Annotated in this window: 109 protein-coding genes, 4 tRNA genes and 1 pseudogene (1 of these 114 running past the window's edge); 52 read left to right on the top strand and 62 right to left on the bottom strand. The window is 56.1% G+C overall.

The window, feature by feature from the left end; translation table 11 throughout:
• Nucleotides 1-330, top strand: the 3' end of a protein-coding gene (locus tag ACR0IU_RS20065; RefSeq protein ID WP_480717482.1) for an alpha/beta fold hydrolase. 429 nt of this gene lie to the left of the window's left edge; only the last 330 of its 759 coding nucleotides appear in the window; the start codon falls outside the window, past its left edge; the stop codon is at nt 328-330.
• Here the strand turns inward: ACR0IU_RS20065 and ACR0IU_RS20060 are convergent, their stop codons facing one another.
• From ACR0IU_RS20060 to ACR0IU_RS20035, 6 genes are all read right to left on the bottom strand, one after another.
• Nucleotides 331-516, bottom strand: a complete 186-nt coding sequence (locus tag ACR0IU_RS20060) for a hypothetical protein (protein WP_010442554.1) — start codon at nt 514-516, stop codon at nt 331-333. It lies immediately after the preceding gene.
• Nucleotides 517-601: 85 nt separating this feature from the next.
• A complete protein-coding gene (locus tag ACR0IU_RS20055; RefSeq protein ID WP_480717477.1) occupies nt 602-994 on the bottom strand; it encodes a rhodanese-like domain-containing protein in 393 nt (130 codons plus the stop codon).
• 72 nt (nt 995-1066) lie between these two features.
• Nucleotides 1067-2407: an HlyD family type I secretion periplasmic adaptor subunit gene (locus tag ACR0IU_RS20050; protein WP_480717476.1), complete on the bottom strand. Its 1341-nt coding sequence runs from the start codon at nt 2405-2407 to the stop codon at nt 1067-1069.
• A gap of 3 nt (nt 2408-2410) precedes the next feature.
• Entirely contained in the window at nt 2411-4702 is a 2292-nt protein-coding gene (locus ACR0IU_RS20045; protein ID WP_480717475.1) for a type I secretion system permease/ATPase, read from the bottom strand.
• Between the two features lie 36 nt (nt 4703-4738).
• Entirely contained in the window at nt 4739-6685 is a 1947-nt protein-coding gene (locus ACR0IU_RS20040) for a type I secretion protein (protein ID WP_480717474.1), read from the bottom strand.
• Nucleotides 6686-6814: 129 nt separating this feature from the next.
• Nucleotides 6815-9226, bottom strand: a complete 2412-nt coding sequence (locus tag ACR0IU_RS20035; protein ID WP_480717473.1) for a hypothetical protein — start codon at nt 9224-9226, stop codon at nt 6815-6817.
• 611 nt (nt 9227-9837) lie between these two features.
• Here ACR0IU_RS20035 and ACR0IU_RS20030 point away from each other — a divergent pair.
• A complete protein-coding gene (locus ACR0IU_RS20030) occupies nt 9838-10599 on the top strand; it encodes a helix-turn-helix transcriptional regulator (protein WP_480717472.1) in 762 nt (253 codons plus the stop codon).
• Complete coding sequence (locus ACR0IU_RS20025) at nt 10592-11089, top strand: hypothetical protein (RefSeq protein WP_010442561.1); 498 nt, start codon at nt 10592-10594, stop codon at nt 11087-11089. The genes ACR0IU_RS20030 and ACR0IU_RS20025 overlap by 8 nt, the downstream gene beginning before the upstream one ends.
• 8 nt (nt 11090-11097) lie before the next feature.
• Here ACR0IU_RS20025 and ACR0IU_RS20020 read toward each other — a convergent pair.
• Nucleotides 11098-11183: transfer RNA gene (locus tag ACR0IU_RS20020), tRNA-Leu, on the bottom strand.
• A gap of 215 nt (nt 11184-11398) precedes the next feature.
• Here ACR0IU_RS20020 and ACR0IU_RS20015 point away from each other — a divergent pair.
• From ACR0IU_RS20015 to ACR0IU_RS19970, 10 genes are all read left to right on the top strand, one after another.
• Nucleotides 11399-12442, top strand: coding sequence for a pyridoxal-phosphate dependent enzyme (locus tag ACR0IU_RS20015; protein WP_480717471.1), 1044 nt, complete (start codon nt 11399-11401; stop codon nt 12440-12442).
• A complete protein-coding gene (locus ACR0IU_RS20010) occupies nt 12439-13584 on the top strand; it encodes a M24 family metallopeptidase (protein ID WP_480717470.1) in 1146 nt (381 codons plus the stop codon). Before ACR0IU_RS20015 ends, ACR0IU_RS20010 begins: the two co-directional genes overlap by 4 nt.
• On the top strand, nt 13581-14294 hold the full coding sequence (locus ACR0IU_RS20005; protein ID WP_170476910.1) for an aspartate racemase/maleate isomerase family protein: 714 nt from the start codon (nt 13581-13583) through the stop codon (nt 14292-14294). The genes ACR0IU_RS20010 and ACR0IU_RS20005 overlap by 4 nt, the downstream gene beginning before the upstream one ends.
• Nucleotides 14295-14426: 132 nt before the next feature.
• A complete protein-coding gene (locus tag ACR0IU_RS20000; RefSeq protein WP_010442565.1) occupies nt 14427-15527 on the top strand; it encodes an ABC transporter ATP-binding protein in 1101 nt (366 codons plus the stop codon).
• Nucleotides 15528-15629: 102 nt separating this feature from the next.
• Nucleotides 15630-16721, top strand: coding sequence for an extracellular solute-binding protein (locus ACR0IU_RS19995; protein WP_170476914.1), 1092 nt, complete (start codon nt 15630-15632; stop codon nt 16719-16721).
• Between the two features lie 70 nt (nt 16722-16791).
• Nucleotides 16792-18066 (top strand): ABC transporter permease, encoded by a 1275-nt coding sequence (locus ACR0IU_RS19990; protein WP_170781857.1) that lies wholly within the window; start codon nt 16792-16794, stop codon nt 18064-18066.
• A gap of 5 nt (nt 18067-18071) precedes the next feature.
• Nucleotides 18072-19283 carry an ABC transporter permease gene (locus ACR0IU_RS19985; protein WP_480717469.1) on the top strand — a complete coding sequence of 404 codons (1212 nt, stop codon included), beginning with the start codon at nt 18072-18074 and terminating at the stop codon, nt 19281-19283.
• A 160-nt stretch (nt 19284-19443) separates the two neighbouring features.
• The gene (locus ACR0IU_RS19980) at nt 19444-20664 is read left to right on the top strand and encodes an aminopeptidase P family protein (RefSeq protein ID WP_480717468.1); all 1221 of its coding nucleotides are present in this window, start codon (nt 19444-19446) and stop codon (nt 20662-20664) included.
• Between the two features lie 165 nt (nt 20665-20829).
• A complete protein-coding gene (locus tag ACR0IU_RS19975; RefSeq protein ID WP_170543638.1) occupies nt 20830-21144 on the top strand; it encodes an ArsR/SmtB family transcription factor in 315 nt (104 codons plus the stop codon).
• On the top strand, nt 21141-21530 hold the full coding sequence (locus tag ACR0IU_RS19970) for a VOC family protein (RefSeq protein ID WP_480717467.1): 390 nt from the start codon (nt 21141-21143) through the stop codon (nt 21528-21530). Before ACR0IU_RS19975 ends, ACR0IU_RS19970 begins: the two co-directional genes overlap by 4 nt.
• A 212-nt stretch (nt 21531-21742) precedes the next feature.
• Here ACR0IU_RS19970 and speB read toward each other — a convergent pair whose 3' ends face one another.
• On the bottom strand, nt 21743-22714 hold the full coding sequence (gene speB, locus ACR0IU_RS19965) for an agmatinase (RefSeq protein ID WP_480717466.1): 972 nt from the start codon (nt 22712-22714) through the stop codon (nt 21743-21745).
• Between the two features lie 316 nt (nt 22715-23030).
• Here speB and ACR0IU_RS19960 point away from each other — a divergent pair, with 316 nt between their 5' ends.
• Nucleotides 23031-24401 carry a DUF3179 domain-containing protein gene (locus ACR0IU_RS19960; protein ID WP_480717465.1) on the top strand — a complete coding sequence of 457 codons (1371 nt, stop codon included), beginning with the start codon at nt 23031-23033 and terminating at the stop codon, nt 24399-24401.
• Here ACR0IU_RS19960 and ACR0IU_RS19955 read toward each other — a convergent pair whose 3' ends face one another.
• The 17 genes from ACR0IU_RS19955 to ACR0IU_RS19875 form a co-directional block, all read right to left on the bottom strand.
• Nucleotides 24402-26087: a chloride channel protein gene (locus ACR0IU_RS19955; protein ID WP_480717464.1), complete on the bottom strand. Its 1686-nt coding sequence runs from the start codon at nt 26085-26087 to the stop codon at nt 24402-24404.
• Nucleotides 26088-26191: 104 nt separating this feature from the next.
• Nucleotides 26192-27841, bottom strand: coding sequence for a DNA repair protein RecN (recN, locus tag ACR0IU_RS19950; RefSeq protein WP_480717463.1), 1650 nt, complete (start codon nt 27839-27841; stop codon nt 26192-26194).
• A 35-nt stretch (nt 27842-27876) separates the two neighbouring features.
• The gene (locus ACR0IU_RS19945; protein ID WP_480717462.1) at nt 27877-28737 is read right to left on the bottom strand and encodes an outer membrane protein assembly factor BamD; all 861 of its coding nucleotides are present in this window, start codon (nt 28735-28737) and stop codon (nt 27877-27879) included.
• Nucleotides 28738-28863: 126 nt separating this feature from the next.
• Entirely contained in the window at nt 28864-29784 is a 921-nt protein-coding gene (gene lpxC, locus ACR0IU_RS19940) for a UDP-3-O-acyl-N-acetylglucosamine deacetylase (RefSeq protein ID WP_480717461.1), read from the bottom strand.
• A 214-nt stretch (nt 29785-29998) separates the two neighbouring features.
• The gene (gene ftsZ, locus ACR0IU_RS19935) at nt 29999-31600 is read right to left on the bottom strand and encodes a cell division protein FtsZ (RefSeq protein ID WP_170476936.1); all 1602 of its coding nucleotides are present in this window, start codon (nt 31598-31600) and stop codon (nt 29999-30001) included.
• Between the two features lie 348 nt (nt 31601-31948).
• Nucleotides 31949-32368 carry a hypothetical protein gene (locus tag ACR0IU_RS19930; protein WP_480717460.1) on the bottom strand — a complete coding sequence of 140 codons (420 nt, stop codon included), beginning with the start codon at nt 32366-32368 and terminating at the stop codon, nt 31949-31951.
• Entirely contained in the window at nt 32355-33689 is a 1335-nt protein-coding gene (ftsA, locus tag ACR0IU_RS19925; protein WP_010442579.1) for a cell division protein FtsA, read from the bottom strand. Before ftsA ends, ACR0IU_RS19930 begins: the two co-directional genes overlap by 14 nt.
• Nucleotides 33690-33697: 8 nt before the next feature.
• A complete protein-coding gene (locus ACR0IU_RS19920) occupies nt 33698-34702 on the bottom strand; it encodes a cell division protein FtsQ/DivIB (protein ID WP_480717459.1) in 1005 nt (334 codons plus the stop codon).
• Nucleotides 34690-35613, bottom strand: coding sequence for a D-alanine--D-alanine ligase (locus tag ACR0IU_RS19915; protein ID WP_480717458.1), 924 nt, complete (start codon nt 35611-35613; stop codon nt 34690-34692). The genes ACR0IU_RS19920 and ACR0IU_RS19915 overlap by 13 nt, the downstream gene beginning before the upstream one ends.
• 105 nt (nt 35614-35718) lie before the next feature.
• On the bottom strand, nt 35719-36642 hold the full coding sequence (murB, locus tag ACR0IU_RS19910; RefSeq protein ID WP_480717457.1) for a UDP-N-acetylmuramate dehydrogenase: 924 nt from the start codon (nt 36640-36642) through the stop codon (nt 35719-35721).
• Entirely contained in the window at nt 36639-36932 is a 294-nt protein-coding gene (locus tag ACR0IU_RS19905; protein ID WP_170543621.1) for a hypothetical protein, read from the bottom strand. The genes murB and ACR0IU_RS19905 overlap by 4 nt, the downstream gene beginning before the upstream one ends.
• A gap of 22 nt (nt 36933-36954) precedes the next feature.
• Nucleotides 36955-37221, bottom strand: coding sequence for a DUF2484 family protein (locus ACR0IU_RS19900; protein ID WP_480717456.1), 267 nt, complete (start codon nt 37219-37221; stop codon nt 36955-36957).
• Nucleotides 37218-37466, bottom strand: coding sequence for a DUF2484 family protein (locus ACR0IU_RS19895; RefSeq protein ID WP_480717455.1), 249 nt, complete (start codon nt 37464-37466; stop codon nt 37218-37220). The genes ACR0IU_RS19900 and ACR0IU_RS19895 overlap by 4 nt, the downstream gene beginning before the upstream one ends.
• Nucleotides 37467-37470: 4 nt before the next feature.
• Nucleotides 37471-38877, bottom strand: a complete 1407-nt coding sequence (murC, locus tag ACR0IU_RS19890) for a UDP-N-acetylmuramate--L-alanine ligase (protein ID WP_480717454.1) — start codon at nt 38875-38877, stop codon at nt 37471-37473.
• Nucleotides 38874-39965 carry a UDP-N-acetylglucosamine--N-acetylmuramyl-(pentapeptide) pyrophosphoryl-undecaprenol N-acetylglucosamine transferase gene (locus ACR0IU_RS19885; protein ID WP_480717453.1) on the bottom strand — a complete coding sequence of 364 codons (1092 nt, stop codon included), beginning with the start codon at nt 39963-39965 and terminating at the stop codon, nt 38874-38876. The genes murC and ACR0IU_RS19885 overlap by 4 nt, the downstream gene beginning before the upstream one ends.
• A complete protein-coding gene (gene ftsW / locus ACR0IU_RS19880; RefSeq protein WP_480717452.1) occupies nt 39965-41128 on the bottom strand; it encodes a putative lipid II flippase FtsW in 1164 nt (387 codons plus the stop codon). Before ftsW ends, ACR0IU_RS19885 begins: the two co-directional genes overlap by 1 nt.
• Nucleotides 41129-41298: 170 nt before the next feature.
• Entirely contained in the window at nt 41299-42345 is a 1047-nt protein-coding gene (locus ACR0IU_RS19875; RefSeq protein ID WP_480717451.1) for a Hint domain-containing protein, read from the bottom strand.
• 240 nt (nt 42346-42585) lie between these two features.
• Between ACR0IU_RS19875 and ACR0IU_RS19870 the strand changes: the two genes are divergently transcribed.
• Nucleotides 42586-43764: a BaiN/RdsA family NAD(P)/FAD-dependent oxidoreductase gene (locus ACR0IU_RS19870; protein WP_480717450.1), complete on the top strand. Its 1179-nt coding sequence runs from the start codon at nt 42586-42588 to the stop codon at nt 43762-43764.
• Here the strand turns inward: ACR0IU_RS19870 and ACR0IU_RS19865 are convergent.
• The 9 genes from ACR0IU_RS19865 to mraZ all read right to left on the bottom strand — a co-directional run bounded on the left by ACR0IU_RS19865 (nt 43761) and on the right by mraZ (nt 53455).
• The gene (locus ACR0IU_RS19865; RefSeq protein WP_259462652.1) at nt 43761-44135 is read right to left on the bottom strand and encodes a glycine zipper family protein; all 375 of its coding nucleotides are present in this window, start codon (nt 44133-44135) and stop codon (nt 43761-43763) included. The two genes, ACR0IU_RS19870 and ACR0IU_RS19865, sit on opposite strands and share 4 nt — an antisense overlap.
• Nucleotides 44136-44247: 112 nt before the next feature.
• Nucleotides 44248-45642 carry a UDP-N-acetylmuramoyl-L-alanine--D-glutamate ligase gene (murD, locus tag ACR0IU_RS19860; protein WP_480717481.1) on the bottom strand — a complete coding sequence of 465 codons (1395 nt, stop codon included), beginning with the start codon at nt 45640-45642 and terminating at the stop codon, nt 44248-44250.
• 151 nt (nt 45643-45793) lie between these two features.
• Nucleotides 45794-46876 (bottom strand): phospho-N-acetylmuramoyl-pentapeptide-transferase, encoded by a 1083-nt coding sequence (gene mraY / locus ACR0IU_RS19855; RefSeq protein ID WP_010442593.1) that lies wholly within the window; start codon nt 46874-46876, stop codon nt 45794-45796.
• A 34-nt stretch (nt 46877-46910) separates the two neighbouring features.
• Complete coding sequence (locus ACR0IU_RS19850; protein WP_480717449.1) at nt 46911-48305, bottom strand: UDP-N-acetylmuramoyl-tripeptide--D-alanyl-D-alanine ligase; 1395 nt, start codon at nt 48303-48305, stop codon at nt 46911-46913.
• Nucleotides 48302-49783, bottom strand: coding sequence for a UDP-N-acetylmuramoyl-L-alanyl-D-glutamate--2,6-diaminopimelate ligase (locus tag ACR0IU_RS19845; protein ID WP_480717448.1), 1482 nt, complete (start codon nt 49781-49783; stop codon nt 48302-48304). The genes ACR0IU_RS19850 and ACR0IU_RS19845 overlap by 4 nt, the downstream gene beginning before the upstream one ends.
• Nucleotides 49784-49805: 22 nt before the next feature.
• On the bottom strand, nt 49806-51593 hold the full coding sequence (locus ACR0IU_RS19840) for a peptidoglycan D,D-transpeptidase FtsI family protein (protein WP_480456490.1): 1788 nt from the start codon (nt 51591-51593) through the stop codon (nt 49806-49808).
• Nucleotides 51590-51958, bottom strand: a complete 369-nt coding sequence (gene ftsL / locus ACR0IU_RS19835; protein ID WP_170476976.1) for a cell division protein FtsL — start codon at nt 51956-51958, stop codon at nt 51590-51592. Before ftsL ends, ACR0IU_RS19840 begins: the two co-directional genes overlap by 4 nt.
• Nucleotides 51955-52947 (bottom strand): 16S rRNA (cytosine(1402)-N(4))-methyltransferase RsmH, encoded by a 993-nt coding sequence (rsmH, locus tag ACR0IU_RS19830; RefSeq protein WP_480717447.1) that lies wholly within the window; start codon nt 52945-52947, stop codon nt 51955-51957. Before rsmH ends, ftsL begins: the two co-directional genes overlap by 4 nt.
• 4 nt (nt 52948-52951) lie before the next feature.
• A complete protein-coding gene (mraZ, locus tag ACR0IU_RS19825; RefSeq protein ID WP_170543605.1) occupies nt 52952-53455 on the bottom strand; it encodes a division/cell wall cluster transcriptional repressor MraZ in 504 nt (167 codons plus the stop codon).
• 901 nt (nt 53456-54356) lie between these two features.
• Between mraZ and ACR0IU_RS19820 the strand changes: the two genes are divergently transcribed.
• Nucleotides 54357-54581, top strand: a complete 225-nt coding sequence (locus ACR0IU_RS19820) for a DUF1127 domain-containing protein (RefSeq protein WP_170543603.1) — start codon at nt 54357-54359, stop codon at nt 54579-54581.
• A 370-nt stretch (nt 54582-54951) separates the two neighbouring features.
• Nucleotides 54952-55242, top strand: coding sequence for a DUF1330 domain-containing protein (locus tag ACR0IU_RS19815; RefSeq protein WP_010442602.1), 291 nt, complete (start codon nt 54952-54954; stop codon nt 55240-55242).
• 3 nt (nt 55243-55245) lie between these two features.
• Here the strand turns inward: ACR0IU_RS19815 and ACR0IU_RS19810 are convergent, their stop codons facing one another.
• Complete coding sequence (locus ACR0IU_RS19810; protein WP_480717446.1) at nt 55246-57642, bottom strand: ATP-dependent helicase; 2397 nt, start codon at nt 57640-57642, stop codon at nt 55246-55248.
• A gap of 167 nt (nt 57643-57809) precedes the next feature.
• On the opposite strand from ACR0IU_RS19810, the gene ACR0IU_RS19805 reads away from it, so the two are divergent.
• From ACR0IU_RS19805 to ACR0IU_RS19775, 7 genes are all read left to right on the top strand, one after another.
• Nucleotides 57810-58634 carry a hypothetical protein gene (locus tag ACR0IU_RS19805; RefSeq protein WP_480717445.1) on the top strand — a complete coding sequence of 275 codons (825 nt, stop codon included), beginning with the start codon at nt 57810-57812 and terminating at the stop codon, nt 58632-58634.
• A gap of 280 nt (nt 58635-58914) precedes the next feature.
• Nucleotides 58915-62352 carry a pyruvate carboxylase gene (locus ACR0IU_RS19800; RefSeq protein ID WP_480717444.1) on the top strand — a complete coding sequence of 1146 codons (3438 nt, stop codon included), beginning with the start codon at nt 58915-58917 and terminating at the stop codon, nt 62350-62352.
• Between the two features lie 71 nt (nt 62353-62423).
• On the top strand, nt 62424-62807 hold the full coding sequence (locus ACR0IU_RS19795; RefSeq protein WP_480717443.1) for an MAPEG family protein: 384 nt from the start codon (nt 62424-62426) through the stop codon (nt 62805-62807).
• Nucleotides 62808-63123: 316 nt separating this feature from the next.
• Nucleotides 63124-63198, top strand: a tRNA-Gly gene (locus ACR0IU_RS19790).
• A gap of 34 nt (nt 63199-63232) precedes the next feature.
• Nucleotides 63233-63307: transfer RNA gene (locus ACR0IU_RS19785), tRNA-Gly, on the top strand.
• A gap of 112 nt (nt 63308-63419) precedes the next feature.
• Nucleotides 63420-64637 carry a RidA family protein gene (locus tag ACR0IU_RS19780; RefSeq protein ID WP_480717442.1) on the top strand — a complete coding sequence of 406 codons (1218 nt, stop codon included), beginning with the start codon at nt 63420-63422 and terminating at the stop codon, nt 64635-64637.
• Nucleotides 64638-64734: 97 nt separating this feature from the next.
• The gene (locus ACR0IU_RS19775) at nt 64735-65601 is read left to right on the top strand and encodes a GNAT family N-acetyltransferase (protein WP_480717441.1); all 867 of its coding nucleotides are present in this window, start codon (nt 64735-64737) and stop codon (nt 65599-65601) included.
• On the opposite strand, the gene ACR0IU_RS19770 is transcribed toward ACR0IU_RS19775, so the two are convergent.
• Entirely contained in the window at nt 65598-65837 is a 240-nt protein-coding gene (locus ACR0IU_RS19770) for an Lrp/AsnC family transcriptional regulator (RefSeq protein ID WP_010442612.1), read from the bottom strand. The genes ACR0IU_RS19775 and ACR0IU_RS19770 overlap by 4 nt on opposite strands.
• Before the next feature lie 154 nt (nt 65838-65991).
• On the opposite strand from ACR0IU_RS19770, the gene hisB reads away from it, so the two are divergent.
• Nucleotides 65992-66579: an imidazoleglycerol-phosphate dehydratase HisB gene (gene hisB, locus ACR0IU_RS19765; protein ID WP_480717440.1), complete on the top strand. Its 588-nt coding sequence runs from the start codon at nt 65992-65994 to the stop codon at nt 66577-66579.
• Complete coding sequence (gene hisH / locus ACR0IU_RS19760; RefSeq protein WP_480717439.1) at nt 66580-67218, top strand: imidazole glycerol phosphate synthase subunit HisH; 639 nt, start codon at nt 66580-66582, stop codon at nt 67216-67218.
• 4 nt (nt 67219-67222) lie between these two features.
• Here the strand turns inward: hisH and ACR0IU_RS19755 are convergent, their stop codons facing one another.
• Nucleotides 67223-67624 carry a DUF2147 domain-containing protein gene (locus ACR0IU_RS19755; RefSeq protein WP_480717438.1) on the bottom strand — a complete coding sequence of 134 codons (402 nt, stop codon included), beginning with the start codon at nt 67622-67624 and terminating at the stop codon, nt 67223-67225.
• 133 nt (nt 67625-67757) lie between these two features.
• Between ACR0IU_RS19755 and hisA the strand changes: the two genes are divergently transcribed.
• Together hisA and ACR0IU_RS19745 are read left to right on the top strand one after the other, a co-directional pair.
• Nucleotides 67758-68480: a 1-(5-phosphoribosyl)-5-[(5-phosphoribosylamino)methylideneamino]imidazole-4-carboxamide isomerase gene (gene hisA / locus ACR0IU_RS19750; protein ID WP_480717437.1), complete on the top strand. Its 723-nt coding sequence runs from the start codon at nt 67758-67760 to the stop codon at nt 68478-68480.
• Between the two features lie 4 nt (nt 68481-68484).
• Nucleotides 68485-68949, top strand: a complete 465-nt coding sequence (locus tag ACR0IU_RS19745; protein ID WP_480717436.1) for a DUF2867 domain-containing protein — start codon at nt 68485-68487, stop codon at nt 68947-68949.
• Between the two features lie 12 nt (nt 68950-68961).
• On the opposite strand, the gene ACR0IU_RS19740 is transcribed toward ACR0IU_RS19745, so the two are convergent.
• A complete protein-coding gene (locus ACR0IU_RS19740; protein WP_480717435.1) occupies nt 68962-69408 on the bottom strand; it encodes a DUF302 domain-containing protein in 447 nt (148 codons plus the stop codon).
• A gap of 120 nt (nt 69409-69528) precedes the next feature.
• Between ACR0IU_RS19740 and hisF the strand changes: the two genes are divergently transcribed.
• From hisF to ACR0IU_RS19720, 4 genes are all read left to right on the top strand, one after another.
• Entirely contained in the window at nt 69529-70290 is a 762-nt protein-coding gene (hisF, locus tag ACR0IU_RS19735) for an imidazole glycerol phosphate synthase subunit HisF (RefSeq protein WP_480717434.1), read from the top strand.
• Nucleotides 70287-70604, top strand: coding sequence for a phosphoribosyl-ATP diphosphatase (locus ACR0IU_RS19730; RefSeq protein ID WP_480717433.1), 318 nt, complete (start codon nt 70287-70289; stop codon nt 70602-70604). Before hisF ends, ACR0IU_RS19730 begins: the two co-directional genes overlap by 4 nt.
• Nucleotides 70605-70673: 69 nt before the next feature.
• A complete protein-coding gene (locus ACR0IU_RS19725) occupies nt 70674-71240 on the top strand; it encodes a hypothetical protein (protein WP_170543578.1) in 567 nt (188 codons plus the stop codon).
• A gap of 69 nt (nt 71241-71309) precedes the next feature.
• Nucleotides 71310-72023 carry a LysE family translocator gene (locus tag ACR0IU_RS19720; protein WP_480717432.1) on the top strand — a complete coding sequence of 238 codons (714 nt, stop codon included), beginning with the start codon at nt 71310-71312 and terminating at the stop codon, nt 72021-72023.
• A gap of 114 nt (nt 72024-72137) precedes the next feature.
• Here the strand turns inward: ACR0IU_RS19720 and ACR0IU_RS19715 are convergent, their stop codons facing one another.
• The 4 genes from ACR0IU_RS19715 to rlmB all read right to left on the bottom strand — a co-directional run bounded on the left by ACR0IU_RS19715 (nt 72138) and on the right by rlmB (nt 74415).
• Nucleotides 72138-72608 (bottom strand): CoA-binding protein, encoded by a 471-nt coding sequence (locus ACR0IU_RS19715; protein ID WP_480717431.1) that lies wholly within the window; start codon nt 72606-72608, stop codon nt 72138-72140.
• Between the two features lie 201 nt (nt 72609-72809).
• Nucleotides 72810-73181: a YHS domain-containing (seleno)protein gene (locus ACR0IU_RS19710; RefSeq protein ID WP_480717430.1), complete on the bottom strand. Its 372-nt coding sequence runs from the start codon at nt 73179-73181 to the stop codon at nt 72810-72812.
• A 175-nt stretch (nt 73182-73356) separates the two neighbouring features.
• Nucleotides 73357-73629 carry a hypothetical protein gene (locus tag ACR0IU_RS19705; RefSeq protein WP_480717480.1) on the bottom strand — a complete coding sequence of 91 codons (273 nt, stop codon included), beginning with the start codon at nt 73627-73629 and terminating at the stop codon, nt 73357-73359.
• Between the two features lie 12 nt (nt 73630-73641).
• The gene (gene rlmB / locus ACR0IU_RS19700; protein ID WP_480717429.1) at nt 73642-74415 is read right to left on the bottom strand and encodes a 23S rRNA (guanosine(2251)-2'-O)-methyltransferase RlmB; all 774 of its coding nucleotides are present in this window, start codon (nt 74413-74415) and stop codon (nt 73642-73644) included.
• Nucleotides 74416-74531: 116 nt separating this feature from the next.
• On the opposite strand from rlmB, the gene ACR0IU_RS19695 reads away from it, so the two are divergent.
• A tRNA-Tyr gene (locus ACR0IU_RS19695) sits at nt 74532-74615 on the top strand.
• 203 nt (nt 74616-74818) lie between these two features.
• Here the strand turns inward: ACR0IU_RS19695 and ACR0IU_RS19690 are convergent.
• Nucleotides 74819-75664: a LysR family transcriptional regulator gene (locus ACR0IU_RS19690; protein WP_480456463.1), complete on the bottom strand. Its 846-nt coding sequence runs from the start codon at nt 75662-75664 to the stop codon at nt 74819-74821.
• Nucleotides 75665-75770: 106 nt separating this feature from the next.
• On the opposite strand from ACR0IU_RS19690, the gene ACR0IU_RS19685 reads away from it, so the two are divergent.
• The 5 genes from ACR0IU_RS19685 to ACR0IU_RS19665 are packed head-to-tail and all read left to right on the top strand — an operon-like array spanning nt 75771 to nt 80565.
• Nucleotides 75771-76370 carry an amino acid synthesis family protein gene (locus ACR0IU_RS19685; RefSeq protein WP_480717428.1) on the top strand — a complete coding sequence of 200 codons (600 nt, stop codon included), beginning with the start codon at nt 75771-75773 and terminating at the stop codon, nt 76368-76370.
• On the top strand, nt 76342-77130 hold the full coding sequence (locus ACR0IU_RS19680) for an alpha/beta fold hydrolase (protein WP_480717427.1): 789 nt from the start codon (nt 76342-76344) through the stop codon (nt 77128-77130). Before ACR0IU_RS19685 ends, ACR0IU_RS19680 begins: the two co-directional genes overlap by 29 nt.
• Nucleotides 77117-78040 (top strand): flavin reductase family protein, encoded by a 924-nt coding sequence (locus ACR0IU_RS19675; RefSeq protein ID WP_480717426.1) that lies wholly within the window; start codon nt 77117-77119, stop codon nt 78038-78040. The genes ACR0IU_RS19680 and ACR0IU_RS19675 overlap by 14 nt, the downstream gene beginning before the upstream one ends.
• 3 nt (nt 78041-78043) lie before the next feature.
• Nucleotides 78044-79078: an LLM class flavin-dependent oxidoreductase gene (locus tag ACR0IU_RS19670; protein WP_480717425.1), complete on the top strand. Its 1035-nt coding sequence runs from the start codon at nt 78044-78046 to the stop codon at nt 79076-79078.
• Between the two features lie 8 nt (nt 79079-79086).
• Entirely contained in the window at nt 79087-80565 is a 1479-nt protein-coding gene (locus ACR0IU_RS19665) for an aldehyde dehydrogenase (RefSeq protein ID WP_480717424.1), read from the top strand.
• Nucleotides 80566-80693: 128 nt separating this feature from the next.
• Here ACR0IU_RS19665 and ACR0IU_RS19660 read toward each other — a convergent pair whose 3' ends face one another.
• From ACR0IU_RS19660 to ACR0IU_RS19635, 6 genes are all read right to left on the bottom strand, one after another.
• Nucleotides 80694-81389 carry an ABC transporter ATP-binding protein gene (locus tag ACR0IU_RS19660; protein WP_480717423.1) on the bottom strand — a complete coding sequence of 232 codons (696 nt, stop codon included), beginning with the start codon at nt 81387-81389 and terminating at the stop codon, nt 80694-80696.
• A complete protein-coding gene (locus ACR0IU_RS19655; RefSeq protein WP_480717422.1) occupies nt 81382-82113 on the bottom strand; it encodes an ABC transporter ATP-binding protein in 732 nt (243 codons plus the stop codon). The genes ACR0IU_RS19660 and ACR0IU_RS19655 overlap by 8 nt, the downstream gene beginning before the upstream one ends.
• Entirely contained in the window at nt 82101-83042 is a 942-nt protein-coding gene (locus tag ACR0IU_RS19650; RefSeq protein ID WP_480717421.1) for a branched-chain amino acid ABC transporter permease, read from the bottom strand. Before ACR0IU_RS19650 ends, ACR0IU_RS19655 begins: the two co-directional genes overlap by 13 nt.
• Entirely contained in the window at nt 83042-83968 is a 927-nt protein-coding gene (locus ACR0IU_RS19645) for a branched-chain amino acid ABC transporter permease (protein ID WP_480717420.1), read from the bottom strand. The genes ACR0IU_RS19650 and ACR0IU_RS19645 overlap by 1 nt, the downstream gene beginning before the upstream one ends.
• A gap of 30 nt (nt 83969-83998) precedes the next feature.
• A complete protein-coding gene (locus tag ACR0IU_RS19640) occupies nt 83999-85291 on the bottom strand; it encodes an ABC transporter substrate-binding protein (protein ID WP_480717419.1) in 1293 nt (430 codons plus the stop codon).
• 89 nt (nt 85292-85380) lie between these two features.
• The gene (locus ACR0IU_RS19635) at nt 85381-86751 is read right to left on the bottom strand and encodes a hypothetical protein (RefSeq protein WP_480717418.1); all 1371 of its coding nucleotides are present in this window, start codon (nt 86749-86751) and stop codon (nt 85381-85383) included.
• A 54-nt stretch (nt 86752-86805) separates the two neighbouring features.
• Here ACR0IU_RS19635 and ACR0IU_RS19630 point away from each other — a divergent pair, with 54 nt between their 5' ends.
• Nucleotides 86806-87573: a copper chaperone PCu(A)C gene (locus ACR0IU_RS19630; RefSeq protein ID WP_480717417.1), complete on the top strand. Its 768-nt coding sequence runs from the start codon at nt 86806-86808 to the stop codon at nt 87571-87573.
• A 69-nt stretch (nt 87574-87642) separates the two neighbouring features.
• Here the strand turns inward: ACR0IU_RS19630 and ACR0IU_RS19625 are convergent, their stop codons facing one another.
• Complete coding sequence (locus ACR0IU_RS19625) at nt 87643-88446, bottom strand: ferredoxin--NADP reductase (protein WP_480717416.1); 804 nt, start codon at nt 88444-88446, stop codon at nt 87643-87645.
• A gap of 225 nt (nt 88447-88671) precedes the next feature.
• On the opposite strand from ACR0IU_RS19625, the gene ACR0IU_RS19620 reads away from it, so the two are divergent.
• Nucleotides 88672-89838: an amidohydrolase family protein gene (locus ACR0IU_RS19620; protein ID WP_480717415.1), complete on the top strand. Its 1167-nt coding sequence runs from the start codon at nt 88672-88674 to the stop codon at nt 89836-89838.
• 61 nt (nt 89839-89899) lie between these two features.
• Here the strand turns inward: ACR0IU_RS19620 and ACR0IU_RS19615 are convergent, their stop codons facing one another.
• The 7 genes from ACR0IU_RS19615 to ACR0IU_RS19585 are packed head-to-tail and all read right to left on the bottom strand — an operon-like array spanning nt 89900 to nt 97389.
• Nucleotides 89900-90325 (bottom strand): MarR family transcriptional regulator, encoded by a 426-nt coding sequence (locus ACR0IU_RS19615; protein WP_170477091.1) that lies wholly within the window; start codon nt 90323-90325, stop codon nt 89900-89902.
• Nucleotides 90326-90333: 8 nt separating this feature from the next.
• Nucleotides 90334-90918: an amino acid synthesis family protein gene (locus ACR0IU_RS19610; protein ID WP_480717414.1), complete on the bottom strand. Its 585-nt coding sequence runs from the start codon at nt 90916-90918 to the stop codon at nt 90334-90336.
• On the bottom strand, nt 90915-91496 hold the full coding sequence (locus tag ACR0IU_RS19605) for an amino acid synthesis family protein (RefSeq protein WP_480717413.1): 582 nt from the start codon (nt 91494-91496) through the stop codon (nt 90915-90917). Before ACR0IU_RS19605 ends, ACR0IU_RS19610 begins: the two co-directional genes overlap by 4 nt.
• Nucleotides 91483-92346 carry a UPF0280 family protein gene (locus ACR0IU_RS19600; protein ID WP_480717412.1) on the bottom strand — a complete coding sequence of 288 codons (864 nt, stop codon included), beginning with the start codon at nt 92344-92346 and terminating at the stop codon, nt 91483-91485. The genes ACR0IU_RS19605 and ACR0IU_RS19600 overlap by 14 nt, the downstream gene beginning before the upstream one ends.
• Nucleotides 92343-93827 (bottom strand): 6-hydroxynicotinate reductase, encoded by a 1485-nt coding sequence (locus tag ACR0IU_RS19595; protein WP_480717411.1) that lies wholly within the window; start codon nt 93825-93827, stop codon nt 92343-92345. The genes ACR0IU_RS19600 and ACR0IU_RS19595 overlap by 4 nt, the downstream gene beginning before the upstream one ends.
• A complete protein-coding gene (locus tag ACR0IU_RS19590; protein WP_480717410.1) occupies nt 93827-96562 on the bottom strand; it encodes a molybdopterin-dependent oxidoreductase in 2736 nt (911 codons plus the stop codon). The genes ACR0IU_RS19595 and ACR0IU_RS19590 overlap by 1 nt, the downstream gene beginning before the upstream one ends.
• Entirely contained in the window at nt 96562-97389 is an 828-nt protein-coding gene (locus ACR0IU_RS19585) for an FAD binding domain-containing protein (RefSeq protein ID WP_480717409.1), read from the bottom strand. Before ACR0IU_RS19585 ends, ACR0IU_RS19590 begins: the two co-directional genes overlap by 1 nt.
• 166 nt (nt 97390-97555) lie before the next feature.
• Here ACR0IU_RS19585 and ACR0IU_RS19580 point away from each other — a divergent pair, with 166 nt between their 5' ends.
• From ACR0IU_RS19580 to ACR0IU_RS19550, 7 genes are read left to right on the top strand one after another with little or no spacing between them, the layout of a single operon-like run.
• Entirely contained in the window at nt 97556-98293 is a 738-nt protein-coding gene (locus ACR0IU_RS19580; protein ID WP_480717408.1) for a GntR family transcriptional regulator, read from the top strand.
• A gap of 5 nt (nt 98294-98298) precedes the next feature.
• Nucleotides 98299-99324: an ADP-ribosylglycohydrolase family protein gene (locus ACR0IU_RS19575; RefSeq protein ID WP_480717407.1), complete on the top strand. Its 1026-nt coding sequence runs from the start codon at nt 98299-98301 to the stop codon at nt 99322-99324.
• On the top strand, nt 99321-100253 hold the full coding sequence (locus ACR0IU_RS19570) for a PfkB family carbohydrate kinase (RefSeq protein ID WP_480717406.1): 933 nt from the start codon (nt 99321-99323) through the stop codon (nt 100251-100253). The genes ACR0IU_RS19575 and ACR0IU_RS19570 overlap by 4 nt, the downstream gene beginning before the upstream one ends.
• Nucleotides 100254-100294: 41 nt before the next feature.
• Nucleotides 100295-101335, top strand: a complete 1041-nt coding sequence (locus ACR0IU_RS19565; protein ID WP_480714711.1) for an ABC transporter substrate-binding protein — start codon at nt 100295-100297, stop codon at nt 101333-101335.
• A gap of 28 nt (nt 101336-101363) precedes the next feature.
• The gene (locus ACR0IU_RS19560; RefSeq protein ID WP_170477115.1) at nt 101364-102227 is read left to right on the top strand and encodes an ABC transporter permease; all 864 of its coding nucleotides are present in this window, start codon (nt 101364-101366) and stop codon (nt 102225-102227) included.
• The gene (locus ACR0IU_RS19555; protein ID WP_170477118.1) at nt 102224-103009 is read left to right on the top strand and encodes an ABC transporter permease; all 786 of its coding nucleotides are present in this window, start codon (nt 102224-102226) and stop codon (nt 103007-103009) included. The genes ACR0IU_RS19560 and ACR0IU_RS19555 overlap by 4 nt, the downstream gene beginning before the upstream one ends.
• Nucleotides 103009-104073: an ABC transporter ATP-binding protein gene (locus tag ACR0IU_RS19550; RefSeq protein WP_480717405.1), complete on the top strand. Its 1065-nt coding sequence runs from the start codon at nt 103009-103011 to the stop codon at nt 104071-104073. Before ACR0IU_RS19555 ends, ACR0IU_RS19550 begins: the two co-directional genes overlap by 1 nt.
• A gap of 419 nt (nt 104074-104492) precedes the next feature.
• Here ACR0IU_RS19550 and ACR0IU_RS19545 read toward each other — a convergent pair whose 3' ends face one another.
• The 4 genes from ACR0IU_RS19545 to ACR0IU_RS19530 form a co-directional block, all read right to left on the bottom strand.
• Entirely contained in the window at nt 104493-106010 is a 1518-nt protein-coding gene (locus ACR0IU_RS19545) for an ABC transporter permease (protein WP_480717404.1), read from the bottom strand.
• A 10-nt stretch (nt 106011-106020) separates the two neighbouring features.
• The gene (locus ACR0IU_RS19540) at nt 106021-107070 is read right to left on the bottom strand and encodes a quaternary amine ABC transporter ATP-binding protein (RefSeq protein ID WP_480717403.1); all 1050 of its coding nucleotides are present in this window, start codon (nt 107068-107070) and stop codon (nt 106021-106023) included.
• 64 nt (nt 107071-107134) lie between these two features.
• On the bottom strand, nt 107135-108103 hold the full coding sequence (locus ACR0IU_RS19535) for an ABC transporter substrate-binding protein (RefSeq protein WP_480717402.1): 969 nt from the start codon (nt 108101-108103) through the stop codon (nt 107135-107137).
• Between the two features lie 35 nt (nt 108104-108138).
• On the bottom strand, nt 108139-110460 hold the full coding sequence (locus ACR0IU_RS19530) for a DUF1989 domain-containing protein (RefSeq protein ID WP_480717401.1): 2322 nt from the start codon (nt 110458-110460) through the stop codon (nt 108139-108141).
• A gap of 104 nt (nt 110461-110564) precedes the next feature.
• Here ACR0IU_RS19530 and ACR0IU_RS19525 point away from each other — a divergent pair, with 104 nt between their 5' ends.
• Complete coding sequence (locus ACR0IU_RS19525) at nt 110565-111578, top strand: LacI family DNA-binding transcriptional regulator (RefSeq protein ID WP_480717400.1); 1014 nt, start codon at nt 110565-110567, stop codon at nt 111576-111578.
• A gap of 104 nt (nt 111579-111682) precedes the next feature.
• Here the strand turns inward: ACR0IU_RS19525 and ACR0IU_RS19520 are convergent, their stop codons facing one another.
• Nucleotides 111683-112036 carry a winged helix-turn-helix transcriptional regulator gene (locus tag ACR0IU_RS19520; protein WP_010442661.1) on the bottom strand — a complete coding sequence of 118 codons (354 nt, stop codon included), beginning with the start codon at nt 112034-112036 and terminating at the stop codon, nt 111683-111685.
• Nucleotides 112037-112077: 41 nt separating this feature from the next.
• Between ACR0IU_RS19520 and ACR0IU_RS19515 the strand changes: the two genes are divergently transcribed.
• From ACR0IU_RS19515 to ACR0IU_RS19500, 4 genes and pseudogenes are all read left to right on the top strand, one after another.
• Nucleotides 112078-113199, top strand: coding sequence for an NAD(P)/FAD-dependent oxidoreductase (locus ACR0IU_RS19515; RefSeq protein ID WP_480717479.1), 1122 nt, complete (start codon nt 112078-112080; stop codon nt 113197-113199).
• A gap of 58 nt (nt 113200-113257) precedes the next feature.
• Complete coding sequence (locus ACR0IU_RS19510) at nt 113258-114013, top strand: truncated hemoglobin (RefSeq protein ID WP_480717399.1); 756 nt, start codon at nt 113258-113260, stop codon at nt 114011-114013.
• 37 nt (nt 114014-114050) lie between these two features.
• A pseudogene (locus tag ACR0IU_RS19505) lies at nt 114051-114554 on the top strand (SDR family oxidoreductase).
• A gap of 18 nt (nt 114555-114572) precedes the next feature.
• Nucleotides 114573-115064 carry an ectoine synthase gene (locus tag ACR0IU_RS19500; RefSeq protein WP_480717398.1) on the top strand — a complete coding sequence of 164 codons (492 nt, stop codon included), beginning with the start codon at nt 114573-114575 and terminating at the stop codon, nt 115062-115064.
• The last annotated feature ends 279 nt before the right edge of the window (nt 115065-115343 follow it).

Below are 115343 nucleotides of genomic sequence, written 5' to 3'. Positions count from 1 at the left end.
CTGGCGGATCAGGGAGTTGAAAAAGCACTTCAGAGCTTCTTCACGCAATCTCTGGATGTCGAGAACAAGAAATGGCGTTTGAATCTTAATGTTCTGGCTCATGAAATGCCCAAAATTATGGGTTTTCCAGAGGTGTCTGGCAATTGGGATGGTCCGACTCTTTTTCTTTCTGGTGCCGCATCGGATTATGTCTTGCCCGAATATCGCGACCATATCCGTCAGATGTTTCCCGCTGCACGCTTTGCCAAAATTCCCGGCGCAGGCCATTGGCTGCACGCCGAGAAACCTCGTGAATTCGAAGCGGCCGTCAGAACCTTTCTGAACGCCTGATCATGCACCTTGATAGAGACGCTTGGCCACGAGCCATGACGCGGGTGCGGCAACAACAGCACCTGCAGCGGCCGCGGAAATGATCGCCACCGAACTGACCATCCCGGCGGCCAGAACGGCGATTACAGCACTACCTGCAATTGCGGTAGCGATCAGAGAATATAGCATGGCTGCAAGGCGTATCATGGCCAGTCGTCCTGTCGTTTGGTTTCTGGCCAAGACATTACACCCCTAGTATATTCGTGGCATTGATTTGGGTCAGAATTCGTCGCTACATTCCGCGATCCATCGGACCGATGGTTTCTCCGCCACCCTCAACCCAATCTGTGTACCCACCCAGATTATAGACATGAGAAAATCCCATATCCTTAAGCAGTTTTCCTGCCAGCGCTGCCCGGCCTCCTGACGCGCAATGCAGGATGATCACCCTGTCCTTGCGCAGTTCAGGATCATGAGATGGCAAATCTGGATCAGCCCGAAATTCCAACATTCCGCGTGGGATATGGTGCGAACCAACGGCGCGACCGGTACGTTCCAGTTCTGGTGCGTCGCGAATATCCAAAAGCAATGCCCCCTGTCCCAGCAATTCCTGCGCTTTGCTGGCACCAATACGCTCAACCGCGGCGTTCGCTGCTTGCATCATGTCCTTGACCGTCAGTGCCATCTTCGTCTCTCCTGCTCGTTGATCCGCTAAAGGCTAACATGCAGAAAATTGAAGGTGTAGAGGTTCAGGCAATCAATGTTCCCTGAAGGCACGTGACATACTGTCGACAACCGGTTTGGCGATATAAGCGGCAAATGTGCGCTCTTCGGTTTGGATCATGATCTCGGCAGGCATTCCGGGCGTGGGAACAAACCCCCGTACGCGGCTCATCTCATCAGTGGTCAACGAGATGCGCGCCAGATACACCTCTTGCGGCATACCAGCAGAATCTTCGACAAGCGAGTCGGCCGAGACGTAGAACACCTGACCTTCCAGAACAGGCGTCGTACGCTGGTTGAGGGCCACGAGCCGTACCGTCGCAATCTGGCCAGTTATGACGCTGTCGATCTCGGTTCTCGGGATTTGCGCTTCGATAATCAACGGCGCGTCAGCGGGTAAGATCTCGGCGATCTGTTCGCCTGTTTCGATAACGCCACCGGGCGTGTGATGGTGTAACCTTACGACGGTTCCTGTGACCGGCGCCCGCACCACAGCGCGGTCAAGAACACTGCGGGCCTGGCGCGCCTTTTCGCGCACACTTTCCAGATCGGCTTCGATAACGCCCAATTCATCCAGAGCGGCCTCACGATAAGCTGATCGTGTCCGCAGAATCTGTTCTTCGTACTTCAGCAACATCTGATTGACCTCGGCGGTCTCTGCCCGCAGGCGTGCCAATTGACCCTCTGCCTCGGCCTGTACCCGGCGGATCGTGTTCAGATCGCCCTTGCGCACAAGCCCTTTCTCAAACAGTGAAAGCTTGGTGTCATATTCTTCCTTCAATATGTCCGAGCGGCGCTCCATGCTGGTCAACTGCGCCTCAAACCCCGAGGCACGGATTTTCAATGCCTCCATATTACGCTGAAGCAGGGCGATGTCATTCAACAAGGTCTTGCGCGAAACATCAAAGCTGAGTTTCTGATTGTCGAGGATCGTCATGACCTCAACGTCGTCTGACGCTTCAATCAGCGCTGGCGAAAACACCAGGTTTTCCTGTTCGCTGTGCTCGGCCAGAAGCCGCTCGGTCATCGCTTGAAGGCGGATCTTGCGGATGAACAACTCGCGCTCATTGGCCTCGGCCGAGGTCTGGTCCAATGTCATCATGATCTGTCCGGCCTGAACGGATTCTCCTTCCGCGACCAGAATGTTCTCGATGATCCCACCCTCCAGGTGCTGCACGATTTTATTGCGACCAGTCGCGACAAAACTGCCTTGCGCGATGACCGCAGCCGCTAGAGGTGCGCGGAATGACCAGACGCCGAAGCCACCAAAACAGATGATCAGCATGGCTAACCCAATCACTATGAACTTGGTGATCGAGCGCGGAACCTCGGCATACCAAAGCCCGGATTCGTCGGTACGTGCCACTTCGTTCATCGCTTAATCCCCCTTGCCCTGAATTTCGGGTGGTTGCTGGCGCGGCCCGTTGAGCTTTTCCAGCACCTGTTCGCGTTGCCCGAACAGCGCCACACGTCCGTCAGTCAGCAGCATGATCTTGTCGACCACATTCAGTAGCGTTGGTTTTTGTGTGATGACGACCACGGTGATCTTGCTTTCCTTGGCCTGTTCAATCGCCCGTGCCAGCGCCTTGTCACCCGCCACATCGAGGTTCGAGTTCGGTTCATCCAGAACAACCAGTCGCGGGTTTCCGAAGAAAGCCCGTGCCAAGGCGATACGTTGCTTTTGCCCGCCAGAAAGGGGCGAACCGTCTGCGGCCACCACGGTTTCATAGCCTTGTGGCAGCGTTGCGATCATGTTGTGTACGTCTGCCAGAACGGCGGCATCGTGGATCTGCTCATCTGTGGCGTCCGCACGCATCCGGCCGATGTTGTCCTTGATGGTACCTGGGAACAGCTGCACGTCCTGCGGAAGATAGCCAATATTCTCTCCAAACTGGCGTGGATCCCAATTGCGGATATCCATCAGATCCAACCGGACGCTTCCCGAGGTCGGAAGAATCGAACCCACCAGCGTTTTGCCCAGCGTCGTTTTCCCCGCGCCTGAATTCCCGATGACTGCCAAAGTTTCCCCGGGGTTCAGTGCAAAGGTAATCCCGTTTAGAACGACACTCTTGGTTCCACCCGGGACATAGAGCAGACGCTCTACATCCAGCCGTCCCTCGGGCCGCGGCAGGCGTAATTTTTCGTATTGCAGAGCCGAACTCGACAGCAGAGCCTTGATCCGGCCAAAAGCACCTCGCGTCAGCAGGAATGTATTCCAGCCCTCAATCGATCCCTCAATCGGAGCGAAGGCCCGGCCCGCGATGATCGAAGCGGCGATGACCATTCCTCCGGTGATCTCTCCCTGCAGGGCCAAAAAGGCGCCCCACCCCAGTATGCTGATTTGTGTCAGCAAGCGAACGGCACGGGAAATAGCAGCGAAGATGACGTTGCGGTCCTGCGCTTTGACCTGCCAGGTCAGCGATTGAGCGGTGTCACGACCCCAGATACGCACCGCCTCGGGGATCATCGCTAACGCGTTGATGATCTGACTGTTGCGCGACATCGAATCCAAATGCTGGTTGGCCAAAGATTGCGCCTGATTGGCCTTGGCAAAGGGCTTGGCCGTCATCTTCTGGTTGATCAGCGCGATCACCATCAGAATAAGAGCCGTCGTTACGACAATCATCCCCAATTGCGGGTGCACCAGAAAGATCATCAGGATGAAGAGCGGAGCAAACGGAACATCGAGAAACGAAATCAATGTGCCGGAAACCAGAAAGCCCCGCACCTGCTGCAGATCACCCAAAGTCTGATATTCACGTCCGTTACCATGCAGAGAGGCGTGGGCAGCGGCGCTCAGAACCGGAGCACCAAGACGCGCGGCCACTTCGACCGCCGTGCGCATCAACATGAATCGCCTAACCGCGTCAAAGGCTGATTGAAAAATGACCGCCCCGGCGACGATAGCGGTCAGCATGATAAGCGTATCCAGCGACCGGCTGGTCAGAACTCGGTCACTGATTTGAAACAGGTAAATTGGGATCGCAAGGATCAGAACGTTAGTTGCGCAAGTCAGAACCAGCACGAAAGCCAGATTACGCCAAATTGCCCGCAGCGATGTGCGCAGCGTCTTCTGGAAATCTTCAGGCGGGGTGCGTTTGTGAAAAGTTTGGGGTGGCCCGTTCCCGTCGCCGCCTCCCGTTTCCAGGCGCATCAACGGTTCATTTGCCTTAGCCTCGATCGTAGTGCCCATGCGATTTTTGCCGTCCGACGGCACAGAGGGGGTCATGCGCGCAGTCGATTGATCGGCGGCGTCACGATCAGGGGCTTCCGCATCGGCCACCCCAGCGTCGCCACCCACAGGATCCTTGTCTTTTTTGGGCCGCGACCGCGTGCGCCGAAGGGGAGAGCCAGCGCACGATTTTGAATTTGCATTCTGCTGCTCTGCCTCTGCTTCTGCCTGCGTCGGTCTGTATGTTTGTTGCGCCGCACGCGGCAATTCTTCTGGATCATTGGGGTACGTCGCAGGTTCTGCAGCTGCCATTCCAACGCAAGGCTCAGGCATCCGCATTTCAGGGGTCAACCGCAATCGTGCCTCTGTTTTCGACAAAGAATTCCCGTTTGACTTGGCCACGCGATCACGGGTTTTGAGGGTCAGCGGACCCCCTCCTCCGTGCCGGTCCAATGGGCTAGCAAAACGGGTGCGGCGCGACGAAAAAACGATCGACATAAACTAACCTTCCGGTCACTCGTAAATCAGGGAAAATCAGGCCAGCATGGTTTGCAGGCCATCAGAGGAATTCGCCAATTCGCTGGGCGTGAGATCGTTGCCCTGAGGGCCAATACCGCCTTCATAACCGGGCATACCTGCCTCTTCCATAATGGCGGCGATCGCCTCATTGGTCATCTCGGCGATGTCCTCGTTCGTCGGCATATCAATCAGGCTTGCTTGATGTAGCAATAGATCAGAAAAGGCCCCGTCCTGAGCCATGACGACTGAATCCACACCCGCCTTGGTGACATGGGCGGCATTGAGCATCGCATTACTGCCCGCAACCACTTCGGTCTCATCGGCGTTTGGGCCATGCAGATGTACGTCATCCTGATCAGCAAGCATGGTCGATTGCTCGGCGACATTGACCTGCACCAGCGATCCGTCGACCTTGAGCACACGCATCTGCTCCATCCCGGCGAACATTGGATCGTTCATCAGCGCCTCTTCCAAGGACGCCATGTCGTCTTCGCCAAAGGCCATCGCTTCGGCCATTGAGCTATGCATCTCTTGATGCGTGTCTTCGCCTTCTTTCTTCAGAGAAACCTCGTTCATGACCAGGTTCTCATCCGATCCTTCGACGGGCCCAGGCAGTCCACCCGTAACCACATCGTCATCCATCAACACATGGGTTTGGATGAACGCATCGACCGTAATCATGTCGCCTTCAATCATGATCAGATCATAATAGCTGCCAAGTTGGAGGATATTTGTGACATCCACCATCTCATTGTCGCCCAGTGCATAGAGCGTCGTCGTCGCGTTGATCTCGGTATCAATGTGATCGATATCTGTCGCATCAATGTTCTGCTTCACAAAATTAGCGACGATCAGGTCAGTGGTGATCCAATCAACATGTATGAATGCCGGAGCGTCGTCGTCACTTGAATCCTGTTTCAGCCAAGGTGCGGAATTACCTTCGACCTCGATTGTCGAAGAGTGCACCACGTTGGTGCCCGAGTCACCATTCGTGCCTTTGTCCGTGTCCGATACAACAGCAACTTGGCTGATCATGGCCAACTCGATCGATTTTCCACCCACGGCGATGTAGGGCGCGTCGACCCACGCTACAGTTGCGTTCACTTCGTTGATCGCAAGATTGCCGCCTGCAATCACCGTGTGGCCATCGGCAAATTCGGAATCCTCATCCTGATCCCATTCCGCAGGCATCGCATCAGGCGTTTCATCCTCTTCCTCTTCGTCGGGCCTGTGATGCTCGGGCAAAAGGTCATCCCAAACCGGGGCTTCGTCCACATACTCACCATTGACGATTACACCCATCGCGTCTTCGCCGTGGAACTGATAAACAACTGCGCCTTCAACTTCGATATTGATCGGTGCGAGCATCTCTGCGGCCAATGTCTCCACATATTCGATAGACAGATAGTCGGAGATCGAGAATGAAGGCACAGCAAACCCATGCATCGAGGCCGCAACCTGCGCTGCTGCTTCTGCCTGGGCGATAAGTTGGTCGACGTCGCGAAAATCCCCTTCGCCAACGACATCATTGTCGCGTAGAAAAATGTTCTGGAATGTATAGGTTACTGCCGAGCCGATAAGTTCGGTCACAATTTCAAGCTTCTGTTCGATTATGAACGTTGCGCCAATGCCGGTGGTCGTCTCAGGCAACGGTGGACCGTCAGTGAGTGGTGGCTCTAGTGTGATGGCCGTTTGAATGTCCGGTCCCTCAACCAGTGGTGGAAGTTCAGGAGTGGCCGGGGGGGTGTTGAACCCATAGGGTAGCGGGCCAAATTTGCCCGGGTCTAATTCAAGATCTGCTTTGACCCGGATTTTTGCGGGCTCTTCCAGTTCGTCGAGTTCCGCCTTGCGTCTGACGGCGGTGAACTCTTCGTACTGATCCCTCAGCCGGGCTTTTTCAATCGTGAGATCAAAAGTTCCAATAAAGTGTGCAATCTTTTCGGTAACACTATCGAATGACATTTCGATGATCCCTTACCCCCTTACCGGCATAAATTTCCGGTTCGGGATTTACTGGGCCAAGGCCACATCGTGTGGCCCCGGCGATTTCATTTAATGGGGGCCGAGAATGCGGCCCCCGAAAGGTTGGTCTTACACGTCGGTGTCGTCGCTTGCGTAGGACGATGTCATCGAACCACCAACCATGGTCGTATCGACCGAGTTACCAAGCACGTTGGCACCCATGACGATCGATTGGTTGAAGGCCGATGTATCGACTACTGCAGCTGCTGATGCGTAGGACTCACCGTTGACGATACCATCGCCACCGTTGTTCGAGCCCCACATTCCGCCGTCACCACCAGCACCACCGGCACCTGAATATGCGCCGGAAGCTTCGCCACCGGTGTTCATCGCACCCGTGGTTGCACCGCCAGTCGACGAGCCCATGACGTCACCACTGGTTCCGCCATTCGACGCCGCTGCACCGCCTGCACCACCGGCGCCGGACGTTGCGGTACCGGTTGCGTCACCCGAAGCCGACGAGTCTGCATCATTGTCAGATGACGCGTCACCACCGTATCCGGCAATCGCTTCGGCAAGGCTTTCTGCATAACCGTCATTGGCTGCATCGGACCACGCTTCGGAATCGCCACCGTTTCCGGCTTCGTTGGTTGCGTCAGCAGAACCTGCGCCGCTTGCCGCCGAGCTTGACTCGGGGTTGGCTGTTCCGCCTGCACCACCAGTACCTTCGGCGGTTGCCATACCATCACCGCTGGCGTCCGCAGATCCATTGGTTGTGTTGGTTCCACCGTTACCACCGGAACCATCAACGTCCTGATCGTTATCGGCCGAGCCGTCGACGTCACCGGGTGACTGCGTGATTACCGGACCAGCGGCATCTTGGTCACCAACGCCTTGCGCTGCCGCATCTGTGTCTACGTAACCGCCACCTGCACCCCCGGTTCCTGTACCACCAGTACCTGTACCACCAGTACCTGTACCACCAGTACCCGTACCACCGGTACCCGTACCGCCAGTACCCGTACCACCGGTACCAGCACCACCAGTACCACCGTCACCGCCGGTACCGTTCGAGTTACCAGCTGCAGCTTCTTCTTCACCGTCTGGATCTTCCTCTTCGACAAGGAGTACCGGGAATGGGAAGGCTTCTTCTACAGAGCCCGAATCTCCACCGGTACCATCACCACCGTTGGCGTTGCCACCAGTGCCGGAACCGCCTGAGCCTTCGCCGCCTGAGCCTTCGCCGCCTGAGCCTTCGCCGCCTGAGCCTTCACCACCTGATCCTTCGCCGCCAGAACCGCTACCGCCATCGGCATCGTTCAGGCCAAGTGCACCCGCACCCGCCAGACCCAGACCAATATTACCACCAGAGGAAGATTCGTTAGCTTCGTTGGTTCCTTCGCTGGAGTTGTCAGCCGAACCGTCATTTTCAGCGTCACCATCTCCACCATCAGCATCTCCGGTTGACGAGTCATTGCCTGCTAGGCCGAGACCGGCAGCCAGCGCGCCTGAGGTGTTATCACCACCATCTGCATCGCCATCAGCGTTCGATCCGGACAGAGCTAGGCCAAGACCAAGACCAAACGATTCAGCGTTACCACCGTCGCCACCGGTCGAGTCGCTGTCTGCGCTTGCTTCACCGTAGTTATCCGCATTGGACTCGCTATCGGCGTCACCGCCATCGCCACCGGTGCTGTCACCGCTGGAGTGCGCACCGGAAAGACCAAGACCAAGGCTTGCGTTATAGGCATCACCCGAAGATGCGCCATCACCACCAGACGCCGAACTATCAGCGTTTCCAGAATGACCACCGAGTGCAAACGAATGGCTGCCGCTGGTGTCGCCATCGGCATCACCTCCATAGCTCTCTCCGCCATCACCCGAGTCGCCACCATCGTTATTTACGTCGATACCGTCTTCCGCGTAGGCCTCACCTCCATGAGCGTTGCCACTTTGGCTAAAGTCACCTGAATTTGATACCGATGCGTTACCTAGTGAGTCGTTATCCTCTAGGCTCGCGTACTGGCTGTTGATGGATGCGAAGTCGTTTCCTGGGCCATCTTGTGAGATATCAATGTTGATATCATCACCGGGATCATAATCCAGGTCGTCACCTGCGGTGATTACGTCGCCTACATCGCCATCAATATCTTCGATATCGACATCTACTTTGTCGTCATCGCGCGGAATCCACTCGCCGCCGCCGAAGTCGATGTTCACTTCGTTGTGGTTCGAGTTGTCATTGTCGTTGTTGTCTTCTCCACCGTTGGTGTTTTGCTGGTTCTGATTTTGGTTTTGGCGCTGATCCTGATCGTTGTCATTATCATTTCTTGAACGTTGTGATTGATCTTGGTCCTGTGAGTCAGAATTGTTCGCAGAATTATCAACATCTTGCTCTTGTTGCTGTTGTTGAGCGTTGATGTCCGCTTCGATATTTGCTTCGTCTACTGCGATATCAGTATCAAAATCGGCGTCCAGATCGTCGATTTGGACTTCATCAACTGTTGTTACGGTTGTCGTTTGATTAGGCTGGCGTCTCATAATAAATTCCACTTTTACGGAAGCACCCGACCGCCATTCATCTACAAAGCGGTTACTGGCGCGGTTAAAACAAACGTCGCGCACAGAGCGTCAAACTGGACACTCGCGCGGCAGTGATCGTCTTCTGTTTGGTTTGCCCCCCTTTCTCGGCTTAGCCGATTCCGTGACCATGGGGGTCTCGCCAAAATACGCGAATCCATGGGCACGTCAGGTTCAAGTGCGCTTTACAAATCAAAGCACCATCATGGTTGCAGTCATGAGCAGGCATGCATAGCTGGTCGAAAGCATTAGTTTCTTTAACTGCTTATTATTAATGCGCTTTATTGGAAAAAATTGTCCCTTCCATCGCCAAATCGAAGGGGAAACAATCTCGGCAGATCGAACATCATTATTAATGAAGCCATTTCATCAGGTTAGGCAATCTGGAATGAAATTGAACCTGATCAAAGGTTCTAGATATGCGGCTCCTAAGTACTGCCTCTGGTTGCTGAAACCCGTACTTTCAGGTATGATGAAACGTAATTTGAACAAAAATTTTTCTCACGTCGCTTAACCCTGTGCCCGCATTTTTTGGCTCAGAAGGTGACGTTTTTACTAGTGGGGGAAGATCAGTGAGTTATTCCTTACAAGACGATGCCCGTAGTCAAATCGAATATCCCGAAGAGCTTTCGATCATATTTATCGGCAAAGAACTGTTCTATTCGGACCAAACCCTAAGAAGTGTTCAAACTGAATTTGGTGTTCGTGCAGAGCGTTTTGATCACCTGGAAGACGTGCTGGCCAAAAGTTGTGTCGCGAGTTCCGCCGAACGAATAATCGTGGTGGATCAGATGATGCTGGATGAGCTGCTGGCGCGACCCGCCGATTATGCAAAAGTTGCCGAAAACGGCTGCCTTGCCTTCGCATATCGCAAGAAAAGCCCCGCTCGGATGTTGTTCGAACACTGGGACCGCACGAGTTTTGGCAACATCGGATATCTGCCGATGAACGTCGCTCCGGATGTGTGGCGCGCGATATTGCGGCTTCTCATGCATGAGGAACTGCACCTGCCTTGTTTTCTGGCCGACAGTATGGCGGCATCGCCAGGCGCAGCGGACGTACCAATCGAAAAACAGCCTGCGACCAGAACTCGGTCACCCGACAAACTACTGCAATACGCAAAGCTTACACGCCGGGAAAAACAAGTTTTGAGGCTTGTTTCCAAGGGCCAAAGCAACAAAACGATTGCGGCCAGGCTTGGCATTACTGAACATACAGTCAAACTGCACATGCACAATGTTTCGGGCAAAATCGATGTGAGCAACCGGACCGAGGCCGCTCATTTCTATTTCGAGGTCGCGCCGAACGAAGCGCGTAGCGCAGCCGTTGGATGAGGCTTTCGAAACCCGATTTGACCGGCTCATCCTTCTGGTGGGTCGCCTCAATTACATGTGGACAAATACCGAAAGCCTTCTGATCCACCTCATTGCTGGGCTAACCGAGGCCAACAAAGATGTAGCAGTGATTATTTTCCTGACTTTGAACACGACGCGAGCCCGCATCGATCTGGTCGAGCGTCTTGCGAAGATGGAAGGTCGCGCGCCTGAAATCCGTGATCCGATCCTTGAACACACCCAGCGATTGTCTCGCTTGTCCTCCATCCGGAATAAGTACAACCACTGCATTTACTCCTTTGATCAGGAAAGCGGAAATCCCAAGACCATCCTGATGAGAATCGCTGATCGCAAAACTGATATTAAATTAGGACGGGAAGATACGGTGGATGACAAAGCGATGAAAGAAATCGAGGATGTCGTCTCTCAGCTTTCGGACGCGAACAAAGACATCTGGAAACTGATATCCCGGCTGGGTTTCCCGGTCTGAAGCTCAACTGGTGCGGGCGGTGGGACTCGAACCCACACGGCACTAAGGCCTTCGGATTTTAAGTCCGATATGTCTACCATTCCATCACGCCCGCATATCACCTGAGCGACAATTTCAAACCACTCTGATGACCTAGACAATCTCTTACAAGCAACCAAAACGATTGAAAAGATACTCAATGGATTGATCCATAAATTCGAATGTCGGTGCGATCAAAATTCAGAACCGGACGTTTCAAGGATACGCTTTACTTGACAGGGTTCGGGCAATTCGTTCACGTCTGCGCATAATCCGGTCAGGGAGCGAAGAATGAAGATAATCAGCAACCCATTTCGAAACGGATCCAAGCTTGCGGATCAGGCCCCCTACCCGTCAGTCGAAACCGTTCGACTGGGGCGGCACCGTTCGTTCTGCCCGGATTTTGAGCCAACGCCCTTGGTTGATGCATCAGCGATTGCACCGGTCGCAAGCCTCTGGGTCAAAGATGAACGGCCACGCATGGGTCTGGGATCGTTCAAGGCTCTGGGCGCTGCTTATGTTATTGCCTGTCAGGCGAACGAGGCTTCGGACAAACCAGGCAGCGACACCCTCAAAGGGCGTACATATGTCACGGCAAGCGCGGGCAATCACGGGATGAGTATGGCCGCCGGTGCTCGTGTCTTCGGGGCCGATGCGGTGGTTTACATTGCGGAAACCGTTCCCGAGAGCTTTGCCGAACGTCTGCGCGCGCAAAACGCACAGGTGGTTCGGGCCGGTGCGGACTACGCAGCAAGCATGGAGGCCGCCAACCTTGCCGCGCAAGAAAATGGATGGACCCTGCTCTCAGATAGTTCTTGGGACGGGTACACCGAACTCCCACATCTTTTGATGGAAGGGTATCTACAAATGGCTGTCGAAGCAGCCAAGCAATGCCCCGAAGCGCCCACCCATATTCTGCTGCAGGCCGGAGTCGGAGGCATGGCTGGCGCTGTTGCCGCCTATGCACGCGTGGTTTGGGGTGACGAACCACAGATCATTGTTGTGGAGCCGACGTCCGCCCCCGCGCTTCAGGCCAGCATCGAGGCCGGGCACTGCGTTTTTGCAGATGGGCCAGACAGCATCATGGGTCGGTTGGATTGCAAAGAACCGTCGCTTATTGCGTTGAATGGGCTTGCGCGGGATGCTGATGCATTTCTTACCATCAGCGACACTGACGTAGCAGCCCAGTTACCTGTCATGGCAGAGGCAGGGTTGGAAACCAGTGCCTCGGGAGGCGCTGGAATTGCCGCTGTCTTGGACGACGCCAGCCGCACCGGTTTGGAAATTGGCCCTGATGCCAAGGTTCTGTGCATGTTGACTGAGCAACCGGCATGATTGGGTTCGCTCCGGCAGAGTTCGAGGCTCGGGTTGCGCGCGCTCAAACGCGGATGCAGCAGTCGGGTCTTGCAGCCCTTTTGCTGACAACGGAGCCCGAACTACGATACTTCACCGGCTATCTCTCTCGGTTCTGGGAAAGCCCGACCCGACCCTGGTTTCTGATTGTACCTGCCACCGGTAAACCGGTTGCAGTAATTCCCTCCATTGGTGCCGCGCTCATGGCGCAGACTTGGATTGATGACATTCGCACCTGGAGTGCACCCGATTTAATAGATGACGGGGTATCTTTGCTGGCGGATACGCTGAGCGAATTGACGGCCGAGGGCGATGAAATCGGTTGCCCCGATGGGCATGAGACTCATCTGCGCATGCCTCTGGCCGATTTAAGACGCCTTCAATCAGCTATAGGTGCGCGCAAAATTGTCGGGGACCATGGCATCCTAAGGGGGCTGCGCATGGTGAAATCTGATGCCGAAGTCGCCAAGATCCGAGCAGCCTGCCAAGTCAGCGCGCGCGCGTTTGCACGGGTGCCGGAAATTGCCTCGGCCGGTACACCGCTCGATCAGATTTTTCGACATTTTCAGATGCTTTGCCTTGAGGAAGGCGCGGACTGGGTTCCCTATCTGGCCGGCGGTGCCGAGCAAGGCGGGTACACAGACGTGATCTCCCCTGCCAGTCAAACGCCACTTAGGTCGGGTGATGTTCTGATGCTGGATACAGGCCTCGTACGCGATGGATATTTCTGTGATTATGATCGCAACTGGTCGGTCGGTCCGGCAAGCGCGCCCGTTCGTGCGGCGCATTCGCGGCTGATCGAAGCATCGGACGCCGCCTTTGAACAAGCTCGTCCCGGTGCCACCGCGTCGCAATTGTTTCATGCCATGAATGCGATCCTGACTAACGGTGGTGTTGGTACGGATGCTGGTCGGCTGGGCCACGGGTTGGGGATGTCACTGACTGAATGGCCCTCGCTTATCCCTGATGACCATACAGAATTGGAGGCCGGGATGGTGTTAACTCTGGAGCCAGGCATCGCCTTGAACAACAAGATCCTCGTTCATGAAGAAAACATTCTAATCACCGAGGGCGCGCCTGAATTCCTAAGCCCGCGCATCGGACCGGAGATCCCTGAGCTATGAGCACCTTGCCCTATATCCTAGATGCGGATGATCCCTCAGCGGTGCCAATGGGCCTGATCGTGCTACAGACGGATGAGACAATCGAGCCTGAGTTTCGTACAATTTTCGCCAATGACAAAAGCCCACTCTATGTCAGCCGCATACCCAGTGGGAATGAGGTTAACACTGATACTCTAGCGCAGATGGAAACCGACCTGCCAGCAGCGGCCGATTTGCTGCCCAAGGCACGGCGATATCGGGTTGTGGGATATGGCTGTACGTCCGCCAGCTCAGTCATCGGGTCGGATCAGGTTGAGAAAATGGTCAAGCAGACCTGTGATGTTCAAACGGTAACGAATCCTTTGCGCGCCGCGACAGCTTGCGCCGAGGATCGAGGGGTATCGAAGTTTGCGCTGCTCTCCCCGTATATAGAAGAAGTGAACACCCCGCTGCGTCGCGCATTTGCGGATCAGGGAATCACGATGGATGTATTCGGCACTTTTGGCGAGGCAGAAGAAGCCAAGGTGGTGCGTATATCAACCGAATCTGTGGTTGAAGCCGCAATCCGTCTGGGCTCTGATTCAGCCGTCGATGCGGTGTTCTTGAGCTGTACGAACCTGCGAACCCTTGCTGCGATTCCCCGGATCGAAAAGGTGATCCGCAAACCGGTTCTTTCAAGCAATCAAAGCTTAGCCTGGCATATGAAGAAGCTGAACATGTCGCAAAACTAGGCAAAAGCGGCGTTATCAGTAATCCATTTGCTTTACGGGCTTGCGACCATTTGTTAGCCTCGGGTTTAATACACGAGAAGATCAATGAAATCCGGACCAACCGGATAGTCAATTGACGCAACAGGGGGTCTTGTGACCGACACAAATAGCGACGCTGCGTTTGTCGAATTTCAACGCGTGCAAAAGTCTTATGACGGCGAGAATCTCGTCGTTAAAGATCTCAACCTGGCACTGCCAAAGGGCGAATTCCTGACTATGCTCGGGCCGTCCGGTTCAGGCAAAACAACCTGCTTGATGATGCTTGCCGGATTCGAAACCGCCACACATGGCGAAATTCTTCTGGATGGGAAACCTATCAACAACATTCCGCCGCACAAACGCGGTATCGGGATGGTGTTCCAGAACTATGCTTTGTTTCCGCACATGACCGTAGCCGAGAACCTTTCGTTCCCACTTGAGGTTCGCAAGCTTGGAAAGTCTGAACGGGAAGAGAAAGTCAAACGGGCTCTGGATATGGTCCAGATGGGCGCCTTTGGCGGCCGCCGTCCAGCGCAGCTTTCTGGTGGTCAGCAACAGCGGATCGCCCTGGCCCGAGCACTGGTGTTCGAGCCCGAATTGGTTCTGATGGATGAACCGCTGGGTGCGCTCGACAAGCAACTGCGTGAGCATATGCAGTTCGAAATTACCCGTCTGGCGCATGAGTTGGGTATCACAACCGTTTACGTGACCCATGACCAGACCGAAGCCCTGACCATGTCCGACCGCGTGGCGGTATTCGACGATGGCCGCATTCAACAGCTGGCGCCACCGGATCAACTATACGAAGAACCTGAAAACAGCTTCGTTGCACAATTTATCGGTGAAAACAATACACTAGAAGGCGTTGTTAAATCGATAGACGGTGACACTTGTCTTGTGCAGTTGGATGACGGATCGGAAATCGATGCAGTTCCGATCAACGTGCATAATCCGGGTGAACGGACCAAGGTCTCGATTCGGCCCGAACGTGTGGAATTCAACAAAGACCGACTGCATGCGGACGCACATACGCTAAAGGCCACAGTCAAAGAGTTCATCTATATGGGTGACGTGTTCCGCTTCCGCATGTCGGTGGCCGGGAATGACGAGTTCATCGTCAAGACGCGCAACGCCCCCGATGCCGTTCGCCTACAGCCCGGTCAAGAGATCGATATCGGCTGGTTGGCCAAGGATTGTCGTGCGCTCGACGCATAGACCAAACCGCGCGGCACAAGCGCGGTTTTACCGAGGGACCGGCTGGCGAAAACCCGTGCGTCAGCTGACACTATGATAAACGGGAAGTACTGGGAGTAACACATGAAACCAACCAAAACACTGCTGACCGCAGCAGCGCTGGCGACAGCGGCTGGCGGGGTGTCTGCTGAAGAGATGACAATCGTTTCTTGGGGCGGAGCCTATTCCAAATCGCAGCTGAAGGCTTATCACGAGCCCTATTCGGAAAAAACCGGCGTCACCATCCTGAACGATGACAGTTCAGCCGAAGCGGTTGCCAAACTGCGCGCGATGAACGAAGCGGGTAACATCACCTGGGACGTGGTTGACGTTGTTGCTGCGGACGCGATCCGTCTATGCGACGAAGGTCTGGCGATGGAAATCGACCCTGACACCATGCTGGCCCCGGCACCCGATGGCACCTCGGCTGCGGACGACTTCGGCGACCTGCTTGTCAGCGACTGCTTTATTCCTCAGATCGTTTATTCGACCACATTCGGCTATCGTACCGATCTGGTAGGGGACAACCCGCCCAGCGATATCTGCGCTGTTTTCGATCTTGAAAACTACCCGGGCAAGCGTTCGCTAGAAAAGCGTCCGATCAACAACATGGAATGGGCCCTGCTCTGCGATGGCGTCGCCAAGGATGACGTCTATGACGTGCTCGCAACTCCGGAAGGTCAGGAGCAAGCGCTGGCCAAGCTGGGCACTATCAAGGACAACGTAGTCTGGTGGTCTGCCGGTGCGGATACACCGCAGTTGCTGGCTGATGGCGAAGTCGTCATGGGTTCAACCTATAACGGCCGCCTGTTCAGCGTGATCGAAGAGCAGAAGCAGCCCGTAGCGATGCTGTGGGACGCACAAGTGTTCGATCTGGACGGCTGGATCATTCCTGCTGGCCTAAGCGATGAGCGTAAGCAGCGCGCGCTGGACTACATCATGTTCGCGACCGACACTCAGCGTCTGGCTGATCAGGCCAAGTACATCTCGTACGGTCCGGCCCGTGCTTCGTCGGCACCGCTGGTGGGTCAGCACGCCGAACTGGGCATCGACATGGCACCGCACATGCCAACCGATCCGGAAAACGCGAAGAACACGTTCCTGTATAACTACGAGTTCTGGGCGGACTACCGCGACGACATCGACGCCAAATTCCAGGCGTGGTTGGCGCAATAAGCGGCTAATTTCCTGACACAGTCGGGGGCGGTGCGCCGCCCCCGGACCAAAGAAAACCCAAGGGGCACCGATGACTGACGCTAGCCAAAATGCCGGACCTATGCTGGCAGCGGACGGAACACCGCTCAAGCAATCGCTTGCACGTTCTTTGCGGCGGCAAAAGCTGCGCGCATTGATGCTGGTGGCCCCTTTGCTGCTGTTTGTTTTGTTCTCGTTCATCGTGCCGATTGCTTCGATGCTGTTCCGTTCGGTTGAAAATAGCATCGTGCAGGAAACGCTGCCTCTTACGGTTGAGGCACTGAAGAACTGGGATGAGACCAGCGGCGAACTGCCGGACGAGGCAGTATATGATGCGTTCGTCCGAGACATGGTCGTGGCCGTAGACAACAAGACACATACCCGATTGGGCTCGCGTTTGAACTACGAAGAGACAGGCATGTCTTCGATGTTCCGCCGCTCAGGCCGGAAGCTAGGCAAGATGGACCCCGAAACCGATGGCCCATTCAAGGACCAGGTGATCGAGATTCATGACGGTTGGGGCGAACCGCAGACCTGGGCGGTGATCAAGACGCACTCTCCTGCTGTCACCAACGGTTATTTCCTCAACGCGGTCGACATGCGCCGCACCCCTGAAGGGGCGCAGTCTCAACCCGAAGACAAGCAAATCCTGATCAAGCTGTTCGGCAGAACACTTTTCATGTCGCTGGTGATTACCGGAGCCTGTATCCTGCTGGCATACCCAGTTAGCTATTTGCTGGCGACACTTCCGATGCGGGTTTCGAACCTGCTGATGATCCTTGTCCTGCTCCCCTTTTGGACTTCGCTGCTGGTACGGACATCAGCCTGGAAGGTGATGCTGCAGCAACAAGGCGTGATCAACGAAACGTTGGTCTGGCTTGGGCTGGTGGCTGATGACGCGCGACTAGTGATCATCAACAACCAATTCGGCACGATAATTGCGATGACGCATATCCTGCTGCCTTTCATGATCCTGCCAATGTATTCGGTGATGCAGACCATTCCGCCCTATTATACCCGTGCTGCAAAATCCATGGGCGCAACCAACTGGACGACCTTCTGGCGCATCTATTTCCCGCAATCCATTCCGGGCATCGGCGCCGGCTCGATCCTCGTGTTCATTCTGGCGATTGGCTACTATATCACGCCCGAAATCGTCGGCGGCACCAAGGGTGTCTTCATCTCGAACCGGATCGCTTACCACATCTCGTCCTCGCTGAACTGGGGATTGGCAGCGGCACTGGGGACGATCCTTCTGGCGGTCGTTATGCTGCTCTACTGGTGCTACGACAAGATCGTCGGCATTGATAACGTGAAACTGGGATAATCGACATGGCCGCACTTACTCCGATATCCCGCAAACCACTTTCAATGGTCCTACCCAGCGTCGCGCTGGCTGGAGCCTTCGCCGGTATCTTTGTCGGCGCGGGCAATGGGTCGATACTGCTCGGCATAATAGGTGGCGCTGCTCTGATCGCAGCCGTGGCCTGGATCTACATCACGGTCCTCAAGAATGAGAAATTGGCCCGCTGGATTAACATTCTGGGCTTTGGCATTGTCGGTTTTCTGTTCTCTGGCGCGATGGGTGGCGTTCTTGGCCTGCTGGGCGGATGGTTCTTCGTCTGGTTTATCTATTGGCTGTACGAAGGCCGTTATCGTCAGAAATTGTTGCCGTACCTGACGCCGAAACAAGTGTTCTATCACTACCTGTTCCGGGTGATCTGCGGTGCGATTTTCGTCTTCCTGATCACCCCGATTCTCGTGGTGCTGCCGCTGTCGTTCAACGCGCAGGACTTCTTTACCTTCACGCCGGAAATGTTGCGTCTAGACCCCGAAGGGTATTCGCTGAAGCATTATCGCGACTTCTTTACCAACAATGAATGGCAGCGCAGCTTCAAGAACTCGCTGATCATCGCCCCGATTGCGACAATCATCTCGGTTTCGTTGGGTACGCTGGCAGCCATCGGCCTCAGCCAGAGCCATGTTCCCGGCCGGCGCGCCATCATGGGCATTCTAATCTCACCCATGATCGTGCCACTGATCATCTCTGCCACCGGCATGTTCTTTTTTTACAGCGATATCGGTCGCTTCATGGAGGGCACACTGGGCATGAACAAGAACTTCGTTGGCTATGTGAAAGTCATCCTTGCCCACGCCGTTCTGGGAATTCCATTCGTGATTATCACCGTGACCGCGACGCTGGTAGGTTTCGACCGTTCACTGACACGGGCGGCGGCGAATATGGGCGCGGGTCCAGTGCGGACGTTCTTCAAGATCCAGATGCCCTTGATCCTGCCGGGCGTGATCTCGGGCGGTTTGTTTGCCTTCATTACTTCGTTTGACGAAGTGGTTGTTGTGCTATTTGTCGGCTCGGCCAGCCAGAAGACCCTGCCCTGGCAGATGTTCACCGGCCTGCGTGAACAGATCAGTCCGACCATTCTGGCTGTGGCGACAATCCTTGTTGTGATTTCGATCGCGCTGTTGACCACAGTTGAATTGCTGCGCCGCCGGTCCGAGCGTCTGCGGGGGCTTTCCCCGTCTTGACGCAGGCCCGCGCGTAATCTAACGATTCACCCGTTCATCCCAGCCGCGATGGCGTCGCGGACACACTGGGATGATCGGCTCTCGGACCCCGAGACCGCCTGTCCTGAACGCCGGGACAAGTGGCCGGGTTTGCCGCCCGGCAAAGATGAGAGACCTTGTGATGACAGACACAACAAAACGCCCCGAATTCTTCACTTGCCACAATGGCGACAAAGCCCCCCTTCCGTTCAGCAAGGGCGAATACGACCGCCGCCTTGGCAAACTGCGCGCCATCATGGCCAAGCATGACATCCCTGCAGTCCTGCTGACATCGATGCAGAACATCGCCTATTATTCTGGCTTTCTGTACTGTTCCTTTGGTCGCCCTTACGGCTGCGTGGTGACACAAGATGCCTGCACCACCGTTTCGGCCAATATTGACGCGGGCCAGCCGTGGCGGCGCTCGGTCGAAGACAATGTCATCTATACCGACTGGAAGCGTGACAATTACTGGCGCGCCGTGGCCAGCCTGATCGGCGGGGCCAAGCGAATTGGTATCGAAGGCGACCACATGACTTTGGCGGCGCGCAACACGGCGCTGGACATGCTGGGTCAGCCGGAACTGATCGACATCGCGCCTGACACGATGTTTGCCCGCATGGTGAAATCCGCAGAAGAGATCGAGTTGATCAAAGGCGGCGCGCGTACCGCTGACGTCGGCGGGGCTGCCATCCATGCGGCCATCCGCGAAGGCGCGACCGAGATCGAGATCGCCATGGCCGGTCGCGACGCGATGGAAGAGGAAATCGCCCGCGCCTACCCGGACGCCGAGTATCGCGATACTTGGGTTTGGTTCCAGTCCGGACTCAACACCGACGGTGCCCACAACCCAGTGACCAAACGCGCGCTGCAAAAGGGCGATATCCTGTCGCTGAACGCCTTCCCAATGATCTCGGGCTACTACACCGCGCTGGAGCGCACCTTGTTCCTTGGTGAACCCGATGCAGACAGCCTGCGCCTGTGGAAAGCCAATGTAGCCGCGCATGAGCTGGGCCTAAGCCTGATCAAACCCGGCGCGACATGCTCGGGCATCACCGCTGAGATCAACCGTTTCTTCGCAGATGAGGGCCTGCTGCAGTACCGCTCGTTCGGTTACGGCCATTCCTTCGGCATCCTCAGCCATTACTACGGGCGCGAGGCCGGTCTGGAACTGCGCGAAGATATCGACACGGTGCTGGAGCCCGGCATGGTTGTCTCAATCGAGCCGATGCTTTGGATTTCCGAAGGTCAGCCCGGCGCAGGCGGATATCGTGAACACGATATCCTCGTGGTCGGTGAGGACGGGGCCGAAAACATCACCGGTTTCCCCTACGGCCCCGGCCACAACATCATCGGCGCGTAAGTAAACAAGTGGGGCGCAATAGCAGCCCATTACCTTAAATAGCGCAGACAAACGACAAAAAGGCTCGGAGCGCATTGTTCGCTCCGAGCCGAACTTAAACAATGCTGCAATTTTCACTAACGCAGGTTCGATTTGACATGCAACAATTTTGTTGCATTATGCGGCATGAGCGTTCAATTCGACCCGCAGCTAAGCATTCTTTTCAGCGCCCTCGGTGACACAACGCGCTTGTTGATCCTTGATGAGTTGAGAAAACGAGAGCACCAGACGCTTTTTGAGCTCTGCGCAAGACTGTTCGAAGAGCATTCAGTCACAATATCCAGACAAGGCATCACAAGACATCTGAACACTTTGGAGCAGGCTGGTCTCATCGCCACGACCTGGCGAGGGCGCACCAAGATTCACACGCTTGTATCAGCGCCAATTTCGGATGCAATCAACCCCTGGGTGGAACTATATTCTCAAGGAGACACTAGATGAAAATGTATATGAAAAGCATCGCTGTTGATGATCAGTCCAAGGCTCTCGATTTCTACACCAACAAACTTGGGTTTGTTGTGAAGCATGATATTCCCCTCGGAGAATATCGTTGGCTGACATTGGTCTCCGACGACGATTCAGATGGGGTGGAGTTGGGCCTTGAACCGAATGCACATCCTGCTACGCGCGCCTATCAAGAAGCACTTATGGCTGACGGCATTCCCGTTTCAGCGTTCAGCGTTGACGATATCGATGCAGAAGTTGCCAAACTGGAATCTAAAGGTGTCGTGTTCACACAACCTCCTGTGAAGGCTGGCGGTGCGATCATGGCTGTATTTGATGACACCTGCGGAAACCTTATCCAATTGGTTGAACTACATGTTTGAACGGCAAGCATAAGATATCCACCAATCCATGAACTGGGCATTTGTTGAGCCCGTATCATCGGTGGCAAAGCACAGCGCTGCAGACATTCAACATAGTTAGCTCCCGAAGAAGCCTTCGGGAGCTTCTGTTCGAAGCGGCTTTATTAAGAGCAAGGCGTTTCGCCCGAACATGCACCACGAAATGCATAGGACGAAGTGACAAGCCGTATCTTCTATCGCTGTGCGCGTTCGTGAAAGATGAAACCAAGAAAATTCAGCAACAACTGCGCCGCCAGAATCTGGGTGCTTTCGGTGGGATCATAGGCAGGCGCGACTTCGACCAAATCGATGCCAACAACATTTCCGCGCTTGGCCAGTCCCTGCAGAATCTCCAGCACGTCATAATATAGAAATCCGCCGTGGCTGGGCGTGCCGGTGCCTGAGGCTATCGAAGGGCAAAACGCATCGATATCGATCGTCACATAATACCGCGCCCCTTCTGGAATGCGTGCTAACACTGACTCGGTTCCTAGTTTACGTACCTGCCTTACCGACAAGATGTCCGAACCACGTGCGCGGGCGTCCTCGTACCCTTCCTTCGCGGTGGAGGATACATTGCGAATACCAAGCTGCGTCATGCCCGAAACATAGTCTTTCTCAATCGCGCGCCGCATCGGGTTACCGTGTCCGGCGGTAACGCCGTGACGTTCATCCACGAAATCCAAGTGGGCATCGATCTGAACCACATGTATTGGCCCATTCTGTTCACAATCCTGGGCAAAGGCGTTGACGCATGGGATGTTGATCGAATGATCGCCGCCGATGGTCACGGGCAAAGCCTTCGCCTGCAGGATTTTGCCTACGCCATAAGCGATATTTGCATGGCTCTCTTCGGTCTTGGTGTGGATGATATCTGCGTCCCCAAGATCAACCATTCGCACCGAGCTATCCAAATAGGTCGCGTCATCCTCGTGGTCATAAGCACCGGCATGACCAAAACTGAATAGGGTCGAGGCCTCGCGCACGGCCCGCGGACCAAACCGCGCGCCGGGGCGCCACTGGGTCCCGAAGTCGAACGGCGCCCCCAATATCGCAACATCTGCATCGATAGCATTCCAATCCGCGACGTATGGTGATTTTGCGAAGGTAGAAATACCAACAAACGGTAGATTCAATCTGCCAGATTCATAGCCATGATCCTGCATGGGGTGTTTTCCTTTTTGTATTTCCCGGCAACAGTTATCGAAAAAAATCCGATCCCCAGAGCTTTGTCGAGCATCATGTGCAGAGAAACGCACGATGTCGAGCCAACGAAACCTGCAAACATCCAAATTGCGTTTCGGGGGCTCAAATTAATAAGTCGCTACGAATGTCAGGTCGCGGCACGTAAGAAAAAATTGGCTTCATAGTACCAACAACCGAACTCTTGAGCGCGGGATGTTACGAACGCCTCACGCGGGTGTTTCGTGTATGTGATGAGATTTGCAGGCAGACTAGGCGCGAACGAAACCGGAGGATGCCATGTCGATCACTCGCCGAGGATTTGCGGGACTTCTTAGCGCTGGGATGGTCTTGCCCACAACGCTGTGGGCACAGGAAGACCCTGTATATGAGGCCGTGCGCTCAACCGTGTTTGGAGATAGTGCTGAATTCGAAGCCGGTATGGAGTTTCTGACCGAGAGAGATAACCCCGATGTTGTCCCTGCGCTTTTGACTTCGATGCGGTTCAGCGGGCGTCGCGTACGCGACATCGCCAAAGTCATGGAAGCTTTGACCGGGGAGAACCACGGCACGGATTGGTTCGAATGGATGCTATGGCAGGAACGGAACGCACAGATTGTACCCCATCCGTCACTCGCACCCTTCAAGCGCGAAGTTCTGTTGGGAATTGATCAGAATTTTGACCTGTTTCTGCGACCTGAGTATCTGAAACGAGACAAAATGAAGATCCGACTGGAAGAGATATCCTGGGGCGGCGTGGTCAAGGATGGCATCCCGTCACTGGATAATCCGAAACTGATTTCAGCAGTGCAGGCAGATTATCTGAAAGACGATGATTTGGTCTTTGGCGTTTCGATCAACGGAGACGAGCGCGCTTATCCTCTGCGGATCATGGGCTGGCATGAGATGTTCAATGATGTAATCGGCGGCGTTCCGGTTGCGCTCGCTTACTGCACACTTTGCGGTTCCGGAATCTTGTTTGAAACGCAGGGCGCAGGGCGACGGAAACCCTTTATCTTTGGTTCATCCGGTTTCCTTTATCGTTCAAACAAGTTGATGTTCGATCGTGAAACGCATTCGCTCTGGAACCAGTATACCGGCAAACCTGTTGTAGGTCCGCTGACAGAAAGTGGGATCGAGCTTAGGCAGCGCCCGGTGGTGATTACACGTTGGGATAGCTGGAAAGCCTCACATCCCAATACCCGGGTTCTGTCGCTGAACACTGGTTATCGACGCAACTATGGATCCGGTGTCGTGTATCGTGACTATTTTGCCTCGCCTGATCTGATGTTCCCTGCGCTGGTCGATCAATCCAAGCATCGACAAAAAGACTATGTGTTTGCCGTTCGCCAATTTGGCGCAGCGCGGGCCTGGCCTCTGGATGCGTTTAAGGGCAAACCGGTCATCAATGATGTAATCGGCGGGCGGAACCTGATGCTGATGGGCGATCCAGACAAACGCAGCGTGCGCGCGTACGAACGTGGTCCGCATCAGTTCCGTGCAACACCGAACGGCGGGCTGCTCGACGAAGCAGGGACCAAATGGACTGTCACCGAAGAGGCGCTGGTCTCCCCGAATGGTACGCAATTGCCGCGGGTGGCCGGGCATATTTCCTACTGGTTTGCCTGGGATAACTATCTGGGTGATGCAGCCAGCGTTTATGACGGCTGATCAAGAGTGTTCTTCAGCCGCTGTCGCGGCCAGTGCGCGGTTATACGCCTTGAGTGCGTCGACGTGATAGAGCGCTCCGACGGGATCCTCACACCCCTCTTCGTCGACTATGACAACCGGGATACAGGGGATGTCGTCGCGATCAAAATAGGGCATGGCAGCCTCGAGCGTGGCGCTGGCCTTGACGCAAAGCCCTTGTTCGATCAGCGCCTGCGCTTCTTCTTTCGTTATTGAGCGGATTCCACCAAGCGGTCGCATCACCGTGCCCGCCCGCAGCATGGCCAGCAAATAGGCCTGAGGCCCGGCGGCCAGATGCACATTGCGACGTTCCAGCTGTGTCAGGAAGAACGACCGGTCCACCAGACGCGAGGCCAGCGCTGTGGACATCGAGACCGAAACCATCACGGCGAGGCCGATCTGCCAATCTCCGGTCAATTCAAAGACGATAAGCGTTGTCGAGATCGGAGCACCCAAAACCGCTGCAGCAACGGCACCCATCCCGGCAAAAGCATAGAGCGTATGAGTTCCTGATACGTCGGGTAGCAGGCCGGTGGCGATCAGACCAAAAGCCAACCCGGTCAGCGCCCCAATCATCAGTGAAGGGGAAAAGACTCCACCCCCCATGCGCCCGCCCATGGTGATGGCAACTGCAACTGTTTTCACAACTGCCAGCACGATTGCCGCAGTTAATACTATGTCACCTGTCAGGGCGCGTATTGTCGTTTCATAACCCACGCCGATGATATGTGGGAACCAGATCGCCAATAGACCCAGCATCGCACCAGACACTGCCGGGCGCAGCCAGCCTGGTAGCGATAATCGATTTTGGATGTGTGTGCCGATATCTTCAGCAAAAAAAATCGAGCGCATCAGCAGCAACGATACCAACCCACAGATCAGTCCGAGGATCAGAAAGGCAGGCAATTCGACATAAAACTGCAGCGAACCGGGCGTGTCCAACGTAAACTCGGTCACGTCGCCATATGCCAGACGGTTGATCACTGTACCTGCGACCGATGCGATAACGATAGGGGCAAAGGCATGCACGGCGAAATGGCGCAGCACAACTTCAAGCGCGAACAGCGCTCCTGCAATTGGGGCATTAAAGCTGGCTGAGACAGCGGCAGCCACAGCACAGCCTAAAAGATCACGCCCGGTGATCCCATCTGCGCGAATGCGGTCGCTAACCCAGGTCGAAATAACCCCTGCCATATGCACGACCGGCCCCTCTCGGCCCGTCGAGCCACCCGAGCTTAGCGTGATCAACGAGGCAATGAACGATGCGATACCGGCCTTTTTCTCGACGCGCCCATCAGTTATGGCCGATCCCTCAATCACATCCGCGACCGAACGTACCCGTCCATCATCTGTAAATCGGTTTAATAGAACCCCGACAACCAATCCGCCTATGACGGGTGTGATGAATATCCAGAACCAGTGCAGTTTCTCAGCATGGCTATGAAGGAAAAGAATGTTGTCAGTGCTATAGAGATAGGCTTGCAGCGACGCGATGGACATGCGGAACCCCAGCGCCATGAAACCAGCAGCGATCCCGATGATCAGCGCGATAAACCAGAATTGTATCTGGCTGGGACCACGATGGAGCATCACGCGCCAAGCATCTTTCAGGGCCGACAGTGCCTGATTGAATTGATTACGCAGCACAGTGCGGGTGGACTGGGTCATTGGCCCTCATGGGGATCGCGTAAGAATGGTCGCTGACCTTTAGTAAGCGACGTGGAGCGCAGAGAAAAGTCGGTTCACGGTGGTTTGTTTACAGGCGTTGCGCGTTAAGCCTCAAGCAGGGCACGAGCTGCAGCGCGCGCCTCATCCGTAATTGTGTCACCCGCGACCATGCGCGCAATCTCATCAATGCGATCAGGATCGGACAATGGGGTCACGGTTGACAGGGTCTGATCCCCTGCCACCTGCTTCTGCACCCGCCAATGATGTGCCGCTCGGGCAGCGACCTGCGGCGAATGCGTCACCACCAGCACCTGCCCGCCATGGGCCAGCGACGCCAGACGCCGCCCGACCGCATCAGCGGTGGCTCCGCCAACGCCCCGGTCGATCTCATCAAAGATCATTGTGCGGGCACTATCCTCGCCGGTCAGGCAAACCTTGAGTGCCAGCAGAAAGCGGCTGAGTTCCCCGCCCGAAGCGATCTTATTAAGTGGCCCTGAGGGCGCGCCGGGATTCGTGGCGACGGTAAAGGCTACTGCATCGATGCCGTCGGGACCGGGATCGCCGGGCGCAATCTCGGTCTGGAAAACCGCGCGTTCCATTTTCAACGGCGCAAGTTCCCCCATGACCGCTTTGTCGAGCGCTCTGGCTGCAGATTGCCTTAAAGAACTAAGAGCTTCAGCTGCCTTGTCATAAGTCGCCTGTGCAGCGGCAACGGCAGCGCGCTTATCGCTGATATCTGCATCGCTGGCGTCTAACCGGTTTAGACGGTCGCGCAGCGTATCAGCGAAGGGACCCAATTCGTCTGGTGCCACATCGTGTTTTCGGGCCAATGCGCGGATCGCAAAGAGACGCTCTTCGATCTGCTCCAGCTCCGAGGGGTTAAACTCAAGCACTTGCAGGCAGGAATTCACACCATCCTGCGCCTCACCCAATTCGATTAGGGCACGGCCAAGCGCAGCGATGGGTTCTTCTAACTGCCCCTCCGCATGGTCCGAGACACCTTCCAGCCAGCGCACTGCGTCGGCCATGGCGCCTTCGGCCCCATCTCCGCCCATCAACGCAAAAGCGCGGGCTACGTCATCGCGGATGCGCTCGGCCCCCTGCATCATACGGCGGCGAGCGTCGAGGTCGGCATCTTCACCCGGCTGCGGATCTAGCTTGTCCAACTCAGCCACGGAATGACGCAAGAACTCTTCCTCCGCGCGCATGGAGGTCAGCGAAGCTTCGGTCTGAGCCAACACTTTTCGAGCAGTGGACATTTGACCCCAGGCGGAGCGAACAGCGGCTAGTTTGTCCTCTGCCTCTGCATACGCATCCAGCATTGCGCGATGGCCACGCGGATTCAGCAAGCCCCGGTCATCATGTTGGCCATGCAACTCGATCAGGGTTTCTGACAAAGCCCGCAACACCTCACCCGAGCAACGACGATCGTTGACCCAAGCAGTCTTACGTCCCTCAGCGGTATTGACCCGACGCAGGATCAAATCCTCGCCCCCAGGCAAACCGGCGTCTGCCAACACGGCATGGGCAGGATGGCCTTCAGGTAACTCGAACTCAGCGACAACCTCGCCTTGTTCAGCGCCTTGACGGACCAGTTCAGCCCGCCCGCGCCAACCCAATACAAAACCCAAAGAGTCTAGGAGGATCGACTTGCCTGCCCCGGTTTCACCGGTCAAAGCGTTCAAGCCCGGCTGGAACGTCAGCTCCAACCGGTCGATGATCAGCATGTCGCGGATATCAAGGGCGCGCAGCATCGGGTCTTAGCGTCCCACGCCTTTAGCCATCGCGTTTACAACCACTCACCTTTGATGGTCTGGCGATAGATCGTGCTGAGCCAGTTATTGCCTCGGCTCTTCAGATCCAGCCCGCGTGAGGTCAACAGTGTGTAACCTGCATCGTACCATTCAGAGGATTGATAGTTGTAACCCAGAATTGCACCGGCGGATTGCGCTTCATCTATCAGACCCAGTGCCAAGTAGGCCTCGATCAGACGATACAGCGCCTCAGCAGTGTGCGAGGTGGTTTGGAAGTCTTCCACCACAACACGGAATCGGTTGATGGCCGCAGTAAAGTGGTCCTGACGCAGGTAATAGCGCCCGATCTCCATTTCTTTTCCGGCCAAATGGTCAAAGGCCAAATCAAACTTGAGAACGGCAGAAGTGGCATATTCGCTATCAGGGTAGACTTCGATCACCGTACGCAAGGCCTGCAGCGCCTGAAAGGTCAGGCCCTGATCGCGACCAACTTCGTCGATCTGATCATAGTAGCTGAGCGCCAGAAGATATTGCGCATACGCCGCATCTTCGTCGGTTGGATAAAAATCGATGTATCTCTGCGCAGCGGCGCGGCTTTCTTCGTAGTTTTGATCCGAATGAAAGGAAAACGCCTGCATGATCAGCGCTCGCTTGGCCCAGTCGGAATAGGGATAAAGCCGCTCGACCTCAGAGAAATACCACGCCGCGTCGTCAGAACGGTTCTGAGACAGCTCATATTCACCACGGGTATAAATCTGTTCTGGTGTGAAACTTTCGAGGTTCTGGTTGCGGTCAGCGCCCTTTTTTCTGAAAAGGCCTCCGTCCCCGCACGCCGTCAAAGATGCTGCCAGAAGAATCGCCGCTGCGAATCTGACTGCCGCTTTGCTGCCAACCATTCCGCCCATCCTTGTCGTTAACTTAGCGGGATTTATCCCTGATCGGACCTCGGTCTAGCACATAAAATTCCAGTGCAAAACGCCTTATCCACCCTATTGACGCAAATGTCGCCAGAGTTGACCGGGTCACGCGACTTGTGGAATTTCACTCCGCACCAGACCCTGACCCGGCAAGCGCGCGGCTTGTTCAGGCGTGCATAGGATCGGGCGCACCGCACCAGGTGTCTCGAACAGCTTGCGCAGCAGCGTGTTGGTCATGGAATGGCCCGACTTTTCACCGGTAAAGCGACCCAGGATCGGACCGCCTGCCAGATAAAGATCACCCAAGGCATCTAGCATCTTGTGACGCACGGCCTCATCAGCGTGGCGGAAACCACCCGGTGTCAGAACTTCGTCACCTTGCACAACGACCGCGTTTTCCAGCGTTCCACCCAACGCCAGACCATTCTCGCGCATCGCCTCAACATCCGTACGGCGGCAGAATGTGCGGCTGTCGCACAATTCTCTCGCAAAGGATCCATTGCGCATATCGAGAACTTTGGTCTGACTGCCAATAGCGTGATCTTCAAAATCAATGTGGAATTCGATCTCAAGCCCTTCGGCAGGAACGATCGACGCGCTTGCGCCCTCGCGCGAAACGGTGATCGGTTTGAGAACTTCGTAGGCCAGCACAGGGCTCGCCTGACGACGCACACCTTTAGCCATGATACCGCGAACGAACTCGACCGACGAGCCATCCATGATCGGAACCTCGGGACCGTCAATCTCGATCAGAGCGTTATGTATGCCGCACCCGGCGAGTGCCGCCATGATATGCTCAACCGTCGAAACCGAAACATCCGCTTCGTTTACGAGACGGGTGCAAAGCGGCGTGCGTTCGACAACATCGTAGATTGCGGGAATCATCGCATTGCCCAGCTCGATATCAATCCGTTTGAACCAGATTCCATGACCTGCTGCCGCAGGCTTCAGAACCATCGTCGCAGGCTTGCCGCTATGCAGCCCAGTGCCCGTAAACGTGACTGAAGATTTGAGCGTATGTTGCAATGTGAGCCTCGGTGAATTGTGTCCAGCCTGCCGGGGGCTGTGTTGCACCCTCAACTAAGGAAGGGGGCGTCAAGGCTCAACTCACTCTTTGCAACCGAATGAAACATGATTGTGACACATCGGCAAATCCCTGCTTACATGGGTTTAATGCCTTGTGTTTCAATAGGAAAGGGCCGCACGTTTGCGACCCTTTCAAACGATTTTGTTACCGCGATCAGTTCGCTTGACGCCGCAAGAAGGCCGGAATTTCGATGCGCTCCTGGTCTGGATCAACCTCATCCTGCGCAGGTGCCGTTGCGTCAACCGACCGCATTGCAGGCTGTTGGCGCACCGGTTGCGCAGGCGTATCGGCCGCATGACCAGTCATACGATCGATCAGTCGGTTAAATCCAAAACGCGGACGATCCTCGGCTGCCTGCTGCGGCTGTGGGGCAGGTTCACGAGGGGCTTCAGCCGTTGGACGTAGCCGGTTATGCGGTACCTTCTGTACGGCTGCCTGCAATCGCTGCATCGCTTCTGGCGACGGAGTGCCGGGGGTCGGAGCGCGCTGATCGACATAAGCCTCGGGGGTTTCTTCCACTTCTGGCTGCGGCTCGAATTGTGCCACTTGTGGCTGATAGGCAGGCGGAGGCAGCCCGTCATCATCCTGTTCAGCCGCGGGTTGTTCGTCTTGCCAGCCCTCGTTGAACTCAACATCTTCGATGGATTCAAACAGCGTCGGAGCAATGTTGTCCTCTTCTGCTGCCGAGGCGCCGGCAACCGGCTCCTGCGGCTGCTCTTCTGCTGAAACCGTGCGGGTCAGCGGAGCCGACATTGAGCGGCGTGCGACTGGCACGTCATCGGTTTTTTCGCTGGCATCGATACCCGTCGCAACAACAGACACGCGCATGCCACCTTCCATCTCGGTATCGAGGGTCGAACCGACGATGATGTTGGCCTCAGGATCCACTTCCTCGCGGATGCGGTTGGCGGCCTCGTCCAATTCGAACAGGGTCAGGTCGTGCGAACCAGTGATGTTGATCAGAACGCCCTTCGCGCCCTTGAGGCTGATTTCGTCCAGCAGCGGGTTGGCAATGGCCTTCTCGGCGGCCTGAATGGCGCGATCTTCGCCAGTCGCTTCGCCGGTGCCCATCATCGCCTTGCCCATCTCATCCATCACAGCGCGGACGTCGGCAAAGTCGAGGTTGATCAGACCCGGACGCACCATCAGGTCGGTCACGCCCTTGACGCCCTGATACAGAACGTCATCCGCCATCGAGAACGCTTCAGTGAACGTGGTCTTTTCATTGGCCAGACGGAACAGGTTCTGGTTCGGGATGATGATCAGTGTGTCGACAACTTGCTGCAATGCGTCAACGCCGTCTTCGGCCTGACGCATCCGCTTGGCCCCTTCAAACTGGAAGGGTTTGGTTACAACACCAACGGTCAGAACACCGAGTTCCCGCGCAGCCTGTGCGATGATCGGGGCCGCCCCGGTACCAGTCCCGCCGCCCATACCTGCAGTGATAAAGCACATATGTGCCCCTGCCAGGTGGTCAACGATCTGTTCGATGCTTTCTTCGGCAGCCGCGGCTCCTACGGTCGGGCGTGCCCCCGCACCTAGCCCTTCTGTGACTTTGACGCCTAGTTGCACCCGCGCTGATGAGCGGCTTTGCTGCAACGCCTGCGCGTCTGTATTGGCGACGACAAATTCGACGCCGTCCAACTGCTTTTCAATCATATTGTCGACAGCATTGCCCCCAGCGCCGCCAACGCCAAATACGGTAATCCGAGGCTTGAGTTCGTCGTGCCCGGGCATCGAAAGATTTAATGTCATGCTCTGTCCGCCTGTTTTATATGTTGCCGCAAAATGCGGTTTATTCTGACCTATCCACAATTGATTTTACTGTGTCATTTCGGAAACGTCACCAGAAAAATCGCCAGATTCCACAAAATATGGAGGAAATAAGGCAACAAACTGCCGCATTTCGCTGCAACCGCGATATGTTGCGGCGAATGGTTCATGTACCACTACGTACGGAAAACCACACCCGCCCTACGGGGGTGCGAAACTCGTTGATCACTCAATATGGTCGCGGAAAACTGCTCAACGTCCTGCCGCTAGGCCTCTTTCGGGCCTTGTGGATATCTTGCGGGATTCTGGCACGGGCTGCAACCGATTTCTTTAGCCTACTGGAGTACTTGGGCAGTTTAGACTGTCGTCTGTAACACTTCGGACTTCTTGCGTTTCGCTCCCTACAAAACGCGCGAGACGCACCAACAGCCGGTCATCATGAAGGAAGGGCCACCAGCAAACTGGTACGCCATCGGGCGCATCATCATAGAGAAAGCAAATCTGGCCGTTTGGCGTGGTGATCTGACCATAAACGCATCCCCGCCCCTCCATCCGCCAGACAGAGAGAGTCGGGCTCAGGAACTCTTCGGTTCCGACCAGCATACCGCTGCGGATTTCGTGAAAGGTGATCGTTTTACCAACAACAGCGTTCAGAAACGCCTCAGGCGTGATCAGTGTCTGGGTCTCTGCGACGGTGGGTAAGAACGCCGCGCAGAGCGCCACCCGGCGCAGTTGTTTACCAATTGTCACGGAACCAGCGCACAGCACGTTTGAACGGGCGCGCAGCGTAGGTGTCAACCGGGATTTCAAAGTCCCACCATTCGTCCTGTGGATGCGCAGCAAACAGGCTAAGCCCAACCGCCGAGGAAAAGCCCGGCCCCGTCGCCGATTGCGGCAAACCATGGACGCGCAGCGGGCGACCCAAGCGAACACGCTGGCCCAGAATACGACTGGCCAAACCGTCGAGTCCCATGATCTGGCTGCCACCGCCAGTCAGAACGATTTGCTGGCTGGGCAGGTGATCAAATCCTGCTGCATCCAAGCGGGTGCGGACTTCTTCGAGGATTTCTTCGACGCGTGGTCGCATAATGCCGATTAATTCGGCACGGCTGACGGTGCGACGGTCATGCTCCCAATCACCGGTATCGCCGCCAATATCGATCAGGTCACGATCATCAGCCCCGGTGGCATGGACGCCGCCGTTAAAGGTCTTGATCCGTTCGGCCACTGCTGCGGGCACTCCAAGGCCCATGGAGATATCGCTGGTCACGTGATCGCCGCCCATGCGCACGCAATCGGCATAGATCATATGTTTTTTCATGAAGATTGAGATGCTGGTCGTACCGCCGCCCATGTCGATACAGGCTGCACCCAGCTCTTGTTCGTCCTCGACCAATGCGGAAATGCCCGAAACGTAGGCTGAGTTAGCGATCCCCGCCAGTTCCAGATCGCAGCGCTTGATACAGCGGACGATGTTCTGGATCGCAACCGCATCGACGGTCAGCATGTGCATATCCACTGCAAGGCTTTGACCTAACTGTCCACGCGGGTCGATCAGACCCGAACGGTTGTCCAGTGCGAAATTCACCGGCTGGGCATGCAACACTTCGCGTCCTTCGCCATAATCCGGCACATCACAGGCGTTCAGCACGCGCCCCACTTCGGCCTCGGTGACCAGCTGGCCTTCCAGATCGACCTGTGCGTCCAGACCGTATGAGCGCGGATTGGCCCCTGAGAAGGACGCGATGACGTGATCAACACGGATATCGGCCATTTTCTGCGCTGCCTGCAGGGCGGTGCGGATGGCGCGCTCGGTCTCCTGCATCGCGGTAACTTCGCCGAACTGAACCCCGCGTGAGCGAGTGGTCGCGGCACCAATCACCCGAAACCCGGTCTGACCCGCCATGGAGCCAATCGAATTGTCCTCGGACAACCGCCCCGTCCCGTCGAAGCGCAGGACGAGGCAGGCGATTTTGGAGCTGCCCACATCCAAAATGGCGACAACACCGCGTTGCATTGCCTGCCGGCGCATCTGCCGCATGGCCCGTTGGGACTGATAAAGATCGGTCATCATGGTCGTTACTGCCCGTTACTCACATCTACTTTTGTGTTCCACCAGTCTTCGCTGGCTGTTTTGTTCATTCGGATGGTTGGTCGCTGGCCAAGGCGCATATCAACCGCAGCCACGTCGCGTTCCAAAAGGTCCTGTACCTCGTTTACGGCCAGTACGCGTTCCAGTGCACGCGCGGGTCGCTCGGTTGGCAACATGATGCGCTGGTTGCGATCCAGCACCAGATCCCAGCGGCGTTCACCAACACGCACGAGCCCCCGGACCCGCTCGCCCAAACTGCGGGCGGTTGTCAGAATCTGCAGCGCTTCGGGCACATGCTTGTCCGCGCCTTTCCCGGCAATCAAAGGCAAGTTTGCGTGATCAGCACGCGCCGCAATCATATCCACGTGGGCACCGGTTTCATCCAGTAGCTCAATCCCGTCACGGGTTCTCCAGACGATGACCGGCTGACGTTCAACTACATCCACCTGTAAGATACCGCCGGGGCGAATGCGCACGGTTGCCGATTTCACCGGATCAAGCCCAGTGATGGTGTCGCGGATCATCTCGACATCCAGGTCCCAGGAACTGAGCGGGAAATCGAGAGGCACAACCTCGCGGATATCTTCCGATAGCGCGGTCCCCGCGCCGTCGATGGCCATCAGGTTGACCATGAATTCCGGACGTTCCTGAATCGAGGTCTTGATGCCGGTGACATAGGCGCTGACGGCCTCGCGGCGTTCTTCAGCGGCAAAGAAGCCTCCGACCAATCCGACGACCGCCAGAACCGGTAGACCAATCTTCACCCCGCGCCGGATGCCGGGGGTGAGCATCCAGCGCTGAAAACGGTAGCTGAGGCGTGAAGGCGCAGGATCAGACAAGCGTCCGCGACCAAAGAATCGGGTGCCTCGCAAGCGCAGTTTAGGTTCAACTTCGGATTCCGACTTTGGAGCAGCACCAAAATCCGCATCTGGCCCCGCCAGCGGTTTGGTCCGGTGGATCACTGGCGTGCGGATAGCGGTCAGCGGTCGCATGAGGCGTCCTCCACCATCCAGGCGCAAAGCTCGCCGAATGTCATGCCCAGCTGCGCGGCTTGTTCGGGCACCAGCGAGGTTGGCGTCATGCCGGGCTGCGTATTTGTCTCCAGCAGGAACAGGCCATCCGCACCCATGCTGTCATCCCAGCGGTAATCGGTACGGGATACGCCGCGACAACCCAGTGCATTATGGGCTTTCAGCGCGTAGTCCATGCAGCGGTCAAAGATATCCTGCGGGATGTCGGCGGGCAGCACGTGCCACGAGCCGCCGGGTTTGTACTTGGCATCGTAGTCGTACCAGCCACCATCGGTCATGATTTCGGTTACCGTCAAGGCGCGGTCGCCCATCACCGTCACGGTCAGTTCACGGCCTGCGACGTATTTCTCAACCATCACCTGATCGGGCATCGCCGCGTCCAGTTGCGGCGGGCCGTTGGCATTTTCGTGCACGATATAAATGCCGACGCTAGAACCTTCGTTGTTGGGCTTGGCCACATAGGGTGGTTCCATCACGTGGACTTCGACCACTTCGACCTTGGGCACGATCACGCTGGGCACGACAGGCAGACCCTCGGCCTGATAAACCTCTTTACTGCGCTGTTTGTCCATCGCCAAAGCCGAGGCCAACACGCCGGAATGCGTGTAGGGAATGCGCATCCATTCCAGTAGACCCTGCACACAGCCATCCTCGCCCCAGCGGCCATGCAGGGCGTTGAAAACTACATCTGGCTTGATCTCCAGAAGACGCGCGTAGAGGTCGGGACCCGCGTCCAGTTCGACCACTTCAAAGCCTTCTCCCACAAGGGCGGCCGCGCATTCGCGCCCAGAGCTGAGAGACACCTCGCGTTCCGCCGAGGGGCCGCCCATCAATACCGCCACTTTGGGGTTTGTCCTGCTCGACATACCCAATGTGCGCCTCAATGTCCCCGGACCTTATGTAGTGGTCCGTATTGCGTTTATGCCTTTGATCCGTCGCCTGAATTTGCCTGTTTTGGTCTGACGGTTGGGGCTATATTATTTCAGCGGATCACCGACCCGCATGATTTCCCACTCTAGCGTGATGCCGCTTGTTTCGTAAACCTTTTTTCTGACCTCTTCGCCCAGTCCCTCGAGGTCAGCGGCAGTCGCGTCACCGGTATTGATCAGGAAATTCGAGTGCTTGGGGCTCATTTGCGCGCCGCCTTTGGTAGCGCCGCGCATGCCCGCGTTGTCGATCACCTTCCACGCCTTGAGGTCGTGCACATCATCTTCGCGCCCGGTCGAGGAAAACCCAGCCGGGTTGCGGAAGGTCGAACCAGCGCTTCTGTCCTTGGTTGGCTGCGTTTCGTCGCGCTTCTTAAGCTGCGCTTCCATACGGGCGTGCAGCTCGGCCGGATTGCCCGAGGGGGCTTGGAAGGTGGCTGAAACCAGCACCGCACCTTCGGGCAGATCAGATTGACGGTAGCGGAAGTTGAGGTCATCGGGGCTGAGTTCGACAAGTTCGCCCTGCTGTGTGACGATGGTGGCTTTTTGCAGCACATCCGCCGTGTAGCTGCCATAGCAACCCGCGTTCATGCGCACCGCCCCGCCGATAGAGCCGGGGATCGTGCGCAGGAATGTCAGGTCAACGCCTGCATCCGCTGCCTTGCGCGCCACATGCGCATCCAGTGCCGCCGCGCCTGCTGTAACGGTATTTCCGTCGACTGAGATACCGTTGAACCCGCGCCCCAAACGGATCACCACGGCCCGCAGGCCGCCATCCCGTACAATTATGTTTGATCCGACACCCATGGGAAAAACCGGAACGTCCGCGGGCAGGTCGCGCAAAAAGGCCTGCAGGTCTTCGATATCAGCGGGCTGAAACAAATAATCAGCAGGTCCACCAACGCGAAGCCAAGTCAATTCATTGAGCGCACGCGCCTCGGTCAGGCGACCTCGGACCACGGGTAGATGGGTCATGCATTTGTCCTAGCTGACAGGCTGCGTCCGCCGACGCCCCCCATGATGACGGCAAACAGGAAAGGTAGGACACCACCTGTGAGCCAAACAAATGGGCCAAATGCATTTTCCTCTTCGCCTGCTTCAACACCAGCCAACATCACGATCAGCACCAATGCCACAGCCGAAGTCAAACCGATCAGCCAAAGCAGCGCTTTGATACCGATCCAGCGTCCGGCAACAAAACCAGATACGGCGCCGAAGATGAGAGAGATCAATGGCAGATAAGCAAAGGTGGCAATGTCGACCATGGGGGCCTCCTGATATGGTCGGTTACTTGTTGACCGCCTTCATGCCCTGCAATTTCGCCTTTGTCCAACGGGTCAGGTATATCACCGGCCAGCGCAAGATCGACATACCCGCAGCCAGCACCATAAGCCCGATCCAGGGACCGCTTTCATAGGTGACATAACCAAGAATTGGAATTCCTACGGTGATCAAGAAATATGCCCGTTTCCAGTGATTGTCTTTGCTTGGAAGCATTGCCAATATATTGGCAACAACGCCCCAAAGACCGGCAAGCGCAAGCGACCAATTCACTCTGACACCTCTTTATCCGTCCATTCACGCCAGTAATAGCGGATCGGATTACGAAACATCGAAGCAAAGGCGGCGAAAGCCAATACCCCAATGAACCATCCATAATCATGTCCAAGCCAAAAAATCAGTACGGGTGCGCTAACCAGTAGCAATATGCCCGGTGGAAATTGCAGACGCATCGGTAGCATTGCGACGATGGTTGAGGCAAAAACCCAGGCGCAGGCGATGATGAGCGAAAGCGACACGAGCCTAACTCGCCTTCGCAATCAATTGGTCAGGCAACCCATTGGCCCAGGCGCTGATGGTCCCGGCGCCGAGGCATACAACCATATCCCCCGGTCGGGCCTGTTCGCGGACGAGCCGCACGAGGTCACTTTCATCCAGGATGGCCCGCGCATGGCGGTGGCCATGACGAATAAGCCCTTCGACCAGTGCGTCGCGGTCGGCCCCTTCGATCGGGTCTTCGCCCGCCGCAAAGACCTCGGCGATGGCGACCACATCGGCATCGTTAAAACATGTGCAGAAATCATCAAACAGGTCAGACAATCGCGAATAGCGGTGCGGCTGATGGACGGCGATGACGCGCCCCTCGGTAGCTTGGCGCGCAGCCTTGAGGACAGCTGCGATTTCTACTGGATGGTGACCATAATCGTCGATGATGGTGACACCATTGATCTCTCCGACCTTGGTGAAGCGGCGGTTTACACCACCGAAATTGGCCAGCGCATCGCGAATTTCCGAAGCTTTCATCCCCAGATGACGGGCAACAGCCACTGCGGACAGAGCATTCGATACGTTATGATCGCCTGGCATCGGCAGGGTACAACCCTCGATCACCTTGTCTTCGTAGCTCAAATGGATGTCGAAATGGGCAACGCCACCTTCATAGGTCAAGTTCTCGGCCCGTACATCGGCCTGTGCGTTGAAACCGTAAGTGCGCACTCGACGGTCCGAGATGCGGCCGACCAAAGCTTGCACCTCTGCATGATCTGTGCAGCACACGGCCAGACCGTAGAACGGCAGGTTCGAGACGAATTCGTAAAACCCGTCGCGCAGTTGGTCGAAATCGCCCCAGTGCTCCATATGCTCGGGGTCGATATTGGTGACGATGGCGATGGTTGCAGGCAAGCGATTGAACGAGCCGTCGCTCTCATCCGCCTCAACCACCATCCATTCACCCTGCCCCATACGCGCGTTGCTGCCATAGGCGTGGATGATGCCACCATTGATGACGGTGGGATCGAAATCGCCCGCGACCATCAGTTCAGCCATCATCGTAGTCGTGGTCGTTTTTCCGTGGGTTCCGGCGATGGCAATATTCGAGCGCAGCCGCATGAGTTCGGCCAGCATGTCGGCGCGGCGCACCACCGGTAGGCCCTGCGCGCGCGCCTCATCCAGTTCCGGGTTGCCTGGTTTGATCGCGGTCGAGACGACGACCACTGCGGCGTTCTGCAGGTTCTCGGCACGCTGGCCTTCGAAAATCTCAGCACCCAGCCCAGCTAGTCGGTCAGTAATCTTCGAGGTTTTCAGATCCGAACCTTGCACCCGGTAGCCAAGGTTCAAAAGCACCTCGGCGATGCCCGACATCCCGATCCCGCCGATGCCCACGAAGTGGATCGGCCCAACGTCCTGCGGCAGTTTGGTTGCTGGATTCATGAGGTCTCCTTCTGCGCCAGTTGCTCGACAAGGGCAACCAGACGCTCGGTCGCGTCCGGGGCCCCGACCGATAGCGCGGCATGGGCCATTTGCTGTGCGGCTTCGGGGTTGGTGAGAACCGTGGTCATCTGCTCTGTCAGCGCGGGAACGTCAAGGGCGTTTTCGGGGATCATGATCGCCCCACCCGCCTGAACCAACCCGCGCGCATTGGCGGTTTGGTGGTCACCAGCGGCGGTTGCAAGCGGGATCAATATCGATGGACGGCCAATCACCGAGATGTCGGCTATGCTGGAGGCACCCGACCGACTGACAACCAGCTGCGCATCAGACATGCGACGCGGCACATCGTCAAAAAATGACTGCACATCGGCGCGGATGCCGTGATCGGAGTAAAAGGCTTTGACCCGCTCGCTATCCTCGTCGCGGGCTTGATGCGAGACGCGAATATGGTCGCGCACGGCTTCGGGCAACGCCGCAATCGCGCCGGGGACAACATCGCTGAGAATACGCGCACCCTGCGAGCCACCCATTACAAGCACCGACATCGGGTAATCTCCGGGCGGAATAAAGGGCGCCCCTTCGCGTTCCAGTACTGCGCCGCGCACCGGGTTGCCGGTGTGGATACCGTTGGCCCCGTCCGGCAGATCGGTGGGCCAGACACCGCAGGCCACCTGTGCGACCCGAGTTGCAAACACTTTATTCACGCGACCCAGAACGCCGTTCTGTTCATGGATCATACGCGGGATTTTCAACAGCGTCGCCGCGCCCAGCGCCGGGATCGACGGATAGCCTCCAAATCCCACCACAACGTCCGGCTTGTCGCGCATCATCTGCGCCGAAATACCGGTCACACCAGCAGCAATCTTGGGCCCGACCAGCACTTTGGCGGCCAGACCCCCGCGGGCAAAGGTTGCCGAGGATGCCTCGACAATTTCAACACCTTCGGGGAACGCACCGGTATAGCGCGCGCCTCGCGGATCGGTGGACAAGCGCACACGCCAGCCTTTGGCCAGCATCGCTTCTGCCAATGCCTGCGCCGGGAACATGTGTCCTCCGGTGCCGCCTGCTGCGATCAGAAGATACGGCATCATCCTCGCCCGCGCAAAATATCACCCAACTCGCCTTGCGGGCGGGTTCGGGTGAAGGCCAGCAACATGCCAACCGCGATGCCGCCTGCGATCAGTGACGAGCCGCCATAGCTGACGAAAGGCAACGTCATGCCTTTTGCAGGCAACAGACGTACAGCAACGCCCATGTTGATCATCGCCTGTACACCGAACATGCAGGCCAGCCCGGTACCCGCCAGGCGAATGAACATGTCGCGTTCGCGCATCAGTCGCAGCAGCGAACGCACGACGATCAACGAATAGAGTGCGATGATGATCAGAACGAGGATCAGACCATACTCCTCTGCCGCCACTGCGATGATGAAATCAGTATGCGCGTCAGGCAGCGACCATTTCACCTGTCCCTCGCCCACGCCAACACCGAACAACCCACCCTCGCGAATTGCGTTCGTCGCGTAGCCAAGCTGAGTGGTCGGGTCGAGTTCCTGATTTAGAAAACCGTCGATACGGCGCGCAAAGTGCTCTGAGTTGGAATAGGCAAACATTCCGCCCAAAACCACGGCCCCCGCCATGCCAACCAACAGCAACATCGGAGCGCCCGCCACGAAATACATCACCCCCCAACCAAAGAGGATCAGGCAGGCCTGTCCGAAATCTGGTTGCATCACCAGCATCGCAACAATCGCCATACACAGCGCAAAGGACCATAACCGCCCCGGAGGGCCATTGATTTCCTGCGAAGCGGCCAACAGCCATGCAGCCATAACGACAAAGCCGGGTTTGAGGAATTCTGATGGCTGCAGCGAGGCAAAGCCCAGCGAATACCAGCGCACTGCGCCTTTGCCAAAATCCGTGCCAAAGATCGGCAGGAAGGCGAGCGCCACGAACGAGACCAGAAAGCCCAAGATCGCCAGACGCCGCACCAGCGTGGGTGACATCATCGAGGTCAGAAGCATCGCAACCAGCGCGAGCCCTCCGAACAGCGCCTGCCGCTCGACATAGTGGAAGGGATCAAATCCGTTGCGCCCCGCGAGCGGCGGCGAAGAAGCCAACCCAAGCAGAAGACCTATGACAAACAGGATCAAAACGCAGGACATCGTCCAGCGGTCAATCGTCCGCCACCACTTCGGTAGAATCGGTTCTCCGCGCTGGTCCTGGACCGCGCCATACACCATCTCAGTCATGAGATCCCGCCACTATCTGCCTCGTCAACGTCCCGTTTTCGGGATCTGTTCGGGAGTTTACAGTGATTTTTGTTTTCAGACCAGAGGAATGACGAAATAGATTTTCAAAACACTTTTCCCGACAAGACGACATCATTGTCAAAGCCCGCGCCGCACGCTGGGACCATCTGTCAGGACAACAACGGCTTGTCGTTTTTCACGTGACGCTGGATCAGAGATTGCATCTTCCGACCCTGTTGCGGCACAAGGCGTGCCACCTGAGGCTCGTAGTCTTTGGCGACAATTTCGGGAAACAACTCGGTGATTTCCGCCAGGGCGTCTTTCCCAACGCTTTTTAGTGCTTCGGGCCCGGCTAACAGGCTTTCCGATGGTGCGCCTTCTGCGAAGACCACCTCGTGCCTGTCAAAGAGGATGTGAACATATGTTACGCTCTGCGCCTCCTCATCCACCGAAACCCCCGGCAGGCCCATAAGTTTAATCGCTGGAATCAGGATCTCGTGACTGGAAAACATACGTTCAGCAATGGCTGAGCGCAGCAGCATCCGATGTTGCGGAGAAACGCGTAATGTGCGTTCGGGTAGACCTTCGCCCAACGCACCCTTGGCAATTCTGACGGGGCGCAACTTGGGTTTAATATTCAGGTCAATACTGTCCAGAGTGCGCCTTCCGATCCAACGGATAGCCTGAGGTCCATTGTCGAGTGTCAGAACAAAATCACCTGTTTCGAGGGTTTCAACCGGTCTCGGGCCAGACGGGGTATCGATCTTAGTCCCCAAAGTGAAACATGGTACAACGGTATCTACATCAATGCTGGGTCCATTATCGACGATCGCCGTGATCGTCAGCGTCGTATTTAATGGCGGAATAGACCCTCCGATAAATGCCATGAAATATCCGTCTTCGCTGTCAACTCCGATCGAGTCACCATCGCCGTTGATATCATAGTCAAACAGGCCGATCTGGTAGGTGTTGGTGCCATCTGTCACCGTAACCGTAAAATCCCAGAATATGATCTCACCGTTGTAAGTCTGCGTCGGATCGTTCGAGACTTCGTTGGAAATGCTGTCACCGCTGTAAATCGTACCGTCGGCACCATCTTCGACGGTGATTTGATCATATGCAAAAATCTGGAAAGTTGAGCCCACGACGGTTGTTGAAGCGCCTGCGTCTGACAACGTTGTGTCGCTGCGAAACGCACCGTAGATATTTGTCGACATCGGGCGTAACTCCACAACATTTCAAAACACGCGCACATATCAAGTATATGTGCCATTTTTGCTAGAGCCTGGTTTACGATGGGTCAAGCTGAGCTCGCGGGATATTTCACCCCTGTGGCGCGTGCGCACTGCTCCAATACTGGACCATAAGGCTTGTAGAACAAGATCAATCCGCCTCACTTTGACGCGCGTGGTCCGGTGGCCCTTGCCATCTGGCGGATAACAGGCCAATGGCCATACATGAATTACGATACAATCATCCTTGGTGCCGGGGCGGCTGGCATGATGTGCGCGACCCATTGCGGCGGACGCGCGCTGGTGATCGATCACGCAAAAGCGCCCGGCGAAAAGATCCGTATATCCGGCGGCGGGCGGTGCAATTTCACGAATTTGCATGCGGGGCCAGGAAATTTCCTGTCGCAAAACCCCCATTTTAGCAAATCGGCTTTGGCGCGGTACACACAATGGGATTTCATCGATCTGGTAGAACGTCACCACATTGCCTGGCATGAGAAGACTCTGGGGCAGTTGTTTTGTGAAGGCTCGTCAAAACAGATTATACAAATGTTGCTGGACGAAATGGCGCGTGTCGGGGCCGAGCTGTGGGTACAGACTACCCTCCACTCGCTGCGCAAGACCGAGAGCGGGTTTTCGCTGGAGGTCGAGCGAGAAGGCAATCGCCTTTCCCTGACATGCCGCAATCTGGTTTTGGCCACGGGCGGCAAGTCGATCCCCAAGATGGGTGCAACAGGGTTGGCCTACGACATTGCGCGTCAATTCGGGCTAAAGGTGACCGAAACCCGGGCAGCGCTGGTGCCATTCACCTTTTCTGATGGACGGTTCAAAGACCTATCCGGTGTCTCGCTGCCCGTGCAGCTGTCAAATCAACGCACCAGTTTCGATGAGGCCCTACTGTTCACCCATCGCGGGCTGAGCGGCCCTTCTGTACTGCAACTATCTTCGTATTGGAGCGAGGGCGAGGTCATTCGGGTGAATCTGATCCCGGATCTAGGGCTGTTCGAGCTGTTGCGGGATCAGCGGCAGGCGGGTGGACGCAAGGCGCTGACCACAGAGCTTGCACGCCATTTACCTTCGCGTCTGGTGGACTACCTCAAGCACCATTTCCAGATGCAAGGCAATCTGGCGGATCAATCCGATGCTGCGCTGACCGATTTGGTCGCGGCTCTGTCGGACTGGCACCTCACCCCTGCTGGCACTGAAGGTTATCGCACGGCCGAGGTAACGCTCGGTGGAATCGATACTCAAGGGTTGTCGTCCAAAACGATGGAGGCCAGGGAAGTCCCCGGCCTCTATGCTATTGGTGAAGCGGTGGATGTCACCGGTTGGCTGGGTGGCTACAACTTCCAATGGGCGTGGTCTTCGGGTCACGCTGCAGGAAGTGCCATCGCAGGCTGTTAACCAACGACGTTATAGCCTCGTCCGCGCATGCAATTGCGCACCAGCACTTCTTTGTTCTGGTTCTTGTTGATCACGTCCGCGCCTGCCCCAACCAGAGCGCCGGCAACGGCTGCGCGACCCAGATTGTCGCTGCTGTCCTGAACGATGCCCGTTACGGCAGCTGCGCCTACCGCGCCGATGGCCGCATTGCCAGCGGTGGACCCATCAACGCTGGCCTGTGAGGCCGCCAGTTGCTGGCATTGCTGCAGATCGACATTGTAGTTCGGGCCTACAGGACCATCGATCACGGGCTGATAGTTGGCACCGGTATTGGTGCATGCCCCCGCCACAAGCAAAGCGGGAACGATCAATAGAAACTTACGGTTTGGCATTTTCATAACCTCGTGTTGAATTTCCTGAAGGCAAAAACCAATGCAGATTGCGCGTCAAGCAGATAGGCGCTCAGCTTCGCCGAACCGGCAAACAATTGCAAACGCCTTGCTTTCAGAGGCGTTTTTTCACCTCGGCGGTGAAGTCATCACCGCGCTGTTCGAAATTGTCATATTGGTCGAAACTGGCCGCTGCAGGGGCCAACAAGACCACCTCGCCCGGCTGCGCGTCTGCCATGGCCTGTTCAACAGCGGCAGCCATAGTGGTGCAAACCTGAGCATCCGCAGTTAGCTGCATGGCAAAACCCGCAGCTTCGCGTCCAATGACATAGGCCTTGATCACGTGACCTTCGGCCCCGTTCAGCGCCTCAAGCCCACCCTCTTTCTCAAGCCCGCCACAGATCCAGCGAACCTTTTTGAAGGCGCTCAGCGCTTTCAAGGCGCTGTCCACATTGGTGGCCTTAGAGTCGTTCACGAAGGTTACCCCATCCGCTTCGGCAATGATTTGACTGCGATGCGGCAGACCAGGAAAACTATGCAGCGCGTCTTCGATCACGCGGGGGGCCAAGCCCAGAGAACGGCAGGCAGCATAGGCAGCACAAGCGTTCTGGTGGTTATGCGCGCCTGGCAAGCCCTTGATGTCGCGCAGATCAATTGATCCCGTCTGACGTCCCTTGCGGTATTCAGACAAGTATCCCTTGCGTGCAAAAACCTGCCAGCCCGGTCCAGTCAGTTTACGCGCAACCGAAATGCGGATCACCCTATCATCAGACGGCCCCTCGGCCAGCTGACCAGCCAAAAACGCGCCTTCAGCCTCATCGATCCCGATCACGGCGCGATCCGGCCCGCCTTCGGCAAAGAGGCGGCGTTTGGCTGCGAAATAGCCACCCTTACCTCCATGCCGGTCAAGATGATCAGGTGAGAGATTGGTGAAAACCGCCACATCTGGCGTCAGGGCGCGGGCCAGTTCAGTTTGATAACTGGACAGCTCTAACACCACCACCGAGCCATCACCGCCCGGATCGATATCCAGAACACCGCGCCCAATATTGCCGGCCAACTGCGAGTCGCGCCCGGCCTCGGTCAGGATATGGTGGATCAGGGCTGCAGTGGTTGATTTGCCGTTCGATCCCGTCACTGCAATGACACGCGGCGGGGTGTCATAGTTGTGCCATTCAGGCCCGGCGAAGGAGCGAAAGAACAAACCAATATCATTGTCTACCGAGACGCCAGCATCCGTTGCAGCAGCCACCACCGGATTGGGCGTGGGATAAAGATGCGGAATACCAGGTGAAACAATCAGGGTAGCAATATTTTCGAACGCTCCATGTCGGCGCAGATCAGAGCAGACCAGCCCCTCTCCTTCAGCCGCCTCACGCGCGGCCGGATTGTCATCCCAGCACACCGGTTGGGCGCCGCCCGCCTGCAATGCACGAGCCGTGGCCAAACCAGACCGCCCTAGCCCCAGAACCGCAACTTTTTTCCCTGAAAACCCTTTGACCGGGATCATCTGCTGTCCACCTTCATCGCATAGAAATTTGCGCCACACTGCACCGAAGGATTTCCCAAAGGCAAGGGGGGCGCTCAGGCTCGCGCGGCAGCGCGAGCCGGGCCCAACGGGTGGCAGGCGGGCCACAGGCCCTCCGAACCCGGCGGGAGTCCTACCGCACTTTCAACGTCGCCAGACCAATCATCGCCAGGATCAGCGAGATGATCCAGAAGCGGATCACAATCGTCGGCTCAGCCCAGCCCTTTTTCTCATAGTGATGATGGATTGGGGCCATCAGGAATACACGTTTACCAGTGCGCTTGTAGTAAAGCACTTGAATGATCACGCTCAGCGCTTCGACCACGAATAGGCCACCCACAATGGCCAACACCAGTTCGTGCTTGGTTGCAACAGCGATTGCGCCAAGTGCACCGCCCAGAGCCAACGATCCTGTATCCCCCATGAACACTGCTGCCGGAGGGGCGTTGTACCATAAGAAGCCAAGCCCCGCTCCAAAAAGCGCTGAAGTGAATATGAAGATTTCTCCGGTGCCGGGCACATAATGCACGTCAAGGTATTCGGTGAAGTCGACCCGCCCCACCGCATAGGCAATCACGCCCAGCGTCGAGGCGGCGATCATCGCGGGCATGATGGCCAACCCGTCCAATCCATCGGTCAGATTTACCGCATTGGCAGCCCCGACGATCACAATGACCGCGAATGGGATATAAAATAGGCCCAGATTGATCAGCGTATCCTTGAACACCGGCATAGCCAGTTGATTTTGCAAATCGGCAGGATGGTGCAATCCAGCCCAAAAAGACGCCAAAACCGCAATCAGAACTCCCAAAGCCAAACGCATCTTGCTCGAAACGCCTTTGGTATTCTGTTTTGATACTTTGGCGTAGTCGTCAGCGAATCCAATGGCCGCATAAGACAGTGTTACGAAAAGTACCATCCACACATAGGGATTGTCCCAACGCGCCCAGACCAGCGTTGAAGTTACCAGTGCGCCAACAATCAAAAGGCCACCCATAGTAGGGGTTCCGGCTTTGGACAGGTGCGCTTCGGGGCCATCATCCCGGATTGGCTGGCCCTTGCCCTGCTTGCGACGCAGTACGTTAATCAGAGGTTTTCCGAAGAGAAATCCAAAGATCAGTGCCGTCAGAAAGGCTCCGCCTGCCCGGAACGTAATGTAGCGAAAGAGGTTCCAGAAATCCCCTCCGTCCGACAGGGCGGTCAACCAATAGAGCATACCAAAACCTTTCTCACACGGGCATCACGGGCGCTTACGGCTCAAGCGCGCCCCCTTGCCCCATTTTCCGCAGACCGTCAACAATCTGTGCCAATGCCATGCTGAGCGAACCCTTTGCCAGCACCGCATCGCCGTTACGGATCAACTCGGGCAGTTGCCCGACCATCTCGGCGCTGGTCTCAGTCCAAAGCCCACGCTTGCCCTCCGGCAAGGCCTGATGCAGCGCCTGCATCAGTGGACCGATGCAGTGAACCTGATCGACCTGAGCCATCGCGGCCACATCGGCCATGGCCGCGTGCATCGCGTGTTCCTGCGCACCCAGCTCTTTCATGTCACCCAGAAACGCGATCTTGCGGTTGCCTTGCGACGCGGCCAGCACGTCCAGCGCGGCCTCCATCGAGGTTGGATTGGCGTTGTAACTGTCATCCAGCAGCTCGATCTGATCGCCGCCAGGCAGCGCGATAAGCTCACGCACCCCACGCCCTTTGACCGGGGACCAGCGGCGCAAGCCAGCAACGGCCTGATCCAGATCGACGCCCAGCTCGACACAAGCCGCCAGAGCGCCCAGCGCGTTCATGGCAAAATGCGTACCTGCCGATTGGACGTTGAACGAGATAGTGTTTTCGCCAACCTTACCCTGCGCCTGAAGGCTGTTGGCGCCCCGCTCCACCTCGGTCAGAGCGTAATCTTGGGCCGTTCGACCAAAATCGACAATCTTCGCGCCCAGCGCCTGCGCACAGCTGCGCAGGATGTCGGCGTGTTCGATATCGGCGTTCACGATAGCGGCCCCACCCTTGGTCAGACCGTCGAAAATCGCGGCCTTCTCATGGGCGATCCCCGCGACCGAATCGAACGCTTCGAGATGCACCGCCGCCACCGTCGTCACCAGCCCCACATGCGGCTGCGCCTGACGCGCCAGTGGGGCGATTTCGCCCGGGTGGTTCATGCCGATCTCGATCACGGCAAACTCGGCGTCACTGGGCATCCGCGCCAGTGTCAGCGGGACACCCCAATGGTTGTTGTAGCTGGCGACGCTGGCATGGGTTTTCCCTTGCGTTTCCAATATGCTGGCCAGCATTTCTTTGGTCGAGGTTTTGCCGACACTGCCGGTCACACCCACCACGCGCGCCGCCGTCCGGGCACGGGCCGCTTGCCCCAAAGCTTCCAGCCCGGTTTGCACGTCATCAACGATCAAGAGCGGCGCATCTTCGGATACGCCTTCGGGAATGCGGGATACCAGCGCGGCACCTGCCCCTTTCTCCAGCGCTTGCGCGACGAAATCATGGCCATCGCGGGCAGCTTTGAGCGCGACGAACAGGTCTCCGGGTTCCAAGGTGCGGGTGTCGATCGAGACCCCACTCACCTGCCAATCGGTGGTGGCGTGTCCATCGGTGGCCTCGGCGGCCTCGGCTGCGGTCCAGAGCGTCATGCGACCCTCCCGTCCAACGCGGCGACCGAGATACTGGCCTGTTCCACGTCATCAAAGGGCAGAACCTGATCGCCAACGATCTGGCCGGTTTCGTGGCCTTTGCCCGCGATCAACAGGGCGTCACCCGGTTGCAGCGCGTCGATGCCACGCAGGATCGCTTCGGCCCGATCGCCGACTTCAGTCGCTTCAGGCGCACCCAACATGACAGCGGCACGGATGATCGCCGGGTCTTCGCTGCGGGGGTTATCGTCGGTAACGAAGACCAGATCTGCATTCTCTGTGGCCGCCTGCCCCATGAGAGGGCGTTTAGTGGCATCCCGATCCCCACCTGCGCCAACAATTGCGATCAGACGACCCATCACATGAGGGCGCATCGCTTTCAGCGCTGTAGCAACCGCATCCGGCGTATGCGCGTAATCGACAAACACCGCCGCGCCGTTGTTGCGGGTGGCGGCCAGTTGCATTCGGCCCCGAACCGTTGTCAGATGCGGCAGGATTTCGAAAACGCGGTCGGGGTCCTCTCCTGCCGCGATAACCAGACCGCAGGCCAGCAGGACGTTTTCAGCTTGAAATCCGCCGATCAGGTTCAAACGGGTTTGATAGGTCTTGCCTTTCCACGAAAAACGCAGGTCCTGTCCAGTCCCGTCAAAGCGTTGATTTAGCAGGCAAAGATCAGAGCCTTCAGGCCCAACGGTGATAATGCTTTGCCCCCGCGCCTCAGCGATCTTGCGCATCTCGACGCCCTTCGGATCGCCAAGGTTTATCACCGCGACCCCGTCCTCGGGCAACACACGGTCAAACAGACCGGCCTTAGCGGCGAAATAGGCCTCGAACGTATCGTGATAGTCCAGATGGTCTTGTGTGAAATTCGAGAACCCGGCGGCGGCCAAATGCACACCATCCAGACGACGTTGTTCAAGGCCGTGAGATGAGGCCTCCATCGCCGCGTGGGTCACACCATTCTCGGCGGCCTCGGCCAGACAGCGGTGCAGTGTGATTGGTTCGGGCGTGGTATGTGCCAAAGGCGCGGTCCATGCGCCCTCAACCCCGGTGGTGCCCAGGTTGACGGCGGCGAGGTCCAGCTCGGACCAGATTTGACGGACGAAGCTGGCCACGGATGTTTTACCGTTAGTGCCAGTGACCGCCACGATAGTTTGCGGTTGCGCACCGAACCACAGCGCCGCCACCCCGGCCAATGCCTGGCGTGGATCTTCGGTCACGATCAGCGCAGCGTCCGATGCGGCCAGTTCTTTGGCAGCGAGATCAGCCCCTTCTGCGTCTGTGAGAATGGCGGCTGCCCCCATACGCAGGGCGTATTGGATAAACTCTCCGCCATGAACGCGAGTGCCGGGAAGGGCAGCAAAGAGGAAGCCGTCTTTCACCTCACGGCTGTCGACGGCCAGTCCGGTGATGTCGGGATTCGCCCCGCCCCGCGCGGTCAGGGCCAGTTGGCTAAGTTTCTTTGACCGATTGCCCATGACCCACCTCTTGTCCGACGGCCTAATTTGAGGTCAGCGTTATAGCAGCGCGCGCCTCAGGCTCAAGCCGGGGTCTGAGCCCCAAGAGCGGTGCCACGCGCCCGATCAATTCAGCGGCAACCGGAACAGCTGTCCAGCCTGCGGTGCGGCGCTTTTCGCCATAGGCGACAATCGAGGGCTCATCCAGCGTGACGATCAGCACATATTTCGGATCATAAGCCGGGAAGATAGTGGCGAAAGTGGCGATAACCTTGTCGTCATAATACCCACCGCGTGGCTTGGGCTTGTCGGCAGTGCCGGTCTTGCCGGCTACGTCATAACCTTTGACATCCCCAAAGCTGGCGGTGCCATCCGTGACCACTTTGCGCAGCATGTTCTGCGCTTGTTTGGCCGTGTTTTCGGACATCACGCGTGGGCCGTATTGCGGACCATTGCGGCGCAGGATGGTCGGGCTGACATAGTGCCCGCCATTGGCAATCGCAGCGTACCCAGCGGCCAGATGCATTGGGCTGGTCGACAAGCCGTGGCCATAGGAGATGGTCACAGTGCTCAATTCGCCCCATTTCTTGGGCTTGAGAGGCTGACCGCCTTTGGCTTCGACGATTTCAAATGGGGTTGGGTCGAACATTCCCAATGCGTTCAGGAAGTCCTGCTGCCGCTTGGCCCCAATTTGCAAGGCCAAGCGACCGGTGCCCCGGTTTGAGCTATGGACGATCACATCGGCCACGCTGATCTCGCCATAGTTCTTGCCGTTGAATTCGCCGATCGGGAAACGCCCGATTTTCATCGGGCCGGATGTGTCGATGATCGTGTTGGAATTGACCAGCCCCAACTGAACGGCCTGTGCGGCGGTGAAGATTTTGAAGACTGAGCCCAACTCATACACACCCTGCACATAGCGGTTAAACAACGGGCTGTCCGAGGGGTCAAAGCCCGACGTCGGTGGGCGTGGACGATCATTGGGGTCGAATGACGGCAGTGAAGCCGCCGAGACAACCTCACCCGTATGGGCGTTCATCAGTACCGCCGATGCCCCCTTGGCATTCATGATCTTCATGCCACCATAGAGCACCTGTTCAACGGCTGCCTGAACGGTCAGGTCCAGCGACAGTTGCAGGGGTTTGTTGCCATTGGCCGGATCGCGCAGATAATCGTCGAATTGTTTTTCGACGCCCGCAACGCCGATCACTTCAGCTGCGCTGACACCTTCACGACCAAATCCCGAGCCACCCAGAATGTGCGCCGCCAGTCGGCCATTGGGATATAGCCGCATTTCACGTGGTCCGAACAGGATACCTGGATCTCCAATGTCATGCACGGCCTGCTTCTGCTCGGGCGAGATGCGTTTCTTGATCCACAGGAATTTGCGTTTGCCGGTGAAGTCCTTGACCAGCCTCTCTTTTTCGAGATCGGGAAAAATCGCCACCAATTGATCCGCGGCGGCAATCGGGTCAATCATCAGCGGCGGCTGGGCGTAGACGGAATAGGTGTCGAGATTGGTCGCGAGAATGCGTCCCTCGCGATCAACGATGTTCGCGCGTTGCATCGCGATGGTAGCACCCGGCGCACTGGCCAGCGGTTCCTGTGCTTCAGACGTGGCCAAAACTCCCATACGGAAACCCACCACCGAGAAAGCGCAGAAGAAGAACAGGCCCAATACCAGCAGGCGGCCTTCGGCGCGCGCACGGGCGCGGTCTTTCATGTCTTCGTGACGTTTGCGGATATTCTCCCGCTCGATCGTCTTCGGGTTCTCGCCCTTGGCGCGGGCATCGAGAATGCGGGCCAGAGGGCGGAGCGGTGTTCGGGTCATGGGAACTGCACCTCACCAAGTGCCTGCGTCTCGGCAATCGCCTGCAGTTCAAGCGGGTCGACTATGGGCAGGTCCGGATCTTCACCATAAGAAATCTGGTCCGCGCGGCCAAACTGTTCAGCGCGCAGTGGCAGCAGCCCGAGACGCTCGAAATTCAGGTCTGCTAGTTCACGTAGACGATCCGGCCGGTTCAGATAGGCCCATTCAGCGTTCAGCACCGCCAGTCGTGCCTGCGCCATACCGATTTGGCCCTGCAATGACTGAGTTTCCTTCACCACCTGTTGGGTGCGGTAGTTTTCCTGATAGGCCCAGAGCGCCAGCCCAAAGACAGAAAGGGCCGTCAACATATACAAAATACTCTTCATCTTGCCCTTCCCCCCAGTTCCGGCATCCCGATGGCCCGTGCCTCAATTTCACCCGCCGGAGCATCTGTACGAATGGCGACACGCAACTTAGCCGAGCGTGCGCGTGGATTTTCCCGCAGCTCCTGCTCATCCGGCCCCACAGCTTTCCGGGTTTTGAGGGTGAATTGCGGCTGTTCCTGCGCCATCTCGGGTGCATAGCGGTTCGCGCGGCCTGTCTTGCCCGCGCGCGATTGGAAGAACCGCTTGACCATCCGGTCCTCAATAGAATGGAAAGTGACCACAGCCAGTTGCCCGCCCGGCTTCAAAGCGCGTTCTGCTGCCATAAGACCTTGAAACAGCTCTTCATATTCCGCATTCACAGCAATCCGCAGTCCTTGAAAGCTGCGCGTCGCCGGGTGCGACTGACCGGGTTTCGGGCGCGGCAAGCAGGATTCGATAATCTCGACCAACCGCAAAGTCGTTGTGATCGGTTCATCGGTCCGTGCCTTCACGATGGCTTTGGCAATGCGACGGCTGGCGCGTTCTTCACCGAAATGAAACAGGATGTCGGCCAGTTGCGTCTCGGTTGCCGTATTGACCAGATCAGCGGCACTCTCACCCTCTTGGCTCATGCGCATGTCGAGCGGGCCGTCTTTCATGAAGGAGAAGCCACGTTCTGCCTGATCCAATTGCATTGAAGAAACGCCCAAGTCCAGCACGACGCCGTCCAGATTTTGCGCATAATCATCCATGCGCGAAAACACACCCTGCTGCATCACCAACCGATCACCGTATTCACTGGCCCAATCCGCGGCCATCTCAAAGGCCAGTGGATCGCGATCCACACCAATGACCTTCTCGGCCCCGACTTCGAGCAGACCGCGCGTGTATCCACCTGCACCAAAGGTTCCGTCCAGCCAAATGCCGGACACAGGCGCCACTGCAGCCAGCAACGGGCGTAGTAAAACAGGGATGTGAGGTTTGTCCGATGAGCTTTGAGCGCCGGCCATGCCGTCACCCGTCCCCAATGCCGTCGAGATACTGCATCGGATCGAAATCCTCTGGCAGATCGTCCAGCCATTCCTCGGTCGTGGCCAGTTCCTCGGCCTCGTATGTCTCGGGCTTCCAGATCTGAAAGGTATCACCAGCGGCGATAAAGAAAGCCTCGTTCTCAAGATCGATCTTGTTACGCAACTTGGCGGGCAGAACCAGACGGCCAGTTTCGTCCACATTGGTCGGAAAGGACTGACCGTGGAACATCCGCTGCAGCATCCGACGCTGCATCGAGCCACGCGGCAGCGCGTCGATCTTGGCATCTACCTCGTCGATCGCTTCCATCGTATAGCATTCAAGGTATTTGCGGCGGTGGTCGCCATAAACGATCACAAGCTCAGGATTGTCACCGGGCTGCCAGTTGGGATCGGACGCTTCAAGCACACGGCGAAACGAGGCCGGGATCGAGACCCTGCCCTTCGCATCCACCTTATGGTGGCTTTCACCTCTAAACCTGCGCGCCAAGACGACTGTCCCTTTCGCTTGCGCCCCACCTCAAAATTCACGTTCCCCCCGGATGAAAAACGGCGGGTTGATCTGCTGCCACTGATCAACCCGCCGCATTGACCCGCTTTGCGGGATGTCCAGCTGCGCGCGCCACCTGGGGGGATGTCTGCTCGCCCGCGCGCCGGATCTGTTGATTGATGAAAGCGAGATGCCTGTATGAAACCTGTTTTTGTATTTTTGGTTCGGGGTCGTTTGGTGCCCCTTAACTGTCCTCGCCCTCATCGGGTAAACAAGGGATGCCATGGGAAATCATGGAAATCAACAGGAATTTTGTAAGGAGAGAACTGATTCTGGCTTCAGAATAAGGTTAAAGCAATCGAAATCAGGGTTAAATGCACCATAAATTGTGATCTTTGTATCCGTCAACACCACATATGCGCAACCCAGCGTTAAAAAATTTTTTCCCACGAATTCCCACTAAAGCTCCTAATTGGCGATAAATCCGGTGCAAGCCCCCATGAAATCCAGCCAAACAGGACGAATCGCGATCGCTTAGGAGGCCATTCCCATAGTCGACCCATGCTTTCCCATGGCACCGTCACACCACGAGCTGGATCAGAGGCGAACAGCTCTACCCCCTCTTGATCTGACACAACATGCCCAAACAAATGCCAATCCCGCTTAAGAGATAAGCACCTTTAATCACGGCACCTGAACTGGCAAAAAGCCAACCGCATGCGAAAACCTATATTTTAAAGGCAATTATTGGGGTAGCCCGGTTTATCCCGACAATCCATGCGTTTGCTGCATAGCAGCATTGACGGCGCGAGCTATTGTGCAATCGCAGCATTTGCCTATCTTCAGTCTCAAGCAAGCGCCGGACGATGCCGGCAGCAACAAGAATGAACGGATGATGAAGATGGCAGTCGCAAGCACACAAACAGGTCTGAAAGGCGCTCCAGTATTTGGAGTCGCAGCACTGATTGAAACCGTAAAGACCCGCGTTGCGCGCTACCGCCTGTACCGCCAGACGGTAAACGAACTGTCGGCACTGTCGGATCGCGAGCTGGCCGATCTGGGCCTGCACCGTTCGATGATCCGTCGGCTGGCCCAGCAGGCCACCGAAGAGCAAATCGCGCAGTAAGCGCGACACAGATACTGAGATCAGGCCCATCCTCCTCCCTTTTGGGTCTGTAATCAGCGGCAACGTCTCTCCTCCTCCCTGACGTTGCCGCACCTAATACCGGCCCTGACTGCCGGAAGCCGATACATCGGGGCTCTCCTCCTCCCTGCCTCGATGTTGAAAGCGCGCGGCGACGCCTTACTCCTCCCTGACGTCGCCGCGTCTTCCCCATACCGGGATCAAACCCGGGTTCGGATACATCGGGGCTTCCTCCTCCCTGCCCTGATGTAGAAAAGAACGGCGGCTCCCCTCCTCCCTGGGAACCGCCGTTTTTCGTTTTTTGGCGCACAAGATGTAAGCTGCGGCCGTGAACGATTTTCAGGAGTGTCTCATGGCCGCCTATTTCATCGCCCAGATTTCCATTCATGACCCGGATGGATACCAGAAATACCTTGAAGGCTTCATGCCGATCTTTGACCGGCATGGCGGGCGCTTGCTGACCATATCCTCAAAGCCCGTCGAAGTGATCGAAGGCAGTTGGGCAGAAGACGGTATTGTCTTGATGGAGTTCCCAGACATGGCTGCCGCAAACGCGTGGAAGGACGATCCGGACTATGTTGAGCTGGCCAAGATCAGGCAACAAACAGCGACAGCGAATCTGGTGCTGGTCGAAGGGCTGTAAGCGTCAGAACGGCACGTCATCCTTCGCGGTCAGAAAGCGCGAGACGACCTTTTTCGTTCCGGCCTTGTCAAAATCGACCTCAACCTTGTCGCCCTCGATGCCAATCACTGCCCCATAACCGAACTTCTGGTGAAACACCCGCTCACCCAGAGTAAAGCTGGCGACCGCTGTGGCGTCGATCACGGTATTCCGGCTTTCTTTCGGTTGAGACATTCCATACTGTCCCTGCCGCGCCTGCATCCGTTTCCATCCCGGCGAGTTATAGACATTCGCCTCGGCCGCGCGGGTTTCGATACTGGCCGTGGTCTGACCACCACCATAGAGACCCGGAGGTGTCAGCACTTCCACATGATCTTCAGGCAGCTCATCGATAAACCGGGACGGCATCGAGTTCTGCCATTGTCCGAACACCCGTCGGTTGGCTGCAAAGGAAATCGTACAGACCTCTTCTGCCCGGGTGATGCCGACATAGGCCAGCCTCCGTTCTTCTTCGAGGCCTTTGAGACCGGATTCGTCCATCGAACGCTGCGAGGGGAATAACCCATCCTCCCAACCCGGTAGGAACACGGCGGGAAACTCAAGCCCCTTCGCCGCGTGCAGGGTCATGATCGAGACCTTGGCCCCGTCGCTGTCCTGTTCGTTGTCCATCACCAAACTGACATGCTCCAGAAACCCTTGCAGGTTCTCGAAATTGTCCAACTGATTGACCAGTTCTTTAAGGTTTTCCAACCGCCCCGGCGCCTCGGGTGTCTTTTCGTTCTGCCAATGGGCGGTATAGCCGGATTCGTCTAACACGATCTGTGCCAGTTCGATATGCGTGTGCTCGGGTTCGCCATAGCGGATCGGCGACACGCCGTCATCGATCACCGAGTCATCGTCCATCTCGATCCGGGGCCCGCGTGTCATGGCGTTCCACCGCGCCAGACCGTCGATCAATTCACGCAGTGCCTTGCCGCCCTTGCCCTTGATCAGGCCGTTATCGGCCGCGATCCGCGCGCCTTCGACCAGAGACACTCCGTTCTCGCGCGCCACCAACTGAATCGTCTGCTGCGCCTTGTCGCCGAGGCCGCGTTTGGGCGTGTTTACGATCCGCTCGAAGGCCAGATCATCCTCGGGGCTGACCACCAGCCGGAAATAGGCCATGGCATCGCGAATCTCCATCCGCTCATAGAACCGAGGGCCTCCGATCACTTTGTAAGGCAGACCGATGGTTAAAAACCGATCTTCAAACGCCCGCATCTGGTGCGAGGCGCGCACGAGGATCGCCATCTCATCGAGGTTCATCGGTCGCACGCCGCGCGTGCCACCCTGCATCGCGTCGATTTCCTCGCCGATCCAACGCGCCTCTTCCTCGCCATCCCAATGGCCAATCAGACGAACCTTTTCGCCCTCTGTTTCTACCGTCCAAAGCTCTTTGCCCAAGCGGCTTTCATTGCCACGAATGACGTTGGACGCAGCGGCCAGAATATGCGGGGTCGATCGGTAGTTTTGTTCAAGCCGAACTACAAATGCGCCGGGAAAATCCTTCTCAAACCGCAGGATGTTTCCCACCTCGGCACCGCGCCAGCCATAGATCGACTGATCGTCGTCACCGACGCAGCAGATATTCTTGCGTCCACCGGCCAGCAGGCGCAACCAGAGATATTGGGCGACGTTGGTGTCCTGATACTCGTCCACAAGGATGTAGCGGAAACAGCGCTGGTATTGCTCCAGCACATCCGGGTGGGTCTGGAAAATCGTGACCATGTGCAGCAGCAGGTCGCCGAAATCCACAGCGTTCAGCTCGCGCAGACGGGTCTGGTACTGGGCGTAAAGCTCGATGCCCTTCTGATTATAGGCTCCTGCATCTGCGGCAGGCACCTTGTCGGGCGTCAGAGCGCGGTTTTTCCAATCGTCGATGATTCCGGCTAGCATCCGCGCGGGCCAGCGTTTGTCGTCAATATTGGCGGCCTGCGTCAGCTGTTTCAGCAACCTCTTCTGATCATCCGTATCCAGAATGGTAAAGTTCGACTTCAGCCCGACCAATTCCGCATGGCGGCGCAGCAGTTTGACACAAATCGCATGAAACGTGCCCAACCAAGGCATTCCCTCGGCTGGTCGACCCAGCATACGGCCCACGCGCTCCTTCATCTCGCGCGCGGCCTTGTTGGTGAAGGTGACCGCCAGAATCTCATTCTCGCGCACGCGGTGGGTTCTAAGCAGATGAGTGATCCGCGCGGTCAGCGCTTTGGTCTTGCCTGTTCCCGCACCCGCCAGCATCAGCACCGGACCATCCAGCCGCTCAACAGCTTCGCGCTGCGCCGGGTTGAGATCATTGAGATACTCTGCCGAGGGCACAGGCATCGCCCGCGCCGACAGTGAGGCGCCCTCGAAGGCGTCCATTTCATCAAAACTGCTCATGGATTCAAACTACGCTGGATGCGCGCCAAGGGAAAGAGTTTGTTCACGCCTTGTTCACAAGGATTTTGCCGCCACATCCGTTGAATTCTAAACAATCACCCACCGCCGTTAACCCCCTGTCAAACCTTGGCAATGATGCTTGGTTCAATGCAGTGGGAGTGCGGAATATGAAATTGAAGGATCGGCGACCGCTTGGCCATCGCCTGAAATGGGCGGGAATCACCATTCTGCTTATAGCGCTGGCTGCGACCGCGGGATGGAGCATTTATGCGCTGCCCGCTCCGGTCGTAGACCGTATGCTCAGAACCGATATTCTTAAACGGGCCGAGCTTTGGAAGCGCCGGGTCGTGTTGCATCTAGAGGATCCAGAAAACGCCCTGCGCACAGGGCAAATCGATCATCATGATGCCGAGTTTCTTTCGACAATGCCTGAGGCTTCGGATGTTTATCGCTTCAAACTGTTCGACACGTCCGGACGGGTGGTCTGGTCGACCCGCCCCGAAGAAATCGGCACCTCGGAACCGCGAAACTTCTTTCGCAGTGAGGTGGCGCGGGGCATGACTCACTACATTCAGGAAACTGTTCCTTTATCCGAGATTGACGGGCTTGATCTGCACACGGGAAACACCAGCAACACCACCCAGCATCACGTGGCTGAGGTGTTCATGCCGGTCACCAAGAACGGCCGCTTCATAGGCGCGATCGAGTTCTTTACGGATTTTACCGACCTGCGCAGTACATTCGTTTACCGGTTGCGGGTTTCTCTGGCCATTCTAAGCGGGATTGCCCTGTTTGCGTTGAGTGCGGTGTGTCTGGTGACCTATCGCACCAACCGGTATCAGCTCCAGTCGCTGAAAAACAGGTCAGACAAGGAACGCGAGCTAATGGATGATCAACTGCGCCTCGCGCGCGAGGTGCGCCTGCTGGGTGAGTTGAATGAATGGCTGCAATCCAGCCAGTCGTTGCCTGCTTGCGACCGGCATGGCGTCTAGGACTTCGCTGATCTGGAAATCTTGGCCCTGTGCGCTTCCGAATCACTCGGATTGAGACGGATTTCAGAAGTGAAATCCGCAGCCCTAAGCACTTAGGGTACAGAAAATCTGACATCATAGATACAGTATTTGATGCTGCGGCGCAGCGCGTGTAAAGAAAAGCGGCAACAGGCGGCGATTGCGAGCGTTAACATGCCGGTTCTACCCAGAACTACATATGTACGTGGCTGTATTGTCCGCCTATTCACAAGGCCACACCTAGTAAAGACCGGGACCTGCAATGACAGACTTCAAGAAAATCCTGATCGCCAACCGCGGCGAGATTGCCATTCGCGTGATGCGCGCTGCCAATGAGATGGGCAAACGGACCGTCGCGGTTTTTGCCGAGGAAGACAAGTTGGGGCTGCATCGTTTCAAGGCGGATGAGGCATATCGTATTGGTGCGGATCTGGGACCGGTCGCGGCCTATCTGTCGATCGACGAGATTATCCGAGTTGCCAAGGAATGTGGCGCGGATGCAATCCATCCCGGTTACGGGTTGCTGTCCGAGAACCCGGATTTCGTAGATGCCTGTGTTCAGAATGGCATTACCTTTATTGGTCCCAAGGCCGAAACCATGCGCGCATTGGGCGATAAGGCCAGCGCCCGAAAAGTGGCGATTGCGGCTGACGTTCCAGTTATCCCGGCAACTGAAGTATTGGGCGACGACATGGCCGCCATCAAAACTGAAGCGGCCGAGATTGGGTACCCATTGATGCTGAAAGCCAGCTGGGGCGGCGGCGGGCGCGGAATGCGTCCGATCCTGTCCGAAGATGAGCTGGAAGAGAAGGTTCTGGAAGGTCGTCGCGAGGCCGAAGCGGCGTTTGGCAATGGCGAGGGATATCTGGAGAAGATGATCACCCGCGCCCGCCATGTCGAGGTTCAGATTCTCGGCGACAAACATGGCGAGATCTATCACCTCTATGAACGTGACTGCTCGGTCCAGCGCCGCAACCAGAAAGTCGTTGAACGCGCCCCTGCCCCTTACCTGACCGATGAACAGCGCGCCGAAATATGCGAGCTGGGCCGCCGCATCTGCGCCCATGTGAACTATGAATGCGCGGGCACGGTTGAATTCCTGATGGATATGAACACCAGTAAGTTCTACTTCATCGAGGTCAATCCGCGCGTGCAAGTCGAGCACACTGTCACCGAAGAGGTAACGGGCATCGACATCGTGCAGGCACAAATCCTGATTGCCGAGGGCAAGACGCTGGCCGAGGCTACCGGCAAAACCAGCCAGGACGAGATCCGCCTGAACGGTCACGCCCTGCAAACCCGTGTGACTACCGAAGACCCGCTGAACAACTTCATCCCCGACTATGGCCGCATCACCGCCTATCGCTCGGCCACCGGCATGGGCATCCGTCTGGACGGCGGCACCGCTTATGCGGGCGGGGTGATCACGCGGTTTTACGATTCATTGCTGACCAAGGTCACCGCCTGGGCGCCTACCCCCGAGAAAGCGATCGCCCGGATGGACCGCGCCCTGCGCGAATTCCGGGTGCGTGGCGTTTCCACCAACATCGCTTTTGTCGAGAACCTGCTGAAGCACCCGACCTTCCTGTCGAATGAATACACGACCAAGTTCATCGATGAGACACCGGATCTGTTTCAGTTCAAGAAGCGTCGCGACCGCGGCACCAAGGTTCTGAACTATATCGCGGACATCACCGTGAACGGGCATCCCGAAACCAAAGATCGCCCCGAACCACGCGCCGACCTGAAAGAGGCCAAGCCCCCCGCGCCCAAGGCCGAGCCCCAAATGGGCACACGCAACCTGCTGGAGCAAAAAGGCCCGCAGGCGGTTGCCGACTGGATGAAGGCGCAGCGGCAACTGCTGATCACTGACACCACCATGCGTGACGGGCACCAGTCCCTGCTGGCCACCCGGATGCGCTCGATCGACATGATCAAGGTGGCGCCAAGTTATGCGGCGAACCTCCCCCAGTTGTTCAGCGTTGAATGTTGGGGTGGCGCGACGTTTGATGTGGCCTATCGCTTCCTACAGGAATGCCCGTGGCAGCGTCTGCGCGACCTGCGCGAGGCAATGCCGAACCTGATGACCCAGATGTTGCTGCGTGGTGCAAACGGGGTTGGCTATACAAACTACCCCGACAATGTGGTGCAGGAGTTCGTGCGGCAAGCCTCGCAGAATATCGATGTGTTCCGCGTTTTCGACTCGCTGAACTGGGTCGAGAACATGCGCGTCGCCATGGATGCAGTGATCGAGAACGGTAAGATCTGTGAAGGTACAGTCTGTTATACCGGCGATATCCTCGACCCGGATCGCGCCAAGTATGACCTGAAATATTATGTCGGTATGGCAAGAGAGCTGCGCGATGCGGGCGCACATGTTCTTGGCCTGAAAGACATGGCGGGCTTGTTGAAACCAGCCTCGGCACGCATTTTGATCCGTGCGCTTAAGGAAGAGGTCGGCCTGCCGATCCACTTCCACACCCACGACACTGCCGGTATCGCCAGCGCCACTATTCTGGCGGCCTCTGAGGCGGGCGTGGACGCGGTGGATTGCGCGATGGACAGCTTCTCCGGCAACACCAGCCAAGCAACATTGGGCACCGTGGTCGAAGCGCTGCGCCATACCGAGCGTGACACCGGGCTGGACATCAAGGCCATCCGCGAGATCAGCGACTATTTCGAGGCCGTTCGTGGCCAATACGCGGCCTTCGAATCCAGCCTGCAGGCCCCGGCCTCCGAGGTCTATCTGCACGAAATGCCTGGCGGTCAGTTTACCAACCTAAAGGCACAGGCGCGTTCGCTGGGTCTGGAGGAGCGTTGGCACGAGGTCGCCCAGATGTACGCCGATGTGAACCAGATGTTCGGTGATATCGTCAAGGTGACACCGTCGTCCAAAGTGGTCGGTGATATGGCACTGATGATGGTAAGTCAGAACATGACACGCGAACAAGTCGAAGACCCTGACACCGACGTCGCCTTCCCCGACTCGGTCGTGGACATGATGCGCGGCAATCTGGGTCAACCTCCGGGCGGGTTCCCTAACACGATCATCACCAAGGTACTAAAAGACGAAGCACCGAATACGGAACGCCCCGGCAAAAATGTCGAGGCCGTCGATCTGGAAGCCACCCGCGCCGATCTGTCCAAACAGCTTGAGGGCAAAGAGGTCGATGACGAGGACCTGAACGGCTATCTGATGTATCCCAAGGTGTTCCTGGATTACATGGGCCGCCACCGGACCTATGGCCCGGTCCGTACCCTGCCCACGCGCACCTTCTTCTACGGCATGGAACCCGGCGAAGAAATTACTGCCGAGATTGACCCCGGCAAAACGCTGGAGATTCGCTGTCAGGCCATCGGCGAGACCGACGAAAACGGCGAAGTACGCGTGTTCTTTGAACTCAATGGCCAGCCACGTGTGATCCGCGTGCCGAACCGGATGGTCAAAGCCACTACCGCGCAGCGGCCCAAAGCCGAATTTGGGAATCCCGACCATATTGGCGCGCCGATGCCGGGCGTTGTGGCCACCGTTGCCGTCTCGGCAGGTCAAGAAGTACACGAAGGCGATCTGCTGCTGACCATCGAAGCGATGAAGATGGAAACCGGCATCCACGCCGAGCGAGACGCAACGGTCAAGGCCGTCCACGTCCAACCTGGCGGCCAGATTGACGCCAAGGACCTGCTGGTCGAACTGGAATAAGCCAGTTATCACATTGGGGCATACAGGGCCGCGCAGTTCTCTGCGCGGCCTTTTCAATATCAGGAGCTGTCATGCTGTCCATCACCCCGATCTACGCTGCACTGATTGCATTTCTGTTCATTGCGCTCAGCGTGAATGTCATCCTGCAGCGTCGCAAAGGTAAAATCTCGGTCGGAGATCACGGCGACAAGGCCATGATCAAAGCCATGCGGACGCAGGCCAACTGTGCCGAATATGCTCCTTTCGCATTGCTGCTGATCGCCATAGTTGAGTTGCAGGGCGCTGAAGCTTGGCTTGTTAATCTGCTGGGTCTGATGTTGTTGGCCGGACGGCTGTCGCACGCCTACGGTTTCGGAAAGACGCCACAAACAATCATCTTGCGACAGATCGGAATGTTACTGACATTCTTGGCGATTCTAGTCGCCGCTGTCGCGGGTCTGGTTCAGGCGCTTTGAGGTAGCTGAAACCACATTCCGGCTGGGTCATGCCAAATGGATTGGGTCTCGCTGAATCGGTGCGAAACCTCAGATTCCATCCGGTCACCATCAATTTTCGAAACCATAATCACCAGAATGATCATAGCCCCCAATACTATGGCCTTAAAATCTGAGACATCGATCATTGTGTCACCTTCCCGCACAGCTTGTTTTGCTTTCCATTTGCTCTTGAACGCGTGAGGGGCAGGCATTCCGTCGAAATAATTTTCGAACGGCCCCATTTTCCTCTTGCAGCCACGTGTGGGAATTAATACATCCCTCCTCACTCAACGGCGCGGGCGTAGCTCAGGGGTAGAGCATAACCTTGCCAAGGTTAGGGTCGGGCGTTCGAATCGCCTCGCCCGCTCCATTGAGAGGTCTTCGGACCGACATAAGTATCTGATGCGGGCGTAGCTCAGGGGTAGAGCATAACCTTGCCAAGGTTAGGGTCGGGCGTTCGAATCGCCTCGCCCGCTCCAGATACCAGACCTTCAACACCTGTTTGAATGTGGTGCTTTACGGAACTCGTTTCTGTTTTGACATCGTATTGGCTTCCATCCAACAGTTGCCAATTCAGGCGCGGAGGATGGATTGACCAGACGATACAGTTTTCCTGACGGGCATTGGGATTGGCCCGTCAAATTGACTCATCACCACGCCGTCCGTGCCGGGGACATGATTTTCACTGGCGGGCAAGTCGATCTGGATGCGCAAGGCAATGTGCGCAACATTGGCGATCTGACAGCGCAATGCAGAAACTCTATGGCCTATATGGCCAACCTCTTCTCTGATTTGGGTGTCGATTTCGATGATCTGGTGCGCTTGGTCGTCTATTACGTAGGGGATGCGAATGACGAAGGCCACTTACAGGAGCTTCTAAGCCAGATCATTGGCGACACGGCCCGCCCCGTGATCAGCATGATCAACATGCCAGAGCTATGTTATCCGGACATGCTCGCAGAAATCGAAGGCGTTGCCATACGGCGTCCAGACGGCGCCAGAATACCAAAACAATGCCATCGACTTGAGGACATGCCGTATTTGCCAGACGGGTTTTCACATGTGGTTCGTTCCGAGGATATGGTTTTTACCAGCGAGATGTCTGCCCTGACACCACATGGAACGGTTGAGGCCCCAGACAATACTCCAGCGCAAACTGCCAAAACCATGGAGCGTTTGAAGCGGGCGCTGTCGACGGTGGACGCGGACTTGCACGACATCGTCAAGCTCAACACATTTTATCAAGATGATCTACATGGCAGTAACTGGAAGAAAGCCGCAAGTCTAAGAGCTTCGTATTTCTCTGATCCCGGACCTGCAGCGACGGGAATCCCGGTTTCCAACTTTGCGCACGAAGGTCTGACAACCAAAATTGCGGCAACGGCAATTTGCTCGTCGGCGACTGATGAGCCCAAAAATTTTGCCTGGCCCGACGGGCATTGGAACTGGACCACACCGCTTCCGTACAAACACGGTAACAGGTGCGGCAACATCATCCACATTGGAGGGCAGGTCGCCCTGGATCATCAGGCACGGGTTCTTCAGCCCGGAGATATGGTCGCGCAAACCAAGATCGCAATGGAAAATCTTTCCAAGGTTTTGGCCGAGTTTGGTGCAACTCTGGATCACGTCGTGAAAGTCACTACTTTTTATCAGGGTAATGCTTCGGCGGACGCATTGCATGAAAACCTTCTGATACGCTCGAACTCTTATACCGAGCCCGGGCCTGCCGCGACGGGTATCCCGATTCCAGCGCTTATCTATGAAGGCATGGTGATCGAAATCGAAGTAATCGCGATTTTGGATTAAGCAGTAATTTGCGCTCACGCCGAGCCAGCAAGGGGCTGGTTCTTTTCGGCGGGCTGGGCCACTCTGACCAATACAGCCATAAAACAGGAACCTGACCATGCCGCGCTATGACATACGCCGTCTCACAAAAGCCGAGGTTCAGCACGCCGTGGATTGGGCCGGGCGCGAAGGTTGGAACCCGGGTGTGCATGATGCCGAGTGTTTTCGCCCAACAGACCCTGATGGGTTTCTTGGCGGGTTCCTGGATGGTGAGATGATCTCATCTGTTTCGGCAGTGAATTACGACGACAGCTTTTCTTTTTTGGGCTTCTACATCGTAAAGCCCGAGTTCAGGCACCACGGCCACGGGCTTGAAATCGCACAGCTTGCGCTGAGCCATTGCACGGGTCGAAACATGGGCCTGGATGGCGTGGTCGAACAGCAGGATAACTATCGTAAGTCTGGCTTTTCCTTTGCCTACAACAACTATCGTTTCGCAGGGACAAAACACCGGATTCTGGCCAAGCTAGAGAGTGAGCCAAACAGCCATATATCGGGTCTGAATCAAGCGTCAGATGAACTGAAGGAATATGATCGCGCACTGTTCCCCGCACCACGCGATCTGTTTCTGGAAAGCTGGCTTGGTGCTTTCAGACACGTTTCAAAGCTTTATACCGAGAACGGCAGGATCAGGGGCTATGTAACACTGCGCCCTTGTCTTACGGGTTACAAGATCGGCCCGCTGTTTGCGGACACTACAGAAATCGCGAAGGCGTTGCTGGCCGCTGTTCTCCCGTCGATTCCCGAGGATCACCACGCGCACGAAGTGTTCATCGATATGCCACAGCCCAATGTGTCAGCGTTCGCGTTGGCCGAAGAGCTTGGGCTGGAGAAAGTCTTTGAGACTGCACGGATGTATTCCGACCACGTACCCGAGATTGACCTGAACCGGGTCTTCGGCGTGACGACGTTTGAACTGGGCTAGAATGCCTTGAACGTCATCGTGGTCAGCGAGCGTTCAATATTGGGAATCACCAGCAGGTTTTCGTTGATATAATGGCCCACATCATCGGTTTCAGGGATGTAGAGCTTCAACAACAGGTCATATTCGCCGCTGGTGGAATACAGTTCCGAGTGGATTTCGCGGAGGGCAATCTCTTCGGCTACCTTGTAGGTGGTGCCGGGTTTACAGCGGATCTGAATGAAGACGCAGGTGGACATGGGCCAAGCCTTGATGGTTCGTGTTGCCCGCAGGCTGACATGGGCCGCGCCCGGGTGCAATCCCCTGCAACAGTTTGTAGCGATGGCTCAAAGCAGTCTGGATAGGTCGCGCTTCCGCGTCTATAAGCGCGCCTGAAGCAAAAGGAATTCGCCCATGCGCAGCGCTAAGATCAGCCGTCAGACCGCCGAGACCGAGATCTCGGTCGAGGTCAATCTGGACGGCACCGGCCAGTATGACAACCAGACTGGTGTTGGGTTCTTCGACCACATGCTGGACCAGTTGGCGCGCCATTCGCTGATCGACATGACGATCCGCGCCAAGGGTGATTATCACATCGATGACCACCACACGGTCGAGGATACCGGGATTGCTCTGGGTCAGGCGCTGACACAGGCCTTAGGTGACAAAAAGGGAATCCGACGCTACGGCGAGTGCCACCTGCCCATGGATGACGCACAGGTGCGCTGTGCGCTGGATCTGTCGGGCCGTCCGTTCCTGATCTGGAACGTGGACCTGCCGACACCCAAGATCGGTGCGTTCGACACAGAGTTGGTGCGTGAGTTCTTTCAGGCGCTCAGCACCCATGGTGGCATAACCCTGCATGTCGATCGGTTACACGGCTTTAACAGCCACCACATTGCCGAGGCGGCTTTCAAAGCCGTTGCACGCGCGCTGCGCTTTGCGGTCGAGACCGATCCCCGCAAAGCGGATGCGATTCCCTCGACCAAGGGCGCGCTGTAGATGCTGACAGCAATCATTGACTACGAGAGCGGTAACCTGCACTCGGCAGAGAAGGCGTTTCAACGCATGGCGCGCGAGCTGGATGCTGGCGAAGTCGTCGTGACCTCGGACGCTGACGTTGTTGCGCGCGCGGATCGATTGGTCCTGCCCGGAGACGGAGCCTTTCCGGCTTGCGCCACCGAGTTGCGCGGCCACAAGGGCATCTATGACGCGATGGTCGAGGCGGTCGAACGGAAGGGCCGCCCGTTTCTGGGCATCTGCGTTGGTATGCAACTGATGGCGACGAAAGGCCATGAATACGCTGAGACTGACGGTCTGGGCTGGGTTGCTGGTGATGTCGTGAAGATCGAACCCTCGGACAGTACCCTGAAGGTTCCGCATATGGGCTGGAACGATCTGGTTTTGGAAAGCGACCATCCGGTCTTTGACGGGGTCAAATCAGGCGATCACGCCTATTTCGTACACTCCTACCACTTTCGGGTGACCGATCCGGTCCAACGATTGGCCTATGTGGAGTATGGGCAAGAAGTCACGGCCGTGATTGGCCGCGACACCATGGTCGGGATGCAGTTTCACCCTGAGAAAAGCCAGGACGTTGGCCTGCGCATGATCGGGAATTTCCTGACCTGGACGCCCTGATCGTTTATTGAACTCGGGTCCAATCCTGCCCACGACAAATCAACCCACCGGCGACACAACCTTTTACAGTCAGTTTGTTCTGCCCATTCAGGGACATTTTTGAGTTGTAGGTCTTATCGCGGTCCGGTGCCCAGATTTTGCCGCCGCTATAGGCACCGGCACCATCTGGCACCATGTCCCAGATGATCTGCTTCCCAAGGTTTTCGTATTCCAGTTGCTGATTGCCCTCAGCGTCAAACGCACTGTCGATGGTACCGCAAATGGCACTGCCGCATTCGGAAATCGTCACATGCAGATAACCGCCGGTATCTCCAGGGGCAGTCTTCCACAAACCGTCCACCGGATCGGCGGCAAAGGCAGTTGTGGCCATCGCAGCGAACATAGCTGCAAGAGTATATGTCTTCATTGTTGTCTCCCTGTTTTGCAGACAGTCTGACCTGCCGGTCGGTACCCCGCAAGATTGACTTTGCGTCGCGTTGCGCCCCTGCCCCGCCTGTGCGATATCCCGCGCGTGTAACAAAGATATAGGGCCGCCTGACATGATCCTCTACCCCGCTATCGACCTCAAAGACGGCAATGCTGTGCGCTTGCTGCGCGGCGAAATGGACCAGGCGACGGTCTTTAATGAAGACCCCGCCGCGCAAGCCCGCGCCTTTGTAGAAGCTGGCTGTGAATGGCTGCACCTGGTTGACTTGAACGGTGCTTTTGCCGGTGAGCCGGTAAACGCAGCCCCGGTTGAAGCTATTCTGAGGGAGTGCAATGTTCCAGCTCAGTTAGGTGGCGGCATTCGTGACATGGCAACAATCAAGGCCTGGATCGAGAAAGGCCTGGCGCGAGTGATTCTGGGCACTGTCGCGGTCGAGAACCCCGATCTGGTGCGCGAAGCAGCCAAAGCTTTCCCTGGCAAAGTCGCCGTCGGAATCGACGCCCGCAACGGCATGGTTGCCACCAAAGGATGGGCTGAAGAGACCAATGTTCAGGTCACCGATCTGGCGCGCAGTTTCGAGGATGCTGGCGTCGCTGCAATCATCTACACCGACATCAACCGGGATGGTGCGATGCAGGGACCAAATATCGAAGCCACTGCTGACCTAGCCAAAGCTGTCGACATCCCGGTCATTGCCTCGGGTGGTGTGTCTTCTATTTCCGACTTGATTGCCCTGCGTGATTGTGGCGCAGATTTGAATGGTGCGATCTCAGGGCGCGCGCTTTACGATGGCGCCATCGATCTGAAAGAGGCTCTGACAACACTCAGAGAATAGTACGATGCTCAAATCACGCGTGAAGCGATCCGAACTGCCAACCAAGAGTCTGCTGCATAGCCGACTGGAAGATGGCGATTTTCTGGATTGTTTCAGCGTGGTTTCTGATCTTTCGCCGCGTCAGGCGGCAGAGGTTATCACCAATTTCCCTTCGTGGGCCAAGGCGCTGGTTCGACTGCGCGGCATCCTGGTCGCCCCGTTTGGGCTTGATAACACAGGGCCAGAAGCAACTGATAAGGTGGGTATTTTTCCGGTTGAGCACGATGACGCGAGCGAGGTGATCGCTGGCTTCGATGACCGTCACCTCGATTTCCGCGTGTCTGTCTTTTCCGAAGACGGTCGTATTTCCCTCGCGACCTGGGTTCATCGACACAATCTGGGTGGGCGACTATACTTGGCGATTATTTTGCCTTTTCACATCCTGATTGCGCGCAACGCGCTTGCACGGGTGAGCCGCGCAAGCGACTGACACGAAGCCCCACTAGCCAGCTGCGGCTGTGGTCAGCTTTTTCAATGCGCCACGCATCTTTTCGATGACCGGTGACTTTTCGACCTCATCGAGTTCATCCATGGTCTCTTTTGGGTCTTCGTAAGCCAGCCATACCTGACCATTCGCATCCTCATAAGCCTGCACCTTCAGAGGCAGAAATAACCCGGCGCGCGGATCGATCAGCATCGCAGGCGTGCCCAGTGCTGGGTTGCCGAAGATAAGCACCTGATTGGGTGCAATCGGAGTACCGACCTTTTCTGCCCCAGCAGCGTGATCGATACGGGCAAATACAGTCGCGCCTGCATTGCCTACCGCAGCTTCGAGGGCGTCCAGCGCCTGGGCCACTGTTTTATTGGTTTGTACTTTGATGATGTCGTCAGCCATGGCGGACAGCGCACCTCCGAATGTGATTATTGAAGCCAAAATAAGATGTCGCATCTGGATAATCCTTTTTATGAATTTCACCTCTAATTTCCATGGCTTCTCGGTAGATCACAATCACAAGTCTGGCATCGGCGAGGCTTTGCCGGTAGAGGTGCCCGCAACAGAGGATACCCAATGCTGAAAACCCGTATCATTCCCTGTCTGGATGTCGCTGATGGCCGCGTGGTCAAAGGTGTGAATTTCGTGGGCCTACGCGATGCAGGTGATCCGGTGGAGTCCGCCAAGGCCTATGATGCTGCTGGAGCCGACGAAATCTGCTTTCTCGACATCCATGCAACCCACGAAAATCGCGGCACCATGTTTGATGTCGTCCAACGCACGGCAGAACAATGCTTTGTCCCCCTGACCGTGGGTGGCGGAGTTCGCACCAAGGATGATGTACGTGCCCTGCTGTTGGCAGGAGCCGATAAGGTCAGCTTTAACTCGGCCGCTGTGGCCAACCCGGATGTGATTGCTGAGGCGGCGGACCAGTTCGGCAGCCAGTGTATCGTCTGCGCCATCGACGCCAAAACCGTTAGCCCCGGCAAGTGGGAGATTTTCACCCATGGCGGTCGCAAGCCCACCGGTATCGACGCGGTTGAGTTTGCCAAGACCGTTGTAGCCAAGGGCGCGGGAGAGATCCTGCTAACCTCGATGGATCGCGATGGCACCAAGGCTGGATTCAACCTGCCCCTGACCCGCGCGATTTCAGATGCCGTCGATGTACCATTGATCGCAAGCGGTGGCGTCGGCAATCTGGACCATCTGGTCGAAGGCGTCACCAAGGGCGGGGCCAGCGCCGTTCTGGCGGCCTCGATCTTCCATTTCGGCGAATACACCATCCAAGAGGCCAAAGAACATATGGCCGCCGCCGGCATTCCAATGAGGCTGACATGAGTATTCTACACGATTTGGCCGCAACCATTGAGGCCCGCAAAGGGGCGGATCCTGACAGCAGCTGGACCGCCAAGCTGTTGTCCAAAGGCCCTGAGAAATGTGCTGAGAAATTTGGTGAAGAGGCTATCGAAGCGATCATTGAGGCAGCCAAGGGCGACAACACAAAGCTGACCTCTGAGGCGGCGGATGTGCTTTACCACTTGCTGGTCATGCTGGCTGCGAGCGATGTGGCGCTGGACGATGTGTTGAGCGAACTGGCCCGTCGACAGGGCACCAGCGGCATCATGGAAAAGGCATCCCGGCCAAAAGTCTAAGCGGGTTTCGTGCAATTACCCGGCCCGCTATACTCCGGGTTCGGGTGCATTGAGGCAAAGGGCGCGCAGATGATCAGAGCTTTGGTGTTCGCAGCAGCACTTGCCACCCTCGCGGCCTGTGCCACCCCTCCCCCTTCCTCTGGAGATGAGGTCCAGCGGCTTGCGGCCGAGATCCAAAGCCTCGGTCCCGATATCGACCCGGAAGAAGCCACCCGCGCCGCCCGCATCGCCTATGCCTATACTGCGCAACTGGTGCAAGAATACGAAATCACCGATCCTCCACTTATCCATAACGCCAAGGTCAATAAGGGTCTGCGTCCGCGTGGCCTGTGCTGGCATTGGGCCGAGGATATCGAGCGTCGTCTGGATCAGGAACAATTCCATACGCTCGAGTTGCACCGCGCTATCGCCAATGCGGATAACCCGTTCCGCATCGACCACAGCACCGCCATCATCAGCCGCAAAGGCGAGAGCATGTATGACGGCGTCGTCCTGGACCCCTGGCGCTATGGTGGAGTGTTATTCTGGTCGCCCTTGGTTGAGGACACCCGTTACGAGTGGGTTCCACGCGAAGTGGTTCTGGAAAAGCGTCGTAAGGAACAGGCGGGGCATATAACGTCATTGCCTGCGAATTAAACCCTGCTGGATGCCTGCTGGCTGGGGTATTCCCCATTCAACCAACCGAGAACCGGTAAGGTCGCCCAGATGGCGACCTCAAAGTCAAGTCTAAGGCATCGGCCTGGAAAATTACGCATGAAACGGGTCGCTCTGAGAGGGACAAACCGCCTAAGCCTGAAATTCCATTCATCATGGAATTTCGGAATGTATCAGACCACACTAACGCTTATCTTGTTCTTGCTTCCGCTCGCTTACAGCCCCGGGCCCGGAAACATGTTTTTTGCGGCCAATGGTGCGCGGTTCGGGTTCCGCGCTACCGTCCCCGCGAACGCCGGATACCACATCGCGACTTGGTTCGTGACAGCTGCAATCGGCTTTGGATTTCTGGCGACCATTGAGCGTTTTCCTCAACTATTTACGATCCTGAAAATCGCGGGTTCGCTCTATGTTCTTTGGATTGCATGGAAAATGCTGCGAGCGGGAACGCTTCAAGGTGCAGAGGACGCGAAGCCGGCCACGTTTATGGACGGTTCAATTCTGCTTCTGCTCAATCCAAAAGCATATGTCATCATAGCTTTGATGTTTACGCAGTTTCTGAGACCAGAAAGCCCGAGCAATTTCGCCCCTGTCATTCTGATCACGACCGTCTTTACACTTAACAACCTAATAGCATTCGTGGTGTGGACATTGGTTGGAGACTGGATCGCAAGCTTCTTCCGGTGCCCAGAAAGCGCCCAAAAACTCAACCGACTTTTTGGGTCTGTTTTAGCAGCAGTGGCGATCTGGATGTTAGTATCGTAAGTTCGCTTGTTACGCGAAACTGTCCTGAGTGAAGAACCATACCAGGCGAGAAGTGTAGAACCTCACGCCAAGGTGTATATCACTTAATAGCAATGCCCCTAAGTATTCTGCCCTCTACAACTTAGATGAAATCACCCCGGTGGCGAACCCACCCATCCGCAGTTCACCAAACAAACGCTGATATTCGATTTTGGGGCAGCGGTTCATGACCACGTCAATATCGCGGGCCTGCGCTCTGGCGGCTGCCTCGGCATGTTCTACGCCGATCTGCATCCAGATTGTGCGTAGATTCGGCAACTCGGCCAAAGCCTCGTCAACGATAGGCGGAACGGCTTCAGAGCGTCGAAAAATATCAACCATGTCTACCGCTTTAGAGATCTCGGATAACGACGCCCTGACCGTCTGACCGAAGAGAGGTTTACCGGCATGCCCCGGGTTCACCGGAATCACCGTATAGCCTTTGAGCGACAAGTAACGCGCAACGTAGTAGCTGGGCCTTACCGGATTCATCGACACGCCAACAACGGCAACAACCTTGGTACGTTTCAACACTGTGGTCAGGAACTGGTCAGAGTAATCAGGCATGATCGCACCCTAGACGTCATGTCAAAAAGAAAAAAGCGCTCAGGTCTTGCCTGAGCGCCAGTTGTTGGAACGAGGGACAGTGAAATGACCCGCGGCAGTTCCATTCCGCGGTCACTGTGACATTTAAGCCTAAGTTTGTGAAAAAAAAGAGGGGGCGCGCATTTTTGTGATGACAATTCACAATTGGCGGAGATTTGCCGATCAGTTATACAGAACTTGAGGCCAATGCCCCTCGGCCTCGCGAATGTTCTGCGACACGTTCTGTTTCCAGATACGCTCAATCGCTTCCGAATGGGTCAAGTACAACTTTCCGTCAACGATCTGCCATGCTTGCGGGTCAGTGCTGCTGAGCATCCCCTGCACCATCGCAAACGCACAATATCCACCAAACTGAGGAGCAAAAGCCCGTGGGTTGCGCTCGAATCTGTCACGATTTTCTTCCGATGTGAACTGCCACACGGCCCCCTTCCACATCAGGGAAAAATCAGATTTCCCCAGCGTAGGCGTTCCGATCCTGAAGTATGAGACCGCATCATAACCAGAAACAGCCAATCCGCCGTCAGAATAGAACATCGGCCTTTCCTGCGCTCTTACTGAAGGCGCAACGGCGAGACATGCGAGACTGGTTAAAAAGGAACGTCGGGACAGCATCACTGATTCATCGATTGATTTTGAGAGGGTTTTAAGTTGCACATTTCATCTGGTCACGAAAACCCCCATGACGCCCTTGTGAACACGCGTGCGGTCTTCAATCGAAAACGTCTTCAATAGCATCCCAGGCCTCGTCCAATACGCGCGAAAACAGGCCCTTTTTCTTCTTCCTATTCTTTTTGTTGTAATGGGTTGGCCTGGATTTCTGGACCGGACGATCAACAAGCTTGGCCTTTGGAACCATCTTGAGGTTATGCAAAGGCGCACCACAGCTTGAGCAACTTAGTTCATGTTGCTGTTTCCCCCTAAGAACCAGCGCGGCGCGGGTTCCACAATAACAGCAGGTGGCGATTTTGTGCGGCGTGGAAATGTGAACCTCCTGTCATCTGGGCTGTGACGCATATAGTGCAATTGCGGCAGCATTTGAGACATTGAGTGACCCAAATCCGCCCGCCGCGTCAATCTTGACCAGCTGGTCCACAGATTCTTTGGTCTTTTGACGCAGGCCCGGTCCTTCGGCCCCCAATACTAACGCTACTGGCTGCGTTCGTTTGCCCTCCAATACGGTTTCGATAGTTTCGTCTGCCTCACCATCCAGACCCAGAACCAGAAAGCCCATATCCTGCAGCGCATTGATCGTGTCAGCCAGGTTACGGACACGCAGATACGGTTGCCGTTCCAACGCACCGCTGGCAGTTTTTGCCAGTGCGCCAGTTTCAGGGGCAGAATGGTGCCGCGTGCCAATTACCGCACTTGCGCCCAATACTTCCGCTGAACGGAGAATCGCGCCTACGTTATGCGGATCTGTAACCCGGTCCAAAAGCAACACACGCGGGATTTCCTGCCCGATACAATTCTCGACAAGCCCACCCCAGTCCAGCGGCTTGACCTCAAGCGCAGCCCCCTGATGAACAGAGCCCGGATCAATCGGAGCCGTGAATTTCCGTGGATCAACTACCTCGGCCTCAATCCCGGAAAAATCAATGGATTCCGCTAACTTATCGCGGGCGTTTCGCGTCACGATCAAGCGTAACTTCTGCCGTTTCGGGTTCATCAAGGCATCACGAACAGCATGTAATCCAAACAGCCATACGGTTTCGGCAGCAGCAGCTTTTCGCGCCTGTTCTTTCTCGACGACCCACTTTGGTTTCTTCATTTTACGGGCCTCCGGGCCGGGAATTCGGTTTCCTGCGTCAAAGCGGTATTTTCCTGTTGACGCCCTTTAGACGCGCTAGTAATCACGCCTCCACGTCAGGTGCAACGCCTGACAGTGGGCGACAGGCCGCAAGGTGTGGCAGGGGACTGTAACTCCCTCGCGGAGACGCACGCCTGGTTCGATTCCAGGGTCGCCCACCATTCAGCTTCTCAGTCTTTGGGTCGGTAAATGCCATTTAGGGTGTTCCAATAAGCTTTGCGCCCGCTTTGGTCGACTGTTTGTTTGTTGCAAAGTGGGAATCTAGACTAATGCGAATGGCCCACATCCATTAACTGGAAATTTGTCTCTGGTATCAAATAGGGCAAACCACTCGTAGATTAGTGTTTTCGAGACATTGATCTCTTTATTGTTGTGGTAATTGCTCCAACAGCCAGCCCTGAAATTGCCTTGCAAATTCATTCTCTTCGTTGCTCGACAGGTAATATCCTTCGTTACTTTCGACGGTTGCCGGATGCGCCCTTTCAAGCACACCAGAATTGATCGCGTGTTTGATCAGAAGTTCGCTCACAAGCGCAATTCCATTGCCGTGGGCAGCAAAGTGCAAGGCCACACCGTACGAATCCGCAAAAATCTGAGGCTCCGGAACAGGCTCAACCTTTGCGGACCATTCTTTCCATCCGCTGGATGTGCCGACCGCTTCGATCAACGGCAAATCACTTACCCCACCTTCAAGGCCCGGTGATTTGAGGGCAATGAGCCGGTTAGGTGTTAGCAATCTGGCATTTCTTCCTACCTGTTTTTCTGATCCGAAGCGGATTTCTACATCTGCACGTGCAGAACTGAACTCGTCCGGCCATACCGCACTTAGAAGACGGACGCGGATATTCGGATGTCTCTTCCGAAATTCAGCAAGGTTTGGCGCGATAATCCACTGGGCAACACTGACTGACGACGCGATGGTCAAAAGGTTCTCTGACGGCCCAGTATCAAATGTATCTGTCGCTGCAGACAACACCCCCAGTGCCGCCCCGACCTGAGGCAGCAGTTTGCGCCCTTCGTCGGTCAGCGACAATCCACGCGCATGGCGCGTAAACAAAGCTGCACGCAGCCGTGTTTCAAGGGATTTTACCTGTTGGCTGACCGCAGATTGGGTCAGGCCGATCTCTTCACCGGCAGCGGTAAAACTCAGATGACGCGCAGCGGCCTCGAACGCGCGAAACCAGGTCAGCGGGGGCAGTGATTTTTTCATGGGTCAAGTAAGCCATTAGTCTTTTTAATACATAAGCCCTTAAATCAATCGTTTGTCAAAATCGGTGTAATCTCTGAATTTCTCGGGTAGCGAACAGGAGAAATTTATGCGCCCCGAGATACGGAAGATCGTGACCTATGATGAAGAGGTTCTCATCGAAGGTTTCAAAGAAACACAACAACCTTGGCGCATGTTCGCTGTTGCCGCTGTTGTCAAAAACCCGTGGGCGGGGCGGTTTGTTGAGGACCTGAAACCCGAAATACAGGCTTATGGCCCTGTTTTGGGAGAGATGATGACCAACCGGATGATCACCCTGGCCGGCGGCGGAGATGCAATCGAAGCTTATGGCAAAGCCGCCGTGGTTGGTCTGAACGGCGAGGTCGAACATGCCTCGGGGCTAATTCATACGCTGCGCTTCGGCAATTTTTATCGTGAGGCGGTCGGCGCCAAATCTTATCTGGCATTTACCAATACACGCGGAACGGCCAATGCACCGATCATGGTTCCGCTGATGGACAAAAACGATGCAGGCCGGCGATCACACTACCTCACCATCCAATTCTCGATCCCTGATGCTCCGCGGGATGACGAGATCGTGGTGGTGCTGGGAGCAGCTACCGGTGGACGCCCGCATCATAGGATTGGAGATCGCTATCAGGATTTGAAGGAATTGGGCCATGATCTGGACAACCCGGCCGCGGTCTGATTTCGGACGCCTCCGCGCGATCAGCCAAGGTGACGGCCCAGCGGTTCTGTTGATACATGGTGTCGGGCTTCGGGCCGAAGCGTGGAACGCGCAACTGGACACCTTGTCGTCAATGTTCCGTGTCACCGCAGTGGACATGCCGGGCCATGGCGCGAGCGCCTTGCCAGCCGGAGCACAGGACCTCCGGGGTTATACAGATACGATTGCATCCGGCCTAGATACACCGGCAATCGTCATTGGTCATTCCATGGGCGCCATGATCGCACTGGATTTGGCTGCGCGACATAAGGGAAAGGTGCTGGGTGTGGCGGCACTGAATGCCATATTCAATCGAAGTGATACAGCCGCCAAAGCCGTAAAAGCGCGCGCATCTCTTTTGGACACGGAAACAGGCGCTGACCCGACGCCTACCCTGGCCCGTTGGTTCGGTGATGCAGATGTCATCGAGAAAGAGGTTTGCAGAAATTGGCTCACAAACGTCGACCCGATGGCCTACCGCAGAGCCTACAGCATATTTGCGCATGAAAATGGCCCAGATATCGACACGCTCTCTGCGCTGACCTGCCCCGCACTTTTCCTGACGGGGAGCGCCGAACCCAATTCGACACCCGAGATGTCTGAAACCATGGCCTCGCTTACCCCGAAAGGAAGAGCCCAAATAATCACAGGTGCTGCGCACATGATGCCCATGACACATGCAGCCGAAGTCAATTCTGCGCTGCTGGAATTTGCTAGAAAGTCAACTCATGGCAGAGATTGATCCCCGCACCCTACGCAGCGCGTTTGGCCGTTTCATGACGGGCGTGACCGTGGTGACCTGCCGCGCAAATGACGGAACGCTTTGCGGTTTCACCGCCAATTCCTTTTCGTCGGTCTCGCTTGACCCGCCTCTGCTTCTGGTTTGTCCGGGTCGGTTTCTGTCGACCTTTGACCAGTTCTCGAACTGCAGTCACTTCGCCATTAGTATTCTGGCCGAGGGGCAGCAAGAAGTATCCAATACATTCGCCAGTTTCACCGGAGATCGTTTCGCCGCGGTCCCCCATACGCTCGATCTGAACGGCATTCCGTTGATCGATGGGGCTATTGCTCAGTTTTCTTGCAGCACATGGCAATCCTTGCCTGCAGGGGACCACCAAATCCTGATCGGAGAAGTGCAAGCGTTCACTGAATCCGACGCCCTTGGGCTTGGATATACCGGCGGGCAGTATTTTAGCCTTGGCCTCGAACGCGCCGCGATGGACCGGAATGGTGGCACAACAACTTGTGGTGCAATTATCAACACAAACGACTGCGTTTTGCTGGAACTCACTGATGATGGATACCGACCGCCTCAGATCAGCCTAAGCGACATTGGCAATCTGCGGCAGGACCTGACCGACGCCCTCGCATTGCAGGGAAGCCCCGTCGAGCTTGGCCCGGTTTATTCTGTCTATGACGATGCGCAAAGCCAGACTCACCATGTTTACTTTCTCTCCCACAGTGGCGTGCAAACCGGACAAACTTCGTTGCAACCCATTCCAACTGATGCCCTGCCGACCCTCTCATACACGACCTCCGCGATTGCCGACATGATGCGGCGGTATGCGCTCGAATCCCGCACGAACAGCTTTGGGTTTTACCTTGGCAATGCGGATCGCGGCGATGTTCATAGCTTGATTGAAAGGAACTGATCCATGGATTTTTCGCTTTTTGCGCACATGGAACGCATGACCCCTGATCAAAGCCAGGAAAATCTACACAGCGATTTCATCGAGCTGTGCAAAATGGCCGATGACGCCAGAATGCGTGCAATCTGGACGGGTGAGCATCATGGAATGGATTTCACCATTTCCCCTAACCCTTTGTTGGAACTGGTCAACCTCGCCAATCACACCAACCATGTGAAACTTGGGACCGGTACAGTCATCGCCCCTTTCTGGCACCCCATCAAGCTGGCAGGCGAAGCTGCATCGGCGGACCTGATTACAGGTGGCCGGATCGAGCTTGGCATCGCGCGCGGTGCTTACTCTTATGAATACGAACGTCTCATGCCTGGTATGGACGCGTGGGAGGCCGGGCAACGCATGCGCGAGTTGGTGCCCCTGATCCCCAAACTATGGGCTGGCGATTGTGCACATGAAGGAGAGTTCTTTCAGTTTCCCGCAACGACCTCTGCGCCGAAACCTGTTCAGAAAGACGGGCCTCCGATCTGGATCGCCGCGCGTGATCCCAACAGCCATGAATTTGGCGTTCACAACGGATTTAACATCCAAGTCACCCCCCTCTGGCAAGGGATGGAAGAGATTGAGAGTCTCGTCGGCCGTTTCAATGACGCTTGTGAAGGGTATGCTGGGCCACGCCCCAAAATCATGCTCTTGCACCACACATATGTCGGAAAAGATGCAGCCGATGTAGATTTAGCTGCACAAGAGTTGTCGCGGTTTTATTGCTATTTTGGTGCGTGGTTCCAGAACAAGCGGCCGGTGAAACAAGGTTTGATCCAACAACTGACCACAGAAGAAATCGCTGCCAACACGCTGATGGCCCCGGAAAACCTGCGGCGTGATCTGACGGTCGGAACCGCAACTGAGGTGATTGATCAGATCAAACGCTACGAAGATTTAGGGTATGATGAGTTCTCATTCTGGATCGACAGCGGCATGAGTTTTGAGCGTAAGCGCGCCTCGCTTGCCCGCTTTATCGACGACGTCATGCCAGCATTCCAGTGAGGGAAGAGATGGACCAGAAACCACACTACCAGCTTTTCATCGACGGGGAATTTACCGACGGTACCCAAGGGCAAACCATGTCCTCGGAAAACCCCGCCACCGGAACACATTGGGCCACCTTTGCCTGTGCGGCACCCGACGATGTTGATCGCGCGATCAGTGCCGCTCGCCGGGCCCTCAACGACCCTACATGGCGCGACATGACCCAGACTCAGCGTGGCAAGCTGTTGTATCGTCTGGCAGAATTGATCGAGGAGCATGCCGAACAGATCGGCCGCATCGAGACCACCGACAGCGGCAAGCTGCTGGCTGAGACTGCGGCGCAATCCGCCTATGTCGGGGATTACTATCGCTATTATGCGGGACTGGCAGACAAGATCGAAGGTGCAGTTCTGCCCATTGATAAACCCGACATGCATGCGTTTACCCAGCGCGAACCGATCGGCGTTGTGGTCGCGATCGTCCCCTGGAACGCACAGATGTTCCTGACCGCAACCAAGTTGGGGCCGGCCCTGGCCGCGGGCTGTGCTGTTGTACTAAAAGCCTCAGAAATCGCTCCTGCGCCTCTGCTTGAATTTGCCCGTCTCATTGAAGAAGCCGGGTTTCCGCCTGGCGTTGTATCGGTCCTCACTGGTGATGCCGAAAACTGCGCCATACCCTTGACGCGCCATCCGGATGTAGACCGTATCGCCTTTACCGGCGGGCCGGAAACTGCGCGTCATGTCGTTCGCAACTCGGCCGAAAATTTCGCGGTTACCTCGCTTGAGCTTGGGGGAAAATCCCCGATGGTCGTTTTTGATGACGCTGATCTCGATGGTGCCGCGAATGGATTGATTGCAGGAAATTTTGGCGCATCAGGGCAAAGCTGTGTGGCTGGTAGTCGTGGGCTTGTCCACCGCCCGGTATTTGAAAAGATCGTATCTCTGATTGAATCCAAAATGGAGGGCGTCACTGTCGGCGATCCTCTTGCACCCGATACGCAAATCGGACCTCTTTGTACGTCAGCGCAGATACAGAAAATAGAGGCCGCGCTAAATGCCGCCCGTTCCGGGGGCGCGCGCATCCGTTTTGGTGGAAGCAGGTTGGATCGCGTTGGCAACTATATGGCGCCGACGCTTGTGGAATGCCCCAATGCCGACATCGAGACCCTGAAGGTTGAGATGTTTGGCCCGGTTATGTCCTTGATCCCGTTTGATACGGAAGAGGAAGCCATCGCAATCGCCAATGAAACGCCATATGGGCTCGGCGCGGGGGTATTCACCCAAAACGTCGCCCGTGCACATCGTGTGTCAGGACGGCTCAAAGCAGGGATTTGCTGGGTGAACACGTATCGCGCAGTCTCTCCCATTGCCCCATTTGGTGGGTTTAATCAGTCCGGCTATGGGCGAGAGGCCGGGATTGACGTGGTTTATGACTACACGAGAACCAAAACCACCTGGATCAATACGTCAGATGCGGCAATGGCCAATCCATTCACCATGCGCTGACATTTATATGAACTGGAATTTTTTTGAGCCAACTTCTGACGGATTGGTGACGGAATTGGCACCGCTTACAGCGATGATTTCGACCCAAATCCGGAAAAATTTACAGAAGCTTAACTGGGTCGATGCTGTTAGACACCGAGATAGCGTGTAAGGATCGTCTGATCTTCAGCGACATGTGCGGGTTGGACAGTCACACGATCTTGGCCGTTTTCAATAAAGGTGATCCGGTCAGCAATCGACAAAACCGCATCGATACGCTGTTCAACGAGGACAATAGCGTAGCCCTCTGCTTTCATTTTAACCACGACTTGCCGGATCTGTTCGATCATCGAAGGCTGCAATCCTTCGGTCGGTTCGTCCAAAAGTAATACCTTGGGGCGCAGGCATAACGCTCGGGCTGTGGCCAACATCTGCTGTTCACCTCCTGAAAGTGTACCGGCGACTTGGCTCAGACGTTCCTTGAGCCGGGGAAAGAGTTCAAGCACCCAATCTCGTGTATCTGCACCTTCACCCCGCGCCAAAAGGCCCATTTCGATGTTCTCTGAAACCGTAAGCTCAGGAAAAAGCCGCCGTCCCTGCGGGATATAGCCGATTCCGCGTTGTGGCACGAGGTGTGCAGGCAGGCCGCTGAGGCGTTCACCATCTAAGATGACCTCACCTTGGCTCAGGGGTAGTTGCCCCATGATTGCTTTCAGCAATGTCGTTTTGCCCGCCCCGTTGCGGCCCATCAGGCAATGAATTTCCCCTGCACTGACGGTCAACGACACGCCAAACAGCACTTTTACCTTGCCATAGCCGGTGTGGATATTCTGGATCTCAAACATCGGCGGGCGCCCCCAAATAGGCGGATTGCACGGCAGCGTTCGCGCGAATTTCGTCAAAGCTACCCGAGGCCAAAAGGCGACCCTGATCCAGCACTGCAACATGATCGGCGGTTTCAGCGACCACCCGCATATTGTGCTCGATCAGCAGGATCGTAGTTTCTTCGGCCATCGTCCGCATGAGCGCCACAAACGCTTCAACTTCACCTTCGGCCAGACCTTGGGTCGGCTCGTCAAGGATGAAAAGTTTGGGATCCTGCGCCAGACCCATGGCAATTTCCAACACCCTTTGGTGACCATAACTGAGGTCCGAGGCGACTTGCCTGGCTCGATCCCTTAATCCGATTCTATCCAGCACAGCAGTCGTCTTTTCAGCATGGGCTACTTTGTCATGCGCAAGCCTGCGACCGGCAGCAAGGGCAACGTTGTCTTCAACCGTCAGTCCGGGAAAGATCGAAGTGATCTGGAACGTATAGGCCATGCCGAGTTGCATGCGTTTATGCGCGGGCAGTTTGCTGATGTCCCGGCCTTCGAATGAAACGCTGCCGCGGGTTGGTGGAGTCCGCCCGCTAACCATTCCAACAAATGTCGACTTGCCCGCGCCGTTGGGCCCTATCAACGCTGTAATTGCATTCCTTCGCAGAGAGAAATCTATGTCAGTATTGGCCTGGAGCCCGCCATAGATCTTAGTCAGGCCTTTGGTCTCAAGGATATTTACGGCAACCATGACACAGCTCTCTTGCGTATTGTGCCCGCAATACCTTGGGGGGCGAACAGGGTCAGCAGAACCAAAGCAACACCGGCAACAAGCATATATGCGTTGGTGAAACCGCTAGAAATGTCGATCAGATAGAACATGAAGATGACGCCGATTAGAGGTCCGATCGTGGTTCCGGCCCCGCCCAGCAAGACCCACAGTAGCGGGAAGATAGAATAATGCACCGCGGCAAAGCTTGCACCGACATAGCCGAACAGCATCGCGTAGGCGGCGCCTGCGACACCTGAAAACAGGCCAGATACAACCAGCGCAGCAAGTTTCAGACGCCCTACGTCATATCCCAACATCCGGGCTCGCTCTTCGTTTTCCCGTATGGCAACCAGTCGCTTTCCAAATGGGCTTTGCACCAAACGCGCCATGGCGAGAAAGCAGATGGCGAAAAGGGTAAATGCAGCGAAGTAACGTGCCGTTTCCGTTGTCAGGTCAATCCCAGCGAGGTTACGTTGGGCCTGTTGAATGATGAAGCCTTCGTCACCGCGCGTGTATTCTCCGAAATACAGGATCACGAGATAGAAGGTTTGAGCAAACATCAGCGTCACGATCATGAACGCGACACCGATGGTACGCAGCGCCAATAAGCCTACGCCCAGCGCCAACAATCCCGCAGCGAGGACGCCAACTGCAAAAGCTGGTAGCACTGACAGTCCGCCGAAATTCATGCTCAGCCCAAACCCGTACATTCCAGCGGCAAAGAACATGGCGTGGCCGAGGCTCAGTAGGCCGGTATAGCCAAACAGCAGATTGAACCCGATGGCATAAATCGCAAGCACCATGATACGCGAGAAGGCTCCGACGTGATAGGCGGGCAGCACGAAGAACAATGCGATAAGCACAAGTAAGGTGCCGAAATGCAAAGCGGTTGTTCTGGACACCGTCATCAGGCCGCCACCCGCCCCATCAAGCCTTGCGGCTTAAACACAAGCACCATTGCGACAAGGAAGGTCGCGATGATTTTGGCCAGAGTCGGCGAGAAAAAGACCGAGATAATGCCATCGCTCATTCCGATCAGCACCGCTGCAATCACAGTGCCGGGCAAACTTCCGAGACCGCCAATGATTACCACGATAAACGCCAGCAACAATGGATCTCCGCCCATCAGATAATGGGCCTGCTGAATTGGGACCACTAACACAGCACCTAGTGCTGCCAGCCCTGCACCCAGGCCAAATACCCAGGAGTACACACGATTGACCGGCACCCCAAAGGCCTGAGCCATCTCGCGATCCTGCTGCGTCGCACGCATGATCAATCCGATCTTGGTGCGCGTCAGCACAAACCAAAGCACCCCCAACACGGAAATCGCCGCAACTATCACGAACAGCTTGTAGGTCGTCACGCTTAGCCCCCAGGGCCAGATCATTTGGAATCCATCTGCACCAAATTCGAACCAGGGCAGTGCCAAACGAGTGTTGAATGGTGGCGCGACGGGCCGCGCCTCGGGTCCAAACAGCATCAGCGTCGATTGCTGCACAATATAAAGTACGCCAATCGTGGCTACGATGGTCCGGTCCACGTCATAGTCGATCCGCTTTAGGATCAGCTGATCAACCCCCGCCGCAATGCAGCCGACCAAAACCGGCACTATAAGCAGGGCGGCCACGAAACCGAAACCAGCATGGCCGCCGATCATCGTGCTTACCGCCCAGGCAAATACCGCACCCAGCATGAAGAACTCGCCATGTGCGACATTCACAACGCGCATGACGCCGAACACAATGCTGAGCCCCATTGCCGTCAGCACAAGAATGGCCGAAATGACCGCCCCCTCGATGGAGGCGAGCATCAGGTGAGGCCCGAAGTCCATACCCAGTCTCGCTTTTGCCTAATGTCGGGATCAGAAGGATTGCGTGGTGTAATCCACCTCATCTTCATAAAGGCCATCCTCGATTGACGCGGTATGCACCACATCAAGACGGCCATCACCAACCTTTGAGATATACTGTTTGCCAAAGGTCTGATGGGTCTTGCCGTTAAAGACTTTTTCACCCTGCGGATGTTCGATGGATTCCGGCATGTCAGTCATCGCCTCGACCGCTTCGATCAGTTTTGAGCGATCTGCAGGCCCTTGGTAGTCCGCTGCTTCCATACCTGCCTTAATGATATGCATAGTTTCCCAACACCCGAACATATGGGCGTAAGTTGCAACATTGGCCGGGTCATCGATCGCAGCGCCACTGTCGTTCACGCCAACTGCCGCACGATAGGCTGAGGCCGCCTCCGATTCGTTGGCCTGCTTATAGCGCGGCATGCCTTCCCAGAAATACGTGCCTTCGAGGAACTCAAGCCCGGGGCTTTGCATATCAACCGCTTCAAGGCTGTCGATAAAACCAAAAATCTCGGGTCGGCTGGGCCCGAAGAATTCGCCCATTTCCTTGACGAATGTCAGTACTGCCGGGCCCACCATCACATGATAGATCACTTCGGTTTCGCGCGGGATGCTTGGGAAATAGCGGGTAAAGGTTGTCTCGGTGGGCGGAATAGCAATCTTCGCAACAACTTCGCCCCCCTGCGCTTCAATCGCTTGCGAGAAAAAGTCGCGATGATCATGACCAAAAGCAAAGTCAGGATAAATCATCGTGACCTTCTTACCCAGATTGTCGGCGACGAAGGGTGCCATCGAAATAACCTGACTTTTCACATCAGTGATACCTGGTTGCAGCGTATAGCGATTCAGCATGCCGCTGGCGACATGGTGACCTTCGGAGACAACAAAATAAGGCAGTTTCAACTCGCCCGCGCGGGGCGCAGAGCCAATTACCACGTGGCTGAACAAGGTACCGAAAGCGACGTCTACCTCGTGTTGGTTGGCAAATTTTTCAAGCACTTCGGCCCCACGCCCAGGATCGGTTGCGTCGTCTTCAGTGATGATCTCGACCGGGCGACCATTGATGCCACCCATTTCGTTGATGCGCGCAGCAGCGGCGTTAGTTGCCACGTCATACCAGCGGCCATATGCAGCGCCAATGCCAGTCGCGTGCTTTTGGAATCCGATTTTGATCGGCGCCGAACTTTGCGCTTGCGCAAAACCAAGAGAACCGGGCAACACCCCACCCGCGGCCAGCGCACTTGCACCGGCCCCGAGACCAAGCAGTGTACTACGGCGACTGATCTTTGAAGTCTTTGTCATGGCGTTCATCTCCTCTGTTGTTTTTAGGGCGATGTTTCGCCTCTCTTTTTTGATCAGTTTGTATGTATACTAACGAGTTGTCTACATTTTTAAGCTCCGCGCGGGCTGGAAAGCAGCCACAGCCCGAAAATCGTATAGAAAATCATCAAGATAGACAGACCCAATTGCAACAGCAGAATGTCCCTTCGGGATGTGCAAAGAGCCTCAGCTGTCCTGTGGCACAAGATGACGGCTAAAACATGCGACAATACAACGACACCCGCCTGGGTGAGCCAGATGGTCTTCACAGTTTCTGGAACCGTCAGAAACCCGACCCTGACGGGGCGGCTGCCTAGCCCGAACAGATTCCAGCCAAGCGCGAAAGGATCGGCCAGTGTTGCGACTACAACCTGAATTTGAACCAGAAACGTCACGAAGTAGTGGGCAAAATGATAGCCGATCGCAATCGGCAGCAAGGTGATGGAAAAGCGGTTGAATGCTATTTTGAAGGAAACGGTCTCGTGCACCAGTACCGTTCCCAAGTAAACGGCGAGCGCAAAAATACACGTCAGCAGTAGCATACTGGTGTAGAGGCCAAGCGTCGTCGGCCAGATCATCGCGGTTCGCCCCGGATACTCCAAGGGATTGACCCCTAACTGATCCAGCCACCAAAAGGTCTCGTAGAGGCCATCGAAACTGCCGGATGCGAGAATAATTATTACAAAGGCCGCATGGCTTAGATCAAACTGATTACGGTGAAAGACTTGCCATCCCGGCACGCCAAATGCTGCCCCGCGCACCGATCTGATTGTGCCGATCAGTGCGAACAAGACCGAAAAGCACTCGACCTGACCAAGCCAGGATTTGCGCCCAAAAAGGGTCATACCCAGTACTGTAAAACCCCAGTATCCAAGCGCGAAACTCGCAAGCCTGCCCGGATCGTTTGGAGCTGCATCGGCAAGAACAAAGCCCTGAAACGCCGCCATAAGAACAACAGCCGGCCAAATCGAAAGTTTTTTTGCAATTGTCAGAGGCGCTTTGTGATTTGGGGCCAACAGACGGTGCAAGCCCGGCCAGGGATTGACCCATTTCCAGACATCAAAGATCAGCGCTTGCACCATGAAAAGCAACATCCACCATATGGTCCACAGCACCAAAGGCATGAGGTTCGCTTGCGGGTCCGTTGGGCCCCTTAGACCAATCAGAATCAACAACATCAGACAAAGGGAGGCTGCGATCTGACCCCAGTTGCACCATCGGCCTCGACCGCGCTTGAGAGGCAATGTAATGGGCCGCAGTATAACCTCAATCTGCCCTGGTCTCAGGCAAACAAGCAGCAGGATTGTCGCTGCCACAGTCGCTGTACCACCAGTGATGTAGGCGGTGGTGGGCAAAAGAAGCACAAAACCCTGATCGGCTGCATGAGCAAAGGCTGGTCCCGCAACCATAGTGGCGCAAACTAACGCTAGAAATGACTTCACAATCAACTTCACTTCGTTAGCATACACACAAATTCTTGCAAGGAGGCAAGTCAGATGAGCAAACGCTGGTTTGCTGTGGCAGGTATCGCGGCCGCGTTGGGTTTCGCCTACATATTCGCAGGTACGCCGCAATCTGCTGTAAAGGTCAGCGACGGGCGCGCCGCGCCGATGGGGGCGTCGGGATCGCAGTTCATGGTCACTCTTAACCTGCAAAATGACGGTGACCCTCGCATTCTTCAAATCGTCACGTCGCCATCTGGAGCCCAAACGTCATTAATGAACCCTGGACATGACAAACCACTTGTAGTGCCTGGCGGCGATCTGGCGCAACTGGCAATGGACGGGGCCCATATTATGTTGCAAGTGCCCGACGGAAGCTTTCCCGAAGGCACGTATCATTCGCTGGCGCTCAACTTTGACGATGGTAGCGAGGTGGTGACTCGCATCCTGAACCCAGAGGCAACCGGCAGTATGACGTCAATGGACCACAGCAATGCCAACGGCATCGAAATCTCCCCTAGCCCGACGATCGCGCTGGTTCAGGATCCGCAGGTCAGCACTGACGGATTTGCTGTTCAAATTAGCGTTAAAAACTTCGAGTTTGTCCTTGTCGAGGACGGCACACCGCATATCGATGGTCAGGGTCACGCCCATATCTATCTGAACGGCCTGAAGCTTGGCCGACTTTACGAAAACAGCTTTCAAGTCGGAGCGCTGAAGCCCGGCGATTATGAATTAACTGTTGCGCTGAACTCTAACGACCACCGCCCTTATATGTCCAATGGCGCACCCATCTCGGTAACCTATAGATTTACACTATGATGCGGATTGCCTTTGGCAAGTGACAAGCCTTCAGTGAATCACAGAAAAGCAGAACACAAGCAGTTGTTCTTAATCGACAAAAGCACGCTCAACAACAAACGTGTCTGGCTTACTGTTCGACCCCTCGACCAGACCAAACCCCTCGAGTAGAGCCTTGGTATCTTTGAGCATATTCATTGAGCCGCAGATCATGCCCCGGTCGGTATCTGGCGAAATTGGGGGAACCTCTAGGTCTCTAAACAGCTTGCCATTGGTCATTAGATCGGTAGTGCGGCCCATGAACGGATAGTCTTCGCGTGTGGTGGTCGCATAAAGGCGCAGGCCATGCGCAAACTCTCCGCACAGCGGATCGTCTTTCACAGACGCAACCAGGTTCTTGCTATAGGTGAGTTCAGCAACTTCGCGGCAGGTGTGGGTGACGATGACTTCATCAAACTTCTCATAGGTCTCAGGGTCTCGGATCAAACTGGCAAAGGGCGCGAATCCCGTACCTGTAGAAAACATCCAAAGCCGTTTGCCCGGCAGCAGCGCATCGTTCACCAAGGTGCCCGTTGGTTTTCTGCGCATTAAAACGGTGTCACCTTCCTTGATCTTTTGTAGATGTTCGGTGAGCGGACCATCCGGAACTTTAATCGAATAATACTCCAACTCCTCATCCCAACTGGGAGACGCCACAGAGTAGGCCCGGAACACAGGCTTCTCGGCATTTGGCAGGCCAATCATCACAAATTCACCGGACCGGAAGCGGAAAGATGCAGGCCGCGTCATACGGAACCGAAACAGCCGATCAGTATAGTGCTGCACTTCAGTTACGGTCTGGGCAAATACACCCGCCGGGATCGGGAACTTTGTCTCTTTGGAGTCGAGCGCCATCAGATCACCTACTGTTGCCACCAATAAAGCGGCCAGATGCCCTAACCATGAGGCATTCTTTGTCAGCCACCTTTGTCAGGTCATTCATTTCATTAGTATACTAATGATTATGGGGCAATGGAGTATCCTGTCAATTGATTTGTGAAGAATGCCTCTCGTCCCAGAATTATCTTGACGCATGCCCGCTAATTATATTCGTATACTAATGAATAGTGGGAGGATCTTATGGAAAAACTTGTCATAAAGAACATCGGCATGATCCTGTCAGGAAAAATGGAAGAACCGATTTTTGATGGCGATTGTCTGATTGCCATAGATGGTAAGATAGACGCATGGGGCAATGAAAAGGACCTCGATACCGACGACGCAACCAGCATCGTAGACGCCCATGGTGTGACGCTTGCCCCCGGTCTGATCGACAGCCATGTGCACCCGGTGGTAGGTGACTACACGCCCCGTCAGCAACAACTCCACTGGATCGACTCCACTCTGAACGGCGGTGTGACCACAATGATCTCGGCCGGAGAGGTTCATATGCCGGGGCGACCCAAAGATGTGATCGGCCTCAAGGCGATGTCGATCGCGGCACAACGCTGGTATGAGAATTTTCGCCCCTCCGGTGTCAAGGTCCATGCCGGCGCCCCTGTCATCGAACATGGCATGGTCGAGGAGGATTTCGCCGAACTGGCCAACGCCGGAGTGAAATATCTGGGCGAAGTCGGCTTGGGTTCGGTCAAGGACGGCAAAACCGCAAACCAGATGGTCGAATGGGCCAGAAAATATGGGATTCAGTCCACGATCCACACGGGTGGCCCATCCATCCCCGGGTCCGGCCTCATCGACGCGGATATGGTGATCGAGACAGGTACCGACGTGATCGGGCACATCAACGGAGGTCATTCGGCGCTGCCGGATGATCAGATCATCTGCCTTTGTGAGACCTGCACCAAGCAAGCCTTTGAAATCGTTCATAACGGCAATGAGCGCGCCGCGGTGCTTACGGTGAATACCGCGCGCGAATTAGGCAAACTGGATCAGGTGATCTTGGGCACCGACGGGCCGGCAGGGTCAGGCGTACAGCCCCTTGGCATCCTAAGGATGATCGCCATGCTGTCGGCCTTTGGCAACGTCCCTGCTGAGATCGCTTTCTGCTTTGGCAACGGAAACACGGCACGGCAGCGAGATCTGGATGTGGGTCTTATTGAAAAGGGTCGTTGCGCCGATTTTGTCCTTCTGGACCAAGCGCAGCACGCGCCCGGAAAAAACATGCTTGAAAGCGTTGCACAGGGGAACCTGCCGGGTGTTGGCATGACGATCATTGACGGCGAGATCTGCTCGGAACGTTCTCGCAACACACCGCCCGCACAACGCCTGCCGGAACGTATTTTGTAAGCTCGATTTTCGGTGACTTGGGTTGTTTGGCGCAATATGCGGGCAACGCGATCTTTGAAGGTCAGGTTATCTTTTTGAGCAATGCCAGAAGCGTCTTTTGCTCGGACTTCTTGAGAGGTGCGAGGGTTTCATGCGAAATCCCAAACCCGTCAGCGTAAAGCTGTTCCATTAACTCAGCGCCCGCCTCGGTCAATGAGATGATAGATCGGCGCTTGTCACCGGGATCGGCGGTCGCGCGCAAAAGCCCCTTAGCTTTCAGACGGTCAACCACCCCTTTGATCGTCGCAATATCCATTGCTGCAAGTCGGCCCAACTGATTTTGCGACACCTCTTTCTTCTCGGCCACCCGGATCAGCGTGGCAAACTGCGTCGGCGTCAGATCTTTGGAAATTCGGTTCTGAAAGATGATCGAATGGCGCTGACTGGCCAGCCGCAAAAGATATCCGACCTGGTCTTCAAGATGGTAGGGATCGACGCTGTTTGACATAAGTGCTCCTAACGAAGCCCGTCTTTGCCTTCTGCTTCATCGTGGGTCAAGCCACCAACACGGGGTAATGGCCGCCCGCTGTCGGTCACGGCCACGGCCACCATGATTTCATTTGCGCGCGGCGCATCGTTCAGCCGTACTTCGATGCCGTCAAAGTGGCTGCGCACATAGGCTGCGTCCTTGTGCCCAAGCGGCACATCTAGCACCTGACCGGGCGAACCCATCTTTTTCGAAGACGGCACCAAGGCGGCCCCTTTTTCCACTTCTTTACGCAACGGCGCGCCCAACTTGGGATGGAGGATCGCAGCGGCATGTTCCAACTCGCCATTTTCGCCGACCATGGCCGACTTGCCATAGCTCTCTGCCTGCTCTGGTGTGATGCCAAGGGCTTCTACGCATTTGCGACCCAACAGCGTGCCCAGTTCTGCACCGATCTCCATCAACGCGCTTAAGTCCTCAGAATAGGTGCCCGCAAACGGGTTCTCAATTACTGCAACGGCGACGGCCTTGCGGGTGGCCGGGTCGATCTTTCGTCCGATTTCGGAATGCGTTTCTTCGATGTTTACAGCGATCTTACGAATCTTAGCGCTCATCTCAGGCCGTCCTCTCCTTTGATTTCCGTGGCTGCCAGGCCGCCAGCGCGGTCGTGGATGCGTGGTCCCGTGCTCATGACCAGAATGACGGCCATTTCATGAGCTTTGGGCGCGTCGTTCAGGCCGACCTCCATACTGTCAAAGTGGCTTCGAACGTAAGAGGCATTTATATGGGTGATCGGCACATCGAGCCGCCCGCCAACGCCCGTGACTTTCTTGGTAGAGGGTACGATCGCGTTGGAATCATTGAGAAGTTCGCGCATCGCGTAACCTCCCGGAGCATGCCACAGGGCGCCATGTTCCAGCTCACCCGCCTCACCTATCAATGCGCCTTTGCCATAGCCTTCAATCTTGTCCGCCCCATCCAGCATCTCGACCAATCGCCTCGCCATCTGCAAACCAAGTGGCTTGAGGTCCTCCATGAACCACTGAATATCAGGCTCGTAACGCCCGGCAAATGGGTTCTCGATGATCGCAATCGCCGCCGCCCGGCGCAGGGGGCTCGCCGGGGCCGGACCACCTTCGTGGAAAATCTCTTCGACAGAATAGGCTGTTTTCCGGACATTAAGCTGGGACATGTTGTATCTCTTGTTGGAACGAAAATGCGTGTGCACCGGTTGTGACAGATCGGCCTTGGAGGAACAAACCCGCAGACGCGATCCGTCCCAGGGCCTGAAACGATGTCGCGCGGTTGAGACCTCGGGCCAAAGCGCGTTCACAATCCTCGGCTGACAAAGCACCACAGCTAACGGTGACCGGCAACTCCCCCAAATCACTGTTCTCGTCGATATCGCAAGCGGCGCGACGTGTGATCGATGGATGACCCGGCAGGTCCACCGCATTGGCGATGAGTGTTGCCGCAACGTCAGCCTCAGCGGCCGATGAGGCGAGCACCGTCACGCTGTCCGCGATGCCCAGAGACAGGCTGCGCCCGTGGCGACCAGAGGTCGCAATACCCCCGATACGATCCTTGTCCGTAACTTCAATCCGACCCAATTCGCCGCCGTCATGGGCTTGGATCGAGGTATTGAAGCTCGTTCCTGGGGTCAGATATAGAGCAATATCTCCACCGTTGTTGACATAAGCGCGCATGATATTCGCGCTTTGGGTCATTGCCGCAAGCACCTCATCCGCGAGGCTTCCGGCCACGGCGGCCATCCGTGTGACGTACCCCACATCAGTCAACGGCAGACACGCGTCATGCATTCGACGCGCAACTGTGCCGTTGGGACGTTTTGTTAGCGGAGACAGCATCCCCCGAAGGTCCGGCAATTCCTGTACAATTTCGGCGATGATCGTTTCGAACCGCTTTGCTGCGGCCCGATACGCCTGATCCCGATCCCCTTCCACCCAAACAATCAGATCACTGGGACCATGCTGCAGATGCAGCCGTTGGCCATCGGGCAAAAGGCGCGCGCGCGGCCTCATTCTGCGTCCGCCTTCCAATTGTAGTTTCCAAGATCCATCGGATCCCCGGCATTAGGTTTTTGTCGTACGTGGCGAGCCTGTTCCGAATTGATGTCACTGACGCGTCGCATGTGGTCCACATGTCCGCCCAGGGCAGCGTAATCTCTGACACGCAAGGTAAATTCGATGGGGGCGACAAGCGCGGGAGTTGGAACATAGCCAAAAGAATTCGTGGGCATATCCAACACATCTACCATTACAGTGATCCCGCCTCCGGGCCACACATAGGCATCTGCACCACCGCAAGACACGTGGGTCAGCGCGTCCTTGACCGATTTGGTCAGGCGTACGGGGTTCTCAGTAACGCCTGCGCGCAGCGATCCCCCTGCCCCACCCATGAACAGCACTGAACAAATCGAAGGTTCGCAGTTTTCTGCAATCAGCGCAGCTGAAGCCGCCAGTTTCGCGGGTACATCCCGCAGTTGCGGGACAAGATCGGCGTCGAGTTCATAGTATGAAAACTGCTCACCCGTTGTGGACACCATAAATAGCCGCAGGCCTTCCCACGCTGTTTTGGGGTTGAAGGGGCCAAGGATCGCAAGAGGGTCCTCGATATCTGTCCCCCCCCAACCTGTACCGGGTTCAGCCACTTGAAAGTATCGCCCAGGCGTCGAGCGCCGTCCTTTGATCTTGATCCCCGTTGCCGGGACATCAAGCTGCTTGCCTGTCTCGTGCTCGCTGAGTACTCCAGTGATGTGGTCATCCACCACCACGACGTCGTCGACATGACCGATCCACTGTTTCGGGAACATGCCTATCGTGGCGGAACCGCAGCCTACGCGCATCAAGCTTTCAGTCACGCCATTGATGATAGGCGGTTTTCCCGCCTCAACCACAACATCGGTGGCGTGATCCTCTTCGCCAATGACCATCGTGACAGGTTCTCGGTTACACAGCCGCAGCAGGGCGTCACATGTAACTCGGCCTTCTTTCTTGCTACCACCCGTGAGGTGCTCGACACCACCCAAAGACAGCATTTTCGAGCCGTATTCCGAAGTCATGACATGGCCGATCGGTTCCCCGTCGACGCGCACCACGTCTCGCTCATGGCCGATATGACGGTCAGTGTCGATCTTCACCTTCACACCGCAATAGCTAAAGATGCCCTCGGTCACGACCGTGACCATATCGACACCTTCAACTTCTTGGCTGGCGATAAAAGGCGCAGGCTTGTAGTCGGGATAAGTGGTTCCCGCTCCTACAGCTGTCACAAACTGACGCTCACCTTTGAAGATATCGCCATCCCATTCCTCTGTCGCGCCCTCGCCCATGAACGGAACGAGGTCTTGGCCGCTTTGGATGATTGTCAACGGATCAAGGCGAACCAGTTCGCCGCCGTGGTTTGCATAGCGGTCGCAGGCACCGGAATTGCCTTCTGCGATATAGCACATCACCGGGCAGGCATCGCAGCGGATTTTTTCTGGCTTCGCAACATCCGTCATCACGTTACACTCTTCTTGAGGGCTGCATGGACGACGCAGGGGATTGCCGGTCCCTTGAAAAGTCGTACCCCTGTTGCATGTTTGATTGCGTTCAGGATGGCCGGTGCCGTTGGGATCAACACATGCTCTCCCAGTCCCTTGGCGCCATACGGGCCATGCGCGTCGGTTTCTTCGATGATAATGGTCTCAATCGGGGGGATGTCACCGATTGTCGGGATCAGATAGTCATGCAGGTTCTCGGTCCGTCCCGGGATGTATTCCTCCATTAGCGCCATCCCCAGACCCTGAGCAATGCCGCCATGGACCTGCCCTTCGACTAGCATCGGGTTGATGGCCTGACCGACATCATGAGCCGCAATGAATTTCACTGGCGTGACTGTGCCCAGCGCGGTATCCACTTCGACAACAGCCAGATGCGCGGCATAACCGAATTGGGCGTAAGGATGCCCCTGCCCGTTTTTATCCAAGGGCTTTGTCGGCGGATCATAGCTTTCTTCGGCGCGAAGAACATACCCATCCGAGTCCGCTTCTAGAGCCGAAAGATCCAGAACACGAGCCCCCCCGGCATCAGTCGCTTGAATTTCCCCGGCGCTGAACTCCAAGGCAGCATCTTCGGCAACGTTCAGACGCTCCAGTATCATGGCCCGCAATGCCTCACCCGAGAGCCGCGCCGCATTGCCCGAGACAAAAGTCTGGCGCGAGGCCGAGGTTTTGCCCGCATCCGGTGTCACATCCGTATCCGCTCCTACAAGCGTAATCTGACCCACCTCGGCCCCAAGTGCGGTAGCAAAAATCTGGGTGATGACGGTATTGGCCCCCTGACCGATATCCATCGCGCCTTGATGCAGCACCACCGTGCCATCAGCGCGAATGCCGCATTTGATGGCCGATGGGTTGGGCAAAGACGTGTTGCCACACCCATACCATCCGCTGGCGATACCCACACCGCGTTTTACAGTGTCATTTTGTGCATTGAATGCCTCAACACCTGCACGCTCTTCCGTCCAGGCAAACCGCAATGCCTCAAGGCAGGCCTTGATCCCGACCCCCTGGTCGAACACCTGTCCGCACACGGTCGGCACACCATTATCCAAAGCGTTGAAAATACGGAACTCCAGCGCATCCATTCCCAGCTTCACGGCCAGATCGTCGAAAAGACATTCTTGTGCAATGGCTGCCTGAGGCACACCAAAGCCGCGAAACGCCCCCGATGGCGGGTTGTTGGTATGCACACCCTTGGCCTGCGCGATGTAGTCCGCCACGCGGTACGGTCCCGAAGCATGGACCGGCACCCTGTTCGCCACTGTCGGGCCCCAACTGGCATAAGCCCCCGTGTCAAAGCGGCCACGAAAGTCAAAGCCGCAGAGCTTGCCCGTCTTATCAGCACCGATCCTAAGCGTGATGTCTGAGGGGTGCCGTTTGGTCGAACATTGCATGGATTCAGTACGCGTGTAGCAAAGCCGCACAGGTTTGCCCGTCTTCAGCGCCGCGAGTGCCAGGTAGGGCTGTACGCTCATATCCAACTTGGAACCGAAACCGCCCCCGGTGGCCGTTGGCACAACACGTATGTCCGAGCGGTCAAGCCCCAGAACACGCTCGAGCCCTTCGAGATCCATAACCGGGGCTTGCGTGCAGGCATGCACCTCAACGCGACCGTTTACGACTTCGGCGAAACCCGCTTCAGGTTCAATATAGGCATGCTCGACAAAGCCGCTTTCAAACCGGCCTTCCACGATTACATGCGCGCGTGCCAGGGCCGCATTTGGATCGCCACAGGTCACAAAACCAGCACACATCACATTGTTGTCCCGGCCATCATGTAGTTGATCGGCTCTTTTACCTTGGGCTGCGTCCATGTCTTGTAAGGCAGGCAGTTCGGTCCAAATAATCGGTACCATTTCTGGATCGATGGCGCGAAGCACATCCCGAGCACCAATCAGGGCCGTGACAGCCTCTCCCCTGAAACGCGCTTCCCGCTCGGCAAAGACAGGCTGGTCTTCAAATCCCGGTATCACGCCAAAGTTGTTCTGGCCCTTCACGTCTTCCGCAGTCAGAACCGCGTCCAGCCCAGCCGCCTGCGCGAACCCTTCGAGGTCACCGATTTCAAAGACCGCGCGGGCATGGGGGGAGCGAATGACCAAAATCTCGAGGCACCCCACGGGCGCAATATCATCCCCGTACTTGACGGTAGCCGAAACTTTTTCGATCCCATCCAAATGCTGAACCGCATCGCCCACCTTACCCGCTTTCGCAATAGCAACCGAGGGCGCACCCATCACCGCGTCGATGATTTTGCGATAACCTGTACAGCGACATAGCACACCCCCTAAAGCATCCTGCACTTGCGCCTCGGTGGGCTCGGGCACGTCTCGCAGCAGCGCAACGGCAGATACCATCATGCCGGGCGTACAGATCCCGCATTGCGCCGCGCCATGATCCAGAAAGCTCTGCGCCAGCTTGGCTGCCACGGGGTCATTGGCATGTAATCCTTGCACAGTTTCGACCTCTCGCCCCGCAACCTGATGTGCTGGGGTCAGACAGGCGCAAACGGGCTCGCCCTCAAGCAGTACAGTACACGCGCCGCAATCCCCCGCATCGCAGCCAATCTTCACATCGCGTTGCCCCAAACCCTCGCGCAGAACTTCGGACAGTCGTTGGCCAGGGAAAAGCAATGGGGCCGCTTCACGTCCATTCAAACGAAATGGGGTCGGGGTGCCTGAAAGCGCTTTGTTCATCACGAAACCGCCTTGTGAATTGCACGCTGAATTTGATGACGCACTGCATCAAGCCGATACGAACTTGTCCCTCGGACATCATCGATCGGCGTTAATGCTGCGACATCAATCGGAGAAATCCTGACATCAGCGGGATCCTGACCGATCAGGCTCGCCTCTAACGCCGTAAGCCGTTGCGATACAGCGGAACAGGACCCTACTGCGATGCGAGCCTCGGCTATTCTTCCCTTTGCATCCAAAAGAACATTTGCCGCTGTCATGGCAATAGAAATGACCAAATAGCGACGGCTCCCTAATTTTTCAAAACCAGACGTCATGCCAGCATGGGGTTTCGGCACGATGATCGCTGTCACCAGCTCGTCATCCATCAACGCTGTTTGCCGCACACCCCTGATAAATGCCTCGAGGGGAAGAACACGCTTTCCCTTTGCTGCACTGGCCAGCTCAACCTCAGCATTCAATGCAAGCAGAGGTGGAACACCATCGGCGGCGGGAGAGGCGTTGCAAATGTTTCCGACAACCGTACCTGCATTTTGAATTTGCAGGCTTCCGACCTCGCGCGCCGCCTGCTTCAAGGCATCAAAGGCCCGAGGAAGATCAGTTCTAACAACATCCGACCATGTGACGGCTGCACCAATTCTTGTGCCCCCTTCAGATTGCGTGATGTCCGAAAACCCATCTATTCTTGTTACATCTAACAGATTTTCGGGATGCTGGCCTGCTTTCAACGCCGGATAGAAATCTGTCCCACCTGCAACAACCCGGACCCCAGCCTGCTTAAGAATGCCCAGCGCATCAGGCAACAAGCTTGGTTGTGAGTAGGCCATGCACATATCCACTTTCATTAGCACACTAATGATAAGTGTGGACGTTTGCCAAAGTCAACAGAACTGTCCTGAGAACACATCCAATCAAACATGGGCCGCAGTTTGAGCCAAGTGGGCCTCCGTATACCCAAGTTGACAGATAATCGAATCCGGATAAGGTACAAGCATGAACATGTTTGAACAAGAATCAACAAGAACTGATCGGATCGGAGCACCGAAATCTGTCAGGATCGCACTCATGCTCGAGGAAGAGATCCGGTCAGGTGGGTTGGATACAGGCGCACCGCTGGCCAGTGAGAACGCGCTGGTCAAACGGTTCTCGGTCAGTCGAAACACGATACGCAAAAGCCTCGATATCCTCAGCCGCAAGGGTCTGATCACGACCCGGCGCGGCATCGGATCATTTGTAACCTTCGGGGGAAAAACGATCGACGACCGCAAGGGATGGAGCGTTGCATTATCCTCGGGTGAAACCGAACTTGCGACGCGGATTCTTCGCCTGACACGCGGTAAAATGGATTTAGCAGACGCACCTGAAAGTGTCGGCACCGATGTCCTGATGGTCGATCGTTTACGTTTTCGTGTGAACACCGGTCAGGGAGTGTCGCTGGAACGCAGCCGTGTCCCATGGCGTTCTGAGTTTTCCGAGATAATTGAGACCGGTCTGGAAAACGGCTCTTTGACTGAAACGCTTCGCAGTCGCGGGTTGGCGGTCAATGGCGGTAGCGAATGGGCGCGTGTTTTGCCCGCGCTCAGCCCGGAAGACGCGGCTGTCATGGGGCGCGTGTCAGGAGAACCGATGTTGCGGCTGTGCCGGTTGACCCGTTCAGCCGACGGGGACTCCCTGGAATTTGTCGAGAGCATTCTGGACCCAGACCTGTTTGGTCTGCACATGGAGTTTTGACGGCTATGGCCACTGGAGAACTGGCTTTCAGTCGCGCTTGCGGCGCTCTTGCCGGAATGGCCATCGGGGATGCGTTGGGTATGCCCTCACAAACGCTGTCGCGCTCAGAAATAGCGCAACATTATGGCGAGATCACAGCTTATGTCGCCCCCTACCCCGACCATCCGGTCTCTCATGGCCTACAGGCGGCGCAGGTGACGGATGACACCGAGCAGGCATTGCTGTTGGCTCAACGTTTAGTGAAAGATGGCGAAGGGTTTGACGAGGCGCTTTGGGCGCAAGACCTGCTGGATTGGGAGGGTGACGTCCGAGCGCGTGGTTTGCGCGACCTGCTGGGTCCATCTTCCAAAGCGGCTCTTGCAGCGATGCTGAACGGAGAACCAGCCAGCGAAACGGGGCGCAACGGAACGACAAACGGCGCTGCGATGCGAATTGCACCGGTTGGGATCGCCACGCATTTCTCGCCAACGCAGAATTTCTTGGACCGCGTGGAACTGGCCTGCCGTATGACGCATAACACGGGCGAAGCCATCGCCGCTGCTGCTGCTGTTGCCACTGTCGTCAGCTGTGGTGTGGATGGTCTTGATTTCGACTCAGCACTCGACGCAGCGCTGGACGCCGCAGAGCAAGGGCAGAAACGCGGCCATCGGTTTGGCGAAGCAAACATGCGCCGTCGGATTTCAAACGCACTTGATCTCGCTGATCAGGGCCTGACCGATGTAGAATTCGCGCAAATCGTCGGAACTTCTGTATCTTCGTATGAATCTGTCCCGGCGGCCTTTGGCATCGTAAGGATGGCGTCGGGGGATGTTTGGAAGGCCACGCGAATTGCCGCGAATATCGGGGACGACACAGATACAATCGGCGCTATTGCCGGTGCGATGGCCGGGGCATGCGCCGGAATTGAAGCCATCGCGCCCGCTGTACTCGACCCTGTTCGTGCTGCCAACAACCTACCCATCGAAGTAATAGCGGAACAGTTGCTTTCTCTTCGCCATACGTCTGACGCAAAGACGGAGGCCGCAAGATGACCAATCGGCTTCTTCAGATGTCAGGTGTTGTGGCCGACCTGCTCTATCAGGTCGAAGCTGTTCCAGCGGTTGGTGAAGAAGCTATCGTCAAGGGTTTCTCCATCGCACCTGGTGGCGGGTTCAACGCCATGGTGGCAGCGAAACGCGCTGGCATGATGGTATTCTATGGTGGTTCTATCGGATCTGGCCCATTTGCCAAGATTATTCGCGAAGGTCTTAACACCGAAGGTATCCCGTTCCTGCGGGCACAAGACCTAACACGCGATCAGGGCTGCTGTACCGTGATGATCGACCCTCAGGGTGAGCGGACCTTTGTGGCAAGCGACGGTGCTGAAGGGCACGTGACTACCGAGGACTTAACGCAGATCAGCTTTGCCGAATTCGATTGGACCCTTTTGTCTGGCTACGCTCTGCACTACACGGGCTCGCGTGATGCGCTGCACCAGAGGTTATCTGCGGATGCCCGCATCAATAACCTAGTGTTCGATCCTTCGCCCATCATCGCCTCTCTCCCACATGAAGTGCTGCAGACGGCGTTGAGACGGGCCACATGGATCAGTGCAAATGCGCGCGAAGCTGCGGTTCTGACTGGTCACACGGACCCTGTTGCTGCAGCCAGAGCACTTGCTGAAACGAGCCCTGATGACGGTGGAACTATTGTGCGACTGGGGGAAGACGGCTGCATTCTGGCCCGGCCCGATGCTCTTCACCATATCCCACCTTACCGCGTTCAAGCGGTGGACACCAACGGCGCTGGTGACACCCATGTTGGCAGTTTCATCGCGCGAATGGCGCGCGGTGATACCCCAAAGGAAGCAGCCATTTACGCAAATGTCGCTGCGGCGTTGTCAACCACACAACAAGGGCCCGCAACGGCGCCGACCCAAGCGGTCGTGGCGGACGCCCTAAACAAGAAAGAGGCGGGTTGATCGAGAACCAAAGCTAAAGACCATTCAACCGGGAGATCACAATGAACAAACGTATCCTATTAGCAACCACAGTTGCTTTGACAACAACGGGCGCGGCCGTTCTGGCCGATGAGATCCGAGTTCTCAATTGGCAAGGGTATGGAACCGACGAAGACTGGGCCATTTCTGCCTTTACCGAGGCAACGGGCCACACCGTCGTTCATGAATACTTCAATTCTGAACAAGAGATGTTGACCAAGCTTCGGACCAACCCCGGTGCCTATGACGTCGTGCTGATCAACGCGGCCTTTACGCCACAGGCGCAGGCCGAGGGGCTGATAGGGCCAGTGGACAGCTCGATGGTCGCGAATTTTAGCGACGTGCCCGAAAATCTGGCCGCCAATCCGGACCTCAACGCCGGAGGTGCGCTGCATGGAATGCCTTGGACCTGGGGCCTGACATCCTTTGCTGTGAACACCAATGAATTCAACGAGATGCCAACGTCGATTGAGGTATTTTGGGACACGGCGCACGAAGGCAAAGTCTCGATCCGCGATGACGCGTTGGAAGCCGTACAATTCGCAGCTATCGCAACGGGCCAGGATATCAACGACATCCAGGATCTCGATGCCATCGAGGCCAAACTTGCCGAGTTGATGCCTCAGATCAAAACCTATTGGGGTTCGGAGAACGACTGGAACCAGTTCATGGCCGCGGGCGATCTGGATGTGGCGACCTTCTGGTCAGGTTCTGCGAGCCGCTCGATGGCTTCCGGACTACCGGTTCAATTCATCGTGCCGGACGAGGGTGCAATCGGCTGGTTGGATGGTCTGTCGATCCCAACATCATCGACCAAGAAAGAGGCTGCACACGCCTTTATCAATTGGATGATCGACCCTGAGTTCTACGTCAAATGGGCCGAAAGCGGTGCCCCAGCTTCGGCCAATGCCAAGGCCGCCGCTGCGTTGCCTGATGACGCCTTCAACAAACGCGTTCTGGGCGACCCCGCAGTCGTGGCACGCGTCCAGTTCCAGCGTCCGGTCTCGGATGAAAATCGCGAGAGATACCTTGAGCTCTGGCAAGGGTTGAAAGCCGCCCAATAAGCCCAGGCACGCTAAGGAGAAAGCAGACATGTCAACGGTTCTCGCCCGACAAAACAGGCTCAAGATCGTCAGCCTGCTTTCTCCGGCTTATATTTGGCTGACGGTGGCTATATTTTTGCCGCTGTCGGCGATGTTGTATTTCAGCTTTTTGTCCGATGTGCCTTTTGGCGATGCCGAATGGCACTACACATCTGAAAACTATCAGGCCTTCTTCCAGACCTCGACTTACGCAACGCTGCTGTGGAAATCCATAAAGCTGGGCCTGACTGTGACGGTGATTTCCGTGCTGGTTGGCTTTCCCTGCGCCTATGTTCTGGCTAAGGCGATTAAGGGTAAGTCGCGCGAAGCACTATTCCTTCTGGTAATCCTGCCCTTCTGGTCGAATTCTCTGGTCCGGATATTTTCCTGGGCCATCGTTCTGCGCGGAAATGGAGTGCTAGAGCTCGGCCTCAACGCGATCCTGCCGTTCGAGGTCGATGTGAACCTGATGTTCTCGACCCCTGCGATCGTTATCGGCCTGGTCCATTCTTACCTGCCTTACGTGATCTTGACTTCGTATCTGGCCTTACAGGCCATCGACGACAATCTGATCGACGCCGCGCGGTCAATGGGGGCGAACAAACTGACCATCCTGTGGCGCGTCATCCTGCCTTTGTCCCTACCCGGGCTGTTGGCCGGTGCCGTACTGATTTTTGTACCTGTCGTCGGCTCGTTCATGGAACCACGCATATTGGGTGGTCGTGTCGGAACTTATTTTGGCACCGTGATTGAGGATCAGTTCGTGGCCGTGTTCAATTGGCCCTTAGGGGCTGCCTTGTCCTTTATCCTGCTTGCGGTGGTTTTGGTGATCCTGGCAACCGCCAGCCCGGCATTACGGAGGGCACAGACATGAAGAACACCTATCTGGTCTGGGCAGGTAAGGTTTGGCTTGGCCTAATCCTATTCTTTCTTTACGCCCCGATCATCGTCATGGCGTTCATGTCCTTCAACGCGTCACAGTATTATCAACTGCCCTTCGAATTTTCGCTAAAATGGTACGAAAAACTGGGCCAGAATACTGAAATTCTGAATGCCGCGACCCGCTCAATTCTGATTGCGCTCGCTACAACTGTGATAGCCACCATCTTGGGCACAGCCGCCTCGCTGGCCCTGTTCCGGTTCGAATTCCGTGGCAAGCGCTTCCTGCAGGTGATGCTGTTCCCGCCGATCGCAATTCCATGGCTGATCACGGGCACGGCGATGCTGATCTTTTTCTATGGCGTCGGTCTTGGCCGCGGCACACCGTCGGTTCTGATCGGCCATGTCGCGCTTGCACTGCCTTACGTGATCGTCGTCGTCAGCGCCCGTTTGGCGACATTTGATCCCACACTGGAAGAGGCCGCAAGGTCCATGGGTGCCGACAGCTGGACCGTCACCCGCCGCGTGACCCTGCCCTGGATCGCTTCGGGGATCATTGCCGGTGCTCTGTTCGCTTTTGCGGTCAGCTTTGACCAGTTCGTTGTATCGTACTTCCTCTCCGAACCCGGCGACAGCACGTTGCCAGTGCTGATCTACACCTCGATCCGCAAAGGCTTCACGCCGGAAATCAATGCAATCTCGACAATCATTATCGTAATCTCGATGGCCGTGATGCTGTTTGCAGCCCGGTTCTCAAATTTCGGAGGAGAACGCTGATGGCCGATGTTTCTGTCCAAAACGTCACCAAAACATTCGGGTCACTCAAGGCTTTGAACGACGTCACCATGCACTTTCCGGATGGTGGTTTTTTTGCCCTGCTCGGCCCGTCAGGCAGCGGTAAGACGACGTTGCTGCGTGCCATTGCCGGGTTCATCTTTGCGGACAGTGGTTCGATCCATATCGGTGATCAGTCGGTCGAGCACATTCCCGTCGAAAAGCGCGACATCGGAATGATGTTCCAGAACTATGCTCTGTTTCCCAATATGACCGTCGCCGACAATGTGGGTTTTGGATTGCGTGTACGCAAAGTAGGTGCAGCCGAGGAACGCCGCCGCGTGGGTGAAGCGCTGGAACTGGTACAGCTTGGGCAACTGGGCGACCGCAAACCTCATCAGTTGTCTGGTGGTCAACGACAGCGCGTGGCATTGGCACGGGCTATTGTCACTAATCCAAAGGTGCTTCTATTGGACGAGCCGCTATCGGCCTTGGACAAATCTTTGCGCGTCGACATGCAGATAGAATTGAAGCGTATTCAGCGTGAGATTGGCATTACAACGATCTTTGTGACCCATGATCAGGAAGAAGCCCTTACTTTGTCAGACAAGATCGGCATCCTCAGACAGGGAACGATGATACAGGCTGGCCCGCCACGCGAGGTTTATAACAATCCTGTCGACGTGTTTACCGCCGAATTTCTGGGCGAAGCCAATATTCTTACAGGTCAAAGCGGCTTGGCTCTGAATTCTGGCGGTGCGGATATCAAATTACCACTCAGCGCGACACCGCAGTCGACGCTGGCCGTCAGACCCGAGAACATGAGCATATCTATCTCAGAGCCTGACGGCGACGAGATCTCAAAACTCCCCGCCACGCTGGTCCGTCGCATCTTCGCCGGAGCGATGGCGACCTGCGTCCTGAAACACAACGACAACACCTTCAAAGTCATTGCGCGCGATCAGGACATCCCGGAGTTGCCCGAAGGTGGCGAAATATGGCTGAGCTGGAAACCTGAGCACACGATTGTCGTTCCAGAAGGATCAGTTGGGTTCGATCCCAACTGAGCCGAGCAAGATCAAGTTCGAAAACCCTCGTTCGTGGCGCTACGACAAACACGGCCTGACGTACGTTGACCTCGTGATAAACGAAGTGACTGCACGCGACCGGATCAGCCTACTAATTGAATGACGCCTCACTGGGTGGCGAATGCGATTAATAGTCCGGCGATCTGGGTTCAAACATCAATCCAATATATGCAGCACTGGATCTGCGCTGCCACCGGGTTGGAAAACAATTCGAACCAGCTTCAATCAGATTAGTAGAACAACATAGCCTGTCACCTTGTAGGTGCCTGCGCCGCCCACATGCCCAGGCCAGTGAGCTTGCTCAAACTAGGGGTTCAAACGAGACCGTGACATCTGCGAACAAATCTGCATCGCCCACCTCGAAATACTGTCGAGTGATCGTGCGCTTGACGTATTCGTCATTTTCTTCCAGCCACAATCCGATCCAGGATGAGCGCGCAGAACAGGATCGCCAATCCAGCCAGAATTCCTTGTCCTGCAGCGGCATATTGAAGTGCCTCCAGCACGTCCTCGCCCAAGCCTTTTGCACCGATCAGCGAGGCAACGACCACCATCGCAAGAGACATCAGGATAGTCTGATTCACACCCGCCATGATAGTCTTGTGCGCTAGGGGCAGATCTACCCTCCATAGCAGATACCGGGGCGTCGCTCCGAAGGCTAATGCGGCCTCCCGCACGGTTTCGGGGACTTGCTGCAGGCCAAGAACGGTAAAACGGATCACCGGGGGGCTGCCAAAGATCATTGTAGCGACCACGCCCGCTGGCTTGCCTGATCCGATAAAGGCCACGACCGGGATCAAGTAGACGAACGACGGCATCGACTGCATGAAATCCAAAATCGGTCGCACGATTGCAAACGCCCGCGGGCGGCGCGCACAATAGATGCCCAGCGGGATACCTAGCGTGATCGAGATCAACGCCGCAGCGCCCAGCAGGGCAATCGTGGTCATCGCTTTTTCCCAGAAATCCAACAGGCCCAGATAGGCCAGCGCCGCACCGGTGAAGATTGCCACGCGCGGTCCGGCAGAGAGATAGGCCAGCATGATAATCACCAGTGCCACGACCGGCCACGGCGTATCGACCAGCACTACCTCAATCCAGTCCAGCAGGGTGCGCATCCCAAAGGTCAGCCCATCGAAGAAGCCGCGCCCGGCGGTTTTAGTCCATTCAAACACTGCTTGTACGCCATCGCCGACGTTCAAACGCCAGTCCCGGTTGGTTGGGAAAGTTTTGAGTACTGCTAGCGCATCGGGTTGCGCGAACTTGATCATCGACAAGATTACTACCACGGCGGTCAGCGCCGTCGCGACGACTACTCGAGGCAGCGACCAGCCATGCGCTACGCTCGGGTCCGAACGCCAGCGCGCGAACTGCCCTTCAAGCGTCCAGTTGGCCAACGAGGCGGCCAGGAACTTAAACGCCAGCAGAAGGACGATCCCGATAACCAGATAGGTGAATCCTGTCGAATCCGCTGAACGTGCGGCCTCCTGCGCGCCTGCCAATGCACCCTCAAGCGATTCCGCGGCGCGCTTCAATGACTCCAAAGTGGTTGAACCGGATTGCTCTGCCGCTGCAATTTGCTGGCGGCGCAGCTCCAATGTCTGCTCAATCTGTTCCGCGCGTTCCCGAAACTCACGGCCCAGATCACCGAACAAGCCCAGACCGATTTGGATAAAGGCAAGCGTTTCCAACACCAAAAACCCAAGGAACCACGACCACAGCCCCCGCGCCCCGAACCATATCGGACCCAAAATTGCAGCAGCTTTGTTCAGCGTAAAACGGTAGCCGGGGGCCTGCATCATGTAGGCGAAGGTCTTTTGGTAATAGGACTGCCCCTGCCCCACGAAATCTCCGATCAAGCCATTCAGGCGGTCGGCGGTTTCCGGTTGGATCTGTTGTGTATCAACATGTTTCATAGCGGTCCCCTTAGGCTTGACTGTCCTGAATCGCGCGGATCAGACCCGCTCGGTTGATAACACCCACGGTCTTGCCATCCTGAGTGACGGCTACAACTCCATGACCATCAACGCAGAGGTTCATCAGATCGGACAAATCCATGTCCGGATGCGCCTCTTTGGCATCTTCGGGCACTTCGCCGTGATGCGCCTCGAACTCTTCGACCGGTTTCATCACCGCATGGGCGAAGATCATGTTGAGTTTGGAAATCCCTGCCACAAAGTCGGCCACATAGTCATCGGTGGGGTTGAGGATGATCTCTTCCGGCGTACCGATCTGCACAATGCGCCCATCCTTCATGATCGCGATACGATCGCCGATGCGGATCGCTTCATCTAGATCGTGGGTGATGAACATCGTGGTTTTGTTCAGCTTGTGGCTGAGATCCATGAACTGGTCCTGCAACTGCTTTCGGATCAGCGGGTCGAGGGCCGAGAACGGCTCGTCCATCAGCAATATCTCGGGGTCGGCGGCGATGGCACGGGCCAGACCCACACGTTGCTGCATACCGCCCGACAGCTCATGCGCATATTTGTCTTCCCAACCGTTGAGCTCGACGAGTTCCAGCACCCGGTCCGCTTCTTCCCAGCGGCGCGCCTTTCCGGTGCCTCGGATTTCCAGCGGCATCGCTACGTTGTCGCGGACAGTACGGTGGGGCATCAGGCCGAAGTTCTGGAACACCATAGCGACGCGCCGGTTGCGCAGGTCGCGCAGGCCCTCATCATTCAGGCCCATCACGTCCTCGCCATCCAGATAGATATGGCCGTCAGTGGGCTCCAACAGGCGATTCACATGGCGCACAAGGGTCGACTTGCCCGAACCCGATAAGCCCATGACGCAGAACAACTCACCCCGCTCGATTTCGAAACTTGCATCGGCGACGCCGACAACGCAGTTGAAGCGCTCCAGCACTTCGGCCTTGCTCAGCCCCTCGCTGTGGATGGCTTGCAAAGCTTCCTGCGACCGCGCACCAAAAACCTTCCAAACGCCTTTTGCGTCGATTGCGATATCCGCTGTCATACTGGCCCCACCGCAGTTGAATGAATCGAGCAACGCCCCCGAAATCATCGGGGGCGCACAGGTTTTAGTTGGTGGTCAGACCAAGCCAGCTGTCGACGGTATCGCCATTGGCGGCGATCCACTCGGCCACGACCTCGTCTGTGTCACGCCCTTTGACCACGACCTCGTAAGTCAGGCCGCTCAGCTCACCGGCATCCATGTCGATATTGGCCAGAAAGGACGCCGCTGCCGGGTTGCGCTGCTCAAGCGATTTGGAATGGGCGACGGTCACAGTCTTGACCGGTTCACCGGTGCTGATATGGGACTTGTTGAACCAATCCGCGTCCTGATCGGGCTGCACCATCTTGTAGGTGGTCGCATCATGGTCGGGTTCTTCCAGAATTGTCACATCATACAAAGCATGCACGTAATGCGGCGCATAGCAGTAGAACGCCGCACCCTTCTGTTGGTCAACCTGGTCCTTCAAGCGCGAATAGAACACGGTTTCATCCTCGGTCGTTGGTGTCAGGAAGGTCTCGATCCCATAGTCCCGCACCCGCACTTTGAATGTGTTGGTCGAAGCCCAGCCCGAAGCACCAACCCAAACCTCACCCATGCCGTCACCATCCGAGTCGAAGAGCTCTTGCGCCATTGGGGTAGCCAGATCGTAGATTGAACGAATGTTGTGATCCTCAACCATATAGTTCGGCACGCAGATGCCGGCGCGCCCCTCGTAGCTGCCAGAAGACAGCGCGACGGTGCCCTTCTGATCGACATACTCGTCGGTGAAGGACGACTGGTTCGGCAGCCAGACATCCGGGTGCACGTCGATATCTCCACGCCCGCCATCCATCGCTGCAAAGATCACCGCATTGGCGCCAGGCGCATAGCCAACCTCGCCGCCTAGACGTGTTTCGATAACCTGACCAATGACGCGGCTCATAATCTTGGCACCGGGCCAGCTGGGTTCACCGACCATCACTTTGTCCTGCGCGATCGCGGTTGTCGCGCCCAAAGTCAGGGTCAATGCTGCTGTTAGCATTCCTTTTTTCATATTAATTCTCCCGTTTCGTTGAGTTGCATGCGCCATCAGGCGCGCGCCCGCTTGCGTTGCGGGTCTATGAATGGAATGTCCGAGACCGTCGCGCACAGGCGTTTCATCCGTCCGTCGAGCTGTCCGATCTCCAATTGAGTGCCGTTTTCCGCCTGCTCGACCGACAATCGGGCCATCGCAATCGCATGCTCCAGCATCGGTGAACGTATAGCCGAGGTCACCACACCCACCTGCCGTTCTCCTGCATAGACCGGGGCACCGTGGGCTGGCACGTCATCACAACCGATCAGCAGCCCTTTGAGCACCCGGCGCGGGTCGCGTGCGTTGCGTTGCAGAGCCGACTTGCCGGTGAAGTCAGACTTGGTCAGATCGACCGCAAAGCCCAATCCAGCCTCGAACGCATCGACGCCCGGTGCGAATTCGGCGTTTGCCGCGGCTAGACCTGCCTCGATCCGGATGATGTCTAGTGCGGCTGAACCCATTGGGGCGATCCCGAACTCTTCGCCGGCTGCCATTACCGCATCCCAGATCGCGACAGCATCGGATTTTGAGCAGAAAACTTCATACCCTAATTCGCCGGTATAGCCCGATCGCGACAGCATGAACGGCGCACCTTCGCGATCGTTCAGCCGTGCGACGGTGACACCGAACCATTTTAGATGATCCAAGCTGGGTACATGCGGTTGGGTAAAAGCGATCTTGCGTAGCAAGTCGCGCGATTTCGGCCCTTGAATAGCCAGGTTTGGCATCGTTCCGCGCAATGCGTGGACCCGTACTTGCAAGCCGCGCGCGTCTGCCAGTTCCTGCAACACCCGCCCGCTTTCCTCGGATCCGCAGCACCAACGGAAAATTTCGGGTGCCAGACGGAACAGGGTGCCATCGTCAATGACCGATCCACTTTCGTCGCACATCAGCGTGTAAGATCCACGCCAAACCGGCAGTTTCGCCACGTTTCGAGTGGTGGCCAGTTGCAGCAGCGCCTCGGCATCCGGGCCGACGATGTCGAATTTGCGCAGACCGCTCATGTCCTGCACTGTCAAAGCCTCGCGGCAGGCCCAATATTCACCCAAAGTACCATGGGCCGGGTAACTGACCGGTGCCCATAGATCACGCGCTGGCGCGAAATGCTGGGTCAGCGGGGCCAGACGGTCATGAAAAGCGGACTCCTGGCTGATCGACATGAGGGCGTCTTCCTTTTCGCGATAGGCAACCGCACGGCGGATCGGTGTTTCAGGGCGGTAGATACGTACATGCACATCCGTCGGGTTCCAGCCGTTGATCGGATCAATGTCGTCTGGACAGGCGGTCGAGGTGCAGACCAAATCCTCCAACGCTCGCATGGCAACATAATCACCGGGGCGCGAACGGGATTCTTCAGTCAGGATATGATGCGAAGCCGGGTCAACCCACGTGCTCCAGAAGAAATTGATTGCGGGCCAAGCGGTCCGCTTTTTGACACCGTAGGGCACCAGAGCATTGGTCATGTTGTCGGAACAGTTTAGATGGCCGGGAAAGCCTCTCTCTTCATAACCGCGAGCGGTGCACGCCAGACCGAATGTATCGTGTTGACCACAAGTGTCCTGAACCACATTCAGTAACGGGCGCATATCGCGATCAAAGAATTTATCCAGCAAACCGGGACCGGGAAAAGCCCGTCTAACCATGGACCGAGTGGCAGTGGAGTCGATCATCCATTCCTCGCCACGGTCCAGGCCATCTGCCCGCAACGCCATGAAATCGGAACATTGCTGGCCTTCAACATCGATGATTTGAACAAATTCGCCAGCTTTAAGCTCATACGCCATGGCGCTGCCGCGAGGGACGGTGAACTCGTCTCGTGTATCACCCAGCAAAGGCGGCAATTGCACATCACGTTTGGCTGCGGGCTTGTGCAGAACCGTCACAATTCCGGCGCCTGAGCCTTCGATTAGCCCGGCAACTCCGACGGGTCGGATCAACCAGACCGTCATCGTCTGACTGGCACGTATAATCACTGGCTCGGATGATTGATCAAATCTGTAACAAGGAACCCGCTGATCCCCATCCCGCGCTGCTATCCAACCCGAGAACCGGGCACTGTCAAAACCGTCCCATTCAACCAACCCGGTTTGGCTCAGCCCAAGTGCCGCAAGCATCGGCTGCCCACCCTCTGCCAAAGCAGCAAGATCCAATGGCTGCAGTGAACCAGCCCCTTCTACTGACAGCAAATCTCCGGATTTGATCGACAGCTTTACCGCCTCGCGCGGAGACAGGACATGCGTGCGTGCGTCAAGGGCATTTGGGAAGCCCGGGAACCGGCGACCGGGGCCGTCGTACCCCGTGTTAGTAAAAGTATGTAAAACCGTAGACCCATGCATGGCGCAGTCAGATTCCCAAAATGTAACTAGTTACAGAGCTTGATGAAACCAGTTACATATGTCAACTCTTTACTTAGAAATCGGCAAGACGGGCCCTAAAATCAGTGACGCAGAAAACCCCCGAGCCTAAAAAACGCTCAAATCTCAGAGATGTAGCAAAAGCAGCGGGCGTGTCCGTCGCAACGGTGTCCAGGGTGCTGAATGAACCGACCGTGGTGAAGAAGGAAACGCTCGAAAAAGTTCAGACCGCGATTGCCGAGCTAAAATTCGTTCCTAGCGCGGCTGCCAGGGCAATCAATTCTGGTCGCACCCGCTTTGTTGGGGCTTTGGTGCCTACGCTGGACAATGCGATCTTTGCCCGTTTCCTTGCTGCTCTGGAGCGTAAGTTTTCAGACCATCAGTTGTCTCTGATCGTTGCGACAACCGAGGCGAGCCTAGAGATCGAAGCCGAGAAAGCCAAAAGCCTGCTAGATATCGGAGCAGAAGGACTGATCATCACTGGCATTACGCACAGCCCGGCGTTTCACGAACTGATCGAACGGGCGTCGTTGCCAACGATCGTCACGTCTTTCTTTAATCCGGAAAACCCGCTGCCGACCATCGGGTATGACAACGCGGCTGCGGCGCAACTTGCCCTACAACACCTTGTTGAACTCGGACACCGAGACATTGCGGTCGTGCATGGCCCCGTTAACGACAATGACCGTACCCAAGCGCGCCTAACCGGCCTCAAAGCCTTTCCCTTCGACGGAAAGCTCTCAACCTTCGAGACCGAGATCAGCCATCAGGGCGGCGCAGACGCTGCAAAACACTTGGGCAATCTAAGCACCAGGCCAACGGCAATTCTATGTCTATCCGATGTCGTCGCCCTGGGGGTTTTGCTTGGTCTTCAGGCGCAAAATATCATCGTCCCGGACCAAATTTCCATGGTCGGGGTTGACGATCTTCCAACTTCGTCTGTGACCGTTCCGCCACTGACAAGCGTACATTTACCGGTTTCTCAGATGGGTGAACGCGCAGCGGATGCGCTTGCCAACTGGATCACATCTCATCAGGCGCCCGAATCCGAAGAGCTGTTTACACAACTCGTTGTTCGGAGCTCTACAAAACGTTGTTGAGGCAAGTGTTCCAGACCAGAAATTAGCCCACGCGTTCGATACCGGGCTTCAGTGTCCCGAATGCAACCGTTGGAAGGATGCAGTTACTGCAGGGATGTACGCAACTATATGCGCTCCTTGCTGTCTTTCGGATGTGCCATTTTGCCCGCGTTTGTGGCCGCCCATTCATGCATGGCCTGCAACAATGGGATCAGACTTTGCCCCAATGATGTCAGACTATATTCCACATGTGGAGGGATTGTCCGAAAGTCCTTGCGGGACACAAAGCCGGCGTCCTGCAGCTCAACAAGTTGTCGGGTAAGCGTGCGGTGGGTGATGCTTCCGAGGTTGCGCTGAAGCTGATTAAACCGAGAGGTTTCCTGCGCCAGCCAATAGATGATCAAGAGTTTCCACTTGCCCGAGATCGCCTCTATCAGTGGCTCAATCAGACAGTTTTCATCTGGTTCGAGCGTTGCCATAGCGGTATCCTATATGACCGTACTTGTCGCTTTGATCTTGTATTTTTAACTACGCCTCAGACTTACGGAACGCAACGAGGAAGAAGATGACCCAGAAGAAAGTCGTGATTGTCGGCGGTGGATATGTTGGCTTTGAGGTCGCCAAAGCATTGGATGGATACGCTGATGTTACGCTGATCGAGCAGCGCGAAGCCTTTGTGCAGCCGCCAGCGACCATTCGTGCACTTTTGCAGCCCGAATTGTTGGATCAGATCATTCTGCCCTATGATCGTTTGCTGATGCGCGGACGCGTCATTCGCGGTCGGGCCTCAAGGGTTACACAATCCGAAATTACGTTAGAAGACGGAACCATCTATCCCGCCGATTACATCGTCCTGGCAACAGGTTCGTCCTATGCCGCGCCTTTCAAACCTGAAGGCAACAGCATTAAGGATTTTCGCGAGGCGAGTGCTGAGGTTAGTTTGCAATTGTCGTCAGCAAAGTCGGTTGTCATCGTCGGAGCAGGTGCGGTCGGCACCGAGTTGGCAGGGGAAATCGCCGCAGCTCAACCCGACAAAGACATCACATTGGTTTCTTCAGATAACACTTTGTTTCCAATGTACCCGGCAAAGTTGGGCGCGCAGTTGAAACGCAAGCTGGAACGCGCCGGCGTGAACATCGTTCTGGGCCAAAGAACGGAAAACTTGCTACACTTGGACAGACCCTATGCCGGGTCGGTCAAATTGACCGATGGCCGGGTGATTAGTGCTGATCTGGTGTTTCCTGTGATCGGATCCAGGCCAAATACGGCTTTGGCGCAAACGCTTTCCGGGGTCGCCACGGCACCTTCTGGCCGGATTCAAACCGACAAATGGTTACGCCCTTCCAAGCACCCGAACGTCTTCATCGCAGGAGACATTGCCGATATCGGTGACGGTATGACCATTGTGGCAATATCCCGACAGAATCCGTGGCTGATCAAAACCTTGAAACAAGCACTGAAAGGCCAGGCGATCGAGGGTCTAAAGCCATATGTGCCATGGAAAAAAGCCCCGATCTTACTGCCCCTTGGTCCCAAAATCGGGAACAGCTGGCTATTTGCGACTGTTGGCGATTGGGTCACGCGCCAGATGAAGGGAAAAGACCTTTTTATTTCGAAGTATCGCAAGGCGTTCGGGCGATAGGATGGACTGAATGCCCCACAATTCACCTCCCGACAAGAGACTGCCAGGACATAAACTGATGACACGTGTCGACCTTCCGAAATTTCCAACGAGCCAGGGGTATATGAGTGAGCGCGTTCAGCAGGCATATATCACAGCTGCGATCGAAAATGGACTGCTGCCCGCTGACGCCCACCGCATGGCAGAGGTTGTTTCGCTAACTGCACCGGGCGACACCTCAAAGCCGATTCAGTTCTGGCAGCTATTCTCTGTCTTGGGACAAGATGCAATTGTTGGCGTAGTCACCAGATTCTATGAACGCGTGTTTGCCGATGAGCCTTGGTTCACATCCGTCTTCGAAAGGGTTGGGGGATTGCACCACCATGTTGCGACCCAGGCATCCATGTGGATCGATGTCATGGGGGGTGGCCCCTATTACCACGGCGCTGAGTTTCGGTTGAACTTTCATCACGCGCATAACGCTATTGCTCTGATGAATGACAAGGGGGCAGAACGCTGGGCCAACCTGATGAGACAGACGTTGGATGCCTCTGCGGACCTGCTCACAGATGATCCACGCGTGCGGATCAGCCTCAACACGTTCCTGTCATACTTCATGACAAAATACGCCGAAGAATTCGCCTTCCAGGATCGGCACATTTTTGGTGAAACGAACGGACAGCTAAAGCGCCGGATAAACTTCCTGAGAATGACGACCGCAGCAATCGAAAATTTGAGCACGCAAGAGCTAAGCGACGCGCTGGCTGAGCACGGTGTGGACGTGTCCCAATATCCGGACAAACAGGCGCTTGTTGAAAAAGCGTTGATGATGTGACGCCTGCAATCCAAGCTAGACACCAATCGTCAGCAATATGAGCCACGGTGGCAAAGTAACAGAATCGATCAAATCAGTAGGATTCGATCACGATTTTGATGGGCCGCTTCTGGAGCTCAGCGACAAACTGTGGCACGAAAGTTTGGACATGTATGTGCTGAACGTCATCAAAAATTGCCATATTGTAACGCCAATACTGATCGAGCAAGGTGACGGTGCTTTCGTAAACATCTCGTCCATGAACACAATCGAGCCGCGCGCGCCCTATCCGATGAGCATGCTGCGCGGCGCACTACACAGTTTCTCAAAGCTCTATGGGGACCGTTACGCGCGGCACAACACTCGCGTGAACAACCTGCTGCCGGGATTTTGCGAGAACGTGAACTTGTAAGAACGGGCCCGTCGGGAAATCCCCGCTCAGCGGCCCTCAACATTCGAAGAAATTGGGCAATCTTGCGTGTTTCTCGCCAGCGGTGGGGCCCGGTATGTTAACGCTCAGAGTATACTGTCCGATGGCGGCATGAACCGGGCGGTGCGATAGCAAAAAAAGCGTTGAAGTATGATTGTAACAGTACTCAAAGAAATCTTAGGCTCAGAACGGGACGTTTCTGGCCCGAGTTGGAATAGCAGAACGCTATTGCTTGCCTCTGACGGTATGGGATTTTCGCTCACGGATACGATCAAAAATACAGGAGCAGAGCTCGAGCTTGAATACATCCATCACTTAGAGGCGTGTTATTGTATCGAAGGCAAAGGGCAGATCAGGTCGTCTGAAGATGGTACTTGGTATCCAGTTGAGCCATTTACCCTATACGCATTGGATCAACATGATCGGCACGTGATTCGCGCAACAGACGCTGACCTGCGGCTGGATTGCGTATTCAATCTGTCGCTCAGCGGCCGCGAAATACACCGCGAAGACGGAAGCTATGTGCCGGCCGATTACCAAGACAAAATAACATTCTTGCGCACGCGACAGCCTGTAGCTCGGTCTGGCACCGATCATCTGGGTAGTAGGCTCAGGACTCTGCCTTTGGCCCTATGCAAATGAATTGTTACTACCCGACTTTAAACACGATTTACACCCGACATCTGTACCATGGTGGTTTCCTCCCGTTGCCGTGCCACCACGAGATAGCGACGATATTGGCCCTTAAGAAAGCCATGCCGTGCGAAACGATTTGTCCGGCAATCCGCCGTGATTCAAGTTCAATTGCAGCATTGCTGAAGGGGTGGATTGCTCCTGCTTCTAGCGGCGTCGCAATGCGCCATAGTGCAGGTGTCTAAATCTGCTTTTGAGAGGAGCCACCCCATGCAAGTTACCACGATC

It is taken from the genome of Ruegeria sp. CL5 (assembly GCF_056536485.1).
The sequence above is the reverse complement of the archived record's forward strand: the minus strand, read 5'-3'. Positions and strand labels throughout refer to the sequence as shown.

Bases quoted from the DNA above. Each gene is read 5' to 3' on its own strand.
- ftsL (WP_170476976.1), bottom strand. From the start codon at position 51,958: ATGAAGAGTATTTTGTATATGTTGACGGCCCTTTCTGTCTTTGGGCTG.
- ftsZ (WP_170476936.1), bottom strand. From the start codon at position 31,600: ATGACATTAAATCTTTCGATGCCCGGGCACGACGAACTCAAGCCTCGG.
- murC (WP_480717454.1), bottom strand. From the start codon at position 38,877: ATGAATCCAGCAACCAAACTGCCGCAGGACGTTGGGCCGATCCACTTC.
- ACR0IU_RS19975 (WP_170543638.1), top strand. From the start codon at position 20,830: ATGAGCGTTCAATTCGACCCGCAGCTAAGCATTCTTTTCAGCGCCCTC.
- ftsA (WP_010442579.1), bottom strand. From the start codon at position 33,689: ATGACCGATCTTTATCAGTCCCAACGGGCCATGCGGCAGATGCGCCGG.
- ACR0IU_RS19980 (WP_480717468.1), top strand. From the start codon at position 19,444: ATGACAGACACAACAAAACGCCCCGAATTCTTCACTTGCCACAATGGC.
- ACR0IU_RS19545 (WP_480717404.1), bottom strand. From the start codon at position 106,010: ATGAAACATGTTGATACACAACAGATCCAACCGGAAACCGCCGACCGC.
- ACR0IU_RS19500 (WP_480717398.1), top strand. From the start codon at position 114,573: ATGATTGTAACAGTACTCAAAGAAATCTTAGGCTCAGAACGGGACGTT.
- ACR0IU_RS19800 (WP_480717444.1), top strand. From the start codon at position 58,915: ATGACAGACTTCAAGAAAATCCTGATCGCCAACCGCGGCGAGATTGCC.
- hisH (WP_480717439.1), top strand. From the start codon at position 66,580: ATGCTGACAGCAATCATTGACTACGAGAGCGGTAACCTGCACTCGGCA.
- ACR0IU_RS20060 (WP_010442554.1), bottom strand. From the start codon at position 516: ATGATACGCCTTGCAGCCATGCTATATTCTCTGATCGCTACCGCAATT.
- rsmH (WP_480717447.1), bottom strand. From the start codon at position 52,947: ATGGCCGGCGCTCAAAGCTCATCGGACAAACCTCACATCCCTGTTTTA.
- murD (WP_480717481.1), bottom strand. From the start codon at position 45,642: ATGATCCCGGTCAAAGGGTTTTCAGGGAAAAAAGTTGCGGTTCTGGGG.
- ACR0IU_RS19675 (WP_480717426.1), top strand. From the start codon at position 77,117: ATGGCAGAGATTGATCCCCGCACCCTACGCAGCGCGTTTGGCCGTTTC.
- ACR0IU_RS19795 (WP_480717443.1), top strand. From the start codon at position 62,424: ATGCTGTCCATCACCCCGATCTACGCTGCACTGATTGCATTTCTGTTC.
- ACR0IU_RS19845 (WP_480717448.1), bottom strand. From the start codon at position 49,783: ATGGGCAATCGGTCAAAGAAACTTAGCCAACTGGCCCTGACCGCGCGG.
- ACR0IU_RS19715 (WP_480717431.1), bottom strand. From the start codon at position 72,608: ATGCCTGATTACTCTGACCAGTTCCTGACCACAGTGTTGAAACGTACC.
- ACR0IU_RS19955 (WP_480717464.1), bottom strand. From the start codon at position 26,087: ATGACCCAGTCCACCCGCACTGTGCTGCGTAATCAATTCAATCAGGCA.
- ACR0IU_RS19605 (WP_480717413.1), bottom strand. From the start codon at position 91,496: ATGTCCCAGCTTAATGTCCGGAAAACAGCCTATTCTGTCGAAGAGATT.
- ACR0IU_RS20055 (WP_480717477.1), bottom strand. From the start codon at position 994: ATGGCACTGACGGTCAAGGACATGATGCAAGCAGCGAACGCCGCGGTT.
- ACR0IU_RS19620 (WP_480717415.1), top strand. From the start codon at position 88,672: ATGGAAAAACTTGTCATAAAGAACATCGGCATGATCCTGTCAGGAAAA.
- ACR0IU_RS19520 (WP_010442661.1), bottom strand. From the start codon at position 112,036: ATGGCAACGCTCGAACCAGATGAAAACTGTCTGATTGAGCCACTGATA.
- ACR0IU_RS19575 (WP_480717407.1), top strand. From the start codon at position 98,299: ATGGCCACTGGAGAACTGGCTTTCAGTCGCGCTTGCGGCGCTCTTGCC.
- ACR0IU_RS19625 (WP_480717416.1), bottom strand. From the start codon at position 88,446: ATGGCGCTCGACTCCAAAGAGACAAAGTTCCCGATCCCGGCGGGTGTA.
- ACR0IU_RS20045 (WP_480717475.1), bottom strand. From the start codon at position 4,702: ATGTCGATCGTTTTTTCGTCGCGCCGCACCCGTTTTGCTAGCCCATTG.
- ACR0IU_RS19615 (WP_170477091.1), bottom strand. From the start codon at position 90,325: ATGTCAAACAGCGTCGATCCCTACCATCTTGAAGACCAGGTCGGATAT.
- ACR0IU_RS19730 (WP_480717433.1), top strand. From the start codon at position 70,287: ATGAGTATTCTACACGATTTGGCCGCAACCATTGAGGCCCGCAAAGGG.
- ACR0IU_RS19945 (WP_480717462.1), bottom strand. From the start codon at position 28,737: ATGGTTGGCAGCAAAGCGGCAGTCAGATTCGCAGCGGCGATTCTTCTG.
- ACR0IU_RS19560 (WP_170477115.1), top strand. From the start codon at position 101,364: ATGTCAACGGTTCTCGCCCGACAAAACAGGCTCAAGATCGTCAGCCTG.
- ACR0IU_RS19565 (WP_480714711.1), top strand. From the start codon at position 100,295: ATGAACAAACGTATCCTATTAGCAACCACAGTTGCTTTGACAACAACG.
- ACR0IU_RS19640 (WP_480717419.1), bottom strand. From the start codon at position 85,291: ATGACAAAGACTTCAAAGATCAGTCGCCGTAGTACACTGCTTGGTCTC.
- ACR0IU_RS19630 (WP_480717417.1), top strand. From the start codon at position 86,806: ATGAGCAAACGCTGGTTTGCTGTGGCAGGTATCGCGGCCGCGTTGGGT.
- rlmB (WP_480717429.1), bottom strand. From the start codon at position 74,415: ATGAAGAAACCAAAGTGGGTCGTCGAGAAAGAACAGGCGCGAAAAGCT.
- ACR0IU_RS19690 (WP_480456463.1), bottom strand. From the start codon at position 75,664: ATGAAAAAATCACTGCCCCCGCTGACCTGGTTTCGCGCGTTCGAGGCC.
- ACR0IU_RS19650 (WP_480717421.1), bottom strand. From the start codon at position 83,042: ATGACGGTGTCCAGAACAACCGCTTTGCATTTCGGCACCTTACTTGTG.
- ACR0IU_RS19920 (WP_480717459.1), bottom strand. From the start codon at position 34,702: ATGCGACCGCTGACCGCTATCCGCACGCCAGTGATCCACCGGACCAAA.
- ACR0IU_RS19850 (WP_480717449.1), bottom strand. From the start codon at position 48,305: ATGACGCTCTGGACCGCAGCCGAGGCCGCCGAGGCCACCGATGGACAC.
- ACR0IU_RS20035 (WP_480717473.1), bottom strand. From the start codon at position 9,226: ATGAGACGCCAGCCTAATCAAACGACAACCGTAACAACAGTTGATGAA.
- ACR0IU_RS19805 (WP_480717445.1), top strand. From the start codon at position 57,810: ATGAAATTGAAGGATCGGCGACCGCTTGGCCATCGCCTGAAATGGGCG.
- ACR0IU_RS19770 (WP_010442612.1), bottom strand. From the start codon at position 65,837: ATGTCCACCTGCGTCTTCATTCAGATCCGCTGTAAACCCGGCACCACC.
- ACR0IU_RS19570 (WP_480717406.1), top strand. From the start codon at position 99,321: ATGACCAATCGGCTTCTTCAGATGTCAGGTGTTGTGGCCGACCTGCTC.
- ACR0IU_RS19660 (WP_480717423.1), bottom strand. From the start codon at position 81,389: ATGTTTGAGATCCAGAATATCCACACCGGCTATGGCAAGGTAAAAGTG.
- ACR0IU_RS19990 (WP_170781857.1), top strand. From the start codon at position 16,792: ATGACTGACGCTAGCCAAAATGCCGGACCTATGCTGGCAGCGGACGGA.
- ACR0IU_RS19585 (WP_480717409.1), bottom strand. From the start codon at position 97,389: ATGGCCTACTCACAACCAAGCTTGTTGCCTGATGCGCTGGGCATTCTT.
- ACR0IU_RS19535 (WP_480717402.1), bottom strand. From the start codon at position 108,103: ATGAAAAAAGGAATGCTAACAGCAGCATTGACCCTGACTTTGGGCGCG.
- ACR0IU_RS20050 (WP_480717476.1), bottom strand. From the start codon at position 2,407: ATGAACGAAGTGGCACGTACCGACGAATCCGGGCTTTGGTATGCCGAG.
- ACR0IU_RS19685 (WP_480717428.1), top strand. From the start codon at position 75,771: ATGCGCCCCGAGATACGGAAGATCGTGACCTATGATGAAGAGGTTCTC.
- hisA (WP_480717437.1), top strand. From the start codon at position 67,758: ATGATCCTCTACCCCGCTATCGACCTCAAAGACGGCAATGCTGTGCGC.
- mraY (WP_010442593.1), bottom strand. From the start codon at position 46,876: ATGCTCTATTGGTTGACCGCCCTGTCGGACGGAGGGGATTTCTGGAAC.
- ACR0IU_RS19710 (WP_480717430.1), bottom strand. From the start codon at position 73,181: ATGTTCTATTCTGACGGCGGATTGGCTGTTTCTGGTTATGATGCGGTC.
- ACR0IU_RS19875 (WP_480717451.1), bottom strand. From the start codon at position 42,345: ATGTCGACAAATATCTACGGTGCGTTTCGCAGCGACACAACGTTGTCA.
- ACR0IU_RS19870 (WP_480717450.1), top strand. From the start codon at position 42,586: ATGAATTACGATACAATCATCCTTGGTGCCGGGGCGGCTGGCATGATG.
- ACR0IU_RS19905 (WP_170543621.1), bottom strand. From the start codon at position 36,932: ATGGTCGACATTGCCACCTTTGCTTATCTGCCATTGATCTCTCTCATC.
- ACR0IU_RS19555 (WP_170477118.1), top strand. From the start codon at position 102,224: ATGAAGAACACCTATCTGGTCTGGGCAGGTAAGGTTTGGCTTGGCCTA.
- ACR0IU_RS19645 (WP_480717420.1), bottom strand. From the start codon at position 83,968: ATGGACTTCGGGCCTCACCTGATGCTCGCCTCCATCGAGGGGGCGGTC.
- ftsW (WP_480717452.1), bottom strand. From the start codon at position 41,128: ATGACTGAGATGGTGTATGGCGCGGTCCAGGACCAGCGCGGAGAACCG.
- ACR0IU_RS19725 (WP_170543578.1), top strand. From the start codon at position 70,674: ATGATCAGAGCTTTGGTGTTCGCAGCAGCACTTGCCACCCTCGCGGCC.
- ACR0IU_RS19995 (WP_170476914.1), top strand. From the start codon at position 15,630: ATGAAACCAACCAAAACACTGCTGACCGCAGCAGCGCTGGCGACAGCG.
- ACR0IU_RS19810 (WP_480717446.1), bottom strand. From the start codon at position 57,642: ATGAGCAGTTTTGATGAAATGGACGCCTTCGAGGGCGCCTCACTGTCG.
- ACR0IU_RS19885 (WP_480717453.1), bottom strand. From the start codon at position 39,965: ATGCCGTATCTTCTGATCGCAGCAGGCGGCACCGGAGGACACATGTTC.
- ACR0IU_RS19815 (WP_010442602.1), top strand. From the start codon at position 54,952: ATGGCCGCCTATTTCATCGCCCAGATTTCCATTCATGACCCGGATGGA.
- ACR0IU_RS19590 (WP_480717410.1), bottom strand. From the start codon at position 96,562: ATGAACAAAGCGCTTTCAGGCACCCCGACCCCATTTCGTTTGAATGGA.
- murB (WP_480717457.1), bottom strand. From the start codon at position 36,642: ATGACCCATCTACCCGTGGTCCGAGGTCGCCTGACCGAGGCGCGTGCG.
- ACR0IU_RS19665 (WP_480717424.1), top strand. From the start codon at position 79,087: ATGGACCAGAAACCACACTACCAGCTTTTCATCGACGGGGAATTTACC.
- ACR0IU_RS19820 (WP_170543603.1), top strand. From the start codon at position 54,357: ATGGCAGTCGCAAGCACACAAACAGGTCTGAAAGGCGCTCCAGTATTT.
- ACR0IU_RS19985 (WP_480717469.1), top strand. From the start codon at position 18,072: ATGGCCGCACTTACTCCGATATCCCGCAAACCACTTTCAATGGTCCTA.
- ACR0IU_RS19550 (WP_480717405.1), top strand. From the start codon at position 103,009: ATGGCCGATGTTTCTGTCCAAAACGTCACCAAAACATTCGGGTCACTC.
- ACR0IU_RS19740 (WP_480717435.1), bottom strand. From the start codon at position 69,408: ATGCGACATCTTATTTTGGCTTCAATAATCACATTCGGAGGTGCGCTG.
- hisF (WP_480717434.1), top strand. From the start codon at position 69,529: ATGCTGAAAACCCGTATCATTCCCTGTCTGGATGTCGCTGATGGCCGC.
- ACR0IU_RS19970 (WP_480717467.1), top strand. From the start codon at position 21,141: ATGAAAATGTATATGAAAAGCATCGCTGTTGATGATCAGTCCAAGGCT.
- ACR0IU_RS19580 (WP_480717408.1), top strand. From the start codon at position 97,556: ATGAACATGTTTGAACAAGAATCAACAAGAACTGATCGGATCGGAGCA.
- speB (WP_480717466.1), bottom strand. From the start codon at position 22,714: ATGCAGGATCATGGCTATGAATCTGGCAGATTGAATCTACCGTTTGTT.
- ACR0IU_RS20015 (WP_480717471.1), top strand. From the start codon at position 11,399: ATGAAGATAATCAGCAACCCATTTCGAAACGGATCCAAGCTTGCGGAT.
- ACR0IU_RS19865 (WP_259462652.1), bottom strand. From the start codon at position 44,135: ATGCCAAACCGTAAGTTTCTATTGATCGTTCCCGCTTTGCTTGTGGCG.
- recN (WP_480717463.1), bottom strand. From the start codon at position 27,841: ATGCTGCGCGCCCTTGATATCCGCGACATGCTGATCATCGACCGGTTG.
- ACR0IU_RS19670 (WP_480717425.1), top strand. From the start codon at position 78,044: ATGGATTTTTCGCTTTTTGCGCACATGGAACGCATGACCCCTGATCAA.
- ACR0IU_RS19655 (WP_480717422.1), bottom strand. From the start codon at position 82,113: ATGGTTGCCGTAAATATCCTTGAGACCAAAGGCCTGACTAAGATCTAT.
- ACR0IU_RS19600 (WP_480717412.1), bottom strand. From the start codon at position 92,346: ATGAGGCCGCGCGCGCGCCTTTTGCCCGATGGCCAACGGCTGCATCTG.
- ACR0IU_RS19960 (WP_480717465.1), top strand. From the start codon at position 23,031: ATGTCGATCACTCGCCGAGGATTTGCGGGACTTCTTAGCGCTGGGATG.
- ACR0IU_RS20040 (WP_480717474.1), bottom strand. From the start codon at position 6,685: ATGTCATTCGATAGTGTTACCGAAAAGATTGCACACTTTATTGGAACT.
- ACR0IU_RS19755 (WP_480717438.1), bottom strand. From the start codon at position 67,624: ATGAAGACATATACTCTTGCAGCTATGTTCGCTGCGATGGCCACAACT.
- ACR0IU_RS19745 (WP_480717436.1), top strand. From the start codon at position 68,485: ATGCTCAAATCACGCGTGAAGCGATCCGAACTGCCAACCAAGAGTCTG.
- ACR0IU_RS19840 (WP_480456490.1), bottom strand. From the start codon at position 51,593: ATGACCCGAACACCGCTCCGCCCTCTGGCCCGCATTCTCGATGCCCGC.
- ACR0IU_RS19610 (WP_480717414.1), bottom strand. From the start codon at position 90,918: ATGAGCGCTAAGATTCGTAAGATCGCTGTAAACATCGAAGAAACGCAT.
- ACR0IU_RS19595 (WP_480717411.1), bottom strand. From the start codon at position 93,827: ATGACGGATGTTGCGAAGCCAGAAAAAATCCGCTGCGATGCCTGCCCG.
- ACR0IU_RS20010 (WP_480717470.1), top strand. From the start codon at position 12,439: ATGATTGGGTTCGCTCCGGCAGAGTTCGAGGCTCGGGTTGCGCGCGCT.
- ACR0IU_RS19530 (WP_480717401.1), bottom strand. From the start codon at position 110,460: ATGCATGGGTCTACGGTTTTACATACTTTTACTAACACGGGGTACGAC.
- ACR0IU_RS20005 (WP_170476910.1), top strand. From the start codon at position 13,581: ATGAGCACCTTGCCCTATATCCTAGATGCGGATGATCCCTCAGCGGTG.
- hisB (WP_480717440.1), top strand. From the start codon at position 65,992: ATGCGCAGCGCTAAGATCAGCCGTCAGACCGCCGAGACCGAGATCTCG.
- ACR0IU_RS19540 (WP_480717403.1), bottom strand. From the start codon at position 107,070: ATGACAGCGGATATCGCAATCGACGCAAAAGGCGTTTGGAAGGTTTTT.
- ACR0IU_RS19510 (WP_480717399.1), top strand. From the start codon at position 113,258: ATGACACGTGTCGACCTTCCGAAATTTCCAACGAGCCAGGGGTATATG.
- ACR0IU_RS19680 (WP_480717427.1), top strand. From the start codon at position 76,342: ATGATCTGGACAACCCGGCCGCGGTCTGATTTCGGACGCCTCCGCGCG.
- ACR0IU_RS19775 (WP_480717441.1), top strand. From the start codon at position 64,735: ATGCCGCGCTATGACATACGCCGTCTCACAAAAGCCGAGGTTCAGCAC.
- ACR0IU_RS19720 (WP_480717432.1), top strand. From the start codon at position 71,310: ATGGCGACCTCAAAGTCAAGTCTAAGGCATCGGCCTGGAAAATTACGC.